This window comes from Agrobacterium sp. 22094 (assembly GCF_052046015.1).
In the GTDB taxonomy this organism is placed as follows: Bacteria; Pseudomonadota; Alphaproteobacteria; order Rhizobiales; family Rhizobiaceae; genus Agrobacterium; species Agrobacterium cavarae.
Window position 1 is genome coordinate 287259 of the sequence record NZ_JBQEPX010000005.1, and the last position, 92381, is coordinate 379639.

81 protein-coding genes and 1 riboswitch (1 of these 82 only partly in view) are annotated in these 92381 nt (G+C 58.8%); of the genes, 31 read left to right on the forward strand and 50 right to left on the reverse strand.

The window, feature by feature from the left end; all coding sequences use genetic code 11:
- The 3 genes in view from cobN to ACTJK5_RS20205 are tightly spaced (at most 6 nt apart) and all read right to left on the reverse strand, a layout consistent with a single transcriptional unit that may run on beyond the window.
- Window positions 1-2165, reverse strand: the 5' portion of a protein-coding gene (gene cobN / locus ACTJK5_RS20195; RefSeq protein ID WP_440613093.1) for a cobaltochelatase subunit CobN. Its footprint begins 1195 nt before the window's first position; only the first 2165 of its 3360 coding nucleotides appear in the window; the start codon lies at window positions 2163-2165; its stop codon lies off the left edge, out of view.
- Between the two features lie 6 nt (window positions 2166-2171).
- Window positions 2172-3209, reverse strand: a complete 1038-nt coding sequence (cobW, locus tag ACTJK5_RS20200; protein WP_335323206.1) for a cobalamin biosynthesis protein CobW — start codon at window positions 3207-3209, stop codon at window positions 2172-2174.
- The gene (locus ACTJK5_RS20205) at window positions 3203-3628 is read right to left on the reverse strand and encodes a DUF1636 family protein (RefSeq protein WP_111848664.1); all 426 of its coding nucleotides are present in this window, start codon (window positions 3626-3628) and stop codon (window positions 3203-3205) included. The genes cobW and ACTJK5_RS20205 overlap by 7 nt, the downstream gene beginning before the upstream one ends.
- Before the next feature lie 117 nt (window positions 3629-3745).
- A riboswitch (cobalamin riboswitch) is annotated at window positions 3746-3958 on the reverse strand.
- Between the two features lie 122 nt (window positions 3959-4080).
- On the opposite strand from ACTJK5_RS20205, the gene cobO reads away from it, so the two are divergent.
- Complete coding sequence (gene cobO, locus ACTJK5_RS20210; RefSeq protein WP_335323082.1) at window positions 4081-4698, forward strand: cob(I)yrinic acid a,c-diamide adenosyltransferase; 618 nt, start codon at window positions 4081-4083, stop codon at window positions 4696-4698.
- Window positions 4699-4701: 3 nt separating this feature from the next.
- Entirely contained in the window at window positions 4702-6159 is a 1458-nt protein-coding gene (locus ACTJK5_RS20215; RefSeq protein WP_113259624.1) for a cobyric acid synthase, read from the forward strand.
- Here ACTJK5_RS20215 and cbiB read toward each other — a convergent pair.
- Window positions 6146-7111 carry an adenosylcobinamide-phosphate synthase CbiB gene (cbiB, locus tag ACTJK5_RS20220; protein ID WP_113259627.1) on the reverse strand — a complete coding sequence of 322 codons (966 nt, stop codon included), beginning with the start codon at window positions 7109-7111 and terminating at the stop codon, window positions 6146-6148. The two genes, ACTJK5_RS20215 and cbiB, sit on opposite strands and share 14 nt — an antisense overlap.
- On the opposite strand from cbiB, the gene cobD reads away from it, so the two are divergent.
- Complete coding sequence (gene cobD, locus ACTJK5_RS20225; protein WP_113259629.1) at window positions 7110-8138, forward strand: threonine-phosphate decarboxylase CobD; 1029 nt, start codon at window positions 7110-7112, stop codon at window positions 8136-8138. The genes cbiB and cobD overlap by 2 nt on opposite strands.
- 78 nt (window positions 8139-8216) lie before the next feature.
- Here the strand turns inward: cobD and ACTJK5_RS20230 are convergent, their stop codons facing one another.
- The 7 genes from ACTJK5_RS20230 to ACTJK5_RS20260 form a co-directional block, all read right to left on the reverse strand.
- A complete protein-coding gene (locus ACTJK5_RS20230; protein WP_440613094.1) occupies window positions 8217-9494 on the reverse strand; it encodes an L-fuconate dehydratase in 1278 nt (425 codons plus the stop codon).
- A 52-nt stretch (window positions 9495-9546) separates the two neighbouring features.
- Entirely contained in the window at window positions 9547-10557 is a 1011-nt protein-coding gene (locus ACTJK5_RS20235) for a zinc-binding alcohol dehydrogenase family protein (RefSeq protein WP_440613095.1), read from the reverse strand.
- A 3-nt stretch (window positions 10558-10560) separates the two neighbouring features.
- On the reverse strand, window positions 10561-11382 hold the full coding sequence (locus tag ACTJK5_RS20240; protein WP_440613096.1) for an amidohydrolase family protein: 822 nt from the start codon (window positions 11380-11382) through the stop codon (window positions 10561-10563).
- 4 nt (window positions 11383-11386) lie between these two features.
- Window positions 11387-12400 (reverse strand): aldo/keto reductase, encoded by a 1014-nt coding sequence (locus ACTJK5_RS20245; protein WP_440613097.1) that lies wholly within the window; start codon window positions 12398-12400, stop codon window positions 11387-11389.
- Between the two features lie 125 nt (window positions 12401-12525).
- Complete coding sequence (locus ACTJK5_RS20250) at window positions 12526-13467, reverse strand: ABC transporter substrate-binding protein (RefSeq protein WP_113273206.1); 942 nt, start codon at window positions 13465-13467, stop codon at window positions 12526-12528.
- A 99-nt stretch (window positions 13468-13566) separates the two neighbouring features.
- Window positions 13567-14589, reverse strand: a complete 1023-nt coding sequence (locus ACTJK5_RS20255) for an ABC transporter permease (protein WP_062424708.1) — start codon at window positions 14587-14589, stop codon at window positions 13567-13569.
- Window positions 14590-14597: 8 nt separating this feature from the next.
- Window positions 14598-16163, reverse strand: a complete 1566-nt coding sequence (locus ACTJK5_RS20260) for a sugar ABC transporter ATP-binding protein (RefSeq protein ID WP_440613098.1) — start codon at window positions 16161-16163, stop codon at window positions 14598-14600.
- Window positions 16164-16421: 258 nt separating this feature from the next.
- Between ACTJK5_RS20260 and ACTJK5_RS20265 the strand changes: the two genes are divergently transcribed.
- Together ACTJK5_RS20265 and ACTJK5_RS20270 are read left to right on the forward strand one after the other, a co-directional pair.
- Complete coding sequence (locus ACTJK5_RS20265) at window positions 16422-17114, forward strand: FadR/GntR family transcriptional regulator (RefSeq protein ID WP_062444564.1); 693 nt, start codon at window positions 16422-16424, stop codon at window positions 17112-17114.
- 45 nt (window positions 17115-17159) lie between these two features.
- Complete coding sequence (locus tag ACTJK5_RS20270) at window positions 17160-18692, forward strand: UxaA family hydrolase (RefSeq protein WP_440613099.1); 1533 nt, start codon at window positions 17160-17162, stop codon at window positions 18690-18692.
- A gap of 78 nt (window positions 18693-18770) precedes the next feature.
- On the opposite strand, the gene purH is transcribed toward ACTJK5_RS20270, so the two are convergent.
- The 4 genes from purH to htpX form a co-directional block, all read right to left on the reverse strand.
- The gene (gene purH / locus ACTJK5_RS20275) at window positions 18771-20387 is read right to left on the reverse strand and encodes a bifunctional phosphoribosylaminoimidazolecarboxamide formyltransferase/IMP cyclohydrolase (protein ID WP_440613100.1); all 1617 of its coding nucleotides are present in this window, start codon (window positions 20385-20387) and stop codon (window positions 18771-18773) included.
- Window positions 20388-20521: 134 nt separating this feature from the next.
- Complete coding sequence (locus ACTJK5_RS20280; protein WP_376782038.1) at window positions 20522-22201, reverse strand: heparinase II/III family protein; 1680 nt, start codon at window positions 22199-22201, stop codon at window positions 20522-20524.
- A gap of 300 nt (window positions 22202-22501) precedes the next feature.
- Window positions 22502-23887, reverse strand: coding sequence for an RsmB/NOP family class I SAM-dependent RNA methyltransferase (locus ACTJK5_RS20285; protein ID WP_162741777.1), 1386 nt, complete (start codon window positions 23885-23887; stop codon window positions 22502-22504).
- Window positions 23884-24843 carry a zinc metalloprotease HtpX gene (htpX, locus tag ACTJK5_RS20290; protein ID WP_440613101.1) on the reverse strand — a complete coding sequence of 320 codons (960 nt, stop codon included), beginning with the start codon at window positions 24841-24843 and terminating at the stop codon, window positions 23884-23886. The genes ACTJK5_RS20285 and htpX overlap by 4 nt, the downstream gene beginning before the upstream one ends.
- A gap of 117 nt (window positions 24844-24960) precedes the next feature.
- On the opposite strand from htpX, the gene ACTJK5_RS20295 reads away from it, so the two are divergent.
- On the forward strand, window positions 24961-25161 hold the full coding sequence (locus ACTJK5_RS20295; protein ID WP_112519321.1) for a DUF1674 domain-containing protein: 201 nt from the start codon (window positions 24961-24963) through the stop codon (window positions 25159-25161).
- 426 nt (window positions 25162-25587) lie between these two features.
- Here ACTJK5_RS20295 and ACTJK5_RS20300 read toward each other — a convergent pair whose 3' ends face one another.
- The 8 genes from ACTJK5_RS20300 to hemE form a co-directional block, all read right to left on the reverse strand.
- Window positions 25588-26469 carry a ParB/RepB/Spo0J family partition protein gene (locus tag ACTJK5_RS20300; protein WP_062424700.1) on the reverse strand — a complete coding sequence of 294 codons (882 nt, stop codon included), beginning with the start codon at window positions 26467-26469 and terminating at the stop codon, window positions 25588-25590.
- A 37-nt stretch (window positions 26470-26506) separates the two neighbouring features.
- Window positions 26507-27298, reverse strand: a complete 792-nt coding sequence (locus ACTJK5_RS20305; RefSeq protein ID WP_062424699.1) for a ParA family protein — start codon at window positions 27296-27298, stop codon at window positions 26507-26509.
- A 24-nt stretch (window positions 27299-27322) separates the two neighbouring features.
- Complete coding sequence (gene rsmG, locus ACTJK5_RS20310; protein WP_113259643.1) at window positions 27323-27940, reverse strand: 16S rRNA (guanine(527)-N(7))-methyltransferase RsmG; 618 nt, start codon at window positions 27938-27940, stop codon at window positions 27323-27325.
- 11 nt (window positions 27941-27951) lie between these two features.
- The gene (gene mnmG, locus ACTJK5_RS20315) at window positions 27952-29829 is read right to left on the reverse strand and encodes a tRNA uridine-5-carboxymethylaminomethyl(34) synthesis enzyme MnmG (RefSeq protein ID WP_440613102.1); all 1878 of its coding nucleotides are present in this window, start codon (window positions 29827-29829) and stop codon (window positions 27952-27954) included.
- Window positions 29830-29879: 50 nt separating this feature from the next.
- Window positions 29880-31205, reverse strand: a complete 1326-nt coding sequence (gene mnmE, locus ACTJK5_RS20320) for a tRNA uridine-5-carboxymethylaminomethyl(34) synthesis GTPase MnmE (protein WP_440613103.1) — start codon at window positions 31203-31205, stop codon at window positions 29880-29882.
- 263 nt (window positions 31206-31468) lie between these two features.
- On the reverse strand, window positions 31469-32734 hold the full coding sequence (gene rho, locus ACTJK5_RS20325) for a transcription termination factor Rho (protein ID WP_111848702.1): 1266 nt from the start codon (window positions 32732-32734) through the stop codon (window positions 31469-31471).
- A 184-nt stretch (window positions 32735-32918) separates the two neighbouring features.
- The gene (hemJ, locus tag ACTJK5_RS20330; protein ID WP_440613104.1) at window positions 32919-33464 is read right to left on the reverse strand and encodes a protoporphyrinogen oxidase HemJ; all 546 of its coding nucleotides are present in this window, start codon (window positions 33462-33464) and stop codon (window positions 32919-32921) included.
- Complete coding sequence (gene hemE / locus ACTJK5_RS20335) at window positions 33461-34495, reverse strand: uroporphyrinogen decarboxylase (protein ID WP_440613105.1); 1035 nt, start codon at window positions 34493-34495, stop codon at window positions 33461-33463. Before hemE ends, hemJ begins: the two co-directional genes overlap by 4 nt.
- Before the next feature lie 408 nt (window positions 34496-34903).
- Between hemE and ACTJK5_RS20340 the strand changes: the two genes are divergently transcribed.
- From ACTJK5_RS20340 to dnaQ, 5 genes are all read left to right on the forward strand, one after another.
- Window positions 34904-35725 carry a pyruvate, water dikinase regulatory protein gene (locus ACTJK5_RS20340; RefSeq protein ID WP_440613106.1) on the forward strand — a complete coding sequence of 274 codons (822 nt, stop codon included), beginning with the start codon at window positions 34904-34906 and terminating at the stop codon, window positions 35723-35725.
- A gap of 135 nt (window positions 35726-35860) precedes the next feature.
- Window positions 35861-36460: a Maf-like protein gene (locus ACTJK5_RS20345; RefSeq protein WP_440613107.1), complete on the forward strand. Its 600-nt coding sequence runs from the start codon at window positions 35861-35863 to the stop codon at window positions 36458-36460.
- Complete coding sequence (locus ACTJK5_RS20350) at window positions 36453-37313, forward strand: shikimate dehydrogenase (protein WP_440613108.1); 861 nt, start codon at window positions 36453-36455, stop codon at window positions 37311-37313. Before ACTJK5_RS20345 ends, ACTJK5_RS20350 begins: the two co-directional genes overlap by 8 nt.
- Complete coding sequence (gene coaE, locus ACTJK5_RS20355) at window positions 37310-37900, forward strand: dephospho-CoA kinase (protein ID WP_440613109.1); 591 nt, start codon at window positions 37310-37312, stop codon at window positions 37898-37900. Before ACTJK5_RS20350 ends, coaE begins: the two co-directional genes overlap by 4 nt.
- 63 nt (window positions 37901-37963) lie before the next feature.
- Entirely contained in the window at window positions 37964-38668 is a 705-nt protein-coding gene (gene dnaQ, locus ACTJK5_RS20360) for a DNA polymerase III subunit epsilon (RefSeq protein WP_440613110.1), read from the forward strand.
- Window positions 38669-38752: 84 nt separating this feature from the next.
- Here the strand turns inward: dnaQ and secB are convergent, their stop codons facing one another.
- Entirely contained in the window at window positions 38753-39235 is a 483-nt protein-coding gene (gene secB / locus ACTJK5_RS20365) for a protein-export chaperone SecB (protein WP_062424798.1), read from the reverse strand.
- An 84-nt stretch (window positions 39236-39319) separates the two neighbouring features.
- Window positions 39320-39829 (reverse strand): FxsA family protein, encoded by a 510-nt coding sequence (locus tag ACTJK5_RS20370; protein ID WP_440613111.1) that lies wholly within the window; start codon window positions 39827-39829, stop codon window positions 39320-39322.
- A 141-nt stretch (window positions 39830-39970) separates the two neighbouring features.
- On the opposite strand from ACTJK5_RS20370, the gene ACTJK5_RS20375 reads away from it, so the two are divergent.
- The 5 genes from ACTJK5_RS20375 to gyrB all read left to right on the forward strand — a co-directional run bounded on the left by ACTJK5_RS20375 (window position 39971) and on the right by gyrB (window position 45308).
- Complete coding sequence (locus tag ACTJK5_RS20375) at window positions 39971-40663, forward strand: Tim44/TimA family putative adaptor protein (protein WP_062597482.1); 693 nt, start codon at window positions 39971-39973, stop codon at window positions 40661-40663.
- Complete coding sequence (gene mltA, locus ACTJK5_RS20380) at window positions 40660-41775, forward strand: murein transglycosylase A (protein WP_440613112.1); 1116 nt, start codon at window positions 40660-40662, stop codon at window positions 41773-41775. Before ACTJK5_RS20375 ends, mltA begins: the two co-directional genes overlap by 4 nt.
- Entirely contained in the window at window positions 41775-42350 is a 576-nt protein-coding gene (locus ACTJK5_RS20385; RefSeq protein ID WP_313593860.1) for a Smr/MutS family protein, read from the forward strand. The genes mltA and ACTJK5_RS20385 overlap by 1 nt, the downstream gene beginning before the upstream one ends.
- Window positions 42347-42712 carry a helix-turn-helix domain-containing protein gene (locus ACTJK5_RS20390; protein ID WP_062424683.1) on the forward strand — a complete coding sequence of 122 codons (366 nt, stop codon included), beginning with the start codon at window positions 42347-42349 and terminating at the stop codon, window positions 42710-42712. The genes ACTJK5_RS20385 and ACTJK5_RS20390 overlap by 4 nt, the downstream gene beginning before the upstream one ends.
- Before the next feature lie 160 nt (window positions 42713-42872).
- Window positions 42873-45308, forward strand: a complete 2436-nt coding sequence (gene gyrB, locus ACTJK5_RS20395; RefSeq protein WP_440613113.1) for a DNA topoisomerase (ATP-hydrolyzing) subunit B — start codon at window positions 42873-42875, stop codon at window positions 45306-45308.
- Between the two features lie 278 nt (window positions 45309-45586).
- Here the strand turns inward: gyrB and ACTJK5_RS20400 are convergent, their stop codons facing one another.
- A complete protein-coding gene (locus tag ACTJK5_RS20400) occupies window positions 45587-46186 on the reverse strand; it encodes a nitroreductase family protein (protein ID WP_440613114.1) in 600 nt (199 codons plus the stop codon).
- Window positions 46187-46318: 132 nt separating this feature from the next.
- Here ACTJK5_RS20400 and ACTJK5_RS20405 point away from each other — a divergent pair, with 132 nt between their 5' ends.
- From ACTJK5_RS20405 to ACTJK5_RS20440, 8 genes are all read left to right on the forward strand, one after another.
- Window positions 46319-47161: a fumarylacetoacetate hydrolase family protein gene (locus ACTJK5_RS20405; RefSeq protein ID WP_440613115.1), complete on the forward strand. Its 843-nt coding sequence runs from the start codon at window positions 46319-46321 to the stop codon at window positions 47159-47161.
- 165 nt (window positions 47162-47326) lie between these two features.
- A complete protein-coding gene (locus ACTJK5_RS20410; RefSeq protein WP_113259675.1) occupies window positions 47327-48562 on the forward strand; it encodes a polyhydroxyalkanoate depolymerase in 1236 nt (411 codons plus the stop codon).
- 44 nt (window positions 48563-48606) lie between these two features.
- On the forward strand, window positions 48607-49374 hold the full coding sequence (locus ACTJK5_RS20415) for a M48 family metallopeptidase (RefSeq protein ID WP_111848815.1): 768 nt from the start codon (window positions 48607-48609) through the stop codon (window positions 49372-49374).
- Window positions 49375-49476: 102 nt separating this feature from the next.
- A complete protein-coding gene (locus ACTJK5_RS20420; RefSeq protein ID WP_440613116.1) occupies window positions 49477-50136 on the forward strand; it encodes a phosphoribosylanthranilate isomerase in 660 nt (219 codons plus the stop codon).
- 11 nt (window positions 50137-50147) lie between these two features.
- Window positions 50148-51368: a tryptophan synthase subunit beta gene (gene trpB, locus ACTJK5_RS20425; RefSeq protein WP_130978436.1), complete on the forward strand. Its 1221-nt coding sequence runs from the start codon at window positions 50148-50150 to the stop codon at window positions 51366-51368.
- Window position 51369: 1 nt separating this feature from the next.
- Entirely contained in the window at window positions 51370-52197 is an 828-nt protein-coding gene (trpA, locus tag ACTJK5_RS20430; RefSeq protein WP_062597490.1) for a tryptophan synthase subunit alpha, read from the forward strand.
- Window positions 52198-52362: 165 nt separating this feature from the next.
- Complete coding sequence (accD, locus tag ACTJK5_RS20435; protein WP_130978435.1) at window positions 52363-53256, forward strand: acetyl-CoA carboxylase, carboxyltransferase subunit beta; 894 nt, start codon at window positions 52363-52365, stop codon at window positions 53254-53256.
- A 37-nt stretch (window positions 53257-53293) separates the two neighbouring features.
- The gene (locus ACTJK5_RS20440) at window positions 53294-54637 is read left to right on the forward strand and encodes a bifunctional folylpolyglutamate synthase/dihydrofolate synthase (RefSeq protein ID WP_440613137.1); all 1344 of its coding nucleotides are present in this window, start codon (window positions 53294-53296) and stop codon (window positions 54635-54637) included.
- Window positions 54638-54715: 78 nt separating this feature from the next.
- Here ACTJK5_RS20440 and trxA read toward each other — a convergent pair whose 3' ends face one another.
- The 12 genes from trxA to chvI all read right to left on the reverse strand — a co-directional run bounded on the left by trxA (window position 54716) and on the right by chvI (window position 72395).
- Window positions 54716-55036 (reverse strand): thioredoxin, encoded by a 321-nt coding sequence (trxA, locus tag ACTJK5_RS20445; protein ID WP_062424674.1) that lies wholly within the window; start codon window positions 55034-55036, stop codon window positions 54716-54718.
- Between the two features lie 75 nt (window positions 55037-55111).
- The gene (gene addA, locus ACTJK5_RS20450) at window positions 55112-58690 is read right to left on the reverse strand and encodes a double-strand break repair helicase AddA (RefSeq protein WP_440613117.1); all 3579 of its coding nucleotides are present in this window, start codon (window positions 58688-58690) and stop codon (window positions 55112-55114) included.
- Entirely contained in the window at window positions 58680-61856 is a 3177-nt protein-coding gene (addB, locus tag ACTJK5_RS20455; protein ID WP_440613118.1) for a double-strand break repair protein AddB, read from the reverse strand. Before addB ends, addA begins: the two co-directional genes overlap by 11 nt.
- 123 nt (window positions 61857-61979) lie before the next feature.
- Window positions 61980-62699 (reverse strand): nucleotidyltransferase family protein, encoded by a 720-nt coding sequence (locus ACTJK5_RS20460; protein ID WP_335323064.1) that lies wholly within the window; start codon window positions 62697-62699, stop codon window positions 61980-61982.
- A gap of 10 nt (window positions 62700-62709) precedes the next feature.
- The gene (tsaE, locus tag ACTJK5_RS20465; RefSeq protein WP_440613119.1) at window positions 62710-64227 is read right to left on the reverse strand and encodes a tRNA (adenosine(37)-N6)-threonylcarbamoyltransferase complex ATPase subunit type 1 TsaE; all 1518 of its coding nucleotides are present in this window, start codon (window positions 64225-64227) and stop codon (window positions 62710-62712) included.
- Window positions 64224-66704: a sensor histidine kinase gene (locus ACTJK5_RS20470; RefSeq protein WP_333630485.1), complete on the reverse strand. Its 2481-nt coding sequence runs from the start codon at window positions 66702-66704 to the stop codon at window positions 64224-64226. Before ACTJK5_RS20470 ends, tsaE begins: the two co-directional genes overlap by 4 nt.
- 309 nt (window positions 66705-67013) lie before the next feature.
- Window positions 67014-68414, reverse strand: coding sequence for an adenosylhomocysteinase (gene ahcY / locus ACTJK5_RS20475; protein ID WP_062424669.1), 1401 nt, complete (start codon window positions 68412-68414; stop codon window positions 67014-67016).
- A gap of 130 nt (window positions 68415-68544) precedes the next feature.
- On the reverse strand, window positions 68545-68820 hold the full coding sequence (locus ACTJK5_RS20480) for an HPr family phosphocarrier protein (RefSeq protein WP_062424668.1): 276 nt from the start codon (window positions 68818-68820) through the stop codon (window positions 68545-68547).
- Window positions 68821-68834: 14 nt separating this feature from the next.
- The gene (locus ACTJK5_RS20485; protein WP_062424667.1) at window positions 68835-69236 is read right to left on the reverse strand and encodes a PTS sugar transporter subunit IIA; all 402 of its coding nucleotides are present in this window, start codon (window positions 69234-69236) and stop codon (window positions 68835-68837) included.
- A gap of 146 nt (window positions 69237-69382) precedes the next feature.
- The gene (locus ACTJK5_RS20490; protein WP_062444617.1) at window positions 69383-69847 is read right to left on the reverse strand and encodes an HPr kinase/phosphorylase; all 465 of its coding nucleotides are present in this window, start codon (window positions 69845-69847) and stop codon (window positions 69383-69385) included.
- Window positions 69837-71627: a sensor histidine kinase gene (locus tag ACTJK5_RS20495; RefSeq protein ID WP_062444619.1), complete on the reverse strand. Its 1791-nt coding sequence runs from the start codon at window positions 71625-71627 to the stop codon at window positions 69837-69839. Before ACTJK5_RS20495 ends, ACTJK5_RS20490 begins: the two co-directional genes overlap by 11 nt.
- 42 nt (window positions 71628-71669) lie before the next feature.
- Entirely contained in the window at window positions 71670-72395 is a 726-nt protein-coding gene (gene chvI / locus ACTJK5_RS20500) for a two-component system response regulator ChvI (protein WP_062444621.1), read from the reverse strand.
- Between the two features lie 340 nt (window positions 72396-72735).
- Between chvI and ACTJK5_RS20505 the strand changes: the two genes are divergently transcribed.
- Together ACTJK5_RS20505 and arfB are read left to right on the forward strand one after the other, a co-directional pair.
- Window positions 72736-74346, forward strand: a complete 1611-nt coding sequence (locus ACTJK5_RS20505) for a phosphoenolpyruvate carboxykinase (protein ID WP_440613120.1) — start codon at window positions 72736-72738, stop codon at window positions 74344-74346.
- 207 nt (window positions 74347-74553) lie between these two features.
- A complete protein-coding gene (gene arfB, locus ACTJK5_RS20510) occupies window positions 74554-74988 on the forward strand; it encodes an alternative ribosome rescue aminoacyl-tRNA hydrolase ArfB (RefSeq protein WP_313057208.1) in 435 nt (144 codons plus the stop codon).
- A 40-nt stretch (window positions 74989-75028) separates the two neighbouring features.
- Here arfB and coaA read toward each other — a convergent pair whose 3' ends face one another.
- The 7 genes from coaA to hisB all read right to left on the reverse strand — a co-directional run bounded on the left by coaA (window position 75029) and on the right by hisB (window position 79678).
- The gene (gene coaA / locus ACTJK5_RS20515; RefSeq protein WP_186330281.1) at window positions 75029-76021 is read right to left on the reverse strand and encodes a type I pantothenate kinase; all 993 of its coding nucleotides are present in this window, start codon (window positions 76019-76021) and stop codon (window positions 75029-75031) included.
- A 5-nt stretch (window positions 76022-76026) separates the two neighbouring features.
- A complete protein-coding gene (locus tag ACTJK5_RS20520) occupies window positions 76027-76350 on the reverse strand; it encodes a phosphoribosyl-ATP diphosphatase (RefSeq protein WP_153312636.1) in 324 nt (107 codons plus the stop codon).
- Window positions 76351-76370: 20 nt separating this feature from the next.
- Window positions 76371-77147, reverse strand: coding sequence for an imidazole glycerol phosphate synthase subunit HisF (gene hisF / locus ACTJK5_RS20525; protein WP_153312637.1), 777 nt, complete (start codon window positions 77145-77147; stop codon window positions 76371-76373).
- Entirely contained in the window at window positions 77144-77878 is a 735-nt protein-coding gene (hisA, locus tag ACTJK5_RS20530) for a 1-(5-phosphoribosyl)-5-[(5-phosphoribosylamino)methylideneamino]imidazole-4-carboxamide isomerase (RefSeq protein WP_440613121.1), read from the reverse strand. Before hisA ends, hisF begins: the two co-directional genes overlap by 4 nt.
- Before the next feature lies 1 nt (window position 77879).
- Window positions 77880-78530 (reverse strand): imidazole glycerol phosphate synthase subunit HisH, encoded by a 651-nt coding sequence (hisH, locus tag ACTJK5_RS20535; protein ID WP_440613122.1) that lies wholly within the window; start codon window positions 78528-78530, stop codon window positions 77880-77882.
- A gap of 1 nt (window position 78531) precedes the next feature.
- Window positions 78532-79020 carry a DUF2628 domain-containing protein gene (locus tag ACTJK5_RS20540; protein ID WP_440613123.1) on the reverse strand — a complete coding sequence of 163 codons (489 nt, stop codon included), beginning with the start codon at window positions 79018-79020 and terminating at the stop codon, window positions 78532-78534.
- A gap of 61 nt (window positions 79021-79081) precedes the next feature.
- Window positions 79082-79678 carry an imidazoleglycerol-phosphate dehydratase HisB gene (gene hisB / locus ACTJK5_RS20545; protein WP_062424656.1) on the reverse strand — a complete coding sequence of 199 codons (597 nt, stop codon included), beginning with the start codon at window positions 79676-79678 and terminating at the stop codon, window positions 79082-79084.
- Between the two features lie 213 nt (window positions 79679-79891).
- On the opposite strand from hisB, the gene hslV reads away from it, so the two are divergent.
- The 4 genes from hslV to ACTJK5_RS20565 all read left to right on the forward strand — a co-directional run bounded on the left by hslV (window position 79892) and on the right by ACTJK5_RS20565 (window position 85216).
- Window positions 79892-80416 (forward strand): ATP-dependent protease subunit HslV, encoded by a 525-nt coding sequence (gene hslV, locus ACTJK5_RS20550; RefSeq protein ID WP_062444634.1) that lies wholly within the window; start codon window positions 79892-79894, stop codon window positions 80414-80416.
- 78 nt (window positions 80417-80494) lie between these two features.
- A complete protein-coding gene (gene hslU, locus ACTJK5_RS20555) occupies window positions 80495-81802 on the forward strand; it encodes an ATP-dependent protease ATPase subunit HslU (protein ID WP_062444636.1) in 1308 nt (435 codons plus the stop codon).
- A gap of 173 nt (window positions 81803-81975) precedes the next feature.
- On the forward strand, window positions 81976-82929 hold the full coding sequence (locus ACTJK5_RS20560; RefSeq protein ID WP_112519296.1) for a DUF1402 family protein: 954 nt from the start codon (window positions 81976-81978) through the stop codon (window positions 82927-82929).
- Between the two features lie 118 nt (window positions 82930-83047).
- Complete coding sequence (locus ACTJK5_RS20565) at window positions 83048-85216, forward strand: malate synthase G (protein ID WP_440613124.1); 2169 nt, start codon at window positions 83048-83050, stop codon at window positions 85214-85216.
- A 113-nt stretch (window positions 85217-85329) separates the two neighbouring features.
- On the opposite strand, the gene ACTJK5_RS20570 is transcribed toward ACTJK5_RS20565, so the two are convergent.
- Window positions 85330-86016 carry a L,D-transpeptidase gene (locus ACTJK5_RS20570; protein ID WP_062424793.1) on the reverse strand — a complete coding sequence of 229 codons (687 nt, stop codon included), beginning with the start codon at window positions 86014-86016 and terminating at the stop codon, window positions 85330-85332.
- 182 nt (window positions 86017-86198) lie between these two features.
- On the opposite strand from ACTJK5_RS20570, the gene ACTJK5_RS20575 reads away from it, so the two are divergent.
- Window positions 86199-86684: an MmcB family DNA repair protein gene (locus tag ACTJK5_RS20575; protein WP_113227381.1), complete on the forward strand. Its 486-nt coding sequence runs from the start codon at window positions 86199-86201 to the stop codon at window positions 86682-86684.
- A 15-nt stretch (window positions 86685-86699) separates the two neighbouring features.
- Here the strand turns inward: ACTJK5_RS20575 and ACTJK5_RS20580 are convergent, their stop codons facing one another.
- The 4 genes from ACTJK5_RS20580 to ACTJK5_RS20595 all read right to left on the reverse strand — a co-directional run bounded on the left by ACTJK5_RS20580 (window position 86700) and on the right by ACTJK5_RS20595 (window position 92149).
- Window positions 86700-87284, reverse strand: a complete 585-nt coding sequence (locus tag ACTJK5_RS20580; protein ID WP_062597505.1) for an ActR/PrrA/RegA family redox response regulator transcription factor — start codon at window positions 87282-87284, stop codon at window positions 86700-86702.
- A 97-nt stretch (window positions 87285-87381) separates the two neighbouring features.
- The gene (locus ACTJK5_RS20585) at window positions 87382-88689 is read right to left on the reverse strand and encodes an ActS/PrrB/RegB family redox-sensitive histidine kinase (protein WP_440613125.1); all 1308 of its coding nucleotides are present in this window, start codon (window positions 88687-88689) and stop codon (window positions 87382-87384) included.
- 18 nt (window positions 88690-88707) lie between these two features.
- Entirely contained in the window at window positions 88708-91194 is a 2487-nt protein-coding gene (gene hrpB / locus ACTJK5_RS20590; protein WP_440613126.1) for an ATP-dependent helicase HrpB, read from the reverse strand.
- 4 nt (window positions 91195-91198) lie between these two features.
- Window positions 91199-92149: an ornithine cyclodeaminase family protein gene (locus ACTJK5_RS20595; protein WP_440613127.1), complete on the reverse strand. Its 951-nt coding sequence runs from the start codon at window positions 92147-92149 to the stop codon at window positions 91199-91201.
- Window positions 92150-92381 lie beyond the last annotated feature (232 nt).

Consider the following 92381-nt stretch of genomic DNA (forward strand, 5'->3'; position numbering starts at 1 on the left):
CCGCGTGCGGGCGCACCCGAGGGGCCCGGCACAATATGATGACCATCCAGCGCAGCCAGCAGTGCCGCCTTTTCTTGAGCAGCACTTTCACGCCTCAAGGAATCCGGCTCATCATCTGAGCAGCGCCCGAAGACGTGCTGGCCGTCCTTGATGGCGAAATCCTTCAGGTCGCACAGAAAGGCATCGATCCGTGTCAGCGCCGAATCCGCGTCCTCTTCCGCGCCGATACCGGCATCGGCGGCGAGTCCTGTCTCGAAGGCCTTTTCGACAATCAGCTTTGCCAGACGGTCGCGGCGACGGCGATCGAGCCCATCGGCCTGAGCATATTCGTCGACCAGTTGTTCCAGCGCCGCCTGCTCCGTCGATAGACCGGCGGCCACCAGTACAGGCGGAATGTGCCCGATCGTCACGGCAGCGATCCGTCGTTTGGCGACAGCAGCCTCACCTGGATTGGACACGATGAAGGGGTAGATGACCGGCAGCGACCCGGTCACGATTTCGGGAAAGCAGGTCTGCGACAGAGCGACCGTCTTGCCCGGAAGCCATTCCAGCGTGCCGTGAGCGCCGACATGGATGATCGCATGCGCATCGAAATCCTGCTGCATCCACGCACCGAAAGCCGCAAGCGCGTGGCGCGGCGGCAAGGCCGGATCGTGATAATCCACCCGCCTGTCGGCTTGGCGCCCGCGGTCTGGCGCAAGCGCGACGACGACGGAACCGAAGCGGGCGGCGCGGAAGCGGAAGGCCTGATCGGCGACAGCTTCGTCGTCAGCGGCATCGCCCCAGGCCGAAGCCATTCCAGCGCGTGCCTGTTCTGGAAGCATGTCGAAATAGGTTCGGTATCGGGTGAGAGGAAGGGCGGCGCACTCCGTCTCGATCCGATCCAGAAGCTCCCGTGCGGTGGCCGGAATATCGCCGACCGCATAACCTGCTTCCTGCAGATCGCGCAGCATTTCCAGCACACTTTGCGGTACGTCGAGACCCACGGCATAGCCCGTCCGACCGGGTGCGGCACCGGGATAATCCGGCATGAGGATGACAAGACGTCTTTCCTCGGTCGCAGTCTGCTTCAACCGAAGGAAGGCGGCGATACGACGAGCGACCTGCTCGACCCGGTCTGGCTCGGGAGCATTGATCATCCCTTGGCGACCGGCAGGATCGGCCTGTTTGAAGGAGATCGCACCTGCCAGAATACGTCCATCGAGTTCCGGCAGCACCACATGCATGGCGAGGTCGGATGGATTGAGGCCCCGCATGTTTTCGGCCCAGCCATCGCGCCGGGTCGTCGCCATGATGACCTGAAACACTGGCACGCCCAGCCGGTCGAACAGGCTCTTGCCGTCCTGATCCGTCTGGCTGGCAAAGGCAGTGGCTGCGATGACGGCAGCGGGTTTCAGCGGTACGAGCGCTTCTTCCAGAAATCGGATCGCGTCGCCATCCTTCAGACCACTGACGAAGATCGGCAGGGGTGCGAAACCGCGGGATTTCAGCGCCTCGAAGAGCGCATCGATCGGCGCAACATCGGCAGCCAGAAGCATGGAGCGGTAGAATAGGATGGGAAGTCTTGGAGCTTCTGGGACAAAAGCCGCGAGGGCGTCATCGACATGCACGGCGCCAAGACCCGGGAGATAGAAGCCGGATTTCGGCAGCGGTTCCGGCGTGACGCCAGGCCAGACATCGGTTTTAGCAAAGGCGGCAAGGCCTTCCGAAAGGCGGCGCATATTCTCCGGACCGCCTTCGCGGAAGAAGGAGAGGATCGAGGCGAGCCATGTCTGGTCGATAGTGGATTGCGCCTCGAGCTTTTCGTCGCGCTCGCTGCACTCACCGGGCAGAAGAAGGAGCTTGATGCCGCGCCTGCGCGCCATCCTCGCCAGCTGATCGACGCCGTAGCGCCAGCGATCCGCCCCACCCAGAATCCGGATAAGGATCAGCTTGGCATGCTCCGCCGTCTTTTCGATCCAGAGGTCGACGGACATGGGATGGCGCATTTCGGAAAGATTGGCGACGCTGAGCGAAACGCCTGAGTCGTCTGGCCAGGCGCGCTGCAGACCTGCAAGGTCGCTGGACGAGAAAGACAGCACCACCACATCCGCCTGGGGCTGGTTGAGATCAACCGGCTCGATCAGGTCGTCCAGCGACGAGGATGTGGTGGCGAGAATATGCATGATGCGTCAGGCAGCCAGCATCTGTTCGATCTTCTCGCGGTTGAGGCCCTTTTCGCCAATCACCACAAGCGCCGAACGGCGCACTTCGCCCGCAGCCCAGGGGCGATCGAAATAGTGGTTGACGCGCGAGCCGACGGCCTGAACCTGTAAGCGCATCGGCTTGGAGGAGACTTCAACGAAGCCTTTGATGCGCAGGACATTCTCGGATGCCGCCGTCTGGGCGATACGCTGAGCAAGCGCCTCAGGATCTGACACTGCGCCAAGCTCGACGACGAAGCTGTCGAACTCGTCGTGATCGTGGTCTTCTTCATCATCATGGTGGGTACGGCGGTTTTCAATATCGTTCTCGACGGCAAGCCCGAGCCCGATCAGAACCGCAGGATCGATCTGGCCATGCGATGCGACAACGATCTTCGCAGCCTTTGGCAGATGCTCCGTGATGTGTGCCTTGGCGCGCTCCAGGCCATCCGCATCGAGAAGATCGCCCTTGGTCAGCACGATCAGGTCGGCGCAGGCGATCTGGTCTTCGAAAACTTCCTCGACAGGATCATCATGATCGAGCGCTTCGTCATTCGCGCGCTGGGCGGCGAGTGCATCCATGTCGTGCGACACCATGCCTTCGGCAAGCGCTGCGCCATCGGCCACCGCAATGACGGCATCGACGGTAACGCGGCTCTTGATCGCCGGCCATTGGAAGGCCTGGACGAGGGGTTTAGGCAGTGCGAGGCCGGAGGTTTCGATCAGGATATGTTCGACCTTGGGCTGGCGGCTGAGGATCTGTTCGATGGCCGGCTGAAAATCATCGGCAACCGTGCAGCAGATGCAGCCATTGGCAAGCTCGACGATATTTTCTTCCGGGCAGCTTTCGATGCCGCAGCCTTTGAGGATTTCGCCATCGATGCCGACATCGCCGAACTCGTTGACGATGATTGCCAGTCGCTTGCCATCGAGCTTTTCCAGAAGGCCGCGCAGCAGCGTGGTTTTGCCGGCGCCCAGAAAGCCGGTGACGATGGTGCAGGGAACGCGCTCTAGCGTGGTCATGATGTCTCCTCGACGAAATTCAAAGGGGGGATGCGCGCGACCATGCCGCGCTTCAAACTATCGGGACGGCCGCGCCAGGGCATCAGGCCATCGGCGGAGGTGGAAAGCAGGCGCGCACCGGTGATCAGATCCTCGGCGTTTTCAGGCGTCAGACCGCCAAACACATAGGACCAGCCGTCGGCTGTGCGCATTGCAGCGCTGGCGCCACGCTTGCAATTGGCAAGACAATTGACGCTGCGCACCTCGACATTTGCATCAGTGCCAAGCGCGATCGCCGCTTGCGCGAGAAGCGCACCGGGCCGGGGTTCCGCATTCGGCTCCGCCTCGTCGCGGCAGCTGCGACAGACATAGACGACCAGGCCGGACGCTTCGCGCGTGTCGGTTGATCCTTCGGTCCGTGACGATGTTGAGGTAATATCCAAACCGTATCCGCTTCCGCCATTCAAACATGCAAGGGGTGCGGATGCCGAAGACGGAATGCGAGACAGCGCAAACCGAAACTCGGCGAGACCGACTGACCGGAGCACCCCGCCCGGCAGACGTTTTGTTCTGAAACGGCAGGTCTCCTGGCTTGCGGCTTGAATGAGCGCCCTTGCACCGCCTTCCCGGATCGAAATCCAGTGGCTTTACGGTGTGGGCTCGCCGCTTACAGTTGCGGGGGCAGCCACGGATTGACCCGAAGAGTGGGCGGAACCGTGTTCCCTCTTAGCTTTTCCCGTTGCCGGAAAAAGACCGTCAGTGCCCTACCTTTACGGGCAAGCCGCGCCTTGGTCAATGCAGGCATCGTTACGCCTCTCATAGGCTCCATTGCGGAGGAGGGCGTTTTGACTATAGTCGCCGCTTCTGAAAACGGCTCGGAAGGACATGGGACATCATGACACGCGAGATCAGCGACAGCGAGGCCGCCCGCCACCGCAAAAAGATGGTGAACCGCAAGAGCGTGCAGGATGCGGAAGTGGCCGAAAAGACCATCGAGAAGGGTCTGTTGATGGTCAATACGGGTCCCGGCAAGGGCAAGTCGACGGCCGCGTTCGGCCTTGCGCTTCGGATGCTCGGCACGGGCAGACGCGTCGGCATCGTTCAGTTCATCAAGGGTGCGTGGTCGACCGGCGAGCAGCAGGCGCTGACGATTTTCGGCGACCGGGTGGAATGGCGCACCATGGGTGAAGGTTTCACGTGGGACACGCAGGATCTAAAGCGCGACGTCGCGGCAGCCACGAAAGCCTGGGAAGAAGCCAAGATGCTGATGGCCGACCAAACGATTGGTCTTCTGGTGCTGGACGAGCTGAACATTGCGCTGCGCTATGACTATCTCGATCTGACGGAGGTCGTCGCCACCTTGCAGAGCCGCCGTCCTGATCTCCACATCATCGTCACCGGCCGCAACGCCAAGCCACCCTTGATCGAGGCAGCCGACATGGTGACGGAGATGACGCTGGTCAAGCATCACTTCAAGGCGGGCGTCAAAGCCCAATCCGGCATCGAGTACTGATCCATGGCCGCCAGATCCATCATGTTTCAGGGAACCGGCTCGGATGTCGGCAAGTCGCTGATGGTGGCGGGTCTGGCGCGCGCTTTTACCCGGCGCGGACTTTCGGTGTTGCCCTTCAAGCCGCAGAACATGTCCAATAACGCGGCGGTCACAGCCGATGGCGGCGAGATCGGCAGGGCGCAAGCGTTGCAAGCACGCGCCGCTGGTGTGCCGCTGTCAGTGCACATGAACCCCGTTCTGTTGAAGCCCCAGAGCGAAACGGGTGCGCAGCTCGTGGTTCAGGGAAAAATTCTCGGCAATGCGAAAGCAGCCGACTATCAACAGATGAAGGCCGGGCTGATGCCCCGGGTGCTGGAAAGCTTCGATCACCTGAAGACCCACGCTGATCTGGTGCTGGTGGAAGGCGCCGGCAGCGCATCGGAAGTCAATCTTCGCGCCAACGACATTGCCAATATGGGCTTTGCCCGGGCAGCCGATGTTCCCGTGATCCTGATCGGCGATATCGACCGGGGAGGGGTCATTGCCAGCCTCGTCGGCACGAAGACAGTGGTGGATCCGGACGACGCCTCGATGATCGGAGGCTTCATCGTCAACCGTTTTCGCGGCGATCCTTCGCTGTTCGATGAAGGCATGCGCATTATCGCCGAGCATACTGGCTGGACGTCCATCGGCCTCCTGCCGCATTTTGCCGAGGCGGCCCGTCTGCCTGCCGAAGATGCACTGGGTTTAACCGGCAACGGCCAATCGAAGCCCGGTGCGAAAATCCGCATCGCCGTGCTGATCCTCCCACATATCTCCAACTTCGACGATCTCGATCCGCTCGATATCGAGCCGGATGTCGAACTGGTCCGCGTGCGTCCCGGGACTGCTATTCCCGGCGATTGCGCCCTCATCCTGCTCTGCGGATCGAAATCGACGATCGCTGATCTGGCCGTCTTGAAGCAGGCCGGTTTCGATATCGACATCAAGGCGCACCTTCGCCGTGGCGGCTTTGTGCTTGGTCTCTGCGGCGGCTATCAGATGCTTGGACGTCTCTTATCGGACCCGGACGGCATGGAAGGTCCGCCTTCCACCGTTGATGGGCTTGGGTTGCTGAATGTCGAAACGGTGCTGACGGGAGACAAGAGGCTGGTCTCGGTCGAAGGGCGCAGCTTCGATGGTCAGGCCTTTTCCGGCTACGAAATGCATGTGGGCGTGACGAAAGGCGACGACTGCAATCGTCCTTTTGCCACGATCGGCAATCACGTCGATGGTGCGATCTCAGCGGACGGTCGCGTTTTCGGCACCTATGTCCATGGGCTGTTTGCTGATGACGGACAGCGCAGCGCCTGGCTGCAAAGGCTTGGCGGGCAATCGTCTGACTTGAATTACGAAGCGCAGGTGGATGCCGTTCTGGATCGGTTGGCGGACCATATGGAGCGCCACCTCGATCTCGACGCGCTGCTGTCTATAGCACGGTAACCAGCGCCAAAAAGCCGAAGAGCCCGATCAACAGAGCATCGGCAACCCGCGCAAGTTTCAGCGCCTGGCGAATATCGGCAGCGGTCAAATTACGTCGTCCCCCTTCGCCCATGAAGCGCGCCTGGATCATCTGCCCGCCATAGGAACGCGGCCCGGCAAGTGCAAAACCAAGCGCACCCGCCAGCGCCGATTCCGGCCAGCCGGCATTGGGCGAACGATGGTGCTTCGCATCGCGCGTGACCGCACGCAGGGCACCTTGCGGCGAAGCCCCCTTAACGAAGACGGCAGCGACGATGAACAAACAGGCTGTCAGGCGCGAGGCGGGAAGGTTCACCAGATCGTCCAGCCGCGCCGATGCCCAACCAAAAGCCTCGTGGCGCGGCGTTCGGTGACCGATCATGCTGTCAGCCGTATTAATCGCCTTGTAGCCAGCACCGCCCGGTAGCCCGAGCAGACCGAGCCAGAAGGATGGTGCCACAATGCCATCGGAAAAATTCTCAGCCAGGCTTTCGATGGCCGCCCGGCACACCGCCGCCTCATCCAGCCGATCAGGATCGCGGCCAACGATCATCGACACGGCTTTTCTACCGCCTTCGAGGCCTTCGCTTTCCAGTGCAGTGGCTACCGCCTCGACATGTTGCTCCAGGCTTTTTTGTGCCGGAAGCGAAGCACCGACGAGGGCGACCAGCAACAATCCCAGCGGAAGAACCAGAAGGACATTCTGCAAGGCGAGCGCGATGGAGACGGTGACGCCAAGAAACACCACAAGCGCCAACACGCCTTTGGCTTCACGATTGGAAAATGATCCCTGTTCCCGGTTCCATTTTCTGTCGAGCAGCGCGATAAGCGAACCAATCCATGTGACCGGATGACCGATGCGGCGAAACAGCCAGTCGGGATAGCCGACAAGGCGTTCGATCAGAAGCGACAGGAAAGCGAGAGCAAAGAACATGGGCGATACGGGACCGGTGACTATGCAGGCTGCGATCCGTCATGGTGGCGATCTGGGGCGGGCGCGGGCGTCTTTTCCGCTGGCACCGGAACCTTGGATCGACCTTTCCACGGGGATCAATCCGCATTCCTATCCGCATTCTCCCATTCCTGCCAGCGCCTTTGCCCGCCTGCCCGAGCCTTCTGCCTTGAACCGCTTGAAGGAAGTCGCCGCCGCAGCCTTCGGCGCGCCCACTGCGGCGCATATTGTCGCTGCACCCGGAACGCAGATGTTGATGCCGTTGCTGGCAGAACTCGCCCTGCAACGAGGTGCAAAACGAGCCGCGGTTCTTACACCCGCTTACGCGGAACATGCCAGAACGGCGCGAATGGCTGGCCTCGACGCTGCGGAGGTGTCGACGTTCTCAGACCTCTCCGATTTCGACTATGCCGTCGTCATCAATCCGAACAACCCGGATGGTCGGGTCATGGGGCGGGCTGACCTTCTCGCTCTCGCATCGGAGATGAGCCGCAAAGGCAGCCTGTTGGTGATCGACGAGGCCTTTATCGAAACCGGCTATGGTGAGAGCCTGGCAGACGCCACTGACATCGATGGGCTGATCGTCCTGCGATCCTTTGGAAAGTTCTATGGAATGGCGGGGCTGCGCCTCGGCTTTGCCGTTGCACATCCGGAGGTTGCCGCAAGGCTGGAGCAGCGCCTGGGGCCCTGGGCCGTCTCAGGCCCAGCGCTGCATGTGGCGGCGGAAGCGCTGGCGGACAATGGCTGGCGTGACGCCATGCGACTCCAGCTAAGGACAGAGGTCGCGCGTCTCGACGCAATGTTGACGAGCGCAGGTCTGACCGTTGTGGGCGGCACCAGCCTTTTTCGTCTCGTGCGTGATGCACGGGCAGCCGCACTATTCGCCCAGCTTGCCAATCGCGGCATTCTCGTACGCATCTTCGACGAGCGTTCGAACGATATGCGCTTCGGTCTTCCCGGTACGGAGGCGGAATGGGTCAGGCTTGAAGCTGCTCTTTCAGAGCTTTAGATCGTTCCTATCTCCGCTTACAAAAAATGCTCGGGACAAGCCCGAGCATAAAAGGGTCCGGGAGGAGAAATCGGAACCTCAGCCTTTGAAGGTATAAGCCTCGATCGACTCCGGCTTCATCTCGATAGAGAAGCCAGCCATCTTTGGCGGCATGTAAGCAGCGTTCTGGATATCGCATGGCTCAAAGAAGTGCTCGTGCAGGTGATCAACATACTCGATCACGCGGCCTTCCTTGGTGCCCGACACGACCAGATAGTCGATCATCGACAGCTGCTGCACATATTCGCACAGACCCACACCTCCAGCGTGGGGCCAGACGGGCAGGTTATACTTCGCGGCGATCAGCAGAACAGCCAGAACTTCGTTCAGACCACCCATGCGGCAGCTGTCGATCTGTACGACGTCGATCGCACCTTCGGCGATGAACTGCTTGAACATGATGCGGTTCTGGCACATTTCACCGGTCGCGACCTTCACCGAACCAATGGCCTGGCGGATCTTGCGGTGACCGGCAACATCGTCCGGGCTCGTCGGCTCTTCGATGAAGAAGGGCTTGCAGAAGGCAAGCTTGTTGACCCACTCGATGGCCTGATCGACTTCCCAGACCTGGTTGGCATCGATCATCAGATAACGATCGGGACCGATGACCTCACGTGCAATGGTGAGGCGACGAATATCGTCCTCCAGATCACGGCCGACCTTCATCTTCACATGGTTGAAGCCGGCATCGATCGCTTCGTGGCAAAGCCGACGCAGCTTCTCGTCGCTATAACCGAGCCAACCGGCCGAAGTCGTGTAGCAGGCGTAACCCTCGGCTTTCAGGATATCGATACGATCCTTCTTGCCCGCTTCCGCCTTCTTCAGGATGGCGAGCGCGTCATCGCGCGTCAGAACATCGGTCAGATAGCGATAGTCGACGATATCGGCGATCTCTTCGGCGCTCATATCGGCAACGAACTGCCACACCGGCTTGCCAGCCTGCTTCGCAAGCAGATCCCAGACGGCGTTGACCACGGCGCCGGTGGCCAGGTGCATCGCACCCTTATCCGGACCGATCCAGCGCAGCTGGCTGTCGCTCGTCAGGTGGCGCCAATATTTGCCGGGGTTCTCGATGACGGTGGCGAGATCTGTGCCAACAACGAGATGACGCATCGCCTTGATCGCCATGCAGCAGATGTCGTTACCCCGGCCGATGGTGAAAGTCAGTCCGTGCCCCTTCAGCGAAGGCTCGTCCGTATCAAGAATGACGTAGGCCGCGGAGTAATCCGGATCCGGATTCATCGCATCCGAGCCGTCGAGGCTCTGTGAGGTGGGGAAGCGCAGATCGAAAACGCGCAGGTCGGTAATCTTGGTCATGGCCGTTTACTCGCGGTCAGGGGTCATTGAATATGAGAGGCTCGTCGGTCGTTCAGGCCACTTCCACCATGCCTTTGATGACGCCGGCTCGCGGGTCGGTCAAGCCGGCGAAGTTGGCTGGCACTTCGGCGAGCGTCATGCGGTGGGTGATGAGAGCGTCCGGCACACGGCCGGCACGCAGGGCTTGCAGCACCCGCTCGAAATCTTCCGGCGTTGCGTTGCGGCTACCAAGCAATGTCGTCTCGCGCTTGTGGAATTCCGGGTCATTGAAGCTGATATCGCTGGCAACGATGGAGACGAGGACATAAGCCCCGCCATGGCCGACAAAGGAAAAGCCGCGCTCCATGGCCTTCGGATTGCCCGTGGCGTCGAAGACGACATCGAAGAAGTTGCCTTCGGTAATCTCGCTCAGACGATCCTTGTCGCCTTCGCCAAGCTGCACGATATTGGCGACGCCGAGATGATCACGGCAGAAGGACAGCCGGTCTTCGCGGCTGTCGATCATCGTCACCGTCGCGCCATTCAGCACGGCAAAGACGGCAACGGCCATACCGATCGGACCCGCACCGACGATGAGTACATGCTGGTCCTTTTCGACCGCACCGCGACGCACCGCATGCGCGCCGATTGCCAGGAACTCCGTCATGGCGGCTTGATCGAGGGAGAGACCTTCCGCCTTCAGCACGAATTGCTGCGGGACGCTCAGATACTCCACCATGCCGCCATCGCGATGCACGCCAAGGACGCCGATTTTACGGCAGCAATTGCTCTTGCCCTTCAGGCAGGCACTGCAATGGCCGCAGGACATATAGGGTATGATGGTGACGATATCGCCGGCGGAAAGGCTGCTGCCCTCAGGCGCTTCCTCGACCGTACCGGAGAGTTCATGGCCCATGATACGCGGATAGGAAAGGTAAGGCTGGTTGCCGGTGAAGATGTGCAAATCCGTGCCGCACACGCCGATACGACGAATCCGGACAAGAACTTCATTCTCCGCACGCGGCGGCTTCGGCAGTTCCTTGGAAACGAGGAGACCGGGTTTGTCGCAAAAGATCGCCAGCATGAATCACCTGTCCGAAAGAGAATAAAAATCGATGGCGTTTCCGCCGAAAACCTTGGCGTGGTGCTCTTGCGGAACCACATCACGGCAAAAATCCAGCCAGTCCTGATAATCGCCAGCCAGCCGGATCACCGGCCAGTCGCTGCCGAAAATCACCCGCTCAGGGCCAAACAGCTCCAGGATCGTTTCAGCATAGGGCCGAACCGCTTCTGGCTTCTGATCCCCGCGCTCCACCAGAAGACCGGAAAGCTTGCAGTGAACGTTGGGCAGCGCGGCGAGAGCGGCCATGTCTCTCCGCCAATCCACATAATGACCTGTCGCGATCTTGGGCTTCGCGCCGTGATCGATGACGATTTTCAATGCCGGGTGACGGCTGGCAAAACGCAACAGACAGGGCAGATGCGGCGGCAGGACCAGAGCATCGAAAACGAGGCCATTCTCGATCAGCGCTTCGACAGCGGGGTCAAGTGCCGCATCGTCGATCCACTGAACGTCGGCAATATCCTGCAACATCGGCCGCACGCCCTTCAGCGCAGGATGAAAGGCAAGTCGGGCGATGTCCTGCGGCGCATCCGCCGCCTTCATATCCACCCAACCGACAACACCCTTGATGAAGCTGTTGTCGTCAGCAAGCGCCAGCATGAAATCCGTGTCGGCAGCGCTTTCCATCGTCTGCACCAGCACCGTGCCGGACACACCCGCCTTTTCCAGCAAGGGCTGGAGATCAGTGGGCAGGAAGTCCCGATAGATCGCCTCAAGCGACGCTGGCGGCCACTGGCCCTGCCGGTCTTTCAGCAGCCAGAAATGCTGATGTGCATCGATGAGCATGGCGTCAGCCCTTTGCCCCTGGAACCGGTGAACCTTCGGCGATCAAACCGCGGCGGTGCAACTCGGCCCAGAACGCGTCCGGAATGTCCTGCTCGAACCAGGCGATGTTGGAGGTCAGCTGCTCCGCATTGCGCGCGCCGGAGACGACAGTCACCGAGGCAGGATGGGCCAGCGGGAACTGCAGTGCGGCCGCCTGAAGCGAGACACCCATCTCCTCGCAGACATCATGCAATGCATCCACCCGCGCCAGAAGCTCAGCCGGTGCGTCCTTGTAATTGAACTTGCGATTACCGGCCAAAATGCCGGAGTTGAAGGCACCGGCAACCACGATACCGACACCCTTTTCGGCGCAGGCATCCATGAAGCTCAGGCTCTGCTGCTCGAGCAGTGTGTAGCGACCGGCGAGCATGGCGGCGTCGATGTCGAACACCTCCATGGCATCACGAACCACTTCCCACTCGTTGACGCCAAGACCGACGGCTTTCGTCGAGCCTTCGTCGCGCAGCTTGCCGAGCGCCTTGAAGCCACCACCCGTTGTCAGCTGATCCCAATAGTGCTGGTGCTTGTCGCCGTGGGTGTAAGGGCCGATGTCGTGGATATAGAGAATGTCGGGCTTGAGGACGCCGAGACGCTGCTGGCTTGCCTCGAAGGAGCGCATGATGGCGTCGTAGGAATAGTCGTAGAGCGGCCGGAAGGGGAGCGGTGCGACATAGGTATCTTCTTCCGGTCCGACGGTTTCATCCGGCACCATGACACGGCCGACCTTGGTGCTCAGCGTATATTCGCTGCGGTCATGCTCCGTCACCATCGTGCCGAGACGACGCTCGGAGCGGGTATAGCCGTAGAAGGGCGCGGTATCGAAATAACGCATGCCGCTGTCCCAGGCCTTGTCGAAAGCGCCCTTGGATTCCTCATAAGGCGTGAGGCGATAGAGGTTGCCCATCTGCGCACAGCCGAGGCCCATGATGGTCACTTCGACATCTCTATGGGGCAGTTTGCGTTTATCGGAGACCTTCATGGCGGGCACTTTCACATTTATCGTTTTGTGGAGATGGCCGCACACGATGCGACCATCTGCTTTGGTCTTCTCAAAGGGAGTTCCTGTCACGCCTAAGACCAGCTCAAGCGCGGCAGAAGACGTTGTTAGTACAGAACGTTCTTGGCTTCCGGCTTGTCGATGTTTTCCTTGGTAACGACGACGACGCCAGTATCGACGAACTTCTCGACCTTTTCCTTCTTGATGAGCTTTTCGACTGTTTCAACGCCCTTTTCGCCCATCTGGTAGGAACCCTGCACGACGATTGCAGACAGCGTGCCGTCCTTGACGAAGTTCTGGAGATCTTCGTTACCGTCGAAGCCGATGGCAACGACCTTGCCGGCCTTGCCGGACTGAGCAAGCGCGCGGCCAACACCGATAGCGGTCGGCTCGTTGGCGCCGAAGATGCCCTTCAGATCAGGGTTGGCGGCCAGAACGTCGGTGGTCTGGTTCAGAGCGGTCGCCATCTGGGACTGAGAGTAGTAAGGGCCAACAATCTGGAGCTTGGAATTGGCCTTGATGTAGTCGACGAAGCCACCGACGCGACCGATTTCAGAACCGGCACCGGCAACGTACGACATGACGGCAATCTTGCCTTCCTTGCCGACCTTCTTGATCATTTCTTCGGCGGCAAGCTCACCGGCCTTCTTGTTGTCGGTCGCCAGGAACGACTGGTAGTACTGCTCGCCACCCTTGGCCAGCTGCGAGTCGATCAGAACGACAGGAATGCGCGCTTCCCATGCCTTCTTGACGGCTGGCAGAAGAGCGTCCGGATCGGACGGTGCGAGCACGATGCCGTCCACCTTACGGTTGACGGCGTTTTCCACCATGTTCACCTGGTCGGCAATGGCGGATTCGGACGCCGGACCCTGGAAGGTCATCGTTTCGCCCTTGGTGTTCTTCATCGCAGCGTCGGCGCCCTTCTGGACGTTCTGCCAGAATGTCGAGTTGACGGTCTTGACGATGACGGCGATTTCGCCGGCCTGAACCGCGGAGACGCTCCAAAGCGCGATCACGGATGTCAAAAGAACAGTCGTCAGTTTCTTCATGTCTTCCTCCATTGTACCGGCGAAGGGAGAGCTCCTCTTCTCGACACCGGCTGTCCCGCGGATAGGGTCCGCACCCTTTTCAGACGCTTAGCAGTGCAATCAGCGGCGATTGCGCAACTGGTCGATCCAGACTGTCATCAAGATGACGAGGCCGATGATGATCTGCTGCGTAAAGGCAGAGACCCCGTTCATATTGAGACCGTTGCGCAGGATACCGATGACGAACGCACCGATTGCTGTCCCTGAAATCGTTCCGACGCCGCCGATCAGCGAGGTACCGCCGATGACGGCGCTGGCGATGGCATCAAGCTCGTACATGACACCTTCGTTCGGCTGTGCGGTGACAAGGCGCGACATCAATACGCAGCCCGTCAGACCGGCAAGCGTGCCGGAAAGAACGTAGGTGAAATTGGTGACGCGGGCGACATTGACGCCGGAGAGGCGAGCCGCTTCGGCATTGGAGCCGACCGCATAGATGTGGCGTCCGAGAACCGAGCGGTTCAGCATGAAGGCCACGGCAAGAGCAATGACCACCATCAGGATGACGGGGTAGGGAATGCCCGGGAAGACCACATTCGGGAACCCATCGTCACCGATATTGACGATGCGGAAGAGGGCGCCGTTGCCAAGTTCGCCGAAGGATTCGCCGAGACCAGAGACGGCACGAGCACCGGTGATCTGCAGCGCCACGCCACGGGCAATCAACATCATGCCAAGCGTTGCGATGAAAGGCGGCAGCTTGAAGCGCGTGACGAGGAACCCGTTGATCAGACCGCAGAGCGAACCCGTCAAAATGCCAAGGAACATGCCGACCGGAACCGGCATGCCGAGTTCCTTGACCGCCAGTGCTGCGACCACGCCGGCAAGCGCCAGAACCGAACCAACGGACAAGTCGATGCCGCCGGTGATGATGACGCAGGTTGCACCAATACCCAAAAGCGCGATCGACGTGACCTGCAGAGCGATCGTCATGGCGTTGTTGACGCTGAAGAAGGCGCTGCTGGTGGCCGAAAACACAATGGCCAGCACCACGAGGCTGCCGAGTGCGGCAAACTTCTGGATGATGTCCTTCTGTCTGTCGCTGAGCGAGGGGGTCTTAACGGGTTCTGGTGATTTCGACATGTCTTACCTCATTGCGCCTTGCGGCTATAGCCGGAGGCATAGCGCATGATTTCTTCTTGATTGGTCTTGGCCGTTTCCAGCACGCCGGTAATGGTTCCCTCGTGGAACACCGCGATACGATCCGTCAGCCCCAATACTTCGGGCAGTTCCGAGCTGATGAGGATGACGCCAATGCCGCGCGCGGCAAGTTCATCCATGATCTTGTAGATGGCGAACTTCGCACCGACATCGATGCCACGCGTGGGCTCATCGAAGAACAGGATGCGCGACTGGCGGAACAGCCACTTGCCGATGATGATCTTCTGCTGGTTGCCGCCGGACAGAAGGCGAACCGTCTGCTTGATCGACGGCGTGCGAACATTCAGGAGATCGACATAATGCTTTGCGACCTCGTCGTGCTTCTTGAAGTCGATCAGACCGAAGCGGTTGGAGACCTCGTCCATATTGGCAAGCGAGGTATTGGCAGCAACCGACATCTTGATCGCCAGGCCGTCGCTCTTGCGGTCTTCGGAGAGGTAGGCAAGCCCCTGCTCGATGGCATCCTGCGGCGACTTGATCGTCAGCTCGCGGCCTTCGAAGGTGATGCTACCCGCATCGAAGGCATCCGCGCCGAAAATCGCGCGGGCCACTTCGGTCCGGCCGGCGCCCATCAGACCGGCAAATCCGAGGATTTCGCCACGGCGCAATTCGAAATTGACATCGTTGAAAACGCCGGCGCGCGTCAGGCCCTTGACGGCGAAGATGACCTCATCCGTCGGCTTCGACGTGCGCTCGGGGAACTTTTCCTCCAGCGAGCGGCCCACCATGCGGGTCACGATGTCATCGACCGTGATCGACTTGAAATCGTCGGTCGAGATATAGCGTCCATCGCGAAGCACGGTGACGCGGTCAACGATCTCGGCCATCTCGTCCAGACGGTGGGAAATGTAAACGATGCCGACACCGGATGCCTTCAGGTCGCGGATGACCTTGAACAGCAGGCGCGTTTCCTGCTCGGTCAGTGATGAGGTCGGCTCATCCATGATCAGCACTTCTGCATCGAGCGAAAGCGCCTTGGCAATTTCCACCATCTGGCACTGCGCAACGGAAAGTCCGCGCACCAGCGTATCCGGATGGATATCGACGCCGAGGCGATCGAGGCAGCGTTTGGCATCGGCACGCAGTTTCTTGCGGTCGACCAGGAAGCCTTTTCTCGGTTCGCGCGCAAGATAGATGTTTTCGGCAACGCTCAAATGCGGAACGAGATTGAGTTCCTGGTGGATGATGGCGATGCCGGCGGCTTCCGATTCGAGCGGCGAGGCGTACTGGACCTTCTGGCCCTTATGCAGGATCGTGCCGCTGGTCGGCTGATAAACGCCGCTTATGATCTTCATCAGCGTGGACTTGCCAGCGCCGTTCTCGCCGCAGACGGCGTGAACTTCGCCGGAGCGCAAGTCGAAACGCACATCGCTCAGAGCCTTGACGCCGGGGAACTCCTTGCAGATGTCATCGAGGCGCAAAAGCGCACCGGACGCCTGAAGTGCGTCATGCCGTGTGTCATCATGGCTCGAAATGGACGATGCGCCCTGCGACATCCGCTACCTCCCAATAGCCGCTCCGTTCTCCCGCAGAGCGCTTCAATGGCGGCAATGGTTAGGCCGCATTTTTTTGGTGGTCAAGCCAATTTGTGATTTTTTGTTCGCAGGTATAGCAATATCGGAGAAATGGAAACTCCCGGATTCCAATAATATTCAATATTTTCAAAGAGATAAAATATATCTTTGCCAATACCTCCCGTAAGGGATACGGTAAGGCCAAATCTCAACCTTTCTTAGAACACCCGTGGACCGCAGATGAATGGTCAGGCCAAAATCCTGGAGCCGAGACGACTTTACCAGCAGGTTGCCGATCAGATCCGCGACCTGATCGACGGTGGAGAGTTTCAGCCTGGAACACGACTGCCTTCCGAGCGGGATCTGGCCCAGAAGCTCGGTGTCTCCCGCCCGTCTCTGCGTGAAGCGCTGATTGCGCTCGAAATCGACGGAAGCGTCGAAATCCGCATGGGCTCCGGCGTTTATGTGTCTACGGAGACAGCGGCCCGACAGGCAAGCACTCGGTCTCTTGGCGATAGCCCTTCTGAACTCATGCAGGCGCGCTCGACACTGGAGGGTGCGACCATCGTTCTGGCGGCGAGCCGCATCGACGAAGCCGCTCTCGTGACGCTGCGAGGAACGCTCGATGAAATGAGGAAGGAGATCGAAGCAGGTCGCAAACCTCTCGATCAGGACAGAAAGTTTCACGCGACCATCGCCGAACAATCAGGAAACACGGTCCTCGCGCGCTTGGTCGGAGATCTTTTCGATGATAGGCACAGCCCGATCTCGACCCAGTTGCGGGTGAGGTTCGAGGACCGCGGCACGTGGACCTTTGCGCTGCAGGAACACGAGGCCATTCTGGCTGCACTGGAAAGCCGCGATCCGCTGCTGGCACAGGCTGCCATGCGCATTCACTTGGAAAGCTCACGACGGCGCTGGATCGATACGTAATTCAAGACATGCCTCGGCAGACAATCTGTCGGGAGGAGGAAAAGAGTGACTGAGAATACCGAAGCTACCATTCTGCTGAACACCAAAGACAATGTTGCAGTTGCCCGTCGGCCCATTCCGAAAGACACCGATATCGGGCGTGGAGACCTGAGGGCACTCGATCTGATCGGGCGCGGTCACAAGGTGGCCCTGAAGCCGATCAAGTCCGGCGAAGAAGTGATCAAATATGGTCAGGTGATTGGAGTCGCCACGCAGGACATCGAGGCCGGGCGCCACGTCCACCTGCACAACCTTGACATGGTACCATCCGAGCACGCCCACCAGTTCAGCGTCGACATCGAAGAAAAGGGCATGCTGCCGGAAGCCGAACGCCGGACCTTCATGGGGTACGATCGTGGCACGGGCGGTGCCGGCACGCGCAACTACATCGGCGTCATTGCCTCGGTGAACTGTTCGGCGACCGTGTCGCGTTACATAGCCGACTATTTCAACAAGGAAGGCGGCCTTGCCGGTTTCGACAATGTCGATGGCGTCGTGGCGCTGACCCATGGTACGGGCTGCGCGCTCAACACCAAGTCCGAAGGCTACCGCCTGCTGATCCGCACAATCCAGGGCTATGCCCGACATCCGAATTTTGGTGGCATCCTGCTGATCGGCCTTGGCTGTGAGACGAACCAGATCGCGCCGATCCTCGAACACTACAAGATGGAAGAGGGCGACCGGCTGCGGACCATGACTATCCAGCAGCATGGCGGCACGCGCAAGACAATCGAAGCGGCAATCGCCAACATCAGGGAGATGCTGCCCATCGTCAACGCGGCAAAGCGTACCGAACAGCCCCTTTCGAAGCTGAAGCTGGCGCTCGAATGCGGTGGTTCGGATGGCTATTCGGGGATTTCGGCGAATCCGGCACTTGGCTACGCTTCGGACCTCATCGTTCGCAATGGCGGCACCACGGTTCTGGCTGAAACACCGGAAATCTATGGTGCAGAACACCTCCTGACCCGCCGTGCCGTCACGCCGGCCGTAGCAGAGAAGCTGCTGCAGCGCATCGACTGGTGGCGCGACTACACCGCCCGAAATGGCGACGAGCTGAACAACAACCCGTCTCACGGCAACAAGCTGGGTGGCCTGACGACCATTCTGGAGAAATCACTCGGCGCCGTCGCCAAGGGCGGATCCATGCCGCTGAAAGCTGTCTACGAGTTTGCTGAAACAGTAACCGAACCCGGCTTCGTCTTCATGGACACACCCGGCTATGACCCGGTCGCGGTCACGGGCCAGGTGGCAGGCGGCTGCAACGTCATCTGTTTTACCACCGGACGCGGCTCGGTGTCCGGCTTCAAGCCATCACCCTGCATCAAGATCGCCACCAACTCCGAAATGTACGAACACATGAAGGAGGACATGGATATCAACTGCGGCGACATCGTCACCGGCAAGGAAACCATCGAGGAGGCGGGACAGCGCATCTTCGATCACATCATTGCCGTCGCCTCCGGCGAGCAGACCGTCAGTGAAATCTACGACTACGGCGACAACGAATTCGTGCCATGGCAGGTCGGTGCCGTGACCTGACGTTTCACATGAAACATCGGACATAAAAATAGGCCCGGGAATCGCTCTCCGGGCCTTCTGCTTTGCTAAGATCCCACGTTAGTGGCGGAAGTGGCGCATGCCGGTGAAGACCATCGTCACATTATGGGCATCGGCTGCGTCGATCACTTCCTGGTCGCGCATGGAGCCACCGGGCTGGATGACAGCCGTTGCACCAGCGGCAATCGCGGCCAGAAGGCCGTCCGCAAAGGGATAGAAGGCTTCCGAGGCAACCGCCGAACCCTTCGTCAACGGCTCGACGAGGCCCATGGCCTTGGCAGCATCTTCCGCCTTCTGCGCGGCGATGCGTGCCGAGTCCACACGGCTCATCTGACCGGCGCCGATACCGGCTGTCTGTCCGTCCTTGGCATAGATCACGGCATTCGACTTGACGTGCTTGGCGATCTTGAAGGCAAACTTCATGTCTTCCAGTTCCTGCGCCGTCGGTGCACGCTTGGTCACGACTTTCAGATCGAGGTCTTCCACCATGCCGTTGTCACGGCTCTGGACCAGAAGGCCACCCGACACCGTCTTGGCAGTGATGCCAGCCGCGCGTGGGTCAGGCAGACCACCGGCGGAGAGAAGACGGAGATTGGGCTTGCGCGCAACGATCGCCTTTGCCTCTTCCGTTACGTCCGGCGCGATGATGACTTCGGTGAAAAGCTGGATGATCTCTTCTGCCGTTTCCGCGTCCAGCGTCTGGTTCAGGGCGATGACGCCGCCAAAGGCAGAGACGGGATCGCAGGCAAGGGCGCGCTTGTAAGCCTCCAGCAATGTGGAACCCGTTGCGACGCCGCATGGGTTGGCATGCTTGACGATGGCAACGGCTGGCGCATTCTCAGGCAGGAACTCGGCGACCAGTTCATAGGCCGCATCGGTGTCGTTAATGTTGTTGTAGGAAAGCTGCTTGCCCTGCAGCAGCGTTGCCGTCGCAACGCCGGGGCGCTTCTCGCCTGTCAGATAGAAGCCGGCGCTCTGATGCGGGTTTTCGCCATAACGCATCTTTTCCTTCAGCGTGCCGCCGATGGCGCGGTAATGCGGCGTCTCGATTGCGAGAGCTTCTGCGAACCAATTGGAGATAACGGCATCGTAAGCGGCGGTACGTGCATAGGCCTTGGCGGCAAAGCGCTGGCGCAGAGCGTAGGATGTCTGTCCGTCATCGGCCTGCAAGGCTTCCAGCAGTTCCGGATAGTCGGTCGGATCGGTGACCACGGTCACGTAGGCATGGTTCTTGGCTGAAGCGCGGATCATCGCCGGACCGCCAATATCGATGTTCTCAACCGTCGTCGGATAGTCACCGCCCTTGGCGCGAACCTCTTCGAACGGGTAAAGATTGATGACCGAGAGATCGATGGCTTCGATGCCGTGAGCACGCATCGCCTCTTGGTGTTCGGCATCGTCACGAATGCCAAGAAGCCCGCCATGGACATTGGGGTGCAGGGTTTTTACCCGGCCATCCATGATCTCCGGAAACTTGGTGATGTCGGAGACGTCTGTCACCGGAAGTCCCGCGTCGGCAATCGCCTTCGATGTGCCGCCGGTCGACAGAAGCTTCACCCCGAGCTTCACCAGCGCGCCCGCGAGCTCGATAATGTCGGTCTTGTCGGAGACAGACAGAAGCGCGGTGCGGATACGAACTTTGTCGGGTGCGGGGATTTTCTTGGAAACGACGGCCATCGTGGCAACTCCGTAAACGGTGGAGGATGAGCCGGAGAAAGCGCACCCCGGCGGTTGCCGCCGCGTTAGCACAGCTTGGCAGATTAATAAACAGAGCGTGCCGCTTTATCGGCAGCACAACCTTCAAAGAGCGATCAGCTTCTCTGTTCGAGAAGCCAGCGGATTTCCGTGGTTGCCGGAAGCTCAAACGCGACTTCGATCTGCAGCGACGGCCGGATGCCGGATACATCTGCCATGAACACGTCCTCGGCGATCGTGACCTGGCGCGCGGGCGCTGAAAAGGCCCAGGCGGTGCCATCCGGTGCCTGCATCAGCACCGTTTCCTCGTCTTCCTGCGACAGCTCGATCAAGGGATGAACATGAAAACGGCAAACGGCCTCGGCTGGCTCTGGTTGACGCTTCTCATCTATCCTGATCCAGTCTCGTCCCCTGATCTTGGTTCCCGCTTCGTTCAACTCCAACTCGCGCTGGTGCACGTAACCGAGGCTTCCATAACCATCATGAGACGCGGTCAGGATATCCGCGCGCTTCTCATCAATCCGGCGGTCCACCTCCGTCTCGCTGATGCCAGAGACGATGACGGGGCCGAGGAAACGGGAGTGCGAAATCCGGGCCGATGAGCGATCGGCAATGGTGACCGTGGAATGGGCGGCAGTAGTGCGGCTCACCCGCTTGAAGGCGGCTGATGCATATTGCGGGAAGCCGGAATTGACGATGAATCGGTAACGGCCCGAAGAGAGCTCAAAGGACAGGCAGCCACAATGGGCGCTGCGCGACAATTCGATGGAGGCAGGCTTGCCCGTATCGACGATGACGATCGTATCGCCGACCGAAAGCCGGTGATAGGAAATATCGGGAAGCGAGCGCGACGGACGTCCGGACGTCTCATCATAGCGCAGGACGGATGCAAGCTCGTTGGCAAGCGTTGCCGTGGTGCCATTGAACAAGGCCAGATCGCCATCCTGGTGACGGAAGAAGCGGATCGCAGGGAACATGCGGTCGATGGCAGGCACAAGCCCCGCCGGCACGTCATGACCGAGATTGATGTAGCTTTGGCGAAGCGGCAGGAGATCCAGCAACAGCTCCAGCATGACGCGCGGATTGCGCGAGACATGCCCGCCATCGGGCAGGATTTGCCGCTCCATCTCCTGGTCGAGCTTTCTTCCCTGCCGGGCGATCTTTGACGCGCTGTTCGGCATGGAGATGGACGCCATGGCAAGCGCGATGCGGACTTTCAGACGAACTTCACCGTCCGGCACATATTTGGCAATGAGACCCAGATAGCCGACATGCAGGCCGATACATCTTAGAAAACGCCGGTAGAAATTGGCATCCGCCTTCTGCAGGATCACTGGCGAGTGGGATAGCCAGGAGGTCAATCTCTGTGCTGAAAGTTCAGGTGACCATGCTGTGCCACGGATCGTTCGCCCATGCAGGCTCATCCATTCGGCAACATGCAGGCGGGCGCGGTTTCCAGCCTCTTCCGATCTGCTGGCGCGGACATGGCGCAGCCAGCCGAATGCATGCAGCCGCTCTTCAAATGCAGAGGAGGGTGGGTCCAGCAAAAAGGGGGAAACGCCCCCGGTTTCCAAGATCTTTCCCGCCAGGAACAGCCGCCCCTGCACAAGCTCCTGCGCGACATAAGGATCGACTGCGCGCAGATCCGTTGGCGCTGCCACAAGCGCGCTTGGTGCTCTGCTGGAGAGCCGCCACAAGTGTAGTCGCAAGGGTGCGACCGCAATCATGACGTGGCGCTTGACCGTGCGGAAGAAATAACCCGCAAGGCTGACGCGATTGTTCAGGGAGCTCGCCAAACGTCTGTAATCCTGCCTCGCGGAGTTAGCTTTAGGGACGACGCATATAAAGCGTTATTGAAGAAGAGCGATAAAGTTTCACAAAAAACTTCATATTTTGTAAACGAATGGAGCCCGAAGCGCAGATCGCGCGCCCATTCCTTCATCAGGAGGCTGAAAAAACATCAGAGGGGGCTGATGAGACGCTTCGAAAGCCCGTCGCGATCTTTCCCATTCGCTCGTTGGGCTATAGGCCTTCTTCTCTCGACTGTCGTTACCGCAAAGACCGCTAAGCACTTTTGCGCGACAGGCGTTAATGCCTCAGGCGGGCGAACCTTTACGCAGAACCGTCGCGTAGAAGCCATCGACACCACCGAACATGTCCGGCGTGGTGCGCAGATCGCCGCTGGCGTTGATGGCAATTTCCATACCCGGCAGATCTTTCGCGTCGACGGGAACACGTTCGAGGTTGCTGTCGGATGCCAGGACACGCGCCACCATCTCCTCGCCTTCTGAGGGATCGAGGGAGCAGTTGGAGAAGACGATCATCCCGCCGTCTTTGACGAGGGTCAGCGCCTGACGGAGCATCTGCTCCTGGAGAGTGGCCAGTTTGGCGATGTCCTTCTCGTCCTTCGTCCAGCTGACATCGGGATGCTTGCGCATGGTGCCGGTGGAGGAACAGGGCGCATCGAGAAGGACGGTATCAAACAGCTCCCCCGGCTGATACTTGAGCATGTTGGCTTCGATCGTTTCGGCTTCGAATCCAAGTCGCTCGAGGTTTGATCGCAGCCGCTTCAGGCGGTTGCCGGATTGATCGAGTGCCGTCACCTTGGCGCCAGCCAAGACAAGCTGGGCGGTCTTGCCGCCGGGTGCCGCGCAGAGATCGGCAACGCGCTTACCCTTCAAATCTCCCATAAGGCGCACGGGCATGCTGGCCGAAAAGTCCTGCACCCACCATTCCCCTTCGGCAAAACCGGGAAGCGCTGAAACCTGTCCTTCGAAAGAACCCAGACGTACACTGCCATTGGGCAGCACGGTTCCATTCAGTTCCTTGGCCCAATGGTCCGGATCAGACTTCACCGTCACATCGATCGAAGAGGGAAGAAGCTGCGAAGCGGCAATGCGTGACGCTGCCTCCTCACCATAGGATTTCACCAGCCTGTTGTAGAACCAGTCTGGAAGAACCGGCACGGCGTCGATAGCCGCCATAACCGCATCCTTCTCGCGGCCGAGCCGGCGCAAGACAGCATTCACCAGCTTGACGAAGCGCTTGTTGCGCGGATCGCGGTGCGCCTGTTCCACGGCCAGATCGACGGCGGAGTGATCAGGGACGTCAAGATAGAGCATCTGCGCGACCGCAACGACCAGAACATGATGCAGGGATCGCGCGCCTTGTGGCAGCGGTCCGTCCAACATCATCGAGATGGCGGTCTCAATCCTTGGCAGGTGGCGGAGCGCACTGTTGACGATGGCCCGCACCAGCGCCCGATCGGCAAGATTGAGAGAACGATAGGCCGGGTTCCCGTGCTCGGCATCCATCATTCCATCGAGAGACGTCTTCTTGTCGATAACGGCGGAGATGATCTTGGCCGCCGCCATGCGGGCGGAAAGGCCCGGTTTCCAGTCCCCGTCTGGCCCGCCAGCATCCGAAGACGCTGGCTTTGTCTTTTTTAATTTTGGCCGGGCAGGGGCGTTGGGTGATGTCAAGACCAGGGACCTTTGTGAGACGTGTCAGTGCCACGCCCGGGACCAGTCGTCGGGACAGAGCGTGATTTGCGCACGGCCTTAGCACTTGTTAGCTGATACGTCGATGGTTGGCCGAAGCCTTGCGACATCTCATGAAGCGCCGCGATACGGTTTTCCGTATTGGGGTGCGTGGAAAACAAGTTGTCCATCCGCTCCCCAGACAAGGGGTTGATGATGAACATGTGCGCCGTCGCCGGATTGCGCTCCGCATCATTGTTATGGATGTGCTGAGCAGCCCCGGCGATCTTCTGCAGGGCGGAGGCAAGCCACAGCGGGTTGCCGCAAATCTCCGCGCCACGACGGTCGGCAGAGTATTCTCGCGTGCGGCTGATGGCCATTTGCACCAGCATGGCGGCGAGAGGCGCAACAATCATCGCAAGCAGAACGCCGATGAAGCCGAGCGGATGGTTGTTCTCCCGATTGCCGCCGAAGAAGAAGGCAAAGTTGCCCAGCATGGAAATGGCGCCGGCAAGCGTTGCGGTGATCGTCATCGTCAAGGTGTCGCGGTTCTGGATATGCGCCAGCTCATGTGCCATGACGCCTGCGACTTCCTGCGGCGTCAGCATTTCCATAAGTCCGGTGGACGCTGCCACCGCTGCATTCTCCGGGTTGCGACCCGTCGCAAATGCATTCGGCTGGGGGTTGTCATAGACATAGACCCTCGGCATTGGAAGTCCGGCATTTTGGGACAGATCCCGGATCATGTGAAAAAGTTCCGGCGCGTTGCGCTCATCCACTTCCTGAGCGCGATAGGCGGAGAGCACCATCTTGTCGGAGTTCCAGTAGGAGAACAGGTTCATACCCGCCGCAATCACCAGGGCGATCATCATGCCGCCCTTGCCGCCGATCAAAAATCCGACGCCCATGAACAGGGCCGTCATGAAGGCCAATAGCATGGCCGTACGCATCAGATTCATCCAGCATCTCCGTCAAAAGCGATGAAAAGACCCGCAAAGACTTATCAAAGCGGACAGTTTTCTATAATCTGGTTATGAGGAATTGCTTTTCAATATGCCGTGACGAGGGTGCAGCCCATGCAGAACGCCGATAACGATAATGCGAACACGAACAGCAAAGTCCTCTCGCCTGCAGCCCAACGCGCATTGAAGGAAGCGGAAGAACGGCGCCGCAACGCAGAGCAGCTCAAGCTTCCACCTGAGACCGGTGGCCGCGGCGGCGCCGAACCGGTCCGCTTTGGCGATTACGAGATCAATGGCCGCGCGATCGATTTCTGAGACGTTGTTTTCGAAAGAGCCGCCTCTCGTCAGATACCGCCGTAACGGCAGCTGCGGCTTAGCAATCGTTGATTGATGCGACTGTGCAATCTCAATATGTAGCGCTGAGCGCCTATTCCAGATTGAAGCGTCACTCCTTCTCAGCAGCATCTGGCCCACTGGATTCCCTCCTTTGAAACGCGAAAGAGGAGTCCGACGCATATTGCTTGGGAGGCGGTGTCTTCTGCCAGGGCATTTAAGCCACCTCGCATCGGCTCAATGGGAGCGGGGACGATTGGCATTGACGCTGATCGCTGGCCTGGAGGTAGGATCTGGTGTGCTGACACACTCAGCCGATCCCTCATTGGCGTATAAGCAAGTCGCCCAATAAAGGCGACCTATGGAAAAATAATAAATATCAATAGCTTAGAGAGTCGCGCGACGTTGTTATCCGCGCTGCTCCAGAAGACGGCAAACGGCTTCAAGCTGCTCAAGCGTCTTGTAGTTGATCCGCACCTGTCCGCCATTGCCCTTGTGGCTGATCGCCACGTCGAGGCCAAGGGCATCCGACAGCGTCCGCTCCAGCGCGACCGTGTCAGAATCTTTCTCCGGCTTGCGCGCATGTACAGGATCGAGCTGGGATCGGATATCATTCTGCGCAATGCGCTCGGCATCGCGCACCGAAAGGCCTTTTGACACGATCGTCTTTGCCAGCGTGGTCGGATCAGACGTGGAGACGAGAGCCCTTGCGTGACCCGCCGAAAGAGAGCCTTCCGACAGCATGTCGCGCACGGGATCAGGCAGCTTTAACAGGCGCAGGCTGTTGGCCACATGGCTACGGCTTTTGCCGATAATCTCGCCAAGATCGTTTTGCGTATAGCCATGCTCGGCAATCAGCTGCTCGTAGCCCAGCGCTTCTTCGAGTGGATTAAGATCGGAACGCTGTACGTTCTCGACAATCGCGAGTTCAAGCGCCGTACGATCATCGACGTCGCGGACGATAACCGGAACTTCGGTAAAGCCAGCGAGCTGCGCTGCGCGCCAGCGACGTTCGCCGGCAATGATTTCAAAGCGGTTCTGCTCGACGGTGCGCACCACGACAGGCTGCACGATCCCGTGCTGCCGAATGGAGGCTGCGAGATCCTGTAGTTCGCTTTCATCAAAATGACGACGCGGATTGCGTGGGCTGCGAGCGATAAACTCGATCGGCACCGTTCGGTCGGCACTGATTGCACGCTGAGGCTCGCCCACAGGCAAGGGCTGATCCATCTCGCCGATCAAGGCTGCAAGACCGCGACCAAGGCGGCGCTTGGAGAGATCATCACTCATACTATACTCCATATCAATCTTGCAGTTCAGCAGCGCCTCAGGCAGCCCTGCGCAGCCGTTCTCTCTGAATAACCTCTGAGGCGAGCTGCAAATAGGCCTGGCTGCCGGCGCACTTCAAATCATACAGGATGGCTGGCTTACCATAGGATGGCGCTTCCGACACACGAACATTTCGCGGAATGAGCGTATGGTAAACCTTGTCACCCAGATGGGTGCGAACGTCGTTGACGACCTGCTGCGCAAGATTGTTGCGCGCATCGAACATCGTCAGCACGATACCTTGGATATCGAGACCAGGATTCACGGTACCGCGAATCTGGTTGACCGTGTCGAGCAGCTGGCTAAGGCCTTCGAGTGCAAAAAACTCGCATTGCAGCGGCACGAGCACCGAATGGGCGGTCGCCATGGCGTTCATGGTCAGCAGATTGAAAGAGGGTGGGCAGTCCAGCAGAATGTAGGAATAAGCCATCGCTTCCGGGCTACGCAACGCATTACGAAGCAGGAAAACGCGGTTCGCCGCATTCGCGACTTCCATTTCGAAGCCAAGAAGATCCATTGTCGACGGAATAATATCGAGGTTTGGAACGGCTGTCGGCACCGCCACTTCAGCGACGCTGTTTGCGCCGACCAACAGGTCGTAGGACGATAGCTTTCTCTCTCTGCGGTCAATACCAAGGCCAGTGCTGGCATTACCCTGCGGATCGAGATCCACCACCAGAACACGCTCGCCAATGGCGGCCAGGGCGGTTGCTAGGTTGATCGCGGTCGTGGTCTTACCCACACCACCCTTCTGGTTTGCTATCGTAATGATCCGGTTCTTATCAGACATGGTGAAGCACCTGGCTTTCAAAAATCAGCGCTTTGTCGACAAGTTGTGAATCTCGAGAACGACCGAGTCTTCATCGACTGCACTTCGATGTTTTAGCAGATCAAACGACCATCGACCACGGGCTTTCGTCACCTCCGCCTCATAATCCCGGCCTTTATTGAGATAGGCTTTGAGAAGATCGTTTTTCTGAGCCCACGGATGGATATAGGATAGGAGAAGGTCCAAGTCTGCCAGAGCGCGTGCCGACACCGCATCACATGAACCAATAGCATCCGGTGCTGATTCAATCCGAAGGGGGTGAACTGTCCCGCGAGCCCCGGTTTCCGACAAAGCCACACGCAGGAAGGCAGCCTTCTTGTGATTGCTTTCAACGAGATGGACCCAGCCATCCTGGAGCTCCGCAAGGAAAATAGCCGTGATCACACCTGGAAATCCACCGCCGCTGCCAAGATCGACCCAGGTTTGAGGCTTGGGCGCCAGTTGGAAGATCTGGGCACTGTCAGCGACGTGCCGAGACCAGAGGTCTTTCAACGTTGAAGGAGCAACGAGATTCGTCGTTGCGTTCCATTTCTTGAAAAGCTCAACGAAATGTTCGAGCCGCTCCTGTGTTTCACGTGAAACACTTTGGCCGTTTAACGTCATAATGGGACTCGTCAGGGATGTATGCGGGTTTTCTCTGTTCGCGTATAAGTCCCTTTTTTCACCAAAGCAAGGATCAGTGAGATCGCCGCAGGCGTCATTCCATCGACTCGCCCGGCCTGGGCGATGTTGATCGGCTTCGCTGCAAGCAGCTTCTGCTTCAGTTCGTTGGAAAGGCCGGACAAGCTGCCGAAATCGAAATCTTCTGGTATTTGTCGGTCTTCGTCGCGCTTGATGTCGATAATATCGGCGCTTTGGCGCTGCATATAGACTGCGTAACTTGCCTCAATTTCCAGAACTTCGGCAACGCGCGGAGCAAGTTCTCCCAGAACTGGCCAGATTGGTTTCAACGCCTCAAGCGACATGTCGGGATAGGCAAGCAACTCGTAAGCACTGCGGCGCTGGCCATCCTGATTGAGCTTGAGGCCCTGCTTAGCAGCTTGAGTCGGGGTGATAGCCAACTCCTTAAGCAACGACCTGCCCTGATCGAGCGCATCGAGATACTCCGAGAACTTTTTCCCACGCTCCGATCCTACAATCCCCGTCTTCAGACCGAGAGGCGTCAATCTCAGATCGGCATTATCGACACGCAGAGAGAGTCGATACTCAGCGCGCGACGTAAACATGCGGTAGGGCTCGGTCACGCCCTTGGACGTCAGGTCATCGATCATGACCCCGATATAGGAATCGGTCCGACTAAAAATATGCGCATCGACCTCACCAGCAAGCCGCGCCGCGTTGAGACCGGCAACGAGCCCCTGAGCGCCAGCTTCCTCATAGCCTGTCGTTCCATTGATCTGACCGGCTAGAAAGAGGCCAGGGATCTTCCGGCACTCGAGAGAGGGCTTGAGTTCTCTTGGGTCGACATAATCATATTCGATTGCGTAGCCCGGCTGGAGAATATTTACGGTCTCAAGCCCCGGAATAGAATGAATGAAAGCCTGCTGCACGTGCGCTGGCAGCGAGGTGGATATGCCATTCGGGTAGACGGTGTGATCGTCAAGACCTTCCGGCTCCAAGAAGATTTGATGTCCATCGCGCTCTCCGAAGCGAATGATCTTATCTTCAATGGACGGACAATAACGGGGACCCACGCCCTCAATCTGACCAGAGTACATGGCTGAGAGGTGAATATTATCCTGAATGATCTTATGGCTCTCAGGCGTCGTGCGCGTTACGCCACAATCAATCTGAGGATTGATGATGCGATCCGTCATGAACGAAAAGGGGACCGGATCTTCGTCCGGACCTTGCTTGTCCAAACCAGCCCAATCAATAGTTCGACCGTCGAGCCGGGCAGGGGTGCCCGTCTTCAGCCGTCCGAGCGTAAGACCCGCGCGTAGGAGGGTTTCAGAAAGTCCAATCGAGGGGTTTTCACCAACACGGCCCGCTGGAATCTTTTCGGCACCGATATGAATGAGACCGCGGAGGAATGTACCGGTTGTAAGGACGACGGCACGGCAAGCGACATGACGACCGTCTGCCATAACAACCGCTGTGATCTCACCATTTGTGATATTGATATCGAAAGCGTCTCCCTCGATAATGTCGAGGTTTACGATGCTGGAAATCTCTCTCTGCATCGCCTCGCGGTAAAGACGGCGATCGGCTTGCGTTCTTGGCCCGCGGACAGCAGGCCCTTTCTTGCGGTTCAGCATGCGGAACTGGATGCTGCCAGCGTCGGCCACGCGGCCCATCAAACCATCAAGCGCGTCGATCTCTCGCACGAGATGGCCTTTGCCCAATCCGCCGATTGCAGGATTACAGGACATGACGCCGATCGTCTCACGCTTATGGGTAAGGAGCGCGGTGCGTGCGCCGTAACGCGCAGCTGACGCAGCTGCCTCGCTGCCTGCATGGCCACCACCGATGACGACGACATCATAAACCATCGAACCTCCAGCCTTGAACCGGGTGTGTCACACCCATTGTTTCACGTGAATCATTTACCGATGCAAAATTCGGAAAATATGACGCCGAGCAAATCTTCAACGTCAACCCTACCGGTGATCCGTCCTAGCGACGTAGCGGCAAGACGAAGATATTCGGAACGGATCGCCAATTCCATACCTTCTGATTTCAGCGCTTCCCTAACATACTCCAGCGTCTCTTCAAGTCGTTTTTTGTGTCGCGAGCGTGCGGGCATGAGGGTGGTAGCGGCTCCAACTCGCTGCTTGATCCGGTCGCAGATGGCTGCCTTTAGCAACTCCAGCCCGTAGCCCGTCTTCGCAGAGATGAGAATACCGTCTTCTATGTTGGCCGATTGCGGAAGAAGGTCGGCCTTGGTGATAAGCGAAATCGCCTCGAAATTATTCTGAATATCCAATTGTTGCGGGGACGAATCGATATCGCGGAGGTGAACAACCAAATCAGCGGACTGCGCCGTCATCTGTGCTCGTCGAATACCTTCCCTCTCGACCACATCCGTCGCATCACGCAGCCCTGCCGTGTCAAAGAGCGTCACCAGATACCCATTGATATCGAGATCGACGCTGAGAACGTCTCGTGTGGTACCCGCGACATCGGTGACAATCGCCACATCACGCCCGCTCAGCGCATTCATCAGACTGGACTTGCCGACATTCGGCGCACCCACCAAGGCAACTTTAAAACCATCTCGGATGATTTCAGAGCCTGATCCATGCGCCAAGTGGCTTGCGAGGTCTTTCTCGAGCTCCCCAACCTTAGCCCACACCTGAACGGCTACCGAATCCGGCACATCGTCCTCATCGGCGAAATCGAGTTCCGCTTCGATCAATGCCCGGCAGCGGGTGAGCTGCGACGCCCAGCCGTCATAGAGGCCGGAGAGATGACCGCTGCTCTGCTCCACGGCCAAGCGCCGCTGCATTTCTGTCTCAGCCTGCAAAAGGTCCGCAAGGCCTTCAACTTCCACGAGATCCATCTTGCCATTGTCGAATGCCCGGCGGGAAAATTCTCCTGCTTCTGCCTGACGCACACCCTGCCGTTGGTCAAGGAGATTGAAGATCGCCGACACCACCGCTCGACTTCCATGGACCTGGAGTTCGACGCAATCTTCGCCCGTGAAAGAGTTCGGCGCTGGAAATTGGAGCACGAGGGCCTGATCAATGATGTCGCTGTTTCGGTCACGAATCGTTTTGAGAGCTGCGTTACGGGGTGCTGGAACGTGATCGCCTATGAGACTTCGAAGCGCCTCAATCGCGTTGGGTCCGCTGATCCGGATAACGGCGACGCCGGCCGGTAGAGAGCCACTGGAGAGGGCATAGATCGTATCGCTGGACTGCGGCATGAAACTTTTCCAAAGCTCGTCATGCGACCTGTTTAGCGGTTTTAAGGACGCACGCTACAAACGAAGGGCTGAAGCGAGGCGGCAATCGAGGTGATCGAACCCGCTCTAATGAAAATGGCCGCGCTCTGTTTAAGGAGCGCAGCCGAAGGTCGAAAGCATGGTCCGCACAAAACTGTGCAGCGGTTTTCCGATAACGCAAGAACCTGAAGCGTATGAGCGGATTGCCTTGCAAAACGCGTCAAGTCGGAATCCGGCTAAACGGATTATGTATTCATCGACTCGAAGAAGTCGCCATTGGTCTTCGTCTGCTTGAGCTTGTCGATGAGGAACTCGATGGCATCGGTGGTTCCCATCGGTGCCAGGATGCGTCGCAGCACGAAAATCTTCTGGAGATCCTGACGCGGAACCAGCAAGTCTTCCTTACGCGTACCAGACTTGAGGATATCCATGGCAGGGAAGATGCGCTTATCGGCGACCTTGCGGTCCAGCACAATTTCCGAGTTACCCGTGCCCTTGAACTCCTCGAAGATGACTTCATCCATGCGGCTGCCGGTATCGATCAGAGCCGTTGCGATGATCGTCAGCGAACCGCCTTCTTCGATGTTACGGGCGGCACCAAAGAAGCGCTTGGGGCGCTGAAGAGCGTTGGCGTCGACACCACCGGTCAAAACCTTACCGGAAGAGGGGACGACCGTGTTGTACGCGCGGCCAAGGCGCGTAATCGAGTCGAGCAGAATGACGACGTCACGACCATGCTCGACAAGGCGCTTGGCCTTTTCGATGACCATTTCGGCCACCTGAACGTGGCGAACTGCCGGCTCGTCGAAGGTCGAGGATACGACTTCGCCCTTCACCGAGCGCTGCATGTCGGTCACTTCTTCCGGACGCTCATCGATCAGAAGAACGATGAGATAGCATTCCGGATGGTTGGCCGTGATCGAATGGGCGATATTCTGCAGAAGGACCGTCTTACCGGTTCTCGGCGGCGCAACGATCAATCCGCGCTGGCCCTTGCCGAGCGGAGCGACAAGATCGATGACGCGCGCGGAGAGGTCCTTCGATGTTGGGACATCGAGTTCCATCTTGAAGCGCTCATTCGGATAGAGCGGCGTCAGGTTATCGAAGTGAACCTTATGGCGGATCTTTTCAGGATCGTCGAAATTGATCGTGTTGACCTTAAGTAGAGCGAAATAGCGCTCGCCTTCCTTCGGTCCACGAATGGGCCCTTCAACCGTGTCGCCAGTCTTCAGCGAAAACCGGCGGATCTGAGAGGGCGAGATGTAGATATCATCCGGGCCTGGCAGGTAGTTTGCGTTTGCAGAGCGCAGGAAACCGAAGCCATCCTGAAGAACTTCGACAACGCCTTCCCCGATGATCTCGACATCCTGGCTTGCCAGCATCTTGAGAATAGCGAACATGAGCTCCTGCTTACGCATGGTGCTCGCATTTTCAACTTCCAGGGATTCGGCAAACGTCAGCAAATCGGTCGGAGATTTGCTTTTGAGTTCCTGTAGCTTCATTTCAGCCATGAAGAGAAAGACCGTCTTTAAAAATATGTGGGGGAGTGGCGTGTTCGCGAATCAGCTTCTGAGGTGCAACCGCAGCCATCTGAATAATTCACATGCCGAGAGATGAGTGGGCTGAAAATAGCGTTTCATGCCCGCCGCCGCAAGAGCAAAGCACCAATTCCGGGAAATTTATCGTGATCATAAGTTATCCGAACGGTTTCACAACCACAAGTATGACTATTACGATCATCAATACCGTGGGCACCTCGTTCATCAACCGCCAGTGACGGGCAGGGCGCCTGTTCTCGTCGCGACCGAAGGCTTTTGCGCTGCGGCTGAAATAGACATGGGTCACAGTCAGCGCAATAACCAACGCGATCTTGGCATGCAGCCAGCCGCCACTGAAACCGTAAACGGACCAGGCAAGGTAAAGCCCAAGCACCCAGGTGATCATCATTGCCGGGTTCATGATCAAGCGTATGAGCCGCTGCTCCATGACCTTGAAGGTTTCCGACTGTACGGAGCCGACGGGCGCATCCGTGTGGTAGATGAACAGCCGCGGCAGATAGAGCAGACCCGCCATCCAGGAAATGACCGCGATGATGTGCAACGCCTTGATCCAGAGATAGGCATCCGCAGGATCGACATGCAGGACCAGCGCGATGAAGCCGATGAAGACGGCGAGCGCCACGCCTGCACGAAGATAGGTCTTGCGGCCGGCTGTGTTTGACGTCTGCCTCTCTTCGCTCATCTTGCAACTCCATGAGAGCGCACATGCGCCACCAGCCGCGTGACATTCTCAGGATCGGCCTGCGGCGTGATGCCGTGGCCGAGATTGAAAATCAACGGGCCGTTCCCGAGAGCCTGCAGGATCGCATCGATGCCGTCTTCCAGGGGTTTGCCGCCAGCAACCATCAGCATAGGGTCGAGATTACCCTGGACCGGGCCTTCCTTCTGCAAATCGCGGGCAAAGGAGAGCGGCACGCTCCAGTCAAGACCGATCGCATCGGCGCCGGTCTTCTGGCGGTAATCCTTCAGCAAAATGCCGGCACCCTTGGCAAACGCGATGATGCGGGCATCGGGACGGCGTGCACGCACGGACTGGATGATGCGAGCCACGGGCTTCACCGCGTATTCTTCGAACTCTTTCTCGCCCAGTACCCCAGCCCAGGAATCGAAAATCTGCACGGCGTTCGCGCCGGCATCCAGCTGCGCGACGAGATAATCCGCAGAGACCTCCGCCAGGAACGACAAGAGCTTTTCCATCGCCTGCGGATGCTGGTAGCCGAAGAGGCGCGCAGGGGCCTGATCCGGTGTGCCGTGGCCAGCAATCATGTAGGTCGCAACCGTCCACGGCGCTCCACAAAAACCGAGCAGTGTCGTCTGTTGCGGCAATTCGGCGCGAAGCTTGCTCACCGTTTGGAACACAGGATCGAGGTGAGCGATGACATTCGACGGATCAAGCGCATCAATCTCGGAAGCATTGATCGGGTCCATCTGCGGTCCCTTGCCTTCGGAGAAGAAGACATTCCGTTTCAAAGCATCCGGGATCACCAGGATATCGGAAAAGAGGATCGCGGCATCCAGACCAAAACGACGGATTGGCTGAAGCGTGACTTCGGTTGCAAGATCCGGATTGTAACAGAGATCCAAGAAACTTCCTGCGACCTTGCGCGTTTCTCTGTACTCCGGGAGGTATCGACCAGCCTGTCTCATAAGCCAAATCGGAGGAGGGTTCAACGTCTCGCCGTTCAAAACCCTCATGACACTGCGGTCGATCATCTCGCCCAACTTTCTAAAAATAAAAACAAAGAGATTTAAAAGATTTTCTATTTCTTAGAGTCGGTGAGTAGCAAGGATTAAAAACTCTTAAGCTGATATGCCGCAGCTCGCCCATCACCCCATCCGATGTGGATCAGAAAGAACGCTCTTTCGCACTAATTCTGGAAAAGTCGATTTATCGATATAGTTTCAAGGGCTTGAATGTCGCCATTGTCTTGTCGATCCTGTGGATAAGGCCGGAATGACGAAAGAGCAATTTTCCCTTCTCCCAGCAATTCACAGAGGCCCTTCAGCTTGCTACACAAAACCGGCAAGTGTGGATAAGTCGGCAGTTTTCCGCCAGGCCGGGCTCGCCGCCAACGCCGTCCCGGATCTGTCCAGCTTTATCAACAGGGAGAAGAAAACAGCGTGGAGAATAAAAAAAACTTCTTCCATCTGCACCTGATATCGGACTCAACCGGAGAGACTCTGATGTCGGCCGGTCGGGCTGTCTCGGCGCAGTTTCACGCCTCCATGCCGATCGAGCATGTTTATCCGATGATCCGCAATCAAAAGCAGTTGCAGGCCGTCGTCGAGGAGATCGATCGCCAGCCGGGAATCGTGCTCTACACCATCGTCGATCAGCAGCTTTCCTCGTTTCTCGAAATCCAGTGCCACGCGCTTGGCGTGCCGTGCGTCAATGTGCTTGAGCCGATCATTGGCATCTTTCAGACCTATCTCGGCGCGACCTCGCGGCGGAGGGTCGGGGCACAGCACGCCTTGAATGCCGATTATTTTGCGCGCATCGAGGCTTTGAACTTCGCCATGGACCATGATGATGGTCAGATGCCGGAACATTATGACGAAGCGGATATCGTCATTATCGGCATCAGCCGAACGTCCAAGACACCGACGAGCATCTATCTGGCGAACCGCGGCATCAAGACCGCCAATATTCCAGTCGTTCCAAACGTGCCCTTGCCCGATAGCATCTATAAGGCCACCAAGCCTTTGATCGTCGGGCTGGTGGCGACGTCCGATCGCATATCGCAGATCCGTAAAAACCGAGAGCTTGGCGCGACCGGTGGTTTCGACAGGGGACAATATATCGACCGGGCGACGATCATGGAGGAGCTGAAATATGCGCGCGCGCTGTGTGCCCGCAACAATTGGCCCCTCATCGATGTGACGCGGCGCTCGATTGAAGAGACGGCGGCAGCGATCCTTGCTCTGCGCCAAAAGACACGATAGTCCGCCGTGCGTCGACTAGGACGCTATGAGGACCCGTCTCACGTTTTGAATCAACGCATCGTGCTTTTCCGAAAATCGATTCCGATTTCCGAGCCGATGCTGTAATCCGATTCTCGATATTCATCGGAGACAGCCATGACATCCGAACTGATCCTTGCCTCGGCCAGCGCCTCGCGCCAGATGCTGATGCGCAATGCCGGTCTAATTTTTTCCAGCATTCCTGCAGAGATCGATGAGCGCGCCATCGATGCTAGACTGGAAGCAGAGGGTGCGACGCCTGAGACCATCGCGCTGGAATTGGCAAAAGCCAAAGCGATCGCTGTGAGCCGCTTACACCCGGACGCTTTCGTGATCGGCTCTGATCAGACGATGTCGCTTGGTACCAGGATCTACCATAAGGCCAAAGACATGGCCGAAGCGCATTCCAATCTTCTCTCGCTTTCGGGAAAGACGCACAGACTAAACTGCGGAATCGCGATTGCGAAGAATGGTGAGATTTTGTGGTCTGCCATCAGCATCGCGAAGATGACGGTACGAGACCTCTCGGATGATTTCGTGTCGCGCTATTTGGAGAAGGTAGGATCGCAGGTGCTTTCCAGCGTCGGCGCCTACCAGTTGGAGGGGGAGGGAATCCAGCTATTTAATTCCATAGAAGGCGACTACTTCACGGTGTTGGGACTGCCGCTTCTTCCGCTGCTGGCGCAATTGAGGGAGCTGAAACTGATCGATGGCTGATTCACGTGAAACATTAACCAAAAAAGCGTTCGTGACCGGTTTCCCGGTCAAGCACTCGCGCTCACCCCTGATCCATAGTTTCTGGATCAAGCAATTTCAGATCGATGGGCTATATGAGGCGGTAGAGCAATCGCCCCAGAATTTTCCGTCCTTTATGAAATCGTTGAAGCGGTCGGACAGGGCCTATGTGGGGGGCAACGTCACCATTCCTCACAAGGAATCCGCCTACCGATTGGCCGACAGGCCGGATGAACTGGCCGATGAGTTGGGCGCTGCCAACACAATTTGGGTGGAGGATGGACTGATCCATGCGACCAACACCGATGGCTTCGGTTTTGTGTCCAACCTCGATGATCGGCATGGGGGCTGGGACAACACGGACAAGGCCGTGGTTCTCGGGGCAGGCGGCGCGAGCCGCGCCGTAATCCAGGCCCTTCGCAATCGAGGCATCGCCGAAATCCATGTCGTCAATCGCACGGTTGAACGAGCGCAAGAACTTGCCGACCGATTTGGGCAAACTGTCCACGCGCATTCCATGAACGCGCTTTTTGAAGTCTCAGTTGGCTGCGGACTTTTCGTCAACACCACGTCGCTTGGCATGGATGGCACAGAGGCGCCCTTCATCGACTTTTCACCTCTCGACGCCAACGCCGTTGTTACGGACATCGTCTATGTGCCGCTCAAGACACCAATCCTGAAGATGGCAGAACAGCAGGGTTTTGCAACGGTCGATGGTCTGGGCATGTTGCTTCACCAGGCACGTCCGGGGTTTGACAAGTGGTTTGGCAGGAAGCCAGACGTGACCGAAGACCTCCGCTCATTGATTATCGCCGATATGGAGCACCAGGCATGATCGTCATAGGTCTCACTGGATCTATCGGAATGGGAAAGACCACCACTGCAAAACTCTTCGCAGAGGAGGGCGTGCCGGTCTGCGATTCCGATGCGGTGGTGCACGACCTTTATCAAAACGAAGCGGTCGGTCCGATCGCAAATATTTTTCCGGACGCGGTCAAGGACGGCGCTGTTGACCGCGATCGCCTTAGTAAAATCCTGCGCGAGAATCCGGCTCAGTTTCCGGCGCTGGAGAACATCGTCCATCCGCTGGTGCGCGCAAAGCAAGACGCTTTTGTCGAAGCACAAAGGCGCAACGGCGAGAGCTTTGCGCTTCTCGATATTCCTCTGCTTTTCGAGACGAAGGCTGAGGCCCGCGTCGATGCGGTCGTGGTCGTCAGTTGCGCGGCCGAGATCCAACGGCAACGGGTTTTATCTCGCCCGGGTATGACGGAAGAGAAATTCCAGATGATCCTTGGACGGCAGATGACGGACGGGGAGAAGCGCAAGAAAGCCGATTTCCTCATCGATACCGGACGTGGTATCGAAGACGCACGGACCCAGGTTCGCGCTGTGGTTGACGCGTTGCAAAAACGAAAAAGCTGATAAAGCCGAAGACACCTCCGTGCTTGGACGCTTTCACATTCAAATCAGAGGGGTATCATTTCGATGCGCGAAATCATTTTCGATACGGAAACCACAGGTCTGGAATCCAAGTTCGACCGCATCATCGAAATTGGTGGCATCGAACTGATGAATCACTTCCCGACGGGAAGAAGCATCCACATCTACATCAATCCGGAAGATCGTAAGGTGCATCCGGACGCTCTTGCGGTGCATGGCATTACCGATGAATTTCTTCAGGACAAGCCGAAATTTGCAGAGGTGGTCGACGACATCCGCGCATTCTTCGAAGGCGCCCGCTGGGTGGCGCACAACGCGACCTTCGACATGGGCTTCATCAATGCGGAATTTGCGCGCCTCGGGATCGAGTCGGTATCGCCGGAATGGGTGACGGATACGCTGGCGCTGGCGCGACGGAAGCATCCGATGGGCCCCAATTCTCTCGACGCGCTTTGCCGCCGCTACGGTGTCGACAATTCCCGTCGTGATAAGCACGGCGCGCTCCTCGACTCCGAACTTCTGGCGGAAGTCTATATCGAGATGATCGGCGGCCGTCAGACAGCGCTCGGTTTCGGCTCCGCGTCGAAGACGCAGGCCTCGATGCAGTTGGACGATCAGCCCATGGCGCCGATGCAGCGCGAGCGATCCTTGCCGCCGCGGCTGGATGTCCAGGCCTTGGCCGCGCATGAAAAGCTTGTCCAGTCGATGGGCGACAAGGCGATCTGGAACAAGTATCGGCAGTCGCAGTGACATCGTCGCGCGCCGTTTCTCAAGACAATAAAAAACCCGGGTCTGCTGAACCCGGGTTTTTTTTATTGGCTGGCTACGATCCGATCAGTTCGGAACGGCTTGAACCTGAGAGCGGGCCTGTTCTTCGGCAACGCGCTGCGTGAACATCTGCGCGAAATCGATCGGGTCGATCATCAGCGGCGGGAAGCCGCCATTGCGTGTTACGTCGGCAATGATCTGGCGCGCGAAGGGGAAGAGAAGGCGTGGGCACTCGATGAAGAGAACCGGCAGCATGTGTTCCTGCGGGAAGCCGGTAATGCGGAAAACGCCGCCATAGGTTAGTTCGGCCACGAAAAGAACCTTGTCACCGTCCTTGGCTTCTGCATTCAGCGTCAGCACCACGTCGAAATCGGAACCGGAAATCGGGTTCGCATTGACGTTGACATTGATGTTGATAGCAGGCGCGCCATCACGAGCCTGAAGCGAACGCGGTGCACCCGGATTTTCGAATGAAAGATCCTTTGTGTACTGGGTCAGAATATTGAGAGACGGCGCTGCGCCGTTCTGTGCACCATTTTCAGTGGTCATGATATGCCTCGCAAAGTGAATGCCGTGAAAGCCGTCTATCATCTGGACCGGAGGCTTACAACCCTCAGGACCCGGCTTGCCGGCTTAGGGTCTTGGTAGGTCGCGGTCGTTACGATCCGGCGACCAGGGGGAGTTGTTCGGCCCGTCGCGGTGAAAATCCTCTTCGTCGAGATCGACGACCTTGGATGATGCCGGACCCCGCGGATTGCTGCGAAAGCGGGTGCTGGCAAAATCCGCAACGATGATATTTGGTCTGAAGACCTTCCAGAAGAAACTGCGCACCGCCGGCACGAGCAGCAGGAGCCCGATGATATCGGTGATGAAGCCTGGAACGAAAAGCAGGATGCCGGCAATGACGCGCATGCCGCCATTGACAAGGGCCTCGGCTGGCTGCTCACCCGTGCGGCCGGCATTTTGCAGATTGCGCACCATGCCAAGACCGCCATTGCGCAGAATGATGAGGCCCAGCATCGAGGTCAGGATGATCAGCGCAAGGGTTGGCCACAGGCCGATTGCCTTTCCGACCACGATGAAGCCAGCAATTTCCAAAATCGGCATCAGAAGGACGATGACCGGCAGCAGTGAGAAACGCATTTTATCAAGCCTTGCGTGTTATATCGTTGGCAGAAAAACAATCTTAGGGAACCGCCGATTGAATCTGCTTATTTGAAGATTGATCGGATGCAGACTATATGATGGTTCAACATTGGATTTAAATGGTGGTTTCGGTAAAAGATGGGCTCAAGTGACTTCATAACATTGTTTTTCCTTGTGGCAGCGGTGCTGATCTTTCTCCAACTGCGCAGTGTCCTCGGCCGCCGCACCGGCAACGAAAAGCCACCTTTCGATCCGTTTAGCGCCCGCGAGGCCGCAAAAGCGCCCATTGACGATAACAAGGTCGTTACCTTGCCGAAGCGCGGCGAGACGGAAGAAAATCGCTTTGCTGCTGTGGACGCGGTTGCAGCACCGGGCACGGCGCTCAATGACTCGCTGCGCCAGCTCGTCGAAACCGACCCATCCTTCCAGCCGAAGGAATTCCTCAACGGCGCCCGGATGGCTTACGAAATGATCGTCATGGCGTTTGCCGATGGCGATAGGGATACCTTGAAGAACCTTCTCTCTAAGGACGTCTATGACGGTTTTGACGCTGCGATTACCGAGCGTGAAAAGCGCGGCGAAGTGGTGAAATCCACCTTTGTCGGCATCGAGAGAATCGAAATGACCCAAGCGGCGGTTCGTGACTCGGAAGAGCAGATTACGCTTCGCATCATCAGCCAGTTGATTTCCGCGACCTATGACAAGGACGGCAAACTGGTGGACGGCGACGCCGAAAACGTCTCGGAGGTCGATGACATCTGGACCTTCTCCCGCGATATCCGCTCGCGCGATCCGAACTGGAAGCTGATCGCCACTGAATCTGAAGCATGACCACGGGCGCTGATTTCCACCTGAAACAGGTGGCGTATAACGAGCTGGAGGGCTGGGGGCAGGATGACCCTTCAGCCCTTTTTGCAGCAATGGGCGATATTGCGGCCCATCTCAACAAGGGCAAGCCCTATCGCACCGCAAGCCTCGGCCTCACCGCGGAGGATCTGGCAGCGCTGCTGGAAAAGGCGAAGGGCGTAACGGTCAGCGAGCCGGAGCAAGCGAGGCGCTTTTTCGAGAAAAATTGCGTCCCCTTCAGAATTACGTTGCCGGATGACAAGCGCGGCTTCGTCACGGCTTTTTACGAGCCTGAACTTGAGGTCTCCGCTACTCCCGACGACGTCTGGAAATACCCGATCTACAATCGGCCGGACGATCTGATCGATCTCGACGACGACAATCGCCCATCACACATCGATCCTTACTACGCGTTTGCGTTGGAAAAGGACGGCCAGATCTCCGAATATCCGGATCGCCGCGCTATCGATCAGGGCTATCTCGAGGGACGAGGTCTCGAAATTGCTTACGCAAAATCCAAGGTCGATCTGTTCTTCGTTCATGTCCAAGGTGCCGCAAGGCTGCGCTTTACCGATGGGTCGTTAAAGCGCATCACCTATTCTGCCAAGGCGGGACATCGCTTCTCCCCGATTGGACGCCTGTTGCTGGATCGCGGGGAGCTCGATCCGGCTACCATCTCGATGCAGACCATTCGTCAGTGGCTTAGGGATCATCCCGACCAAGTGGACGAGGTGCTCTGGCACAACCGCTCCTACATTTTCTTCCGCGAGGCAGCGGTGGAGGGTCTGGATCTTGGCCCGATCGCCGCGGCCAAGGTGCCATTGGTGGCAGGACGATCTCTGGCCGTCGATCGGCTGATCCATACCTTCGGCTTTCCCTTTTTCATTCAGTCGCAGAGCCTCACCCATCTCGATGACGGAAAACCCTTTGCACGCTTGATGTTGGCGCTGGATACGGGCTCTGCGATCGTCGGACCGGCGCGCGGCGACATCTTCACCGGCTCAGGCGACGAGGCAGGCGAACTTGCAGGCACCGTGCGCAACCCGGCGGATTTCACTATACTCATTCCGAAAGAGGCTGCGGAAAGGTATTCGTGATGAAGGGTGGGCGCAAACTCGGCAAGGAGGAGCGTGTTCTCTGGGGGAAGGTCGCCCGGACGGCGCGACCCATTTCCGGCCGTATGGAAGAATTGCTGACCTTCGAGGATGTCGAAGGGGAGCCGGTTGCGCTGCCTCCCGTTCCCGCCGCCAAGCCCATACCACCATTTCCGCAAATGATCGTCGAGCCGGTGCCCGATCTTTCCGCGCCCACTGCGAAAAAAGACAGGGTTCATCACCCGTTGGAAAAACCGGTCAAGCGTAAGCTGACCCGCGGTCGCCTGGCACTGGAGGCACGCATCGATCTTCACGGCATGTTCCAGAGCGAAGCGCATGCCGTCTTGCTGGACTTTCTCGTCCGGGCCCATGAGCGAGGCCTGCGCCATGTCCTGGTGATCACCGGCAAGGGTCGGTCGATGGGGAGTGACGGTGCGCTAAAGCGTGCGGTGCCGATGTGGTTCTCGAAGCCTGAATACCGCCACCTCATCTCCTCCTATGAAGATGCGTCCATGAACCATGGCGGGGACGGCGCGCTCTACGTGCGGCTGTCGCGCAGACGCGGAGACAAAACGTGACACCTTTTGCCGAGGCGGTCCGGCGGCTGCGAGAGCAGAAGGGTGTGACCCAGAAGGAGATGGCGCGCGCAATCGGCGTTTCGCCTGCCTATCTCTCTGCCCTGGAACACGGGAAGAGGGGCACGCCCAGCTTCGATCTGTTGCAGCGGATTTCCGGCTACTTCAATATCATCTGGGATGATGCCGATGAATTGTTTCGCCTGGCCGGTACGTCCGCACCGCGCGTCATCATCGATACTGTTGGTCTTCCCCCGGAATATACGGCTTTTGCCAACACTCTTGCGCGCGATATTCGCAAGCTGGCTCCGACTGTGATAGACGAATTGTCAGCCGTGCTGCAAAAAGGCCGTTCTTGTGACTGAAAGTCGCGCTATCCCCTGCTTTATCGAGGGTTTGAGGGGCGCAGACTTTGGATATCGGGGCGGAATTCCTATAGTCGGTCAACCGGATTGAAAGTGATTCGCTGCGATTGCGCGCCCGAAAAGAGGTACGCTTTGGCAGCGCCCATTGGAAAGAATGCTTATGACTGAAACACCGTCGAGCGAAACCAGCGTGAATACGGAATATGGAGCCGATTCGATCAAGGTTCTCAAGGGCCTTGATGCTGTGCGCAAACGCCCCGGCATGTATATCGGGGATACTGACGACGGATCCGGCCTTCACCACATGGTCTACGAAGTGGTCGACAACGCCATCGACGAAGCGTTGGCGGGTCATGCCGATCTCGTCACCGTCACGTTGAACGCCGATGGCTCCGTCACTGTCACGGATAATGGCCGCGGCATCCCGACCGACATTCATACCGGCGAGGGCGTCTCCGCTGCCGAAGTGATCATGACGCAGCTCCATGCCGGCGGCAAGTTCGACCAGAATTCCTATAAGGTGTCCGGCGGTCTGCATGGTGTGGGTGTCTCGGTCGTCAACGCTCTGTCCGTCTGGCTGAAGCTTCGCATCCGCCGCAACGGCAGGGTGCATGAAATCACCTTCACCCATGGCGTTGCGGATAAGCCGCTGGAAGTGATCGGTGAGTATGAAGGCCGCTCCGGCACGGAAGTCACCTTCCTGGCAAGCACCGACACCTTCACCATGACCGAGTATAATTACGCCACGCTCGAACATCGCCTGCGCGAACTCGCCTTCCTCAATTCCGGCGTGCGCATTCTGCTCACCGACAAGCGCCACTCCGACATCAAGCAGGAAGAGATGGTCTATGATGGCGGTCTCGAGGCCTTCGTGCGCTATCTCGACCGCGCCAAGAAGCCGCTGGTGGATAAGCCTGTCGCCATTCGCGGCGAGAAGGACGGCATCACGGTGGAAGTCGCCATGTGGTGGAACGACAGCTACCACGAAAACGTGCTCTGCTTTACCAACAACATTCCCCAGCGCGATGGCGGCACGCATATGGCGGGCTTCCGTGGCGCGTTGACGCGTCAGGTCACTTCCTATGCCGACAGCTCCGGCATCACCAAGAGGGAAAAGGTCTCGCTGCAGGGCGAAGACTGCCGCGAGGGCCTGACCGCCGTTCTGTCGGTCAAGGTGCCGGACCCGAAGTTCTCCTCGCAGACCAAGGACAAGCTTGTTTCGTCCGAAGTCCGCCCGGTCGTCGAAAACCTCGTCAACGAAGCGCTCAGCACCTGGTTCGAAGAGCATCCGACGGAGGCGAAGATCCTTGTCGGCAAGGTGGTGGAAGCCGCCGTTGCCCGTGAAGCCGCCCGTAAGGCACGTGAACTGACACGCCGTAAGGGTGCACTCGATATCGCCTCGCTGCCCGGCAAGCTTGCGGATTGCTCCGAACGCGATCCGGCCAAATCCGAGCTTTTCCTCGTCGAGGGTGACTCCGCTGGTGGTTCTGCCAAACAGGGACGCTCGCGTGAAACGCAGGCCATCCTGCCGCTGCGTGGTAAGATCCTCAACGTGGAACGTGCCCGCTTCGACAAGATGCTCTCCAGCCAGGAAATCGGCACGCTGATCACGGCGCTGGGCACCTCGATCGGCAAGGACGAATTCAACGCGGACAAGCTGCGCTACCACAAAATCATCATCATGACCGATGCTGACGTGGACGGCGCCCATATTCGCACCCTGCTTCTGACCTTCTTCTTCCGCCAGATGCCGGAACTGATCGAACGTGGTCATCTCTATATCGCCCAGCCGCCGCTCTATAAGGTGACGCGCGGCAAATCGGTCCAGTACCTGAAGGACGAAAAGGCGCTGGAAGATTACCTCATTTCCATGGGTATCGAGGAAGCGTCGCTGACCCTCGGCTCCGGCGAAGTGCGCGTCGGCGAAGATTTACGGGAAGTCATTGCAGACGCCGTTCGCATGCGCTCGTTGATCGACGGTCTACACTCGCGTTACAATCGTTCGGTCGTGGAACAGGCGGCGATTGCCGGTGCGCTCAATCCGGAATTGTCAGCAGACGCGAGCCAGGCGGAAGCCACGGTCGCGGAAGTCTCCCGCCGTCTGGACATGATTGCAGAAGAAACCGAGCGTGGCTGGTCCGGCGAGGTCCTAACCGACGGTGGCCTGCGTTTCCAGCGCATGGTCCGAGGCGTCAAGGAACTCTCCACAATCGACATGGGCCTTCTCGGTTCTGCAGATGCCCGCCATATCGACCAGTTGGCGGCCCGCAGCCGCGACGTTTATGCGACCGTCCCCGTTCTGCAACGCAAGGAAGGAAGTCTGCAAATCTCCGGCCCGCGCGCGCTTCTCGAGGCCATCTTTGCCGCAGGACGCAAGGGCCTGTCCATGCAGCGCTACAAGGGTCTCGGTGAAATGAACGCCGAACAGTTGTGGGAAACGACGCTGGACGCCAATGTCCGCTCGCTGCTCCAGGTCAAGGTCCCTGATGCGACAGATGCAGACGGACTGTTCTCACGATTGATGGGGGACGAAGTGGAGCCACGACGCGATTTCATTCAGGAAAACGCGCTGAGCGTCGCGAACCTCGATATCTGATTTTGCTGTGGATGGTGTTGCTGCACGATTCACGTGAAACAGTTTGTTAAGAAACCCGGCGTCGATGCCGGGTTTTTTGTTGCGATGGGAAGCCAATTGACCGCCCTCGCTACAGCATCGGCCCGGAAACTCGGTCTGGATTTTCGGAAAGCAAGATGCGTCGATTCAAAAGTGTGAAGCGTCATGCGCCCTGTTGAACGTATGGCGCTTCAGGTTTGAGAATGACGCAAGGGGAGCGCGGGAGAATCCGGCTAACTCCCGCATGTGTTCACAAGGCGTCAGTCCGCCTTGCCCGTGAACTTGCCTTCGAACGCGATATTCGACAGCGGAAGCCTCTTGCTCGGTACTTCGCGTTCTGCGAGGTCGTCGGGAAGCGTGCTCTTATGCGCAATCTTGCCGATCGCGACCACGGCTTCCACGACATAGCCTTCCGGGACATCCAGTTGCTCGACGATCTTGTCCTTGAAGATGCCGGCCATACCATGGGCATGGTAGCCGAGTTTATGTGCCTGCATGGCGAGAGCAAACCAAGCGGCGCCTGCGTCGAACGAATGTGTCGTCGCTGGTTTCTTTTCACCGTCGCGGAGATTGTATGTGCGCGACAGGATGACGATCAGGGCAGACGCATTCTTGGCCCAGCGCTGATTTCCCTCCATCAGCAGGCCGACAAATCCGTCCCACTCCGGAGATCCATTCAGCCCATAGACGAAGCGCCAGGGCTGCTGGTTGGAAGCCGATGGTGCCCAACGCGCGGCATCAAGGATCGTCAACACGTCGTCCTTCGGCATTGGGTTGCCATCATAGGCACGTGGCGACCAGCGGTCCAAAAAAAGAGGATCGACGGGATGATCTGTGTCACGAGAATTGCTGGTCGTCATGATCTGTCCTTATCAACAGAGGAGAAAGGCTGACATGATCGTATTTTTTTGGCCTCTTCATGGTCAAGGGGTGACAAGGATAAATAGTTCGTTCATATATGCATCATCTTGTCTGACAACTGGGAGAGATCCATGAAACTGATGCGCGTCGGTCAACCCGGCCACGAAAAGCCCGCCATTCTCGACGCGGAAGGTAAAATCCGCGATCTCTCCGCACATGTGAATGACATTGGCGGCGACGCGATTTCGCCGGAAGGCCTCAAGAAGATCGCGGCGCTGGATCTTTCCACGCTTCCGGTTCTGACCGAAGACCGTATTGGCGCTTGCGTTGCCGGAACCGGCAAGTTCATCTGCATCGGTCTCAACTTCTCGGACCACGCCGCGGAAACGGGTGCCGCCGTACCGTCCGAGCCTGTCATCTTCATGAAGGCAACGTCGGCCATCGTCGGACCGAACGACAATGTCGTCATTCCACGTGGTTCCGAAAAGACCGACTGGGAAGTCGAACTCGGCGTCGTCATCGGTAAGACCGCAAAATATGTTTCGGAAGCCGACGCGCTGGACTATGTCGCGGGCTACTGCGTATCGCATGACGTGTCAGAGCGCGCCTTCCAGACGGAGCGCCAGGGCCAATGGACCAAGGGCAAATCCTGCGACACCTTCGGTCCGATCGGCCCATGGCTCGTCACGAAGGATGAGATCGCCGATCCGCAGAACCTCGGCATGTGGTTGAAGGTCAATGGTGAGACCATGCAGAACGGCTCCAGCAAGACCATGGTCTATGGCGTTGCCAATGTCGTGTCCTATCTCAGCCAGTTCATGTCTCTGCATCCGGGCGATGTGATCTCCACCGGCACGCCTCCGGGTGTCGGTCTCGGCATGAAGCCGCAGCGCTTCCTGAAAGCCGGCGATGTGGTCGAGCTCGGCATTGAAGGCCTTGGCTCCCAGAAGCAGACCTTCGTCGCTGACATTTAAATCCGAATACGTTTATCCCTGTCCTCATGGGTGAGGGCAGGGATCAACCACACAGCTGAGCTAAAAACCTCGGCCACGATCGCCATTCGCGCGTTATTTTGTGCAACTGCGAAAAGATGCTAGACTGTCACAAAAGACGACGATGACGACGGGAGGCGTTTATTCGTGTTCTACCATCTTTACGAAATGAACCATGCGGCCATGGCGCCCTTGCGGGCCAGTGCCGACCTGATGCGCCAGGCGTGCAACAATCCTCTCAATCCCTTATCCAACACGGCATTCGGCCGCAGCCTCGATGCGGGTTTCGAGGTCTTCGAGCGTTTGACGCGTCGCTACGGCAAGCCGGAGTTTGGCATCTCGAGCACACACATCGATGGCAAGGCTGTCGATGTCGTGGAAGAGGTTGTCTGGACGAAACCGTTTTGCCGCCTGATCCACTTCAACCGATTACTTCCGCAAGAACGACCAGCTTATCCGAAGATCGTGCTGGTGGCACCCATGTCCGGTCACTATGCCACGCTTCTGCGCGGTACGGTGGATGCGCTTCTGCCCCACGCGGATATCTATATCACCGACTGGATCGATGCCCGCACCGTTCCGCTGACGGAAGGCCGCTTCGATCTGGATGACTACATCTCCTACGTCATCGAGATGCTGCATCATCTGGGAGAGGGGACCCACGTGGTCGCCGTCTGCCAGCCATCGGTTCCGGTTCTGGCGGCCGTGGCGTTGATGGAGGCGGATCAAGACCGCTTCGCGCCTGCTTCCATGACGCTGATGGGTGGACCAATCGATACGCGTATCAACCCAACGGGCGTCAACGAGTTGGCAAAAGCCAAGCCGATCGACTGGTTCCGCGACAGTGTCGTCATGCCGGTTCCGTGGCCGCAGCCCGGCTTCGGGCGTTCCGTCTATCCGGGCTTCCTGCAACTCTCTGGCTTCATGTCCATGAACCTCGACCGGCACATGACTGCGCATAAGGATTTCTATCTCAACCTTGTGAAGAACGACGGCGATTCGGCTGAAAAGCATCGGGAGTTCTACGACGAATATCTCGCCGTCATGGACCTCACCGCCGAATTCTACCTCCAGACGGTCGAGACCGTCTTCATCGAGCATGCTCTTCCGAAGGGCACGATGATGCACAGGGGCAGGGCGGTCGATCCGTCTGCCATCCGCAATGTCGCGCTCTTCACCGTGGAAGGGGAGAATGACGACATTTCCGGGGTCGGCCAAACCAAGGCGGCGCATGATCTTTGCCTGAACCTGCCACATGAAAAACGGCGCCATTACATGCAGCCGGATGTCGGCCACTATGGCGTCTTCAACGGCTCACGCTTCCGCAACGAGATCGTTCCACAAATGGTGGCGTTCTTCCAGGAGCATCAACGCCAGCAATAAACGAGCGGATGGCTTTTGAAGGCGGAAAGCGCTATGACGGCGTCATGTTTTCGCTGCTTCGAAAGTCCCCGAAATCGACCTCGTCCCGCAAACCGACGCTGACCCAGCGCACGGTAGAGGTCGGCGGTCGGCATGTGCCGATCTCCATCAAGGAGAACCAGCGGGCGACGCGCATCACGCTGCGTATCGAACCGGGTGGCAAGGCGTTGAAGCTGACGATCCCCTACGGCCTCCATCATGCGCAGGTCGATATGTTTCTCGATCGTCATCAAGGATGGCTTGAAACCAAGTTTGCCAAGTTTTCTGCGCCGACGGGAATGAGCGACGGTGCGTCCATTTCCATCCGTGGCACGCTCCATACGATCCGGCACTCAGGCTCGATGCGCGGCGTAACCCAGATCGCCCAGGACGAGGACGGTCAGCCTGTGCTGAAGGTCAGCGGATTGCCTGAACACACAGGCCGTCGCGTCGCGACCTTTCTGAAAAAGGAAGCCCGCGCCGATCTCGAGCGACTGGTTGCAATCCACGCCAAGACAGTCGGAAGGCCGGTGCGCTCGATCTCGATGAAGGATACGCGCAGCCGCTGGGGATCCTGTTCACATGAGGGCAACTTGAGTTTCTCCTGGCGCATTGTCATGGCGCCGGAAAGCGTCATCGATTATCTTGCCGCGCACGAAGTGGCGCATCTGAAAGAAATGAACCACGGACCGAAATTCTGGGCGCTCTGCAAGAAGCTTTGCCCGGAGATGGACAAGGCCAAGGCCTGGCTGAAGCAGAATGGCTCTCAACTGCATGCCATCGACTTCGAATAAGCCACGATTGCAGGTTTGGATTCACGTGAAACATGTTTTAGCCGACCCTCTTTGCCCGCATTTTGGCTCGACTCACACGCCATTTCATGTCACGTCCCAGTCATGAAAAGTGCCAGGACTCCGGACATCAAGATTTGCGGGCTGAAAACGCCGGAAGCCGTCGAACGCGCGGTTCGGCGCGGGGCAACGCATATCGGTTTCATCTTCTTCGAGAAGAGCCCGCGCAACATCGAGCCGGATATTGCCGGCAAGCTGGCAGACGCGGTTCGCGGCAGCGTCAAGATCGTTGCCGTTACCGTCAATGCCGATAATGACGAGCTGGACGAGATCATCGATCTGCTGAAACCCGATATCCTCCAGCTTCATGGTAGCGAGAGCCCGGAGCGCGTGCTGAGCGTCAAGGCACTCTACGGCCTGCCGGTGATGAAGGCTTTTTCTATTCGTGACGCCGATGATCTCGCCAAGATCGCTCCCTATATCGGAATCGCGGACAGTTTTCTTTTCGATGCCAAGGCACCGGCGGGATCTGAACTGCCGGGAGGCAATGGTGTCTCCTTTGACTGGAGCGTTCTGCATTCTCTTGACGAAGGCGTAAATTACATGCTTTCCGGGGGGCTGAACGCCGATAACGTCGCTGAGGCTCTGGCAAAAACCGGGGCAGGTGGACTGGATGTATCCTCGGGTGTGGAAAGCGCGCCGGGTGTAAAGGATTTGGCCAAGATCGACGCGTTTTTCGATGCGGTTCGATCGGCAAGGCTTTAGGGAGTTTAAAAGTGAACGAAACGCTGAAACCCAACTCGTTTCGCGCCGGTCCCGATGAGGACGGACGCTTCGGTATCTACGGAGGCCGCTTCGTTGCCGAGACGCTGATGCCTTTGATCCTCGACCTGCAGGCCGAGTGGGAAAAGGCCAAGGACGATCCGGAGTTCAAGGCGGAGCTTGAACATCTCAACACTCACTATACCGGCCGTCCAAGCCCGATCTATTTCGCCGAGCGCCTGACGGCTGAACTCGGCGGCGCGAAGATCTATTTCAAGCGTGATGAGTTGAACCACACCGGTTCGCACAAGATCAACAACTGCCTTGGCCAGATCCTTCTCGCCAAGCGCATGGGCAAGACCCGCATCATTGCCGAAACCGGTGCCGGTCAGCATGGCGTCGCATCTGCAACGGTAGCAGCACGCTTTGGCATTCCTTGCGTGGTTTACATGGGCGCGACCGATGTGGAGCGCCAGGCCCCCAACGTGTTCCGCATGAAGCTCCTTGGTGCCGAAGTAAAACCGGTGACGGCAGGCCACGGCACGCTGAAGGATGCCATGAACGAGGCACTGCGTGACTGGGTCACCAATGTCGACGACACCTATTACATGATCGGCACGGCGGCTGGCCCGCACCCCTATCCGGAAATGGTGCGTGAGTTCCAGTCGGTTATCGGCAAGGAAGCGCGCGAGCAACTGTTGGCACTCGAAGGCCGTTTGCCGGATATGCTGGTCGCAGCGGTAGGCGGTGGCTCCAACGCCATCGGCCTGTTCCATCCGTTTCTGGATGATGCGAGCGTGAAAATCGTCGGCGTCGAAGCGGGCGGCAAGGGCCTGGATGGTGAAGAGCACTGCGCCTCGCTGACAGCCGGTTCGCCGGGCGTCCTGCACGGCAACCGCACCTACCTGCTTCAAGATAGTGACGGCCAGATCAAGGAAGGTCATTCCATCTCCGCCGGTCTCGATTATCCGGGCATCGGCCCTGAGCATTCCTGGCTCAAGGATGCCGGTCGCGTCGAATATGTGCCGATCATGGACAATGAAGCGCTCGACGCCTTCCAGATGCTGACGCGCACCGAAGGCATCATTCCAGCGCTTGAGCCGAGCCATGCGCTGGCCGAAGTCATCAAGCGCGCGCCGAAGATGAGCAAGGACGAAATCATTTTGATGAATCTCTGCGGTCGCGGCGACAAGGATATTTTCACGGTCGGTAAAATTCTGGGAATGGGACTCTGATATGACTGCACGTATGGACAAGCGCTTTGCCGATCTGCGTGCGCAAAATCGTCCGGCTCTCGTCACCTATTTCATGGGTGGCGATCCTGATTTCGAAACCTCGCTCGGCATCATGAAAGCGCTGCCGGACGCCGGTGCCGATGTCATCGAGCTTGGCATGCCATTTTCCGATCCGATGGCCGACGGCCCGGCAATCCAGATGGCCGGCCAGCGGGCACTGAAAGGTGGTCAGACGCTGGCAACCACGCTCGATCTCGCGCGCGAATTTCGCAAGCAGGATGATGAAACGCCGATCGTGCTGATGGGTTACTACAATCCGATCTACATCTACGGTGTCGACAAGTTTCTGGACGACGCGCTCTCCGCCGGCATCGACGGACTGATCGTGGTCGATCTGCCGCCGGAAATGGATGACGAATTGTGCATCCCGGCTGTTCAGAAGGACGTCAACTTCATCCGTCTGGCGACGCCCACAACCGATGAAAAGCGTCTCCCGACCGTTCTACGCAACACGTCCGGCTTCGTCTATTACGTCTCGATGAACGGGATCACCGGTTCGGCCTTGCCCGATCCGTCGACGATTTCCGGTGCTGTCGAACGGATCAAGGCGCATACCGATCTGCCCGTCTGCGTTGGCTTCGGCGTCAAGACGGCCGATCACGCAAAGGCAATCGGTGCGGTTGCCGATGGTGTCGTGGTCGGTTCGGCCATCGTCAACCAGATCGCTCTCAGCCTCACCAAGGATGGCAAGGCGACGAATGACACTGTGCCGGCGGTAACAACGCTGGTAAAGGGCCTCTCGACAGGCGTGCGCGCGTCGCGCGCATGACATCGAGGCGATCTCAGATCGTGACCGACTTGAAATCGCCATGCTGATTTTGAATGTAAGAGAAGACGAGCGGAATTTGGTTGAAACGGCAGCCATGCGTCGCCATTCCGCTCAACTGCTGCCGAAGGATCATCGGTTCAGCGCGGACAGTCAGGAGTAAAGAACGTGAACTGGATTACCAATTACGTACGCCCGCGGATCAATTCCATGCTGGGCCGCCGGGATACCCCGGAAAATCTCTGGATCAAGTGCCCGGAAACCGGCGAAATGGTCTTCCACAAGGATCTGGAAGAAAACAAGTGGGTCATTCCCGCGTCCGGCTTCCATATGAAGATGCCCGCAAAGGCGCGCCTTGCCGACCTGTTTGACGACGGCGCCTATGAGGCATTACCGCAGCCGAAAGTGGCGCAGGATCCGCTGAAGTTCCGCGATTCTAAAAAGTACTCCGATCGTCTGCGCGACAGCCGCACCAAGACCGAACAGGAAGACACGATCCTGGCGGGCGTCGGCAAGCTTCAGGGCCTGAAGATCGTCGCCGTCGTGCATGAGTTCCAGTTCATGGGCGGCTCGCTCGGCATTGCCGCAGGCGAGGCGATCGTCAAGGCTTTCGAGCGCGCCATCTCCGAGCGCTGCCCGCTCGTCATGTTCCCGGCCTCTGGCGGCGCGCGCATGCAGGAAGGTATCCTGTCGCTGATGCAGCTTCCGCGTACCACGGTTGCCGTCAACATGCTGAAAGAAGCAGGCATGCCCTACATCGTGGTTCTCACCAACCCAACGACGGGCGGTGTCACGGCGTCCTACGCCATGTTGGGCGATGTCCATATTGCCGAGCCCGGCGCTGAAATCTGCTTTGCCGGCAAGCGCGTCATCGAACAGACGATCCGCGAAAAGCTTCCAGAAGGCTTCCAGACATCGGAATATCTCCTGGATCACGGCATGGTGGACATGGTCGTCGATCGCCACGCGATCCCGGATACGCTTGCCAACCTCCTGAAGATCATGACGAAGGCACCGGCCAGCACCTCCAAGGATATTCTGCCTATCGCTGCCACGGCCTGACGCATTCAAACACGCTCCGGAGGGGTGGATGACGGATATGACGAAGCCTGACATGAGCGAGGCGGAACGCATCATCGAAAGATTGATGCAGCTTCATCCCAAGGGCTTCGATCTGTCGTTGGACAGGATCACCCGCCTCCTCGAAAAGCTAGGCAATCCGCATAAGCGCCTGCCGCCCGTCATCCATGTGGCGGGCACCAACGGCAAAGGCTCGGTCACGGCCTTCAGCCGTGCGCTTCTGGAAGCCGCAGGCCTGGCCGTTCACGTCCACACCTCGCCCCATCTGGTAAACTGGAATGAGCGCTACCGTATCGGCGTTGCCGGCGCTCCCGGTCGACTGGTGGACGATGCCATGTTTGCCGATGCTCTAGCCCGAGTGGAAGCCGCCAATGAAGGCCAGTATATCACCGTCTTCGAAATCCTGACCGCCGTCACCTTCGTGCTCTTTGCCGAACAGCCTGCCGATGTGGTCGTTCTGGAAGTGGGTCTTGGCGGTCGCTTCGATGCCACCAACGTCATCTCCAATCCGGCCGTCTCGGTCATCATGCCGATCTCGCTCGACCATCAGGCTTATCTCGGCGATCGCGTCGAACTGATCGCGGCGGAAAAGGCAGGCATCATCAAGACCGGCTCGCCGGTCGTCATCGGCTACCAGGAATACGACGCAGCACTCGATGTGCTGATCGCCACCGCTGAGCGTTTGAAATGCCCGACAGCCATCTATGGTCAGGATTTCTCTGCGCATGAAGAACATGGCCGCATGGTCTATCAGGACGAGTTCAGCCTGGTCGACGCGCCGCTGCCGCGCCTTCCTGGCCGCCATCAGCTGGGCAATGCCGCCGCTGCCATTCGCGCCGTCAAGGCTGCCGGTTTCAGCGTCACCGATCGCATGATCGAAAAGGCCATGACATCGGTCGAGTGGCCGGGCCGCCTCCAACGCGTCACCCGCGGTCGCATCTTCGATCTCGCGCCGAAGGGCAGCGAAATCTGGATCGATGGCGGTCATAATCCAGGCGCTGGCGAGGTTATTGCTGAAGCCATGGCCGGTTTCGAGGAGAAGAGCGCTCGGCCGCTGGTGCTGATTGCGGGCATGATCAACACCAAGGATCAGGTCGGCTACTTCAAGGCCTTCGCCGGTATCGCCGAATATGTCTTCACCGTACCGATCCACGGGTCGGATGCAGCGATCGACCCTGTCGTTCTGGCCCATGCTGTCTTCGACGCTGGCCTGACGGCAGCGCCGACAGCCTCCATCGAAGAGGCTTTGGAGGAATTGGCAAAGCGCCTCGACCCGGCGAAGCCCGCACCGCGCATCCTGATCGGCGGATCGCTCTATCTCGCGGGTAACGCGCTGGCGCTGAATGGCACACCGCCGCAATAATCGAAGCATCACGCAACCGACGATCAAAAAAAGCCCGGCAGAACCGGGCTTTCTTTTTAATCTTGCATTGGCAAACAATCAGGCGGCGCTGGAAATCCAGGCGGAGAGTGCGGTCTTGGGAGCGGCACCGACCTTGATATCCGCCACTTCGCCGCCCTTGAACATGGCGAGCGTCGGGATGGAGCGAACGCCGAACTGAGCAGCGAGCTCAGGGTTTTCGTCGATGTTCAGCTTTGCGACCTTCACCTTGCCAGAAAGTTCCGTAGCGATCTCTTCGAGGCTCGGGGCAATCATCTTGCACGGGCCGCACCACTCGGCCCAGAAGTCTACGACGACTGGCTCAGCGGATTCGAGAACTTCAGACTGGAAGTTGGAGGTATCGACTTTCACGGTAGCCATAATTGGCTCTCCTTTCAGTGAATCTGTTCGGCATTCATGTGATGCGGGGGATGGGCATTTTCAATGTCCGGTATCTCACTTTGTCGAGATTGCGGCAAGGGCTTGTGACAGCGCTTCGTCCGTGAGCGTCACGAAGGACGCGTTCTCCGTATAGACGAGCGCGCAGGTGAAAGCCTTGTCCGGGTAGAGCGGCTTCAGAATCTCGCGATAGATCGCAAGCTGTGCGATATGGGCGAAGGGAATGGTGTTCTCATTGGCCGGCGGTATCCGGTTGGTCTTGTAATCCACCAGAATGACGCGTTCCCCGTCCACCGCCAAGCGGTCGATTCGGCCGGAAACGGCAAAATCCTGCCTTCCCAGGCGCAACGTTCCCATGATCGAAACCTCCGCTCGGCTATTGGCAGAGAAGGCAGACTGGATGGCTGGTTCGGAAAGAACGGCGAGCGTGGTGCGGATCAATCTCTCGCGTTCAAATTCCGGCCAGTAGCGCGCGGCACGCTCCGCATAGCGACGGGCGGCATCTTCCCGCTGATCCTCGGGATAGTCCGGCAGCGTCTGCAGCATCCGGTGCACAAGGCGCCCACGTTGCAGTGCAAGGCCGGAAGCTATCTCCGGTTTGGTAAAGAGCGGGGAGGACACGACAAGGTCATCGGCACCGTCATCGATGATCGTTCCCGCGCCGGACGGGCTGAGCGGCCGGGGAAGGGCAGGTGCCGGTGGCAGTGGTTGCATCAGCGAGGCGGGAAATGCTTCTGGCGCAGCACTCGACGGGGTCTCGCTCTGGGGTATCGCTTTTGGCTCATGGGCATTCATGCGCCACAACAGACCGTCCCAGGCTTCGCCGCCTGCCTGGAACTGATGAGAGATGCATCGCGCTTCATCCGCGACAAGCGCCCGCTTGATCATCTGGTGCCAGCAATCCGGATTTTCCTTCGGCCCGCGATAGCCACAGACAATCAGATGGTCGGCAGCCCGCGTCATGGCGACATAGAGGAGACGGCGATATTCCTGCTCTGCGGCGTCCTTCAAGCGGCCATCGTCCTGGTCGATCAACGCGTTATCGAAGTTCTTTCCTGGCAGCCACACGGGGAATGCGGCATCCCTGGTTTCGACGAAGCGAAGCCGGGGCACATGGCTTGGAATGAAGGCCTTGGAGCCGCCATCGACGAGAAACACCACAGGTGCCTCAAGACCTTTGGAGGCGTGAACCGTCATGATGCGGACTTCGCCGCGCTCCTTGTCCTGCTCGCGCTTGATCTCCGGGGCGTCCGTTTCCAGCACGGAGATGAAGGATTGCAGGCCGGGGAGGCCGGTCTTTTCGTGATCGAGCGCGAAGGACAAAAACTCATCCAGAACGTCGCTCGCTTCGTTGCCAAGGCGTGCAAGAAAGCGCTTGCGACCTTGATAGATGGTCATCACCGCCGCGTAGAAATCGTGAATCGTCGCGCTACGGGAGAGCGCAATGAGGGAGGAGAGGATTTCAAGCGTCGCGGCGAAGCGGCCGTCATCCTCTCCAGCGCGCTGCTGGAGATAGTCCCAGACGCTCGTCTTCTCCGGACGCTTGGCCGCCAGGTCAAAAATATCGTCTTCATCATGATTGAAGAGCGGGCTTTTGAGCAATGCCGAAAGCGACAGATCGTCCTGCGGCAGAAGCACGAAGCGGCCAAGTGCCAGCAGATCCTGAATGGCGATGTGGTCGGTCAGCCGCAAGCGGTCGGCACCGGCAACGGGGATGTTTTTTCGCTGCTTCAACTCGCGCGTCAACGCGTTGACGAAGGCGTGGCGCTTGCGCACCAATACCAGAATGTCGCCAGCCTCGATAAAACGTTCGACGCCTTTCTCGATCACCGTTTCCGTGCCGATCATCGCTGCGATGCGCGCCGCGATCCGTCGTGCGACGATGGCGGGTGGGGCGCTTTCGCGCAATGCATCGAAGGGTGCCGTCCAGTCTTCTTCGTCTTCGACCGGCTCGGCGGCGATCATGTCCCACACCTCCACCGTCCCGGCTTGACTAAGGCGGTTGGAGCGATGCTCGACGGGTTCATTGTCGGCGCTGAGGCCTGCGGCATTCTCGGGCAAAGAGAAGACCTGATCCACCGCAGCCAGCACATCCGCCGTGGAGCGGAAGGAAAGCGGCAGTCGTACGGGATGGAATATCTGCTGGACGGCAGTCACGCGCCGCGCCGTTTCCTCACGCTCCTGCGAAAACCGTTCCGGCCGTGCTCCTTGAAAGGAATAGATCGACTGCTTCTCGTCGCCCACGGCAAACAACGTGCGTTGACCGGCGCGCGCGGTTTCGCCATGGAAGAAATCTGCCGCCAGCGACTGTATGATCGACCACTGCACCGGGCTGGTATCTTGAGCCTCATCGACGAGAATGTGGTCGATACCCTGGTCCAGCTTGTAGTGTACCCATGCGCCCGCCGTATCTCGGTTGAGAAGCGTGGCCGCGCGCTCGATCAGGTCCTCGAAATCGAGCTGGCTGCGCTGCTTCTTCAAATCCTCGAAGTCGCCGATCAGCCGGTCTGCCAGCGTCAAGGCATGTCTGGTGGCCTCCAGCATGCGCAGCGTCCGGTACCGGTCGCGGCAGGCAACCACATGGGCGCGCGCCAGTGTCAGGTCGTCCAGAAGATTGGGTGCTGCCGTCTGCATCGCCTTGTTGATGACGTAGGCATCGGACTTCCGCTCACCCTTCTGGGTCAGCAACGCGCTTTCGAGAAAGGCGATGCGCTTGAACGGATCGCCTTCTCGCGCCGCTTCCCGCAACGCGTAGGACACTTCGTGCGTCCGCGCCCCGCCCACCTCATCGGACAGCGTCAGATAGGTGTCGAGCGACAGGCCGGAGAGACCCGGGAGTGGCCAATAGGCGGCCGCTACCGTCTCAAGTGTTTCAGTGGCGCTGATCCGAGCATGGCGCCGAAGCGCCGCGTCGATTCCACCGCTGCGGGAGGCGTCTTCGAGAAATCCGCGCAGAGGATTGCGGTTGGCAACGATGGCGCTCAAAAGCGCTTCCAGTCCGGTCTCGTCCGCCAGATCAAGCACATAGGCAAGCGCCTGCGCCAGCGGCGTGTCCTGCTCGAGCGAAACGGCGGTCAGCAGGCTGCGGCGTGCTTCCGCCAGGAGACTGCTGGCGGCACGATCATCGAGAACCGAGAAGTGGCCAGCGACATTCGCTTCCAGCGGAAACTGGTGCAGCAGCGCTTCGCAGAAGGCGTGGATCGTCTGCATTTTCAGCCCGCCCGGCGTTTCCAGCGCCTTGGCGAACAGACGGCGCGCCTCCTTCAGCTTGATCGCATCCGGCATACGTCCTTCGATCGCTGCGATGCGCGCCTTCAGGTCGGTGTCGGAGAGCGTGGCCCAATCCGCGAGGCGATCGAAGACGCGGCTCGACATTTCCGAGGCCGCCGCCTTTGTGTAGGTCAGGCACAGAATGGCGGAAGGACGGCAACCGGCCAGCAGCAGACGGATCACCCGCTGCGTCAAGACATGCGTCTTGCCCGAACCCGCATTGGCCGACACCCATGCCGAGCTAGTCGGATCGGAGGCGCGGGTCTGCTGGCGTGTCGTCCAGTCGATCCAGGCGCCTGGCTCGTCGCGCTCCGGGCCGTGATCTTGAGCCTGCTCGGCGGCGTATTCGAAGAGATCATTCGCCATCGCCATCTCCCGGTTCTGCGGTGGACCATTCGGAAACGCGCGCCAGATGGTCGTACTCGCCGCCATAGGATTGCTGTTCTTCCGGGATCAGCCGCGACACGAAGCCGTTCTTGCCCTCGCGCAGCGCCTTGATGAACTTGGCCAGCTGGTCGATCGAATCCGTCGCCAGTTCCGCCGCACTCTTGGGCACGGCCTTGGCGGTGGCCTTGGCGTTTTCGTTGTTCACGACATCGGTGCCGAAACGTTCTCCCGGCCGCAGGCGCACATAGATCAGATCCTCCGGTGTCGGCGTGCCGGCATCGCGGAAAGCACCGCGCATCAAGGCGGCCGCTTCCAGCGCCAGTTGCGGATCGAGCAAGGACCGGGCCTGTTTCACAGTCGGGGAGAGACCGGTCTTGTAATCGACGATATCCGCTTTGCCGTTGGTCTTGATGTCGATCCTGTCGGCCACGCCGGTCAGCCGGATCCCGGCCTCTGGAATGTCCTGTCCGGCGCGGGCCTCCACATAGGAGCGGCGCACCATCGGACGGCGATCTTTCTCCCAGGCAAGAAACTCGCGCGCCACCGCAACGAAGCGCGGTCGCCAGACGATATCGATATGTGCCGGCAGATTTTCTTCGTCGAAACATGCATTCAGCACGCGCATCATCGCGTCTTCGGACGCTGGCGTGCCGGGAACATGCTCCTCACGAGAGTAGAGTTCAATAATTCGGTGATAGAGCGTCCCGCGGTCGGCAGCGCCCGGATCGCGGTTGAACTCGTCCAGCGGATCGAGCTTCAGGATGCGCCGCGCATAGATGGCATAGGGGTCACGGCGCAGCCGTCCGACTTCGCTGAACGAATAGCTCTTCGGCTGCAGATCGGCAGGCGGGGTCGGGGCAGGGCGTCGCGCTGGATCCTGCGTCTCGCTGTCATCCAGCATCATTGCCCAATGGCGGTAGGATTCGCCACGGCGCTTCAGCGCCTCGGCAAAATCTTCCCCGCCCAGTGCCAGCAGTCTTTGCAGCCAGCGCGAAGCCACGGCAGGCGTCGAACCCTGGCGTAGGGCGCGGCTGTAGATGATGTGACGCGTCCCGTTCGCCATCTCGAAATCATGCGCCAACTGCCCGATGCGGCGTTCCGGCGGCTCAAGGCCGATCGATGTCTTCATGCTGCGTGACAGGAAGGGATTGTTGGCTGTTTGCCCCGGCCACACCCCTTCGTTCAAGCCACCGATGATGACGGTATCGACGCTCTGCAAGCGCGCTTCCAAAGCGCCGAAAATGAAGACGCGTGGGTGGCGCATGGCCCGTGGCTTGATCGATTCGCCCGCAATAAAGGCCGCGACGATATCGATCCATTGCGGACCATCCGCCTCCAGCGCGCTGCCGCATTCCATCAGCTCGGCAAAAAGATTGGACAGCTTTTCACCCGCCTCGCCGGACCAGAGGCTCGCCAGATCGCCCGCATCATCCAGACACATCGCTTCAATGACGCGGCCGGAACGCTCCGCCCATTCCGCCAGCGTCAGGCGGGAGGTGAGGCGACCGCGGAGTGGATCGCGGTGGACGAAGGCCTGCTCCAGCGGTTCGATCGCCGCTTTGATCCGTCTCGCCAGATCTTCAGCAGCGAGCGGGGCATCATCGGAAAGCGCCGTGCGCCAATGTGGCGGATGGCGGTCGCCTGCGTGAAGTGTCATCTGATGTGCCAGAAGCGCATCGAGGTTGCCAAGTGTCGTTTCCTCGCGCCCGCCGCGCAACGCCAGAAGCTCCAGCGCTGCGACAGCCTTACTCATCTGCAACTCGCTCAGGCCAAAGCGGCAAAGCGGATGCTTCAACAGCGAAATGACCGCGACCGGATCACCTGGGCGCAGGATCGCTTCCAGCGCCAGCTGCAAAAGACCTGCCTGCGGCGTCGCAGACAGCGGCGTACCTGCGGAATCGTCCGCCTCGATGCCGAAGCGGGCAAGCTCGGTTGCCACCCTTCGGCCAAGTCCGCGATCCGGCGTGATGAGGGCTGCCTGCGATGGGCCATTCTGACCGGGCTTGTCAAGCGCCAGCCTGAGCGCGATGGCGATTGCGGTTGCCTCCTCGCGCTCATTGGCCGCCTCTATCATCGAGGCGGCGGAAAAGGCGCTTTCGAAGAAGGCCGGGGACTTGTCCGAGCGCCACTCATTCCATTCCGCGGTCGCCTGAACAGGCGCAAGTGCGGTGGAAAAAACCGCGGCCCGGTCCTGCAGATCGCGATCAAGTTCACCGATCCGCTCTACATCGTGACGCAAGACGCCGAGCTTCTGCAACAGGGTGAAAAGCCCGTGTTGCGAATGGGTGCGGCTTGCCGCGTCAGCCGGTGCCTCATTGATCGCCTGCCACTGATCTTCCGGCATGTCGAGGTCAAGACCGGGAAGCACGACGGTGCCGTGCGGCAAAGATGCGACGGCAGCAATCAGATCGGCGGCAGCCGGAATAGAGCCGGTGGAGCCTGCAACGATGATCGGATCCGTGCTCGCGATCTTCGTCAGCCGGTCGGCCTCTGCGCGAAGGATAGCGTTGCGGTGGCGGCCGGCGGAAGACCGGTTGAGTTCGGCAAGGCGGGCGGGCCAATAAATACTGGCAATCTCCAGAAACTTCGCGGTCAGCTGCCACCACTGCGCATGATCGGCTGTATCCAGTTCGGAGAGCGCCTCCCAATCCTTGTCTTCCGTATCCATCGCATCGATGACTTCGGAGAGTGCACGCGCAAGCCAGATCGCATCCGCCGGGCTGGCGGGTGCCACGAGCGGTGAATCGGAATGGATGGCGCGGATCGCGTCCGGCAAGCTGTTTCGCCAGGCAAGGATCAGCCGCGCCAGTTCCACCAGTCGGGCGGTGCTGGAAATCGGTGGAGCAAGATCGATGGTAGCTGGCGTCTCGATATCGAAATAGCCGCTATCGTCATCCGTTTCGCCGAGCGGACGGATAACCGGGAGGATGGCAGAACGCCCGCCCAGGATATCGACGAATTCAGAGCGAAGGACGCGAGCCGAACGGCGCGTCGGCACATAGATCGTCACGCGGGCAAGCGAAAGCGGATCGGCAGGGTCGTACGAGAAGCCGCTCGCGAGCGTCCCGGCACAGAGGCTCTGCGCCAGTGTCTTTAGAAAGGGTGTTCCCGGCGCAATGGTCAGGATGCGTTTGGCATGCGCCAATGGTTCGACCTTCTCAAGGATGACAGCATCCGCCCGAAAACCGGAATCGTTTTTCGGAAAGCACGATACTTCGCTTCAAAGCGTTAGAACTTCCTTTGTGCGTCCTGAGAAACGCACGGCGCTCTAAACGGAAGCGATGGTTCGCTCCGCATCCTCTATAGCATCCGGTGTGCCGACGGTAATCCATTGACCGTCAAGCATCCCGCCATAAAGCCGGTTTTTCGCAATGGCGCGGTCGAAATAGATGTTGAGATTGAAGGCATCAGCCGGTGCATCCTCAAGCAGGCGCGAATCCATGGCGATCGCGCCAGCGTAAACCACCGGACGTGGCTCGCCCTCCTGATACCGGGTCAGGCGCCCATCCTCTGCAAAATTGAAATCCTTTTTGCCGTTATGTCCGGTGGTGCGGTCCATATCGACGCAAAGCATCGCCATATCCATGCGCGCAGGATCGAAACCCTCCGCGAGTTTCTGCAGGTTGGTGGGACGGCCGGATGTTTCCCCGACCCAGAACAGATCGGCATTCATCACCAGCACAGGCCCGGGCGTCAGCAGCTTCAAACCCTTGGCGAGACCGCCACCGGAATTCAACAGCTCGGCCCGCTCATCGGAAATCAGAATCTCAAGATCCTTGCGGTCTTCAAGATGCGCGACCATCTGCTCGGCATGATGATGGACGTTGATGGATACGGTTTCGACGCCCGCCGCCACCAGAAGTTCGAGCACATAATCGATCATCGGCTTGCCAGCGATTTTGACCAGCGGCTTGGGGATCGTGTCGGTGATCGGGCGCATTCGAGTGCCGAGACCTGCTGCCAGAACCATCGCTTGTCTGATCGTCATGGGAAACGCTTTACTGAGAGTTGAGGTCTATGCCCGCCCGCGCAAACCAGTCCCGCAGCGGCGCAAGGTCGGGATGCTCGAGCGCGGCGCGCATATAGGTGAAGGTACGCGGCATATGCTTCATATAGCCCGGCTTGCCATCGCGTTTCAAAAGCCGAACCCACGCGCCGACCAGCTTGCAATTGCGTTGCGCCGCCATGATGGCGAAGGCTTTGAGAAATACCTCTTCATCGAAGGCAGGGTTCTTTCGGCGGGTATCGAAGTACCGCTCCATCATTCGCGCCTGCAGTTCAGGCGGGATGGTTACTCGCGCATCCTGCACCAGAGATGCCAGATCATAGGCCGTTGGGCCGATCATCGCATCTTGGAAGTCGATGATGCCCACTTGCTGCGGCGCTGGTTTGTCCTGCTGCCAGATGATGTTCGGCGAGTGGAAGTCGCGCAAGACGAGACCGGTTTCCACATCGGCAAGCTTTCCGATCAACTGATCCCAGACGGCGAAAAAATCCTGCCGCTTGTCATCGTCGGTCGGCTTGCCGTCATGCATGTGGGGCAGATACCAGTCCAGCAGCAACGAGGTCTCGATCTTCATTGCATCGGCATCGAAGCGCGGAATCTCGTAGCGACCACCATCCGGCAGGTCGATCGTTGCAGGCATCGACTTTTCATGCAGCGCCGCCAGACAGGCAGCGCTTTCGATGTAGCGCTCCTCAATGGGCGCACCATTGGCATCCAGAACGCCTGCGCGTCCCATATCGCTCAAAAGCAGGATGCCTTCATCCATGTCACGCGCCAGGATTTCCGGCAGCGCGAAGCCTTCGCTTCGGAGATGGAGATCAAGAGCAACGAAGGGCTCGACCGTGCGGGCAAGATGCACGATCTCCGAATAGGATTTGCCATCGTGAAGAGCGGGGCCGGGGGGCTGGGGCTGCCAGTCCATCAACAGATATTGGCTGTCGTCATCGCGCACCAGTTCATAGGTGCGATAGGCGGCGTCACCACTGAAATAGCGCCGCGTTGCACTCGCCTTGCCGTTCCGCTCCAGAAAGCGGCGAATGGCGAAGACCCGTTCAAGACGCTCGATATGACGCCGGGATGCTTCGATCACAGCACGCCGACCGTCTCCCTCATGTGTCAGGCGCAGCAGGATGGTCGATGCCTTCGGCAGCACATCGCTTGCCATCTCCGGCCACTCGATCAGGCACACGCCGTCCGACAGCATCTCGTCGATGCCGAGTTCATCCAGCTCCGACACGTCGGAGAGGCGATAGAGATCGAGATGCGCGACTGGAAAGCGAAGCGCGTAGGATTGGACGATGGTAAATGTCGGGCTCGGTACTTCGAGTTCCGCATCGTCGGCGATTGCCCGGATCAAAGCCCGCGCCAAGGTCGATTTTCCAGCCCCAAGATCGCCCACCAGCGCAACGGCATCGCCCGGCTTGACGGCAAGCGCCAGCTCCTCGCCAAGCCGGATCGTCTCGGCCTCATTTGCAAGGAAAAGCGAGAGGGAAAGCGTCTCGTCACTCATTCGGCAGCAATGGACTGCGGCTGGTCGTGCGAAGGAATGCGGCAGGTCACGACCGTGCCTTCACCGGGGCGGCTGTCGAGTGTGACCGTGCCCTGATGCAGGCTGACGAAGCTCTCGACGATCGAGAGACCGAGGCCAGCGCCTGTGCGTCGGCCGCCTTGGCCACGTGTCGAGAAGCGATCGAAGACCGTCTTCAGCATGTCTTCTGGAATGCCCGGGCCTTGATCTGCAACCGAAAAGACGAAATCGCCTTCGCTTCTCTGGCAGGTCAGGCGGATCGCCGCCCCTTCGGGCGAGAAGTTGACCGCATTGGTGAGAAGCTTCAGCAGGATCTGCTTCAGCCGCTGGTGATCGGCAACGATAGAACCAAGATGCGCAGGCGCAACGATCTCGAGCGAAACGCCGCTTTCCTGCAGACGATCGGTGATCTGCACCGCCACATCGTCGAGAAGCTCATTCAGATCGTTCTCGGCGTAATTCAGATGCATGATGCCAGCATCGACGGTTGCCAGATCGAGAATGTCATTGACGATGGTTAGCAGCACCGACGACGAGGTCGAAATATGGTCGAGATACTCGGCCTGACGATCGTTCAGTTCGCCCATGCCGGGTGTCTTCAGAAGATCGGTAAAGCCGATGATATTGGTCAGCGGCGAACGCAGTTCATAAGACACGTGCTGGACGAAGTCGTTCTTCAGCTCGTCTGCCTTGCGCAACGCCTCGTTCTTTTCCTTCAAGGCCCGCTCGGCGCGAACACTGTCGGTCATGTTGACGAAGGTCAGCATGGTCTGCGCGTCGGGCAGCGGGATCACGGCATAATCGAGCACAAGACCAGAAAGAAGTTCTAGCGTTCCCTGCTTCGAAGGACGCTCGTCGTCGAAACTGGTGATGAATTGCGCAAAAGCACGCCAGCCATCCGGCTTCTCGTAGGATTGGGCGCAGACCGCTTCGATGGAGCGAATGTGCTTGCCGGCTTCGGCCTCTTCTGCCGTGATCGCCCAGAGTGCGCGGAATGCGGGGTTAGACAGGCGAATACGCCCGTCGGCACCAAACACCGCCACGCCTTCTGCCAGGTGATCGATGGTCTCGCCCTGAACCTTGACCAGCGTGTTGTAACGCATCTGGAGATCGACCTGTTCGGTCAGGTTCTCGAACACCCAGGTCGCGCCACCTTGCGGATGCGCGGTGGCAATCACACGCAGCGTCTGCCCGTTCGGCAGGTGCCAGAGATCGGTCTTGGTATCGAGCGCGCGATAGACGGAGAGAGCGGTTTCTTTCCAGCTCTTCCAGCTGAGTTGCTCCGGCAGCTTTCCGGCACTGCGCAAACGATCGAGAAGCTCGGAATTGCCGGGCTTCGATTCTAGGAATACCAGATCGAGGCCCCATAGGCGTGCGAAAGCCTGATTGTAGAACTGCAGGCGCTGCTCGCCGTCGAAGATGGCGACGGGCGTTCCCAGATGATCGAGCGTTTCCGCGTGGCTTTTCAGCGTGCGTTTCAACTCTTCGCGGATGGTTTCCGCATCGGAAGCATCGATTGCGATACCAGCAGAGCCGCTCGGCGTCTTGATATCGACCACATCGAAGAATGTGCGGTTGCCGGAAACCACCGTGGAGATCCGGTCATGATAGGGCGATTCCGGCGTGGCCGTGGCCCTAATCTTCTGCCGGGTCACGGTGTTCAGCAATTCGCGCTGTTCGTTGACGGCCTGCTGCGGCGTCGTCGCATCGACGGCAATCGCATAGGCGTGGTTCACCCAGATGAGCGCGCCTTCGTTGTTTCGGCGCCACGCAGGCTGCTCGATGGAATCGAGAAGCTCCTGGAAGGTGGACATGGAAGAAAGCAGGCGCTCGCGCTCCACTCTCAACTCCGCCAATTCGGCGCGCATATTATTCAGCGCAATGAAACGGGCGAATGCCTTGCCGCCGGACACGCGTCCCTGAACCTCGATGACTTCTCCGCGCTGCGTTTCGATCGTCAGATCGAAACTCTGCGCCTGGCTGCGCAGCAGCTCGATAGCCTTTTCCAGCGGTGCTGCGGACGTGGGGCGCAGCCAGCGGCCAAAGGCCAGAAAGTCGGAATCGGCAGCCGGCACGCCGGTTTCGGGCGGCAACTGGCCGACGAATTCAGGACGTTCGCCGGTATCTTCCCAGATGACGATCCGGCGTGACTTGTCGGAAATCAGCGCCTCGTATTTGGAAATCTTGTTCTGCGCTTCGGAGAGGGCCGTGCGGTATTCATTGACCTCGGCTTCGATGTTCCCGCGCTGGCGCACCAGCCAGACGATGGAAAACAGGGTTGCGGAGACGACGCCGATGAAGATCGAATAGGCGATGGTCTCGCTGGATGAGAACAGGCGTGCACTTCTTTGGAGGAGCGCGCCATCCTGAGCCTCGGCAACAGTCGCAAAGCCGCTGAGTGCCGTTCCAGCCATCAGCGCGGAGACCGCGCAAATCTTTTGGCGCAGGGCGCCTGCCATGGTGGTCAGAGAGCCGCGCAATCGTTCAAGAACGGGCGCCTCGTCGCTGCCCGTCTCCACGTTCTTTTTCGCCCGCTGCCGCGAGTTCGCTTTTTTTACCGACATCCCCGGTCTGTCTCCGTCCTATGTGCCGCATCTTCGACAAGACATCCCATTTTCGCACGGGCATCCGCCCACACGAATCAAGTCTTCAGACAATACCGTCTCAGCAAATTTCCGGGAAGGGCGGCGCCCAAAAAGAAATCGCGGACTTTGTCAAGTCCGCGATGCCTAGATGTGGTGTAATTGATGTGGATATTAACTATGAAATCAATATCTGTAGTGTTCTGCCTTGAACGGACCCGTTTTCGAGACGCCGATATAATCTGCCTGCGTGTCGGAAAGTTCGGTCAGCTTCACGCCGAGCTTCTCAAGGTGAAGGCGCGCGACCTTTTCATCAAGGTGCTTCGGCAGCACGTAAACGTCGTTCTTGTACTCGCCCTGCTTGGTGAAGAGTTCAATCTGGCCGAGCACCTGGTTGGTGAACGAGGCCGACATGACGAAGGAAGGGTGACCGGTCGCATTGCCGAGGTTCAGCAGGCGGCCTTCCGACAGAAGGATCATGCGGTTGCCCTTGGCGAACTCGATCATGTCGACCTGCGGCTTGATATTGGTCCACTTCAGGTTCTTCAGCGAAGCGACCTGAATTTCGTTGTCGAAGTGACCGATATTGCCGACAATCGCCATGTCCTTCATCTCGCGCATATGCTCGATGCGGATGACGTCCTTGTTGCCGGTGGTGGTGATGAAGATGTCTGCCGAAGACACGACGTCTTCCAGGCGAACGACTTCGAAACCGTCCATGGCGGCCTGAAGCGCGCAGATCGGATCGATTTCGGTGACCTTGACGCGGGCGCCAGCGCCCTGAAGCGAAGCAGCGGAACCCTTGCCGACATCGCCGTAACCGCAGACGACGGCAACCTTGCCGGCCATCATCACGTCGGTGGCGCGACGGATACCGTCAACCAGCGATTCCTTGCAGCCGTACTTGTTGTCGAACTTCGACTTGGTGACGCTGTCATTGACGTTGATTGCTGGGAAGGGGAGAAGACCCTTCTTGCTGAGGTCATAGAGACGATGAACACCTGTCGTGGTTTCTTCGGTCACGCCCTTGATCGCGTCGCGCTGCTTGGTGAACCAGCCTGGCGAAGCCTGAAGGCGCTTCTTGATCTGTGCGACAAGAATTTCTTCTTCTTCCGAGCCTGGGTTCGACAGAACGTCTTCGCCAGCTTCGGCGCGTGCACCGAGCAGGATGTACATGGTGGCGTCGCCACCGTCATCCAGGATCATGTTGGAGAGACCACCATCGGTCCACTGGAAGATCTTGTCGGTGTATTCCCAATATTCGGTCAGGCTCTCACCCTTAACCGCGAAGACCGGAATGCCGGCGGCCGCGATGGCTGCAGCAGCGTGATCCTGCGTCGAGAAGATGTTGCAGGAAGCCCAGCGGATATCGGCGCCGAGTTCCTTCAGGGTTTCGATCAGAACGGCCGTCTGGATCGTCATGTGGAGCGAACCGGAGATGCGCGCGCCCTTCAGCGGCTTGCTCTGACCGAATTCGCTGCGGCAGGACATCAGGCCCGGCATTTCGGTTTCGGCAATGTCCAGTTCCTTGCGGCCGTAATCGGCAAGGTTGATATCCGCGACGATGTAGTCTTTGTCAGCGCTCATAAAGATCTCCTGCTCAAAAATGGCAGGGACCCGTGCCGCTGCCTTGCAATTCAGGCTGCGGTTCTAACAGGCAATCGCCGATCTGGCAATAATCATATAAAGAAGTCTTTATGTCTTTATATGATGGTTATCAAAGTTCTTCGCCGAACCGGTCCGCAACCAGCGCCTCGAGTGCTGCAAGCGCTTCTTCCGCCTGATTGCCGCTTGCTTCGACAAAAACCGTGCATCCGGGGCTTGCCGCCAGCATCATCAGACCCATGATCGAGGTGCCGCCGACTGTCATACCATCCTTCGAAACGCTGATGGCTGCGTCGAACTTTTCCACCATCTGCACGAATTTTGCAGAGGCGCGCGCGTGCAGGCCGCGCTTGTTGACGATCAGCAGTTCCTTCGACAGTGAGGACATGAAGCGTGTTCTTCTTATTTGCCGCTGAGAACGCGGCTGGCGACGTTGATATATTTGCGACCGGCATCGGAAGACTCCTGCAGAGCCTTGTCCATGTTGTCCTCGCTGCGAATACCGGCAAGCTTGATCAACATGGGAAGATTGACGCCGGCAATCACTTCAACGGTGCCGCTGCTCATCACCGAGATGGCGAGGTTGGACGGCGTTCCGCCAAACATGTCTGTGAGGATGATGACGCCATTGCCGTCATTGGCGCGTGTCACGGCATCGATGATATCCTGCCGACGCTGATCCATGTCGTCCTCGGGACCAATCGATACGGTCTCGATCAACTTCTGAGGACCGACCACATGCTCTACCGCGTGACGAAATTCCTCAGCCAGCTTGCCATGAGTGACAAGCACTAGTCCGATCATGAAATGCTCCCTTACACACGCACTTTGCCACCTGGACTTGCGTCTGGTGTGCCGCCCTATCGCAATGCCGCAAACCTGTCCATCGGTGGGACGACATCTTGATGAGGAAAATGGGAAGCGCAAGCCCCCAAACAGGGGATTTTTGTTCACTTTCCCTTGGCTTTGAACAGATTTTGAGCAAGTGCAGCAAATTTTCCATAGGGCGTGATGCTGGAAAGCGGAATCCGGATGAGCGGTAGCCTGTTGCCGGTCGGCAAATCCAGCCATTCATCCTTCGGCGGGAGGCGAGGGGATTGCGGGTGTGCAACAGGCGTTATCGCATAGTCGATCGTCGCCGATTTGATGCTCTGAAGTTCGACGATGCCGCTGCCGCGCAATTCTAGGAGCCCGGCAATGCTCCCCGGTCGTTCGACAAGAACGCGTCCATCTTGAGACGACATCAGAACCTGATCGTCTGCCACCAGCGCCGCCGGCAGGCCGCAACGCTGTGCCTCTGTCAGGAAGCTGAAGGCAAGCTCGCTCTTGCCGCTGCCGGAGGGACCGACGAACAGCATCCCCGTTTCGTCAATGACGATCGCAGTTGCATGGTAGTTGATGCGGTCAGCGCTCATGCGTCGGGGCGGCAGGAAGCGACAGGGTGAAGCGGGCGCCGGAGATCACACCATATTTGTCGATGATGTTTTCCGCCTTCAGCGTACCGCCATGCGCCTCGGCAATCTGGCGGCTGATCGAGAGGCCAAGACCGGAGTTCTGGCCGAAACCTTCGCTCGCCGGGCGGTCGGTATAGAAGCGCTCAAAAATACGGTCGATATCTTCAGCCTGGATGCCGGGACCATTGTCCTCGACGCGGACCAGGCAGCGATCCTTGTGCCGCAGCAGGTGCACGAAGATGCGCCCGCCGTCCTGCGAAACAAAGGAGCGGGCGTTTTCGATCAGGTTGGTGACGATCTGGCCGAGACGGAGGTCATGACCGTTGACCACATAGCTGGTCTTCACGCCCGGCTTGTGGTCGGCCACATAATCGATCGTAACCGTTTTCTTCTTGCTGGAAATCTGTCGCGAGATTTCGACAAGGCCATTCAGCAAGACCTCGAGATCGACGGGCGAGGAATCGGCGCGCGCCAGTTCCGCGTCGAGGCGGGATGCGTCGGAAATGTCGCTGATCAGGCGGTCGAGACGGCGAACATCGTGGAAGATGATTTCGGTGAGGCGCTGCTTGGATTCTTCCGTCTTCGCACGCGGCAGCGTTTCCACCGCGCTGCGCAGCGAGGTCAACGGGTTCTTCAACTCGTGGCTGACATCGGCCGCAAAACTCTCGATGGCGTCGATCCGGTCGTAAAGCGCATTGGTCATTTCGCGAAGGGCAATGGAGAGGTTGCCGATTTCGTCCTGACGCGCGGAGAAGTCCGGAATTTCCTCACGCGCCTTGGCGCCACGGCGCACGCGGATCGCGGCGGCCGAAAGACGGCGGAGCGGTGTGGCAATGGTGGAGGAAAGAAGCAGCGACAGAACGATGTTGACCAGCGTCGCAATGCCGAAGACGCGCATGATCGCCAGACGTTCCGCATGGACGATCTTGTCGATATCGCCGGCCTGTGTCGATAGCAGCAGAACGCCAAGCACCGCTCGGAAGCGTTGCACCGGAACGGCCACCGAGACGATCAGCTCACCCTTTTCCGTGACGCGCACGACAGCGCCGCGAACACCCGTCAGCGCATTCATCACTTCCGGATAGATCGATCCGTCGCCGCCCGGCGTTTCCTTATAAAGCGGCAGGCTGCTTGGCTGCAGCATGCGGTTGAACAGGCTGGCAAACCATTCACCCCAGGTCTGGGTTTCAGGGGTCACCGGCGGCAGGTCGTAGCGCAGAACTTGCCCGCGTGAATAAAGATGCCGGGAATCGAGAAGCAGGTTTGCATCTGCGTCAAAGAGACGGGCGCGGGTGCGGGTCGGGGAAATCAGGCGGCGAAGGACCGGGGCGACACGCTCCGGATTGATCGGGAAGCTCAGGTCCTCATCGTTCGGCACCGGCGTGATGCTCTGGCCCGCCTGCAACTCCAGCAACTTTTCCGGATTGATGGTGATCGAATTGGTATCGACCGAAGCCGAGGCGGAGATCGCACCGGCGATGATTTCGCCCTGCGTCAGCAGGCTTTCGACGCGCGCATCGATGAGCCCTTCGCGAAACTGGTTGAGGTAGAGAATACCACCGACCAGAACCACCGTCGCCGCGACGTTGAAGAAGAGAATGCGGCGCGTCAGGCTGGAAAAGACGGCATTGCCGAAAATACGCCGGACGATCGTCAGCGGATGAATCCGGTGCCGCCGACCGCTCTCACGGTCGTCGGCATCGGATGTGTCCGATGCGCTATCCTGCGTTTTGTTCAGCACGTGCGTTCCTCAGCCCCGCTTATGCGGCGTCATTATGCGGCCTCACGCCGCTTCGCGGAAGCGATAACCCACACCGTAAAGCGTTTCAATCATGTCGAAGTCGTTGTCGACCAGCTTGAACTTCTTGCGCAGGCGCTTGATGTGGCTGTCGATGGTGCGGTCGTCGACATAGACCTGCTCGTCATAGGCGGCGTCCATCAGCGCATCGCGGCTTTTGACGACGCCTGGGCGCTGTGCCAGCGAGTGCAGGATCAGGAATTCGGTGACGGTCAGTGTCACCGGCTCGCCCTTCCAGGTGCAGGTGTGGCGCTCCTGGTCCATGGCAAGCTGTCCGCGTTCCAGCGTTCTGGCGGCCTGATCGGCTGCGATCTTCATGGGGCTTGCGCCGGTCGCCGCTGCTTCACGGCTGCTGGCGCGGCGCAGGATCGCCTTGACGCGCTCCACCAGAAGGCGCTGCGAAAACGGCTTGGTGATGAAATCGTCGGCGCCCATCTTCAAGCCGAACAGCTCGTCGATTTCCTCATCCTTGGAGGTGAGGAAGATGACGGGAAGGTCCGACTTCTGCCGAAGGCGACGCAACAGTTCCATGCCGTCCATGCGTGGCATCTTGATATCGAAGATCGCCAGTTGCGGCGGGCGCGCAATCAGCCCGTCAAGGGCGGAGGCGCCGTCGGTATACGTTTCGACCTTATAGCCTTCCGCTTCGAGCGCGATCGACACCGATGTCAGGATATTACGGTCGTCGTCTACAAGCGCAATCGTCTGCATTAAATTGGTCTCCGTCGTCATTTGCAATCTATGCTCCCGACATTCACCCCAGCCTAGGTTGTGCGCCGCGAACACGTCTCATGAGTATAAAGGTGGAACAAATTGTGGCAAAGGCCAAGCCCTGCGATTGGAGAGCTTTGCAGCAGGATATTCCAGCAGAGACTAAGAGTCCGGATTTGCAGCGTGGCTAAACCGATTTAAAAAGGAATAAAATCTTTTAAATCGATTAATATATTGAAATTGTTGAATATTTTTCGTGCGGTATCTTGCCAATCCTGTTTGTTGCCGTTAGCTTCACTGAAAATTTGAACGGCTCGCATTCAGAAAAAGGGAACGCGCCATGAAAGAACTCGGAGTACACAATCCAGAAAACGGAGTGGCTGCACTCGGTCTGGGCGGAGCCGCTGTCGTACATTACAACCTCATCGAGAGTGAGTTGTACGAAGAATCGATCCGCAACGGCGAGGCGGACATCACCGTCGACGGCGCTCTGCGCGCCGTCACCGGTCAGCATACCGGCCGTTCTCCGAAGGACAAATTCGTGGTGCGCGATGCCCACACGGAAAATGCGATCTGGTGGGACAACAACAAGCCGCTGTCGCCTGAGCATTTCGAAATCCTGCACAAGGATATGCTCGCGCATGCCGCCGGCAAGAAACTCTACGTTCAGGATCTCGTCGGCGGTGCCGATGAAGAAAATGCGCTGCCGACCCGCGTCGTTACCGAGCTTGCCTGGCACGGCCTCTTCATTCGCAACCTGCTGATCCGCCCGGCGCGCGAGAAGCTTGGCTCCTTTAAGCAGAAGCTCACCATCATCAACCTGCCAAGCTTCAAGGCTGATCCTGCCCGTCACGGCGTGCGCACCGAAACGGTCATCGCCTGCGATCTGACCAAGGGTATCGTCCTCATTGGCGGCACATCCTATGCCGGCGAGAACAAGAAGTCGGTCTTCACCGTTCTCAACTACCTGCTGCCTGCCAAGGGCGTCATGCCGATGCACTGCTCGGCCAATGTCGGCCCGGATGGTGATGCCGCTGTCTTCTTCGGCCTGTCCGGCACCGGCAAGACCACGCTGTCTGCCGATCCCGCCCGCACGCTGATCGGCGACGATGAGCATGGCTGGGGCGAAGACGGCATCTTCAATTTCGAAGGCGGCTGCTACGCCAAGGCGATCAAGTTGTCGGCGGAAGCTGAGCCTGAAATCTACGCGGCAACCCGTCGCTTCGGCACGGTTCTGGAAAATGTCGTTCTCGACGAAAACCGCGTTCCGGATTTCAACGACAATTCGCTGACGGAAAATACGCGTAGCGCTTACCCGCTGCACTTCATTCCCAACGCCTCGAAGACCGGCCTTGCAGGTCATCCGAAGACGATCATCATGCTGACCGCCGATGCCTTCGGCGTGCTGCCGCCGATCGCGCGTCTGACGCCGGAACAGGCCATGTACCACTTCCTCTCCGGCTACACCGCCAAGGTCGCCGGCACGGAAAAGGGCGTGACCGAGCCGGAAGCAACATTCTCGACCTGCTTCGGCGCTCCCTTCATGCCGCGTCATCCGACGGAATACGGCAACCTGCTGCGTGATCTGATTGCACAGCATGGTGTGGATTGCTGGCTGGTCAACACCGGCTGGACCGGCGGTGCCTATGGCATTGGCAAGCGCATGCCGATCAAGGCCACCCGCGCGCTTCTGACCGCTGCACTGACCGGCGAGCTGAAGAACGCCCAGTTCCGCACCGACGCCAATTTCGGCTTTGCCGTACCGACTTCGCTCGAAGGCATCGACAACAGCATCCTCGACCCACGCTCGACCTGGGCCGATGGCGCTGCCTACGACGCGCAAGCCAAGAAGCTGGTCAACATGTTCGTCACGAACTTCACCAAGTTCGAAGACCACGTCGACAGCACCGTCCGCGACGCGGCTCCTGGCCTCCTGGCTGCCGCCGAATAAGCGGTCGATCTCTTCAAAATACGAAACCCGGCCTCGTGCCGGGTTTTTCGTTCGAAAAAGCACGATGCGCAGATTTAAAGAAGATAGAGCGTCCTTTGTGCGTCTAAACGGACTCACGGCGCTCTATCAGTTCTTTCCGGCGCTGGAAGCCTTCTCAACTGTTTTCATTCCACCGCATCTGTGGCATCACGCCTGCCGGAGAATGACATGGCAAGCGCGCCCCTTTACATCAGCAGCAGAATAACGATTGCCGGATGGGAACTGACGGAGCAATTCGTGCTGGCTGGCGGGCCGGGCGGACAGAATGTCAACAAGGTCTCCACCGCGGTTCAGCTCTTCTTCAACATCACGGCTTCTCCGGCGCTCTCGGATCGGATCAAGACCAATCTCGTCAAGTTTGGTGGGCGGCGAGTCTCGAAAGAAGGCGTGCTGATGATCGAGGCAAGTCAGTTCCGCACTCAGGAGCGGAACCGGGAAGACGCGCGGGAGCGGCTGAAAGAACTGATCCTCAAGGCAGCCGAGCCGCCGCCGCCGCCGCGCAAGGCCACAAAGCCGACAAAAGGCTCTGTTGAGCGGCGACTGAAAGCAAAATCAGGCCGCTCGGATATCAAGAAGATGCGTGGCAAGCCGGGACAGGATTAACAGCTTTGGCCGGGAAACGCTCTCGGTGCCGTCTCCAGGCTTAGAGCTTCCTCAGCGCCACCATGTCGATCAGATGGTTCTGGCCCTTTCTTAGGATGAGATCGGCACGCGGTCTCGTCGGTACGATGTTTTCGCGCAGGTTCTTGAGGTTGATATTCTCCCAAAGCCCTTCTGCGATCGCGAGCGCCGCAGTTTCCGAAATCGACGCATACCGATTGAAGTAGGATGTCGGGTCGCGGAAGGCCGTCTTGCGCAGGTTCATGAAGCGGTTGACGTACCAGTTATGGATGATCGTCTCGTCCGCATCGATATAGATCGAAAAATCGAAGAAGTCGGACACCATCGGCACGATGCGCCCGCCGGCCGGCAGGTTGCGCGCCTGCAGCACGTTGATGCCTTCGAAAATCAGGATGTCGGGCCGATCGACATTGGTGAACTCGCTGGGCAGGACGTCGTAGACCAGGTGCGAGTAGCGGGGCGCCTGGACGTTCGGCTGGCCCGCCTTGATGGCGGAAAGGAAGCGTAAAAGCGCGCCGATATCGTAGCTTTCCGGAAAGCCCTTGCGCTCCATGAGGTTCTCACGTCGCAGCACCTCGTTCGGGTAGAGAAACCCGTCCGTGGTGATGAGATCGACCTTTGGGCTGGAAGGCCAGCGCGCCAGAAGCTCTTTCAGAATACGCGCCGTGGTGGATTTTCCGACCGCCACAGAGCCCGCAATGCCGATGACGAAAGGCGTCTTGTTGACGTGTTCCATGTTGAGGAAGCGGTTGCGCTGTTCGAAGAGCAGTTGCGACGCTTCCACATGGGACGAGAGCAGTCGCGAGAGCGACAGGTAGATCCGCCGAACCTCGTCGAGATCGATCGGGTCATCAAGCGATCGGAGGCGTTTCACCTCGTCGGCGGACAGCGTCAGGGGCGTATCGGCGCGAAACTTCGACCACTCTTCCGAACTGAAGAAGTGATAGGGCGAGTATTCATCCGGCCTGAAATGATCGAGCGTCGTTGGCATGCCTTGCTCCCCCCTGCGTGCCATCGTCGTCATGATTGCGGCCTTGATGCCTTTTCCTGCAATCCGGACTGACCCGTCCGTCTCTCCAACTCCGCAAAGACATCGGAGAGAGGGATATCGGCGATCTTGAGGACCACGAGAAGATGATAAAGCAGATCGGCTGCCTCGTCCGTCAGGTTCTTGCGATCCTGCGAGACCGCCGCGATCACCGTTTCGACCGCCTCTTCGCCGAGCTTCTTGGCCGCCTTGGCTTGGCCGGCGGCAAAAAGTTTGGCCGTCCAGGATTGATCAGGCGATGCGCTGGCGCGTTCGGCAACGATGCGCTCGAGATCGGAAAGGGAAAACCCGCTCATGCCGCTTGTCCTTTCAAAAATCAGTCGAGACGCATGGCAATGCCATGATCGGCCATATAGGCCTTGGCTTGCCCGATCGTATAGGTGCCGAAGTGGAAGATCGACGCCGCCAGAACCGCTGTCGCATGGCCTTCCTTCACGCCCGCCACCAGATCGTCCAGATTTCCGACACCGCCGGAAGCGATAACCGGAACACGGACCTGATCGGCAATGGTGCAGGTCAGCGCAATGTCATAGCCGCTCTTCGTGCCGTCGCGATCCATGGAGGTAATCAGCAATTCGCCGGCACCACGCTCCACCATCTTGACGGCAAATTCCACCGCATCAATGCCTGTCGGCTGGCGTCCGCCATGGGTAAAGATTTCCCAGCGATCGGCTTCGTCGCTGGCCGACACCTTCTTGGCATCGATGGAGACAACGATGCACTGATTGCCGAACTTATCCGCCGCCTGGGCGACAAAATCCGGGTCTTTGACCGCTGCCGAATTGATCGACACTTTGTCGGCACCGCAGAGCAGAAGCTTGCGAATATCCGACACGGCACGAACGCCGCCCCCCACCGTCACCGGCATGAAGCAGTGATCGGCGGTGCGTGACACCACATCGAAAATCGTTTCGCGATTGTCGGAAGAGGCGGTGATGTCGAGAAAGCAAAGCTCATCGGCACCGGCCGCATCATAGGCTTTCGCCGCCTCGACCGGATCGCCGGCATCGATCAGATCGACGAAGTTCACGCCCTTGACGACGCGACCGTCTTTGACGTCAAGGCAGGGGATAATGCGTGCTTTCAGTGTCATGCCCGTGCCTCCTTGATCAGCGCCAGTGCCTCTGCCGGATCGATGCGACCGTCATAGAGCGCGCGCCCGGAAATGGCGCCTTCCAGCTTCGCCGCATCCGGCTCCAGCATGCGCTTGATATCGTCGATGGAGGCAAGCCCGCCGGATGCGATCACCGGGATGGACACCGCATTGGCAAGCTCGAGTGTCGAGGCCCAGTTGATCCCGGCCAGAATGCCGTCACGGTCGATATCGGTGTAGATGATCGCGGCAACGCCTGCCCCTTCGAAGCGCTTGGCAAGCTCGATCACGCCAAGTTCGGAGGCTTCCGCCCAGCCTTCGACCGCAACCTTGCCGCCCTTGGCATCGATTCCCACGGCAACCTGGCCGGGGAAGCGCTTGCAAGCTTCCAGAACCAGCACCGGATCGCGCACCGCAACGGTGCCGAGGATGACGCGCGCGAGACCGCGGCTCAGCCAGGCCTCGATATGCTCCAGCGTGCGAATACCGCCGCCCAGTTGCACCGGGTTCCTGGTGGATTTCAAAATGGTGTCGACCGCCTCGCCATTGACGGTCTGGCCGGCAAAGGCGCCGTTCAGATCCACCACATGCAGCCACTCGAAGCCCTGGTCCTCAAAGGCCTTGGCCTGCGCGCCGGGATCGGTGTTGTAGACGGTGGCCTGGTCCATATCGCCGAGTTTCAGGCGAACGCACTGGCCGTCCTTGAGGTCGATTGCGGGAAAAAGGATCATGTCAGGGCTTCCAGCGGAGGAAATTCGAAATGAGGGCAAGACCAAGTGTCTGGCTCTTTTCCGGATGGAACTGAGCGCCAGCCATGTTGTCGCGCCCAACGAAGGCGGTCATCGCGCCACCGTAATTGGTGGTGGCGATCACGTCATTCCGGTGCTTCGCTGCCAGATGGTAGGAATGGACGAAATAGGCGTGCAAGCCGTCGGGTCCGGTCTTGATGCCGTCGAAGAGCGGGTGAGGGCGGTGCAGCTCCAGCGTATTCCAGCCGATCTGCGGAATTTTGAGAGCCGGATCCGATGGCGTCATCTCCACCACATCGCCTTCGATCCAGCCGAGCCCCTCGGTCACTGTCTTCTCAAGGCCGCGGGAGGACATGAGCTGCATACCGACGCAGACGCCGAGGAAGGGATGACCCTTCTTCTCCACCACATTGATCAGCGCTTCATGCATGCCCGTCACCGCACCCAATCCGGCGCGGCAATCGGCATAGGCGCCGACACCTGGCAGCACGATACGGTCTGCAGACGCCACGCTTTCAGGCTTGTCGGTCAGGTCGATTGTCGCGTCGATGCCGGCTTCCCGCGCCGCGCGCTCGAACGCCTTTGTCGCAGATCGAAGGTTGCCGGAGCCATAATCGATAATTGCCACACGCATATCAGCGCCTTCCATTCAAATCGAATTGAAACGAGCCCGCGGGATCGTTCGTCATGAAGCCGCCCACCCGATCACGGGTCTTCCACTCAGGCTGCGACACCGTCATATGCGCATCGTCCTGTTCGGGCAGGTTCGAAAAATACATCTCTTCCGCCGTCGAAAGATCGCGTGCCACGATGACGTCCTTCAGCGTCCAGCCCTTGGCGATCAAATGGCGCTGAAGCAGGTTGCGACCTTCGAATCCGGCTATCAACCCTGCCGTGATGGTGAATAGGAGGCCCACTATGCCGAGGCCATCGAGCCTCGACACCTGACCTGCCGCGAGCTGCAGAATGACGAAGGAGGCAGCAATCCACCACATGCGATGGATGGCAAACCAGAGCCACGGAAACAAAAGAGCAAGCCACGAAAATCTGTCCGCGATGAAGCGAGTGGTGCGGTGATCCCTGTCGGGCCCGCCCGGCGCTTCCAGAACAAGATAAGATGTCATTGGCGTTCCTGACGACGTTCAGAGCCGCACCGGTCTCGGTTGCTCTTCATGTTTCACCGGATCAGGCCAGCATACCCTTCGTTGAAGGAATGCGACCTGCCTGCCTGGGATCGATTTCGGTGGCGCTGCGCAATACGCGCGCAACCGCCTTGAAGCACGTCTCGGCGATATGATGGTTGTTGGCGCCGTAGTGGTTGAGAATATGCAGCGTGATCCCGGCATTCTGCGCCAGCGCCTGGAAGAATTCGCGCACCAGTTCCGTATCGAATGTACCGATCTTCGGTGCGGAGAACTGCACGTTCCAGACCAGGAAGGGGCGGCCGGAGATATCGACGGCAGCCTTCGTCATCGTCTCGTCCATGGCAAGGTCGAGCGAGGCATAACGGGTGATGCCCTTGCGGTCGCCCAAGGCCTTGGCGATCGCCTGGCCGATGGCAATGCCGGTATCTTCGACCGTGTGGTGATCGTCGATATGAAGGTCGCCCTTCACGTCGATCTCCATGTCGATCAGCGAATGGCGGCTCAGCTGGTCCAGCATATGATCGAAAAAGCCGACGCCTGTCGAAATTTTCGCCGTACCCGTTCCATCGATATTCACGCGGACCGAGACGGAGGTCTCGTTGGTCTTGCGGGAAATCTCGGCTGTGCGCTCTGCCATTGCGGCTGCTCCTTGGACAATCTGGCCGTTCCTTACCAGCCTGCACCTCAAATATCCAGTCATTCCATCGTCTTGTGAGTGCCGCCTGGCTGCTACGGTTAAGCAAGATTGCAATCGGCAAAACGGGACTTACATAATTTGCGAAAAGGACCGCAGCCGATCAGCGGTTCGATAGCTTTAGATGCAAGGCCCGGATGGGCAGACAGGTGCTTTATGACAACAATCATTACAGTGAGAAAGGGCGGCAAGGTCGTCATGGCCGGCGACGGACAGGTCAGCCTTGGCCAGACCGTGATGAAGGGCAACGCCCGCAAGGTACGTCGCATCGGCAAGGGCGAAGTGATCGCCGGTTTTGCCGGTGCCACGGCAGACGCCTTCACCCTTCTCGACCGGCTGGAAAAGAAGCTGGAGCAATATCAAGGCCAGCTGATGCGCGCCGCGGTCGAACTCGCCAAGGATTGGCGAACAGACAAATATCTGCGCAATCTCGAAGCCATGATGCTCGTCGCCGACAAGTCGATCACCCTTGCCATCACTGGCAATGGCGATGTTCTGGAACCCGAACATGGCGCAATCGCTATCGGCTCTGGCGGCAACTACGCCTTTGCCGCGGCACGTGCCTTGATGGATTCGGATAAGTCAGCCGAAGAGGTTGCCCGTCAGGCGCTCGATATCGCCGCGGATATCTGCGTCTACACCAACCACAATCTCGTCATTGAAACGTTGGACGCTGAATAAGCGCACGGATCACCAAACCATGGTTCCTGCGGGCCGGGCCGTCTTGGCTGGCCGCAACAGGAAGCCGAAAGGATCGAAATGACCACTTTTTCTCCCCGGGAGATCGTCTCGGAACTGGACCGCTACATCATCGGTCAGCACGATGCCAAGCGCGCGGTCGCCATTGCGCTTCGTAACCGCTGGCGCCGCCAGCAGCTCGATGAGAGCCTGCGCGACGAGGTTATGCCGAAGAACATTCTGATGATTGGACCGACCGGTGTCGGCAAGACCGAAATTTCAAGACGCCTGGCAAAGCTCGCCGGTGCCCCTTTCATCAAGGTGGAAGCGACGAAATTTACCGAAGTCGGCTATGTCGGCCGGGATGTCGAACAGATCATCCGCGATCTGGTCGAGATCGGTATCGGCCTTGTGCGCGAAAAGATGCGTGCTGAGGTCCAGGCCAAGGCCCATGCCAGCGCCGAGGAGCGCGTTCTTGACGCTCTCGTCGGGCAGACCGCGTCGCCCGCCACCCGTGACAGCTTCCGCAAGAAGCTGCGCGATGGCGAACTCGACAAGAAGGAAATCGATATCGAGGTCGCCGATACCGGCTCCGGCATGCCCGGCTTCGAGATCCCCGGCATGCCGGGCGCCAATATCGGCGTGCTCAACCTGTCTGAAATGTTCGGCAAGGCCATGGGCGGGCGCACCAAGAAGGTCCGCACCTCGGTGGAGAAATCCTATGCCGAACTGATTCGCGACGAGTCCGACAAGCTTCTGGACAACGAGCAAATCCAGCGCGAAGCGGTCAAATCGGTCGAAAATGATGGCATCGTCTTCCTCGACGAAATCGACAAGATCGCCGCCCGCGATGGTGGCATGGGTGCCGGCGTCTCTCGTGAAGGCGTGCAGCGCGATCTCCTGCCGCTGGTCGAAGGCACCACGGTCTCGACGAAATATGGACCGGTAAAGACGGATCACATCCTCTTCATCGCCTCCGGCGCCTTCCATGTGGCAAAGCCCTCCGATCTTCTGCCTGAACTTCAGGGCCGCCTGCCTATCCGCGTGGAGCTGAAGCCGCTGACAAAGGAAGACTTCCGCCGCATTCTGACCGAAACCGAAGCGAGCCTGATCCGCCAGTATAAGGCGCTGATGGCAACCGAAGAACTCGATCTGGATTTCACCGACGATGCCATCGATGCATTGGCCGACGTGGCGGTCCACCTCAATTCATCGGTCGAAAACATCGGTGCGCGCCGTCTGCAAACGGTCATGGAGCGTGTTCTCGACGAAATCTCCTTCAACGCGCCCGATCGCGGCGGCTCGTCAGTCAAGATCGATGACGCCTACGTCAAGGAACATGTGGGCGATATCGCCGCCGACACGGATCTGTCGCGCTACATTCTTTAAGGCAGACCCGAGAAGAAGTTTCAAAAATTAGAGTGAGTGCGGCAAATCTTGCCGCACTCTTATTTTACCGGCCTTCTCTCGACATGTGGCATCGCTTTTCGTTAATGAATGTCCAAAGTCGATCCTCTGGATTACTCCGGCAAGAGAGCCGGCAAGAGAAAAGGCATCCGCTCGTGCGCAAAACTCTCCTGGCATTGGCCACGCTTCTGGCCATTGGCACTGTTCTCCCGTCCTATGCTGAGGCCGCGACGCTCGTGCCGCCTGGTAACCGCAATGCGGAACAGCCGAATGTTCCAGGTGCATCGGCGCGCCGTACCAAGGGTTCGAACTCCACCTACGAGCGGAAATACCAGAAAGTCTACGAGCTTCTGTCCAGCGACAAGCAGCTGATCTCCAAGATCAAATCGACGGCAAGCCGCTATGGCATCGATCCGATCCACATGATCGGCGCGATCGTTGGCGAACACACCTACAATGTCGATGCCTATGATCGCCTGCAGTCCTACTATGTGAAGGCGGCATCCTACGCAGGGAACAGTTTCCGCTTCGGTTACAAGGATGAAACGATTGCGCAGTTTCTGACGCATTCGCAATTTGCCAAATGCCAGTCGAAAAGCGATTCCTACAGCCTGTGGAATTGTCGCGAAGATGTCTGGGAGGCGAGCTTCCGCGGCAAGACGGTCGAGGGCGTCAGCTATCCCGATAACCGCTTCAGTGCCGTGTTCTTTCAGCCCTTCTATGCCGGCCAGACATTCGGGCTGGGACAGATCAATCCGCTGACGGCACTCATGCTGTCGGATACGGTGGCGCGCACCTCTGGCTATGAGAAGCTAGACGAGAACGATGCCTCTGCCGTCTATACGGCCATCATGGATCCCGATCATTCGCTTGCCTATATGGCCGCTGCGATCCGCAAATCCATCGATGACTACAAGTCGATCGCCGACATGGATATTTCCAAAAATCCTGGCCTGACATCGACGCTTTACAATCTCGGTGGCTCACAGCAGCGCGCCGCCGCATTGGCGCAGAAGAACCGCCAAAGCGGCGGTACGGTCTGGCCGGAAGAGAATTACTATGGCTGGCTGATCAATGAGAAGCTGCCAGAGTTGCAGAAGCTTCTCTAACTGGAACAGGTTTTTGAGATTATTTCCTCAACGGAAAAAATCTTTGATGCATAGCGACGGTTGACGGAGGCTGGGTACAGCCTCCACTCTATGGACAATGATCATAGGGAGATATGTTGTGAGCCGCATCGAGCATAACGGACTGTCATTCGACGAGACGCTCTACCAGTTTTTGAAGGATGAGGTTCTGCCCGAGACGGGGCTGAACGCCGACACCTTCTTCGACGGTTTCTCTGCGATCGTTCACGATCTTGCGCCGAAGAACAAAGAGCTCCTCGCCAAGCGCGACGCCTTCCAGGAAAAGCTCGATGATTGGTATCGCCAGAACGGTGCGCCATCCGACCTCGCATCCTACGAGGCCTATCTTCGCGAGATCGGCTACATCGTTCCGGAAGGCGCGGCCTTCAAGGTCAACACCCAGAACGTCGATCCGGAAATCGCCGAACTTGCCGGGCCGCAGCTCGTCGTACCGGTGATGAATGCGCGCTACGCGCTGAACGCCGCCAATGCCCGCTGGGGTTCGCTTTACGATGCGCTTTACGGCACGGATGCGATTGCCGAAGACGACGGCGCCGAAAAGGGCCGGGGCTACAATCCCCGTCGGGGCGAAAAGGTCATCGCCTGGGCAAGATCATTCCTCGACGGCTCCGTACCGCTTGCGAGCGGCAAATGGGCCGATGTCAGCGGCTTGCGCGTGGTTGACGGTGCCCTGGTCATCGACCTGGACGGCAGTTCGACAACCCCTGCCGATCAGGCACATTTCGCCGGCTTCGATGGCGATGCGTCGAAGCCATCTGCTGTTTTGCTGAAAACCAACGGCATCCATATCGAAATCGTCGTCGATCCCACCACTGCCATCGGCAAGGCTGATCGCGCTGGCATCTCCGACGTGATCCTCGAATCGGCGCTGACCACCATCATGGATTGCGAGGATTCCGTCGCGGCCGTGGATGCGGAGGACAAGTTGGTCGTCTATCGCAACTGGCTCGGCCTGATGCGCGGTGATTTGACCGAGGAGGTCTCCAAGGGCGGGGAAACCTTTACCCGTCGTTTGAACCCCGACCGAAATTATACCGCGCGCAACGGAACGGCTCTGACGCTTCCCGGCCGCTCGCTGATGCTGGTGCGCAATGTCGGCCACCTGATGACGAACCCCGCTATCCTAGACCGTAATGGCCAGGAAGTTCCGGAAGGCATCATGGATGCGGTCATTACCGGTCTCATTGCGCTTTACGATGTCGGCCCGATTGGTCGCCACCAGAACTCGCGCGCCGGATCGATGTATGTCGTGAAGCCCAAGATGCACGGCCCGGAAGAAGTCGCCTTCGCAGCTGAGATTTTCACCCGCGTCGAACAGCTTGTCGGCATGCGCCCCAACACCATGAAAATGGGCATCATGGATGAGGAACGCCGCACGACCGTCAACCTCAAGGAATGCATTCGCGCCGCCAAGGACCGCGTCGTCTTCATCAATACCGGCTTCCTCGATCGCACCGGCGACGAAATCCATACCTCGATGGAAGCGGGTCCGATGATCCGCAAGGGCGACATGAAGCAGGCCGCCTGGATTGCGGCGTATGAAAACTGGAATGTCGATATCGGTCTCGAATGCGGCCTGTCGGGTCATGCGCAGATCGGCAAGGGCATGTGGGCCATGCCCGACCTGATGGCCGCCATGCTGGAGCAGAAGATCGCCCATCCCAAGGCAGGTGCCAACACGGCCTGGGTGCCCTCGCCAACGGCCGCAACGCTGCATGCGACGCATTATCACAAGGTCGACGTCGCCCAGGTGCAGGAAGGGTTGAAAAGCCGCGATCGTGCCAAGCTCGCCGATATTCTCTCTGTTCCCGTCGCGGTTCGCCCCAACTGGACGCCTGAGGAAATCCAGCGCGAACTGGATAACAACGCCCAGGGTATTCTGGGCTACGTCGTTCGCTGGGTCGACCAAGGTGTCGGTTGTTCCAAGGTGCCGGACATCAACAACATCGGCCTGATGGAAGACCGTGCGACGCTGCGCATCTCGGCCCAGCACATGGCAAACTGGCTGCGCCATGGTGTGGTCTCGGAGGAGCAGATCGTCGAGACCATGAAGCGCATGGCAGCCGTGGTCGATCAGCAGAATGCCGGCGATGCGGCCTATACGCCCATGGCAGGCAACTTCGACGATTCGGTTGCGTTCCAGGCGGCAGTGGAACTGGTATTGAAGGGCAGGGCGCAGCCGAACGGCTATACCGAGCCGGTCCTTCACCGTCGCCGTCTTGAACTGAAGGCGAAACAACGCGCCTGAGAGCATCCTCTCACCGTCCGGGATGCACGCTGATCGGCAGGCATCTCAGACCGGAAACAAAAAAAGCCGCCGGGAGATCCACGGCGGCTTCTTCAATACTCAGGATCCGGAAATTACTGGATCACGATAACCTTGGAGCTGCGGCCTGGACGGATGCGGCTGTAGAGATCGATCACGTCCTGGTTGATCATGCGAATGCAGCCGGAAGAGGCGGCGGTGCCGATCGAGGCCCATTCAGGCGAACCGTGGATACGGAACAACGTATCCTGGCCCTGTTCGTTGAAGAGATACATGGCGCGCGCACCGAGCGGATTGCTGATGCCGGGACCCATGCCGTTTTCGACATATCTGGCAACTTCAGGCTTGCGGGCGGCCATTTCCTTCGGCGGATGCCAGGTTGGCCATTCCTGCTTCCAGGCCACATAGGCTTCACCAGCCCAGGCAAAACCCTGCTTGCCGACGCCGATGCCGTAACGCACGGCCTTGCCGCCGGGCAGGATGTAATAAAGGAAGCGCTCGCGGGTGTTGACGATCACCGTGCCCGGCTTTTCAGCGGTTTCATAGTTCACGATCTGGCGATGAAACTTCTTGTCAACGCGGTTGATCGGAATGGCGGGCAGGGCATAACCAGCATCCGTTGTCGCGCCGTAAACTTCATCGCCGAAGATCTGGGCGGTCTCGACGACAACCGGAGCAGCGAGCGGGCGGGCGGAAGAGGTTTCAGTCGTTGTGGACGCGCAGCCGGTCAGCGCAAGGATGGACGACAGGCCGAGTGCAGTCAATGAAGTGCGAATGCGCATGGTGTTCTCGCGGAAAATTCGCTTATATAAGCGGTGCATGAAGCGATATTGGATCATCGGGTTATTTTCGATTAATCCATGCTTTGCAAGCCATCGCACCGCAGCAAGATTACCGCTTGTGCGAATATGCTGCTTCATGGTCTTTTTGCAACAATTTCGGGGGCCTTTTCCAGAATCCGTCCATGACTATTCTTTCCTTTACCAATAACAACCCGTTAATCGACGGTCGCCAATCTGAGAAAGCCATGCTTGTGCGCCGGGGTGTGCAGATATTGCTGAACGAGATGCGGCACTCCGTTCTGCCGGAACTGGCGCTATCCAGCGGCCGGCGTGCGGATCTCATCAGCCTGTCGGTCAAAGGGGAAATCTGGATCATCGAGATCAAATCCTCGATCGAGGATTTCAGGGTGGACCGCAAGTGGCCGGATTATCGGCTACATTGCGACCGGCTGTTCTTCGCCACCCACGCTGGCGTCCCGCTCGATATCTTTCCCGAAGAGTGCGGCCTTTTTCTCTCGGATGGATATGGCGCCCATATGGTGCGCGAGGCGCCAGAACATAAGCTGGCGCCGGCCACTCGCAAATCTCTGATGCTTGATTTCTCCAGGACGGCCGCCCGCCGCCTGATGATGGCGGAATGGTCCACCGGCACCAGCTACTCGGACTGATCCCTATCCCGTTGCTTACTTGGGCGCGCGCTTGGCCAGAATGCGCTGCAGCGTGCGGCGGTGCATGTTTAGCCGTCGCGCCGTCTCCGAGACGTTTCGCTCGCACATTTCATAGACGCGCTGAATGTGCTCCCACCGCACCCGGTCGGCAGACATCGGGTTTTCCGGCACTTCCATCCGGTCGCCTTCGCGCTGTGTCAGCGCGTTGAAGACATCGTCGGCATCCGCTGGTTTTGCCAGATAGTCAAGCGCACCGAGCTTCACGGCAGTGACGGCGGTCGCAATATTTCCATAGCCGGTCAGCACGACGATTTGCGTGTCATCGCGATGCTGGCGAATGGCCTCGATCACTTCCAATCCATTGCCGTCGCCGAGCCGCAGGTCCACCACCGCATATTTCGGCGGCGCGCTCTTCGATTTCTCAATGCCTTCGCTCACCGATTCGGCGGTGTCCACCACAAAGCCACGCGCTTCCATGGCGCGCGCCAGACGGCGCAGGAAGGGACCGTCATCATCGACGACCAGCAGCGACTTATCCGGACCGATCGCATCCGAAGCCGTTATCGCCTCTTCTTCGTGCTTCTGTCCGTCATCAGCCATGGGTCGTTTCCTTCGGTCATTCTGTTATCTTTCGGCGATCATATCCCTCATGCGCCACAAGCGCCACAAGCGTGAGGGTTTCCTAAGAGACTTCAGATCACCGGTTCTTATTATCTTCCATGACCGATCGCGGCCAGATGACGGTCACCCTCGCACCTGCGGCATTTGGTCCACGATTTTCGAATGTCAGTGAAGCCCCGGATCGTTCCAGCAACGTCTTGGCAATGAAGAGACCAAGTCCGAGCCCTCCAGCCGTCGCATCATTGTGCCTTTTGGTCACATAAGGATCGCCGATGCGTGCGAGGATATCCGGCGAATAGCCGTCGCCATCATCCTCGATCGTCACCATCACCTGCTGCTGATCATGCGCCACGGTGACGGTCACCATATCCTTGGCGTAATCGACAGCGTTTTCCAGCAGATTTCCAAGTCCGTAGAGAATACCGGCATTGCGCGCCCCGACCGGTTCGTCTGCCCGTCCGGACTTTTCCACCAACTTGAGTTTCACGCCGAATTCCCGGTGCGGTGCCATCACTTCCTCGATCAAAGAGGAGAGTGGAAGCCGGCGAATATGTTCTTCGCCTTCGGCAGAAAGCGATGTCAGCCGGCGCAGAATATCGCGGCATCGCTCGCTTTGGCTGCGTAGAAGCGCGACATCCTCGCTGAAGCGCTCGTCCTTTCCAAGCTCGCGCTGCATCTCCTTGGCGACCACGCTGATGGTTGCGAGCGGCGTACCCAATTCATGGGCTGCGGCTGCGGCGAGACCATCCAGTTGCGACAGGTGCTTTTCCCGCTCCAGCACCAGTTCGGTCGCAGCAAGCGCATCGGCAAGCTGATTGGCCTCATGCGAGACGCGGTAGGCATAGAAGGCTGCAAACAGCATCATTGCCACGATCGAGCACCAGATGCCGATATGGATGATGAGCTGGATCGGCAATTCTTCCCCCGGATACCAGGGAACCGGAAACGGCGAAAATGCAATCGCTGTTGCGCAAACCAGCGCGAAGAACAGCAAAACGAGAGAATGTTTCAGCGGCTGCGAGGCAAAGGCGATGATGACCTGAACGCAGATCAGCGGCGCGAATGGGTTGGACAATCCGCCGGTAATATAGATCAGCGCCGTCAACTGCAGCAGGTCGAAGGCAAGCAGCAGCGTCGCCTCCCAGGGCTCCAGACGATAGGTCGCCGGAAACCGAGCCGATAGAAAGAGGTTTGCAGTCGCAAGGGCGGCAATAAGAAGCGCGCAGGTCAGCAATGGCAGGGGAAAGCCAAGACCAAACGCAACGATCAGAAGCGTGGCGCTCTGCCCGGCCACGGCAAGCCAGCGCAGCCAGACAATGGTCTGCAGCCTGATCTGGCGGCTGGCGCGGCCGAACCGTGTCGTTTCTACAGGCTGCTTTGCCATTGGTGCCTCGTTATCATCTCATGTGCCGCGCGGCTTGGCGCGATGTGTGGCTTGCGCGGATGCCGGATCTTCCGGCCAGGGATGGCGCGGATAACGCCCGCGCATATCCGCGCGCACGTCCTTCCAGGAGCCGGCCCAGAACCCTGGCAAATCCCGCGTGGTCTGTATCGGCCTGTGGGCAGGCGAGGTCAATTCCAGTAAGAGTGGCAATTTGCCGCCTGCCACACTCGGGTGATCCTTCAACCCGAAGAGCTCCTGCACGCGGATGGTCAGCGTCGGCTCCTCGCCCTCATAGTGGATCGAGTGCTTTTGTCCGGTCGGCGCTTCGAAATGGGTAGGAAGCAATTTGCCAAGCTGGCGCAGTTCCTCGTGCGGAACCAGCGAGCGCAGCCCATCGATGATGTTGCCGCCATTGATCTCATGGATCGTCTTGGCGTCATGCTGAAAGGGCACGAACCACTCGTCCAGCCGGTCGATCAGCGCCGCGTCACTCATATCCGGCCATGGCGCGCCGACACTGCGGTGAAGAAAGCCGAGACGATGGCGCAACTGCTGGGCCTCTTTAGAAAAGGGCACAATGCCGAGCCCATATTCGCGGATGCCGCTCGCAAGCGCTTGCGCCGCCTTCTCTCCGGTCGGGCGCGCAAGTGGTGTTTCATCTAGAATAATGGCGCCGATGCGCGAGACGCGTCTTGCCCGGACCTGACCGCTTTGCTTATCGAAGAAAAGCTGGTCCTCCTTGACGATCGCCTCTGGCAGAAATGCGTCCACATCCCGCAGTGAGATCGAAGCGGCCGCCAGAATCCTCGGGCGTGCGGCGCGGCCGACGATGTCGGCGACCACCAGCATCTTTTCGGCCGCCAGTCGCTGCGTCTCTTCCACCTCTCCACCACGTCCATTCGCCATCACATACCGACCGCGCCCACCACGCTGGAATGCGATGCGATCCGGAAAGGCATGCAACAGAAGCTGCCCGGCCGTCAGAGCTGCTTCCGATCCGTCCCTTTTGCCTGGAAGGGAGGAAAGGAGCCGTTTTGCCAGTCCTTTGGCAGCGGCTGCGCGCTCCGTCTTCTCGCCCTTGAACCGGCGAAGCCGCTCTTCCAGATCGATCTCATTACCGCCGAGCCCTTGTTCAGTGAGCAGCACAGCAAGCAGCGAAGCCTCATGGCCACATCCAAGCTCTTCTGCCGCGAGAACCATGGCTGCGAGGCGCGGCGGCAGGGCCATCTCGCGCATCAGCTTGCCGCGTGCGGTCATCGCGCCAGACCGGTCGAGAGCGCCAAGCCCTTGCAGCAGCGCATTCGCCTCTTTCAACGTAGACGCTGGCGGCTGATCGAGAAATTTGAGGGACGCCGGATCACTGACACCCCAATGGGCAAGATCGAGCGCGAAACCGGAAAGGTCGCTGGCGAGAATCTGCGGCGGCGTAAAGGCAGGCAGCGCCGCTGTCTGTCCCGCGTGCCACAGACGGATGGCAATACCCGGCCCCGTTCGCCCCGCGCGGCCAGCACGCTGATCGGCAGACGCGCGAGAGACCTTTACTGTCTCAAGCCGGCTGATGCCGGTGGAGGGCTCGAAGACGGGAAGGCGTTGCAGCCCGCTATCAATGGCAATCCGCACACCGTCGATGGTGATCGAGGTCTCCGCAATCGAGGTTGCCAGCACGATCTTGCGCCGACCGCTTTCCGCTGGCTTGATCGCTGCGTCCTGTTCTTTCTGCGAGAGGTTTCCATATAGCGGGATCACCTGCGTATTCGGATCGAATCGGCCCTCCAGTCTCTCAGCGGTCCGCTTGATCTCCGCTTGACCCGGAAGAAAGGCAAGGATCGATCCGGCCTCTGCGGCATGCGCCTCGATGATGGCCCGCGCCACCTTGTCTTCGACCCGCTCCTGTCCAGCCCTGTCTTCGTAGCGTATATCGACCGGAAAGCTCCGGCCGAGACTGGTGATGACAGGCGCGTCATCGAGCAGCGCACTGATCCGCTCCGAATCCAGCGTGGCGGACATCACCAGCAAATGCAGATCATCGCGAAGGCCTGCCTGCACATCCAGCGCTAGCGCGAGGCCAAAGTCGCCATCAAGCGAGCGCTCGTGAAATTCATCGAAGATGACGACGGACACGCCGCGAAGCTCCGGATCATCCAGAACCATCCGCGCGAACACGCCTTCGGTCACCACTTCGATTCGCGTTCTGGCAGAAACGCGATTGTCGAGACGCATGCGATAACCCACCGTGTTCCCGACATCCTCCTTCAGGAGTGACGCCATGCGGCTTGCCGCCGCACGTGCCGCCAGCCGTCGAGGCTCCAGAAGAATGATCTTGCCGTCGCCAAGCCACTCCTGGTCGAGCAGATAGAGCGGCACCAGGGTCGTCTTGCCGGCCCCTGGCGGGGCGCACAGAACGGCTTTCTTCGCGCGGGCGAGTTCCTGCCCCAACGCAGCCAGCACATCCGTGACCGGGAGATTGCTCGAATCCTGGATTGCCGTTTTGATCGTACTCGTCATGACGTCAGTTGGTCCGTCGCGTCACGCTTTCATAGGCAAGGATCGCGCCAGCCAGATCTTCCAGCGCCGCACCGACCGATTTGAACAGCGTGATCTCGTTATCGTTGTCTCGACCCTTTTGACGCCCTGAAACGAGATCGGCAAGCTCTGCCTTGATATCCTCTCGCTGAAGCAGACCGGCCTGGAGCGGCTGGACGATATCGCCCCCTTCTTTAAGAGCGCCATCGAAGGTATCGACATAAACGCTTGCCAGCTGCACGGCCGCATCGTCGCTCTCGCGCATGGACGGCTTGAAGGCTCCAACGAGATCGAGATGCGCGCCCGGCTTCAGCCAAGCGCCTCGGATCAATGGCTCGTTGGAGAGCGTGGCGCAGGAAATGATATCGGCGTCCCGTGCGCCGACTTCCAGATCGGCGCAGGCAAAAGCATTGAGCCCCATTTGCCGGGCTTCAGCGGCTGCCTTCTCCGCGGAGGCCATATTCCGTCCCCATATATGGAAGGTGGAAATGTTTCGCACCGTGGAATGGGCCTGCATCAGGTTGAGCGACAGGCGCCCGGTACCGACCATCAGCATGGACGATGCATCAGGCCGCGCGAGGTATTTTGCTGCGAGAGCGGAGGTCGCCGCAGTCCGCCGCGCCGTTAACTCGCCGCCTTCGACTGCCGCCAGCATTTCCCCAGTCTTGCCGGAAGAGAGAAGATACGTTCCGAAGATTGCGGGCAGGGCACGGGTGTTGTTATCCGGGAAGACCGAAAGGATCTTCACACCCATATAGGAGCCAGGCACCCAGGCGGGCATCATCAGAAGCGTCGCATCCCTCTCGCCCGGCACGGCGACATCATGATGATGCCGAACGGGCATCTCGCAACCGGTGCGAAACATCGTTTCGATCGCTTCGATAAGCTGTGGCCACGCCAGTGCGTTGCGCGTTTCGTCTTCATTCAGAACCAGCATCGACTTTTCCCTTCTTCTCTTATGCGTCGAGCTTAGCATGGTGAGCGCATCATTGAAGAGATGGGCGATTTGCAGAGCTGTAAAACACGCTTGATGTCAGGGTCTGAGATGCTGCCAGAAGCGTGCCCTCGAAAAAACGCAACGATTACTGTTACTTACGAGAAAACGACAGATTTATGAAAAACGTCTGTTGACTTGTTTGGGGTGTGTCTCTTATAAGTCCGCTCACTGA

Excerpts from the sequence above, each read along its gene's own strand:
- ACTJK5_RS20460 (WP_335323064.1), bottom strand. The coding sequence starts at position 62,699 with ATGACGATCAGACAAGCGATGGTTCTGGCAGCAGGTCTCGGCACTCGA.
- hrpB (WP_440613126.1), bottom strand. The coding sequence starts at position 91,194 with ATGACGAGTACGATCAAAACGGCAATCCAGGATTCGAGCAATCTCCCG.
- gyrB (WP_440613113.1), top strand. The coding sequence starts at position 42,873 with ATGACTGAAACACCGTCGAGCGAAACCAGCGTGAATACGGAATATGGA.
- ACTJK5_RS20415 (WP_111848815.1), top strand. The coding sequence starts at position 48,607 with ATGTTTTCGCTGCTTCGAAAGTCCCCGAAATCGACCTCGTCCCGCAAA.
- hemJ (WP_440613104.1), bottom strand. The coding sequence starts at position 33,464 with ATGAGCGAAGAGAGGCAGACGTCAAACACAGCCGGCCGCAAGACCTAT.
- coaE (WP_440613109.1), top strand. The coding sequence starts at position 37,310 with ATGATCGTCATAGGTCTCACTGGATCTATCGGAATGGGAAAGACCACC.
- tsaE (WP_440613119.1), bottom strand. The coding sequence starts at position 64,227 with ATGAGTGACGAGACGCTTTCCCTCTCGCTTTTCCTTGCAAATGAGGCC.
- cobD (WP_113259629.1), top strand. The coding sequence starts at position 7,110 with ATGGGCGATACGGGACCGGTGACTATGCAGGCTGCGATCCGTCATGGT.
- addA (WP_440613117.1), bottom strand. The coding sequence starts at position 58,690 with ATGGCGAATGATCTCTTCGAATACGCCGCCGAGCAGGCTCAAGATCAC.
- hisH (WP_440613122.1), bottom strand. The coding sequence starts at position 78,530 with ATGCGTGTGGCAATTATCGATTATGGCTCCGGCAACCTTCGATCTGCG.
- ACTJK5_RS20420 (WP_440613116.1), top strand. The coding sequence starts at position 49,477 with ATGAAAAGTGCCAGGACTCCGGACATCAAGATTTGCGGGCTGAAAACG.
- ACTJK5_RS20350 (WP_440613108.1), top strand. The coding sequence starts at position 36,453 with ATGGCTGATTCACGTGAAACATTAACCAAAAAAGCGTTCGTGACCGGT.
- htpX (WP_440613101.1), bottom strand. The coding sequence starts at position 24,843 with ATGAATCTGATGCGTACGGCCATGCTATTGGCCTTCATGACGGCCCTG.
- ACTJK5_RS20255 (WP_062424708.1), bottom strand. The coding sequence starts at position 14,589 with ATGTCGAAATCACCAGAACCCGTTAAGACCCCCTCGCTCAGCGACAGA.
- ACTJK5_RS20265 (WP_062444564.1), top strand. The coding sequence starts at position 16,422 with ATGAATGGTCAGGCCAAAATCCTGGAGCCGAGACGACTTTACCAGCAG.
- hisB (WP_062424656.1), bottom strand. The coding sequence starts at position 79,678 with ATGGCAGAGCGCACAGCCGAGATTTCCCGCAAGACCAACGAGACCTCC.
- mnmE (WP_440613103.1), bottom strand. The coding sequence starts at position 31,205 with ATGCCGCAGTCCAGCGATACGATCTATGCCCTCTCCAGTGGCTCTCTA.
- secB (WP_062424798.1), bottom strand. The coding sequence starts at position 39,235 with ATGACCACTGAAAATGGTGCACAGAACGGCGCAGCGCCGTCTCTCAAT.
- ACTJK5_RS20485 (WP_062424667.1), bottom strand. The coding sequence starts at position 69,236 with ATGATCGGACTAGTGCTTGTCACTCATGGCAAGCTGGCTGAGGAATTT.
- trpA (WP_062597490.1), top strand. The coding sequence starts at position 51,370 with ATGACTGCACGTATGGACAAGCGCTTTGCCGATCTGCGTGCGCAAAAT.
- ACTJK5_RS20540 (WP_440613123.1), bottom strand. The coding sequence starts at position 79,020 with ATGACATCTTATCTTGTTCTGGAAGCGCCGGGCGGGCCCGACAGGGAT.
- ACTJK5_RS20595 (WP_440613127.1), bottom strand. The coding sequence starts at position 92,149 with ATGCTGGTTCTGAATGAAGACGAAACGCGCAACGCACTGGCGTGGCCA.
- purH (WP_440613100.1), bottom strand. The coding sequence starts at position 20,387 with ATGGCCGTCGTTTCCAAGAAAATCCCCGCACCCGACAAAGTTCGTATC.
- ACTJK5_RS20250 (WP_113273206.1), bottom strand. The coding sequence starts at position 13,467 with ATGAAGAAACTGACGACTGTTCTTTTGACATCCGTGATCGCGCTTTGG.
- ACTJK5_RS20370 (WP_440613111.1), bottom strand. The coding sequence starts at position 39,829 with ATGCGTTTCTCACTGCTGCCGGTCATCGTCCTTCTGATGCCGATTTTG.
- ACTJK5_RS20440 (WP_440613137.1), top strand. The coding sequence starts at position 53,294 with ATGACGAAGCCTGACATGAGCGAGGCGGAACGCATCATCGAAAGATTG.
- ACTJK5_RS20585 (WP_440613125.1), bottom strand. The coding sequence starts at position 88,689 with ATGGCAAAGCAGCCTGTAGAAACGACACGGTTCGGCCGCGCCAGCCGC.
- ACTJK5_RS20345 (WP_440613107.1), top strand. The coding sequence starts at position 35,861 with ATGACATCCGAACTGATCCTTGCCTCGGCCAGCGCCTCGCGCCAGATG.
- ACTJK5_RS20505 (WP_440613120.1), top strand. The coding sequence starts at position 72,736 with ATGAAAGAACTCGGAGTACACAATCCAGAAAACGGAGTGGCTGCACTC.
- ACTJK5_RS20240 (WP_440613096.1), bottom strand. The coding sequence starts at position 11,382 with ATGCTCATCGATGCACATCAGCATTTCTGGCTGCTGAAAGACCGGCAG.
- coaA (WP_186330281.1), bottom strand. The coding sequence starts at position 76,021 with ATGGCACGCAGGGGGGAGCAAGGCATGCCAACGACGCTCGATCATTTC.
- cobO (WP_335323082.1), top strand. The coding sequence starts at position 4,081 with ATGACACGCGAGATCAGCGACAGCGAGGCCGCCCGCCACCGCAAAAAG.
- ACTJK5_RS20405 (WP_440613115.1), top strand. The coding sequence starts at position 46,319 with ATGAAACTGATGCGCGTCGGTCAACCCGGCCACGAAAAGCCCGCCATT.
- ACTJK5_RS20305 (WP_062424699.1), bottom strand. The coding sequence starts at position 27,298 with ATGTCTGATAAGAACCGGATCATTACGATAGCAAACCAGAAGGGTGGT.
- hemE (WP_440613105.1), bottom strand. The coding sequence starts at position 34,495 with ATGATCGACCGCAGTGTCATGAGGGTTTTGAACGGCGAGACGTTGAAC.
- ACTJK5_RS20490 (WP_062444617.1), bottom strand. The coding sequence starts at position 69,847 with ATGAGCGCTGACCGCATCAACTACCATGCAACTGCGATCGTCATTGAC.
- ACTJK5_RS20385 (WP_313593860.1), top strand. The coding sequence starts at position 41,775 with ATGAAGGGTGGGCGCAAACTCGGCAAGGAGGAGCGTGTTCTCTGGGGG.
- ahcY (WP_062424669.1), bottom strand. The coding sequence starts at position 68,414 with ATGAGCGCTGACAAAGACTACATCGTCGCGGATATCAACCTTGCCGAT.
- ACTJK5_RS20575 (WP_113227381.1), top strand. The coding sequence starts at position 86,199 with ATGACTATTCTTTCCTTTACCAATAACAACCCGTTAATCGACGGTCGC.
- mnmG (WP_440613102.1), bottom strand. The coding sequence starts at position 29,829 with ATGGTTTATGATGTCGTCGTCATCGGTGGTGGCCATGCAGGCAGCGAG.
- ACTJK5_RS20300 (WP_062424700.1), bottom strand. The coding sequence starts at position 26,469 with ATGAGTGATGATCTCTCCAAGCGCCGCCTTGGTCGCGGTCTTGCAGCC.
- ACTJK5_RS20230 (WP_440613094.1), bottom strand. The coding sequence starts at position 9,494 with ATGACCAAGATTACCGACCTGCGCGTTTTCGATCTGCGCTTCCCCACC.
- rsmG (WP_113259643.1), bottom strand. The coding sequence starts at position 27,940 with ATGACGTTAAACGGCCAAAGTGTTTCACGTGAAACACAGGAGCGGCTC.
- arfB (WP_313057208.1), top strand. The coding sequence starts at position 74,554 with ATGGCAAGCGCGCCCCTTTACATCAGCAGCAGAATAACGATTGCCGGA.
- hslU (WP_062444636.1), top strand. The coding sequence starts at position 80,495 with ATGACCACTTTTTCTCCCCGGGAGATCGTCTCGGAACTGGACCGCTAC.
- ACTJK5_RS20400 (WP_440613114.1), bottom strand. The coding sequence starts at position 46,186 with ATGACGACCAGCAATTCTCGTGACACAGATCATCCCGTCGATCCTCTT.
- ACTJK5_RS20520 (WP_153312636.1), bottom strand. The coding sequence starts at position 76,350 with ATGAGCGGGTTTTCCCTTTCCGATCTCGAGCGCATCGTTGCCGAACGC.
- hslV (WP_062444634.1), top strand. The coding sequence starts at position 79,892 with ATGACAACAATCATTACAGTGAGAAAGGGCGGCAAGGTCGTCATGGCC.
- rho (WP_111848702.1), bottom strand. The coding sequence starts at position 32,734 with ATGGCTGAAATGAAGCTACAGGAACTCAAAAGCAAATCTCCGACCGAT.
- ACTJK5_RS20470 (WP_333630485.1), bottom strand. The coding sequence starts at position 66,704 with ATGGCAGGCGCCCTGCGCCAAAAGATTTGCGCGGTCTCCGCGCTGATG.
- hisA (WP_440613121.1), bottom strand. The coding sequence starts at position 77,878 with ATGATCCTTTTTCCCGCAATCGACCTCAAGGACGGCCAGTGCGTTCGC.
- ACTJK5_RS20480 (WP_062424668.1), bottom strand. The coding sequence starts at position 68,820 with ATGTCCTCACTGTCGAAGGAACTGCTGATCGTCAACAAGCGCGGCCTG.
- ACTJK5_RS20260 (WP_440613098.1), bottom strand. The coding sequence starts at position 16,163 with ATGTCGCAGGGCGCATCGTCCATTTCGAGCCATGATGACACACGGCAT.
- ACTJK5_RS20235 (WP_440613095.1), bottom strand. The coding sequence starts at position 10,557 with ATGCTGGCGATCTTTTGCGACAAACCCGGTCTCCTCGTTTCCAAGGAA.
- trxA (WP_062424674.1), bottom strand. The coding sequence starts at position 55,036 with ATGGCTACCGTGAAAGTCGATACCTCCAACTTCCAGTCTGAAGTTCTC.
- hisF (WP_153312637.1), bottom strand. The coding sequence starts at position 77,147 with ATGACACTGAAAGCACGCATTATCCCCTGCCTTGACGTCAAAGACGGT.
- ACTJK5_RS20215 (WP_113259624.1), top strand. The coding sequence starts at position 4,702 with ATGGCCGCCAGATCCATCATGTTTCAGGGAACCGGCTCGGATGTCGGC.
- dnaQ (WP_440613110.1), top strand. The coding sequence starts at position 37,964 with ATGCGCGAAATCATTTTCGATACGGAAACCACAGGTCTGGAATCCAAG.
- ACTJK5_RS20295 (WP_112519321.1), top strand. The coding sequence starts at position 24,961 with ATGCAGAACGCCGATAACGATAATGCGAACACGAACAGCAAAGTCCTC.
- ACTJK5_RS20580 (WP_062597505.1), bottom strand. The coding sequence starts at position 87,284 with ATGGCTGATGACGGACAGAAGCACGAAGAAGAGGCGATAACGGCTTCG.
- chvI (WP_062444621.1), bottom strand. The coding sequence starts at position 72,395 with ATGCAGACGATTGCGCTTGTAGACGACGACCGTAATATCCTGACATCG.
- cbiB (WP_113259627.1), bottom strand. The coding sequence starts at position 7,111 with ATGTTCTTTGCTCTCGCTTTCCTGTCGCTTCTGATCGAACGCCTTGTC.
- ACTJK5_RS20245 (WP_440613097.1), bottom strand. The coding sequence starts at position 12,400 with ATGAAGGTCTCCGATAAACGCAAACTGCCCCATAGAGATGTCGAAGTG.
- ACTJK5_RS20570 (WP_062424793.1), bottom strand. The coding sequence starts at position 86,016 with ATGCGCATTCGCACTTCATTGACTGCACTCGGCCTGTCGTCCATCCTT.
- mltA (WP_440613112.1), top strand. The coding sequence starts at position 40,660 with ATGACCACGGGCGCTGATTTCCACCTGAAACAGGTGGCGTATAACGAG.
- ACTJK5_RS20375 (WP_062597482.1), top strand. The coding sequence starts at position 39,971 with ATGGGCTCAAGTGACTTCATAACATTGTTTTTCCTTGTGGCAGCGGTG.